At 71.7% G+C, this 112723-nt stretch carries 108 protein-coding genes and 1 tRNA gene (2 of these 109 cut by a window edge); 47 read left to right on the top strand and 62 right to left on the bottom strand.

What is annotated here, in order from left to right:
- The 3 genes from ACZ7G1_RS11185 to ACZ7G1_RS11175 all read right to left on the bottom strand — a co-directional run.
- On the bottom strand, positions 1–827 hold the 5' portion of the coding sequence (locus ACZ7G1_RS11185) for an ATP-binding protein (protein WP_470872300.1). It extends 1789 nt beyond the left edge of the window; only the first 827 of its 2616 coding nucleotides appear in the window; its start codon is at positions 825–827; its stop codon lies beyond the left edge, outside the window.
- Positions 828–1025: 198 nt separating this feature from the next.
- Complete coding sequence (locus ACZ7G1_RS11180) at positions 1026–1349, bottom strand: STAS domain-containing protein (RefSeq protein ID WP_030210572.1); 324 nt, start codon at positions 1347–1349, stop codon at positions 1026–1028.
- A gap of 126 nt (positions 1350–1475) precedes the next feature.
- Entirely contained in the window at positions 1476–2324 is an 849-nt protein-coding gene (locus ACZ7G1_RS11175) for a 3-hydroxyacyl-CoA dehydrogenase family protein (RefSeq protein WP_470872302.1), read from the bottom strand.
- Between the two features lie 222 nt (positions 2325–2546).
- On the opposite strand from ACZ7G1_RS11175, the gene ACZ7G1_RS11170 reads away from it, so the two are divergent.
- Genes ACZ7G1_RS11170 through ACZ7G1_RS11160 form a run of 3 tightly spaced genes read left to right on the top strand, consistent with a single transcriptional unit; the run spans position 2547 to position 5399 of the window.
- Positions 2547–3473: an EamA family transporter gene (locus ACZ7G1_RS11170; protein WP_470872303.1), complete on the top strand. Its 927-nt coding sequence runs from the start codon at positions 2547–2549 to the stop codon at positions 3471–3473.
- Positions 3470–4234, top strand: a complete 765-nt coding sequence (locus ACZ7G1_RS11165) for a hypothetical protein (protein ID WP_470872305.1) — start codon at positions 3470–3472, stop codon at positions 4232–4234. Before ACZ7G1_RS11170 ends, ACZ7G1_RS11165 begins: the two co-directional genes overlap by 4 nt.
- Positions 4235–4247: 13 nt before the next feature.
- Positions 4248–5399: a cysteine desulfurase family protein gene (locus ACZ7G1_RS11160; RefSeq protein ID WP_470872307.1), complete on the top strand. Its 1152-nt coding sequence runs from the start codon at positions 4248–4250 to the stop codon at positions 5397–5399.
- A 25-nt stretch (positions 5400–5424) separates the two neighbouring features.
- Here the strand turns inward: ACZ7G1_RS11160 and ACZ7G1_RS11155 are convergent, their stop codons facing one another.
- The gene (locus ACZ7G1_RS11155; protein WP_470872308.1) at positions 5425–6063 is read right to left on the bottom strand and encodes a TetR/AcrR family transcriptional regulator; all 639 of its coding nucleotides are present in this window, start codon (positions 6061–6063) and stop codon (positions 5425–5427) included.
- Positions 6064–6161: 98 nt separating this feature from the next.
- Between ACZ7G1_RS11155 and ACZ7G1_RS11150 the strand changes: the two genes are divergently transcribed.
- Genes ACZ7G1_RS11150 through ACZ7G1_RS11140 form a run of 3 tightly spaced genes read left to right on the top strand, consistent with a single transcriptional unit; the run spans position 6162 to position 8281 of the window.
- Positions 6162–6935, top strand: coding sequence for an ABC transporter ATP-binding protein (locus ACZ7G1_RS11150; RefSeq protein ID WP_470872309.1), 774 nt, complete (start codon positions 6162–6164; stop codon positions 6933–6935).
- Between the two features lie 10 nt (positions 6936–6945).
- Positions 6946–7695: an ABC transporter permease gene (locus ACZ7G1_RS11145; protein ID WP_470872311.1), complete on the top strand. Its 750-nt coding sequence runs from the start codon at positions 6946–6948 to the stop codon at positions 7693–7695.
- A 13-nt stretch (positions 7696–7708) separates the two neighbouring features.
- Positions 7709–8281 carry a cob(I)yrinic acid a,c-diamide adenosyltransferase gene (locus ACZ7G1_RS11140; protein WP_470872312.1) on the top strand — a complete coding sequence of 191 codons (573 nt, stop codon included), beginning with the start codon at positions 7709–7711 and terminating at the stop codon, positions 8279–8281.
- On the opposite strand, the gene ACZ7G1_RS11135 is transcribed toward ACZ7G1_RS11140, so the two are convergent.
- A complete protein-coding gene (locus ACZ7G1_RS11135) occupies positions 8198–8872 on the bottom strand; it encodes a hypothetical protein (protein ID WP_470872314.1) in 675 nt (224 codons plus the stop codon). The two genes, ACZ7G1_RS11140 and ACZ7G1_RS11135, sit on opposite strands and share 84 nt — an antisense overlap.
- Before the next feature lie 161 nt (positions 8873–9033).
- Between ACZ7G1_RS11135 and ACZ7G1_RS11130 the strand changes: the two genes are divergently transcribed.
- The 3 genes from ACZ7G1_RS11130 to ACZ7G1_RS11120 all read left to right on the top strand — a co-directional run bounded on the left by ACZ7G1_RS11130 (position 9034) and on the right by ACZ7G1_RS11120 (position 12851).
- The gene (locus ACZ7G1_RS11130; RefSeq protein ID WP_470872316.1) at positions 9034–10230 is read left to right on the top strand and encodes a sensor histidine kinase; all 1197 of its coding nucleotides are present in this window, start codon (positions 9034–9036) and stop codon (positions 10228–10230) included.
- The gene (locus ACZ7G1_RS11125; RefSeq protein WP_470872317.1) at positions 10227–10880 is read left to right on the top strand and encodes a response regulator; all 654 of its coding nucleotides are present in this window, start codon (positions 10227–10229) and stop codon (positions 10878–10880) included. Before ACZ7G1_RS11130 ends, ACZ7G1_RS11125 begins: the two co-directional genes overlap by 4 nt.
- A 123-nt stretch (positions 10881–11003) precedes the next feature.
- Complete coding sequence (locus ACZ7G1_RS11120; RefSeq protein WP_470872318.1) at positions 11004–12851, top strand: glycosyl hydrolase family 18 protein; 1848 nt, start codon at positions 11004–11006, stop codon at positions 12849–12851.
- Between the two features lie 63 nt (positions 12852–12914).
- On the opposite strand, the gene ACZ7G1_RS11115 is transcribed toward ACZ7G1_RS11120, so the two are convergent.
- From ACZ7G1_RS11115 to ACZ7G1_RS10995, 25 genes are all read right to left on the bottom strand, one after another.
- Positions 12915–13361: a DUF2550 domain-containing protein gene (locus ACZ7G1_RS11115; protein ID WP_470872320.1), complete on the bottom strand. Its 447-nt coding sequence runs from the start codon at positions 13359–13361 to the stop codon at positions 12915–12917.
- A gap of 145 nt (positions 13362–13506) precedes the next feature.
- The gene (locus tag ACZ7G1_RS11110) at positions 13507–13881 is read right to left on the bottom strand and encodes a F0F1 ATP synthase subunit epsilon (protein WP_470872322.1); all 375 of its coding nucleotides are present in this window, start codon (positions 13879–13881) and stop codon (positions 13507–13509) included.
- A gap of 113 nt (positions 13882–13994) precedes the next feature.
- The gene (gene atpD, locus ACZ7G1_RS11105) at positions 13995–15437 is read right to left on the bottom strand and encodes a F0F1 ATP synthase subunit beta (protein ID WP_470872323.1); all 1443 of its coding nucleotides are present in this window, start codon (positions 15435–15437) and stop codon (positions 13995–13997) included.
- Complete coding sequence (locus ACZ7G1_RS11100; RefSeq protein WP_470872324.1) at positions 15437–16354, bottom strand: F0F1 ATP synthase subunit gamma; 918 nt, start codon at positions 16352–16354, stop codon at positions 15437–15439. The genes atpD and ACZ7G1_RS11100 overlap by 1 nt, the downstream gene beginning before the upstream one ends.
- Before the next feature lie 20 nt (positions 16355–16374).
- Entirely contained in the window at positions 16375–17973 is a 1599-nt protein-coding gene (gene atpA, locus ACZ7G1_RS11095; protein WP_470872325.1) for a F0F1 ATP synthase subunit alpha, read from the bottom strand.
- 140 nt (positions 17974–18113) lie between these two features.
- On the bottom strand, positions 18114–18929 hold the full coding sequence (locus ACZ7G1_RS11090; protein WP_470872326.1) for a F0F1 ATP synthase subunit delta: 816 nt from the start codon (positions 18927–18929) through the stop codon (positions 18114–18116).
- Positions 18926–19471: a F0F1 ATP synthase subunit B gene (locus ACZ7G1_RS11085; protein ID WP_470872328.1), complete on the bottom strand. Its 546-nt coding sequence runs from the start codon at positions 19469–19471 to the stop codon at positions 18926–18928. Before ACZ7G1_RS11085 ends, ACZ7G1_RS11090 begins: the two co-directional genes overlap by 4 nt.
- 41 nt (positions 19472–19512) lie before the next feature.
- Positions 19513–19746, bottom strand: coding sequence for an ATP synthase F0 subunit C (atpE, locus tag ACZ7G1_RS11080; protein WP_010474382.1), 234 nt, complete (start codon positions 19744–19746; stop codon positions 19513–19515).
- Between the two features lie 91 nt (positions 19747–19837).
- Positions 19838–20647, bottom strand: coding sequence for a F0F1 ATP synthase subunit A (gene atpB / locus ACZ7G1_RS11075; protein ID WP_015036204.1), 810 nt, complete (start codon positions 20645–20647; stop codon positions 19838–19840).
- 222 nt (positions 20648–20869) lie between these two features.
- Positions 20870–21283, bottom strand: coding sequence for a hypothetical protein (locus tag ACZ7G1_RS11070; RefSeq protein WP_367822019.1), 414 nt, complete (start codon positions 21281–21283; stop codon positions 20870–20872).
- Positions 21284–21545: 262 nt separating this feature from the next.
- On the bottom strand, positions 21546–22859 hold the full coding sequence (locus ACZ7G1_RS11065) for an MraY family glycosyltransferase (RefSeq protein ID WP_470872331.1): 1314 nt from the start codon (positions 22857–22859) through the stop codon (positions 21546–21548).
- A 107-nt stretch (positions 22860–22966) separates the two neighbouring features.
- Positions 22967–24214: a serine hydroxymethyltransferase gene (locus tag ACZ7G1_RS11060; protein ID WP_470872333.1), complete on the bottom strand. Its 1248-nt coding sequence runs from the start codon at positions 24212–24214 to the stop codon at positions 22967–22969.
- A gap of 53 nt (positions 24215–24267) precedes the next feature.
- On the bottom strand, positions 24268–24915 hold the full coding sequence (locus tag ACZ7G1_RS11055; protein WP_470872335.1) for an arsenate reductase/protein-tyrosine-phosphatase family protein: 648 nt from the start codon (positions 24913–24915) through the stop codon (positions 24268–24270).
- On the bottom strand, positions 24912–25559 hold the full coding sequence (locus tag ACZ7G1_RS11050) for an L-threonylcarbamoyladenylate synthase (protein WP_470872336.1): 648 nt from the start codon (positions 25557–25559) through the stop codon (positions 24912–24914). Before ACZ7G1_RS11050 ends, ACZ7G1_RS11055 begins: the two co-directional genes overlap by 4 nt.
- 34 nt (positions 25560–25593) lie before the next feature.
- Entirely contained in the window at positions 25594–26439 is an 846-nt protein-coding gene (gene prmC, locus ACZ7G1_RS11045) for a peptide chain release factor N(5)-glutamine methyltransferase (protein WP_352188985.1), read from the bottom strand.
- Between the two features lie 38 nt (positions 26440–26477).
- A complete protein-coding gene (prfA, locus tag ACZ7G1_RS11040; RefSeq protein WP_470872337.1) occupies positions 26478–27554 on the bottom strand; it encodes a peptide chain release factor 1 in 1077 nt (358 codons plus the stop codon).
- A 93-nt stretch (positions 27555–27647) separates the two neighbouring features.
- Positions 27648–27869 carry a 50S ribosomal protein L31 gene (gene rpmE, locus ACZ7G1_RS11035; RefSeq protein WP_015036196.1) on the bottom strand — a complete coding sequence of 74 codons (222 nt, stop codon included), beginning with the start codon at positions 27867–27869 and terminating at the stop codon, positions 27648–27650.
- A 134-nt stretch (positions 27870–28003) separates the two neighbouring features.
- On the bottom strand, positions 28004–29098 hold the full coding sequence (locus ACZ7G1_RS11030) for an LCP family protein (RefSeq protein ID WP_470872339.1): 1095 nt from the start codon (positions 29096–29098) through the stop codon (positions 28004–28006).
- Between the two features lie 195 nt (positions 29099–29293).
- A complete protein-coding gene (rho, locus tag ACZ7G1_RS11025; protein WP_470872340.1) occupies positions 29294–31333 on the bottom strand; it encodes a transcription termination factor Rho in 2040 nt (679 codons plus the stop codon).
- Between the two features lie 429 nt (positions 31334–31762).
- Positions 31763–32680 (bottom strand): homoserine kinase, encoded by a 918-nt coding sequence (gene thrB / locus ACZ7G1_RS11020; protein ID WP_470872342.1) that lies wholly within the window; start codon positions 32678–32680, stop codon positions 31763–31765.
- A 300-nt stretch (positions 32681–32980) separates the two neighbouring features.
- Positions 32981–34051: a threonine synthase gene (gene thrC, locus ACZ7G1_RS11015; protein ID WP_470872343.1), complete on the bottom strand. Its 1071-nt coding sequence runs from the start codon at positions 34049–34051 to the stop codon at positions 32981–32983.
- Positions 34052–34057: 6 nt separating this feature from the next.
- Positions 34058–35350 carry a homoserine dehydrogenase gene (locus ACZ7G1_RS11010; RefSeq protein ID WP_470872344.1) on the bottom strand — a complete coding sequence of 431 codons (1293 nt, stop codon included), beginning with the start codon at positions 35348–35350 and terminating at the stop codon, positions 34058–34060.
- Positions 35351–35490: 140 nt separating this feature from the next.
- Positions 35491–36882, bottom strand: a complete 1392-nt coding sequence (gene lysA, locus ACZ7G1_RS11005; protein ID WP_470872346.1) for a diaminopimelate decarboxylase — start codon at positions 36880–36882, stop codon at positions 35491–35493.
- A 10-nt stretch (positions 36883–36892) separates the two neighbouring features.
- On the bottom strand, positions 36893–37912 hold the full coding sequence (nrtL, locus tag ACZ7G1_RS11000) for an ArgS-related anticodon-binding protein NrtL (RefSeq protein WP_470872348.1): 1020 nt from the start codon (positions 37910–37912) through the stop codon (positions 36893–36895).
- Positions 37913–37984: 72 nt separating this feature from the next.
- Positions 37985–38500: a response regulator gene (locus ACZ7G1_RS10995; RefSeq protein WP_470872349.1), complete on the bottom strand. Its 516-nt coding sequence runs from the start codon at positions 38498–38500 to the stop codon at positions 37985–37987.
- Between the two features lie 159 nt (positions 38501–38659).
- On the opposite strand from ACZ7G1_RS10995, the gene ACZ7G1_RS10990 reads away from it, so the two are divergent.
- Positions 38660–38731: transfer RNA gene (locus ACZ7G1_RS10990), tRNA-Arg, on the top strand.
- A 73-nt stretch (positions 38732–38804) separates the two neighbouring features.
- On the opposite strand, the gene ACZ7G1_RS10985 is transcribed toward ACZ7G1_RS10990, so the two are convergent.
- The 4 genes from ACZ7G1_RS10985 to ku all read right to left on the bottom strand — a co-directional run bounded on the left by ACZ7G1_RS10985 (position 38805) and on the right by ku (position 45039).
- On the bottom strand, positions 38805–39227 hold the full coding sequence (locus tag ACZ7G1_RS10985; RefSeq protein ID WP_470872350.1) for a hypothetical protein: 423 nt from the start codon (positions 39225–39227) through the stop codon (positions 38805–38807).
- Positions 39228–39297: 70 nt separating this feature from the next.
- Positions 39298–41838: a GmrSD restriction endonuclease domain-containing protein gene (locus ACZ7G1_RS10980; protein WP_470872351.1), complete on the bottom strand. Its 2541-nt coding sequence runs from the start codon at positions 41836–41838 to the stop codon at positions 39298–39300.
- Positions 41839–42003: 165 nt separating this feature from the next.
- Positions 42004–43614, bottom strand: coding sequence for a M4 family metallopeptidase (locus ACZ7G1_RS10975; protein WP_470872353.1), 1611 nt, complete (start codon positions 43612–43614; stop codon positions 42004–42006).
- A gap of 288 nt (positions 43615–43902) precedes the next feature.
- Positions 43903–45039, bottom strand: coding sequence for a non-homologous end joining protein Ku (gene ku, locus ACZ7G1_RS10970; protein ID WP_470872354.1), 1137 nt, complete (start codon positions 45037–45039; stop codon positions 43903–43905).
- A gap of 50 nt (positions 45040–45089) precedes the next feature.
- Here ku and ligD point away from each other — a divergent pair, with 50 nt between their 5' ends.
- From ligD to ACZ7G1_RS10935, 7 genes are all read left to right on the top strand, one after another.
- Positions 45090–45983: a non-homologous end-joining DNA ligase gene (ligD, locus tag ACZ7G1_RS10965; protein WP_470872355.1), complete on the top strand. Its 894-nt coding sequence runs from the start codon at positions 45090–45092 to the stop codon at positions 45981–45983.
- The gene (locus ACZ7G1_RS10960) at positions 45980–46960 is read left to right on the top strand and encodes an ATP-dependent DNA ligase (RefSeq protein ID WP_470872356.1); all 981 of its coding nucleotides are present in this window, start codon (positions 45980–45982) and stop codon (positions 46958–46960) included. The genes ligD and ACZ7G1_RS10960 overlap by 4 nt, the downstream gene beginning before the upstream one ends.
- A gap of 159 nt (positions 46961–47119) precedes the next feature.
- Positions 47120–49273 carry a PBS lyase gene (locus tag ACZ7G1_RS10955; protein WP_470872358.1) on the top strand — a complete coding sequence of 718 codons (2154 nt, stop codon included), beginning with the start codon at positions 47120–47122 and terminating at the stop codon, positions 49271–49273.
- Between the two features lie 152 nt (positions 49274–49425).
- Positions 49426–50247, top strand: a complete 822-nt coding sequence (locus tag ACZ7G1_RS10950) for a hypothetical protein (RefSeq protein WP_470872359.1) — start codon at positions 49426–49428, stop codon at positions 50245–50247.
- The gene (locus tag ACZ7G1_RS10945) at positions 50244–51551 is read left to right on the top strand and encodes a histidine kinase dimerization/phospho-acceptor domain-containing protein (RefSeq protein ID WP_470872361.1); all 1308 of its coding nucleotides are present in this window, start codon (positions 50244–50246) and stop codon (positions 51549–51551) included. The genes ACZ7G1_RS10950 and ACZ7G1_RS10945 overlap by 4 nt, the downstream gene beginning before the upstream one ends.
- Before the next feature lie 104 nt (positions 51552–51655).
- A complete protein-coding gene (locus ACZ7G1_RS10940; RefSeq protein WP_470872362.1) occupies positions 51656–53035 on the top strand; it encodes an FtsW/RodA/SpoVE family cell cycle protein in 1380 nt (459 codons plus the stop codon).
- Complete coding sequence (locus ACZ7G1_RS10935) at positions 53032–54507, top strand: penicillin-binding transpeptidase domain-containing protein (protein ID WP_470872364.1); 1476 nt, start codon at positions 53032–53034, stop codon at positions 54505–54507. Before ACZ7G1_RS10940 ends, ACZ7G1_RS10935 begins: the two co-directional genes overlap by 4 nt.
- Before the next feature lie 9 nt (positions 54508–54516).
- On the opposite strand, the gene ACZ7G1_RS10930 is transcribed toward ACZ7G1_RS10935, so the two are convergent.
- Positions 54517–55629, bottom strand: coding sequence for a ferritin-like domain-containing protein (locus ACZ7G1_RS10930; protein ID WP_470872365.1), 1113 nt, complete (start codon positions 55627–55629; stop codon positions 54517–54519).
- A gap of 157 nt (positions 55630–55786) precedes the next feature.
- Between ACZ7G1_RS10930 and ACZ7G1_RS10925 the strand changes: the two genes are divergently transcribed.
- The 4 genes from ACZ7G1_RS10925 to ACZ7G1_RS10910 all read left to right on the top strand — a co-directional run bounded on the left by ACZ7G1_RS10925 (position 55787) and on the right by ACZ7G1_RS10910 (position 59257).
- Entirely contained in the window at positions 55787–56722 is a 936-nt protein-coding gene (locus ACZ7G1_RS10925) for an AurF N-oxygenase family protein (RefSeq protein WP_470872366.1), read from the top strand.
- Between the two features lie 57 nt (positions 56723–56779).
- Positions 56780–57502 carry a TetR/AcrR family transcriptional regulator gene (locus ACZ7G1_RS10920; RefSeq protein ID WP_470872367.1) on the top strand — a complete coding sequence of 241 codons (723 nt, stop codon included), beginning with the start codon at positions 56780–56782 and terminating at the stop codon, positions 57500–57502.
- 16 nt (positions 57503–57518) lie between these two features.
- Positions 57519–57821: a hypothetical protein gene (locus ACZ7G1_RS10915; RefSeq protein ID WP_470872369.1), complete on the top strand. Its 303-nt coding sequence runs from the start codon at positions 57519–57521 to the stop codon at positions 57819–57821.
- A gap of 74 nt (positions 57822–57895) precedes the next feature.
- A complete protein-coding gene (locus ACZ7G1_RS10910) occupies positions 57896–59257 on the top strand; it encodes a C40 family peptidase (protein ID WP_470872370.1) in 1362 nt (453 codons plus the stop codon).
- A gap of 7 nt (positions 59258–59264) precedes the next feature.
- Here the strand turns inward: ACZ7G1_RS10910 and ACZ7G1_RS10905 are convergent, their stop codons facing one another.
- From ACZ7G1_RS10905 to ACZ7G1_RS10880, 6 genes are all read right to left on the bottom strand, one after another.
- Entirely contained in the window at positions 59265–59798 is a 534-nt protein-coding gene (locus tag ACZ7G1_RS10905; RefSeq protein WP_470872372.1) for a DUF6584 family protein, read from the bottom strand.
- A 61-nt stretch (positions 59799–59859) separates the two neighbouring features.
- Entirely contained in the window at positions 59860–61095 is a 1236-nt protein-coding gene (locus ACZ7G1_RS10900; protein ID WP_470872373.1) for a styrene monooxygenase/indole monooxygenase family protein, read from the bottom strand.
- Between the two features lie 37 nt (positions 61096–61132).
- Positions 61133–61825: a GTP-binding protein gene (locus ACZ7G1_RS10895; protein ID WP_470872374.1), complete on the bottom strand. Its 693-nt coding sequence runs from the start codon at positions 61823–61825 to the stop codon at positions 61133–61135.
- Positions 61806–62219: a DUF742 domain-containing protein gene (locus ACZ7G1_RS10890; RefSeq protein ID WP_470872376.1), complete on the bottom strand. Its 414-nt coding sequence runs from the start codon at positions 62217–62219 to the stop codon at positions 61806–61808. The genes ACZ7G1_RS10895 and ACZ7G1_RS10890 overlap by 20 nt, the downstream gene beginning before the upstream one ends.
- Entirely contained in the window at positions 62216–62710 is a 495-nt protein-coding gene (locus tag ACZ7G1_RS10885) for a roadblock/LC7 domain-containing protein (protein WP_470872378.1), read from the bottom strand. Before ACZ7G1_RS10885 ends, ACZ7G1_RS10890 begins: the two co-directional genes overlap by 4 nt.
- Positions 62707–65733, bottom strand: coding sequence for a sensor histidine kinase (locus ACZ7G1_RS10880; protein WP_470872380.1), 3027 nt, complete (start codon positions 65731–65733; stop codon positions 62707–62709). The genes ACZ7G1_RS10885 and ACZ7G1_RS10880 overlap by 4 nt, the downstream gene beginning before the upstream one ends.
- A gap of 371 nt (positions 65734–66104) precedes the next feature.
- On the opposite strand from ACZ7G1_RS10880, the gene ACZ7G1_RS10875 reads away from it, so the two are divergent.
- Positions 66105–66887, top strand: coding sequence for a hypothetical protein (locus ACZ7G1_RS10875; protein WP_470872381.1), 783 nt, complete (start codon positions 66105–66107; stop codon positions 66885–66887).
- A 13-nt stretch (positions 66888–66900) separates the two neighbouring features.
- Here the strand turns inward: ACZ7G1_RS10875 and ACZ7G1_RS10870 are convergent, their stop codons facing one another.
- Entirely contained in the window at positions 66901–67383 is a 483-nt protein-coding gene (locus tag ACZ7G1_RS10870) for a MarR family winged helix-turn-helix transcriptional regulator (protein WP_470872383.1), read from the bottom strand.
- 279 nt (positions 67384–67662) lie between these two features.
- Between ACZ7G1_RS10870 and ACZ7G1_RS10865 the strand changes: the two genes are divergently transcribed.
- Both ACZ7G1_RS10865 and ACZ7G1_RS10860 read left to right on the top strand, forming a co-directional pair.
- Positions 67663–68496 (top strand): lysozyme, encoded by an 834-nt coding sequence (locus ACZ7G1_RS10865; protein WP_470872385.1) that lies wholly within the window; start codon positions 67663–67665, stop codon positions 68494–68496.
- 206 nt (positions 68497–68702) lie between these two features.
- On the top strand, positions 68703–69581 hold the full coding sequence (locus ACZ7G1_RS10860; protein ID WP_470872386.1) for a lytic polysaccharide monooxygenase auxiliary activity family 9 protein: 879 nt from the start codon (positions 68703–68705) through the stop codon (positions 69579–69581).
- On the opposite strand, the gene ACZ7G1_RS10855 is transcribed toward ACZ7G1_RS10860, so the two are convergent.
- Together ACZ7G1_RS10855 and lon are read right to left on the bottom strand one after the other, a co-directional pair.
- Entirely contained in the window at positions 69578–70189 is a 612-nt protein-coding gene (locus tag ACZ7G1_RS10855; RefSeq protein WP_470872388.1) for a DUF4240 domain-containing protein, read from the bottom strand. The genes ACZ7G1_RS10860 and ACZ7G1_RS10855 overlap by 4 nt on opposite strands.
- Positions 70190–70285: 96 nt before the next feature.
- Positions 70286–72697, bottom strand: a complete 2412-nt coding sequence (lon, locus tag ACZ7G1_RS10850) for an endopeptidase La (RefSeq protein WP_470872389.1) — start codon at positions 72695–72697, stop codon at positions 70286–70288.
- 160 nt (positions 72698–72857) lie between these two features.
- On the opposite strand from lon, the gene ACZ7G1_RS10845 reads away from it, so the two are divergent.
- Both ACZ7G1_RS10845 and ACZ7G1_RS10840 read left to right on the top strand, forming a co-directional pair.
- Positions 72858–73466, top strand: coding sequence for a GNAT family N-acetyltransferase (locus tag ACZ7G1_RS10845; RefSeq protein ID WP_471204070.1), 609 nt, complete (start codon positions 72858–72860; stop codon positions 73464–73466).
- Positions 73467–73590: 124 nt separating this feature from the next.
- On the top strand, positions 73591–74142 hold the full coding sequence (locus tag ACZ7G1_RS10840) for a hypothetical protein (RefSeq protein ID WP_470872392.1): 552 nt from the start codon (positions 73591–73593) through the stop codon (positions 74140–74142).
- 23 nt (positions 74143–74165) lie between these two features.
- Here the strand turns inward: ACZ7G1_RS10840 and ACZ7G1_RS10835 are convergent, their stop codons facing one another.
- The gene (locus ACZ7G1_RS10835) at positions 74166–74807 is read right to left on the bottom strand and encodes a TetR/AcrR family transcriptional regulator (protein ID WP_470872394.1); all 642 of its coding nucleotides are present in this window, start codon (positions 74805–74807) and stop codon (positions 74166–74168) included.
- 195 nt (positions 74808–75002) lie between these two features.
- On the opposite strand from ACZ7G1_RS10835, the gene ACZ7G1_RS10830 reads away from it, so the two are divergent.
- From ACZ7G1_RS10830 to ACZ7G1_RS10800, 7 genes are all read left to right on the top strand, one after another.
- Positions 75003–76778, top strand: coding sequence for a glycoside hydrolase family 3 protein (locus tag ACZ7G1_RS10830; protein WP_470872396.1), 1776 nt, complete (start codon positions 75003–75005; stop codon positions 76776–76778).
- A 240-nt stretch (positions 76779–77018) separates the two neighbouring features.
- Complete coding sequence (gene surE / locus ACZ7G1_RS10825) at positions 77019–78092, top strand: 5'/3'-nucleotidase SurE (protein WP_470872398.1); 1074 nt, start codon at positions 77019–77021, stop codon at positions 78090–78092.
- Between the two features lie 164 nt (positions 78093–78256).
- Positions 78257–78925 (top strand): spermidine synthase family protein, encoded by a 669-nt coding sequence (locus tag ACZ7G1_RS10820; RefSeq protein ID WP_470872399.1) that lies wholly within the window; start codon positions 78257–78259, stop codon positions 78923–78925.
- A gap of 85 nt (positions 78926–79010) precedes the next feature.
- On the top strand, positions 79011–79748 hold the full coding sequence (locus tag ACZ7G1_RS10815) for a response regulator transcription factor (protein WP_470872401.1): 738 nt from the start codon (positions 79011–79013) through the stop codon (positions 79746–79748).
- A 65-nt stretch (positions 79749–79813) separates the two neighbouring features.
- Complete coding sequence (locus ACZ7G1_RS10810) at positions 79814–80866, top strand: HAMP domain-containing sensor histidine kinase (RefSeq protein ID WP_470872773.1); 1053 nt, start codon at positions 79814–79816, stop codon at positions 80864–80866.
- 332 nt (positions 80867–81198) lie between these two features.
- Positions 81199–84978: a multifunctional oxoglutarate decarboxylase/oxoglutarate dehydrogenase thiamine pyrophosphate-binding subunit/dihydrolipoyllysine-residue succinyltransferase subunit gene (locus ACZ7G1_RS10805; protein ID WP_470872403.1), complete on the top strand. Its 3780-nt coding sequence runs from the start codon at positions 81199–81201 to the stop codon at positions 84976–84978.
- 88 nt (positions 84979–85066) lie between these two features.
- Positions 85067–85252 carry a DUF6104 family protein gene (locus ACZ7G1_RS10800; RefSeq protein WP_024761804.1) on the top strand — a complete coding sequence of 62 codons (186 nt, stop codon included), beginning with the start codon at positions 85067–85069 and terminating at the stop codon, positions 85250–85252.
- 66 nt (positions 85253–85318) lie between these two features.
- On the opposite strand, the gene ACZ7G1_RS10795 is transcribed toward ACZ7G1_RS10800, so the two are convergent.
- Positions 85319–86173 (bottom strand): hypothetical protein, encoded by an 855-nt coding sequence (locus ACZ7G1_RS10795; protein ID WP_470872405.1) that lies wholly within the window; start codon positions 86171–86173, stop codon positions 85319–85321.
- 161 nt (positions 86174–86334) lie between these two features.
- On the opposite strand from ACZ7G1_RS10795, the gene ACZ7G1_RS10790 reads away from it, so the two are divergent.
- Both ACZ7G1_RS10790 and ACZ7G1_RS10785 read left to right on the top strand, forming a co-directional pair.
- Positions 86335–87207 (top strand): DUF4097 family beta strand repeat-containing protein, encoded by an 873-nt coding sequence (locus tag ACZ7G1_RS10790; RefSeq protein WP_470872407.1) that lies wholly within the window; start codon positions 86335–86337, stop codon positions 87205–87207.
- 1 nt (position 87208) lies between these two features.
- Positions 87209–88108: a PadR family transcriptional regulator gene (locus ACZ7G1_RS10785; protein WP_470872408.1), complete on the top strand. Its 900-nt coding sequence runs from the start codon at positions 87209–87211 to the stop codon at positions 88106–88108.
- Positions 88109–88135: 27 nt separating this feature from the next.
- On the opposite strand, the gene ACZ7G1_RS10780 is transcribed toward ACZ7G1_RS10785, so the two are convergent.
- The 3 genes from ACZ7G1_RS10780 to ACZ7G1_RS10770 form a co-directional block, all read right to left on the bottom strand.
- On the bottom strand, positions 88136–89533 hold the full coding sequence (locus tag ACZ7G1_RS10780) for a cellulase family glycosylhydrolase (protein WP_470872410.1): 1398 nt from the start codon (positions 89531–89533) through the stop codon (positions 88136–88138).
- An 89-nt stretch (positions 89534–89622) separates the two neighbouring features.
- Positions 89623–90588, bottom strand: a complete 966-nt coding sequence (locus ACZ7G1_RS10775; RefSeq protein ID WP_470872412.1) for a zinc-binding dehydrogenase — start codon at positions 90586–90588, stop codon at positions 89623–89625.
- Between the two features lie 129 nt (positions 90589–90717).
- Positions 90718–91929 (bottom strand): NAD(P)-dependent malic enzyme, encoded by a 1212-nt coding sequence (locus ACZ7G1_RS10770; protein ID WP_470872414.1) that lies wholly within the window; start codon positions 91927–91929, stop codon positions 90718–90720.
- A 536-nt stretch (positions 91930–92465) separates the two neighbouring features.
- Between ACZ7G1_RS10770 and ACZ7G1_RS10765 the strand changes: the two genes are divergently transcribed.
- Genes ACZ7G1_RS10765 through ACZ7G1_RS10755 form a run of 3 tightly spaced genes read left to right on the top strand, consistent with a single transcriptional unit; the run spans position 92466 to position 95174 of the window.
- Complete coding sequence (locus ACZ7G1_RS10765; RefSeq protein WP_470872416.1) at positions 92466–93443, top strand: ABC transporter substrate-binding protein; 978 nt, start codon at positions 92466–92468, stop codon at positions 93441–93443.
- A gap of 31 nt (positions 93444–93474) precedes the next feature.
- Positions 93475–94416 (top strand): amino acid ABC transporter permease, encoded by a 942-nt coding sequence (locus ACZ7G1_RS10760; protein WP_470872417.1) that lies wholly within the window; start codon positions 93475–93477, stop codon positions 94414–94416.
- Positions 94413–95174 (top strand): amino acid ABC transporter ATP-binding protein, encoded by a 762-nt coding sequence (locus ACZ7G1_RS10755; RefSeq protein WP_470872419.1) that lies wholly within the window; start codon positions 94413–94415, stop codon positions 95172–95174. The genes ACZ7G1_RS10760 and ACZ7G1_RS10755 overlap by 4 nt, the downstream gene beginning before the upstream one ends.
- Positions 95175–95239: 65 nt before the next feature.
- Here ACZ7G1_RS10755 and ACZ7G1_RS10750 read toward each other — a convergent pair whose 3' ends face one another.
- A complete protein-coding gene (locus ACZ7G1_RS10750) occupies positions 95240–95989 on the bottom strand; it encodes a class I SAM-dependent methyltransferase (RefSeq protein WP_470872420.1) in 750 nt (249 codons plus the stop codon).
- A gap of 97 nt (positions 95990–96086) precedes the next feature.
- Here ACZ7G1_RS10750 and ACZ7G1_RS10745 point away from each other — a divergent pair, with 97 nt between their 5' ends.
- A complete protein-coding gene (locus ACZ7G1_RS10745) occupies positions 96087–96716 on the top strand; it encodes a CGNR zinc finger domain-containing protein (protein WP_470872422.1) in 630 nt (209 codons plus the stop codon).
- On the opposite strand, the gene sodX is transcribed toward ACZ7G1_RS10745, so the two are convergent.
- Positions 96620–97054: a nickel-type superoxide dismutase maturation protease gene (gene sodX / locus ACZ7G1_RS10740; protein WP_470872424.1), complete on the bottom strand. Its 435-nt coding sequence runs from the start codon at positions 97052–97054 to the stop codon at positions 96620–96622. The two genes, ACZ7G1_RS10745 and sodX, sit on opposite strands and share 97 nt — an antisense overlap.
- 162 nt (positions 97055–97216) lie before the next feature.
- Here sodX and sodN point away from each other — a divergent pair, with 162 nt between their 5' ends.
- Entirely contained in the window at positions 97217–97612 is a 396-nt protein-coding gene (gene sodN / locus ACZ7G1_RS10735) for a superoxide dismutase, Ni (RefSeq protein WP_470872426.1), read from the top strand.
- Between the two features lie 176 nt (positions 97613–97788).
- On the opposite strand, the gene ACZ7G1_RS10730 is transcribed toward sodN, so the two are convergent.
- The 4 genes from ACZ7G1_RS10730 to ACZ7G1_RS10715 form a co-directional block, all read right to left on the bottom strand.
- Positions 97789–99096 (bottom strand): VanZ family protein, encoded by a 1308-nt coding sequence (locus ACZ7G1_RS10730; RefSeq protein ID WP_470872427.1) that lies wholly within the window; start codon positions 99094–99096, stop codon positions 97789–97791.
- Between the two features lie 86 nt (positions 99097–99182).
- Entirely contained in the window at positions 99183–99632 is a 450-nt protein-coding gene (locus tag ACZ7G1_RS10725) for a hypothetical protein (protein WP_470872429.1), read from the bottom strand.
- A 254-nt stretch (positions 99633–99886) separates the two neighbouring features.
- On the bottom strand, positions 99887–100363 hold the full coding sequence (locus tag ACZ7G1_RS10720; protein WP_470872431.1) for a GNAT family N-acetyltransferase: 477 nt from the start codon (positions 100361–100363) through the stop codon (positions 99887–99889).
- Positions 100360–101328: a LysR family transcriptional regulator gene (locus ACZ7G1_RS10715; RefSeq protein ID WP_470872433.1), complete on the bottom strand. Its 969-nt coding sequence runs from the start codon at positions 101326–101328 to the stop codon at positions 100360–100362. The genes ACZ7G1_RS10720 and ACZ7G1_RS10715 overlap by 4 nt, the downstream gene beginning before the upstream one ends.
- 186 nt (positions 101329–101514) lie before the next feature.
- On the opposite strand from ACZ7G1_RS10715, the gene snpA reads away from it, so the two are divergent.
- Entirely contained in the window at positions 101515–102165 is a 651-nt protein-coding gene (gene snpA, locus ACZ7G1_RS10710; RefSeq protein ID WP_470872435.1) for a snapalysin, read from the top strand.
- A 90-nt stretch (positions 102166–102255) separates the two neighbouring features.
- On the opposite strand, the gene ACZ7G1_RS10705 is transcribed toward snpA, so the two are convergent.
- The 3 genes from ACZ7G1_RS10705 to ACZ7G1_RS10695 are packed head-to-tail and all read right to left on the bottom strand — an operon-like array spanning position 102256 to position 103587.
- Positions 102256–102690 (bottom strand): DUF6304 family protein, encoded by a 435-nt coding sequence (locus ACZ7G1_RS10705; RefSeq protein WP_470872437.1) that lies wholly within the window; start codon positions 102688–102690, stop codon positions 102256–102258.
- Between the two features lie 42 nt (positions 102691–102732).
- Positions 102733–102969: a hypothetical protein gene (locus tag ACZ7G1_RS10700; protein ID WP_470872438.1), complete on the bottom strand. Its 237-nt coding sequence runs from the start codon at positions 102967–102969 to the stop codon at positions 102733–102735.
- A 36-nt stretch (positions 102970–103005) separates the two neighbouring features.
- Positions 103006–103587 carry a dihydrofolate reductase family protein gene (locus tag ACZ7G1_RS10695; protein ID WP_470872440.1) on the bottom strand — a complete coding sequence of 194 codons (582 nt, stop codon included), beginning with the start codon at positions 103585–103587 and terminating at the stop codon, positions 103006–103008.
- Between the two features lie 126 nt (positions 103588–103713).
- Between ACZ7G1_RS10695 and ACZ7G1_RS10690 the strand changes: the two genes are divergently transcribed.
- On the top strand, positions 103714–104289 hold the full coding sequence (locus tag ACZ7G1_RS10690) for a TetR/AcrR family transcriptional regulator (RefSeq protein WP_470872441.1): 576 nt from the start codon (positions 103714–103716) through the stop codon (positions 104287–104289).
- A gap of 106 nt (positions 104290–104395) precedes the next feature.
- Here ACZ7G1_RS10690 and ACZ7G1_RS10685 read toward each other — a convergent pair whose 3' ends face one another.
- Entirely contained in the window at positions 104396–105439 is a 1044-nt protein-coding gene (locus ACZ7G1_RS10685) for a family 2 encapsulin nanocompartment cargo protein polyprenyl transferase (protein WP_470872775.1), read from the bottom strand.
- A gap of 92 nt (positions 105440–105531) precedes the next feature.
- Entirely contained in the window at positions 105532–106947 is a 1416-nt protein-coding gene (locus ACZ7G1_RS10680; protein WP_470872443.1) for a family 2B encapsulin nanocompartment shell protein, read from the bottom strand.
- A 255-nt stretch (positions 106948–107202) separates the two neighbouring features.
- Here ACZ7G1_RS10680 and ACZ7G1_RS10675 point away from each other — a divergent pair, with 255 nt between their 5' ends.
- Positions 107203–107793 carry an N-acetylmuramoyl-L-alanine amidase gene (locus tag ACZ7G1_RS10675; RefSeq protein ID WP_470872444.1) on the top strand — a complete coding sequence of 197 codons (591 nt, stop codon included), beginning with the start codon at positions 107203–107205 and terminating at the stop codon, positions 107791–107793.
- A gap of 28 nt (positions 107794–107821) precedes the next feature.
- Entirely contained in the window at positions 107822–108727 is a 906-nt protein-coding gene (locus ACZ7G1_RS10670) for a 1-aminocyclopropane-1-carboxylate deaminase/D-cysteine desulfhydrase (RefSeq protein WP_470872446.1), read from the top strand.
- On the opposite strand, the gene ACZ7G1_RS10665 is transcribed toward ACZ7G1_RS10670, so the two are convergent.
- Complete coding sequence (locus ACZ7G1_RS10665; RefSeq protein WP_470872448.1) at positions 108724–110316, bottom strand: Na+/H+ antiporter; 1593 nt, start codon at positions 110314–110316, stop codon at positions 108724–108726. The two genes, ACZ7G1_RS10670 and ACZ7G1_RS10665, sit on opposite strands and share 4 nt — an antisense overlap.
- 39 nt (positions 110317–110355) lie before the next feature.
- Here ACZ7G1_RS10665 and ACZ7G1_RS10660 point away from each other — a divergent pair, with 39 nt between their 5' ends.
- From ACZ7G1_RS10660 to ACZ7G1_RS10650, 3 genes are all read left to right on the top strand, one after another.
- Positions 110356–110616: a UBP-type zinc finger domain-containing protein gene (locus ACZ7G1_RS10660; RefSeq protein ID WP_470872449.1), complete on the top strand. Its 261-nt coding sequence runs from the start codon at positions 110356–110358 to the stop codon at positions 110614–110616.
- A gap of 317 nt (positions 110617–110933) precedes the next feature.
- Positions 110934–111347, top strand: a complete 414-nt coding sequence (locus tag ACZ7G1_RS10655; protein WP_019889334.1) for an ATP-binding protein — start codon at positions 110934–110936, stop codon at positions 111345–111347.
- 77 nt (positions 111348–111424) lie between these two features.
- Positions 111425–112381, top strand: a complete 957-nt coding sequence (locus ACZ7G1_RS10650; protein ID WP_470872451.1) for an RNA polymerase sigma factor SigF — start codon at positions 111425–111427, stop codon at positions 112379–112381.
- Between the two features lie 3 nt (positions 112382–112384).
- On the opposite strand, the gene ACZ7G1_RS10645 is transcribed toward ACZ7G1_RS10650, so the two are convergent.
- Positions 112385–112723, bottom strand: partial view of a hypothetical protein gene (locus ACZ7G1_RS10645; RefSeq protein ID WP_470872453.1) — the 3' portion only. 78 nt of this gene lie beyond the right edge of the window; only the last 339 of its 417 coding nucleotides appear in the window; its start codon lies beyond the right edge, outside the window; its stop codon occupies positions 112385–112387.

Below are 112723 nucleotides of genomic sequence, written 5' to 3'. Positions count from 1 at the left end.
TCGGACTCGAACCAGAGGTCGCCGGCCCAGTTGGCCTCGTCCTCGGTGAGGGGGCGGCCCGCGGCGCTCTCCAGGAGCTGGAGCGCGGCGGCGCGGCCGAGGCCTTCGAGGCGGAGTTCCTCGACGGGGGCGTCGGCCGAGGGGGCGGGCGCGTCGGGTCCGGCGGCGAGCAGGAAGGCGCATTCGGGGGCGGCGTCGAGGAGCTCGTCGAGGGCGGCGCCGCCGAATTCCAGGTCGTCGACGACGACGACGGCGCCGACGTCGGCGAGCCGGCCGAGGAGGGCGGCCCGGTCGGGGCGCTGTTCGGGGGCGTGGCGGACGGCGGTGAAGAGTTCGTGGAGGAGCTCGACGGGGGTGCGGTGGTGGCCGGAGAGGCGGACGACGCCGTCGGGGGCGAGTTCGGCGCAGTCGGCGGCGACCGCGTCGAGGAGGGCGGTGCGGCCGGATCCGGCGGGGCCGGTCAGGCGGGCGGAGCGGCCGCGGGTGATGATCCCGACGAGCTGTTCGCGCTGTTCCTGCCGTTCGAGGAGGGGCAGCTCGGGTGCGGCGGGCCCGGCCGGGAGGGGCGGGGCGGCGGCGCGGGCGACTTCGGCGCGTTCCTCGGCCGTGCGGGGGCGGGGGGTGGCGGGTTCGCGGCCCGGCGGGCAGGGTTCGATCTCGCTGCCGTCGACGGGGTTGACGGTGAGCAGCAGTCCGCCGGAGACGAGCTGCACGACGCGGGCGCGCGCGGGGGCGGACGCGGGCGCGGGCACGCCCCGGCCCTGACGGGTGTCGTCACCTTCGGTGTCGTGCCCGTACTCCTCCGACCCACGGTTGATCGGATCCATGGTGCAAGCCCCCAAGAAGCGGTGTCCGGTGCCCGCCGGATGGGTCCGTCAATGTGCAGGCGAGGCGAACCCTAGACCGTGGTCAGGCGCTCGGGAACAGCCGGGGTGCCCCGGAGACCAAGACGTCACGGTCTTGTGAGGATTGAGCGTGACGCCTGGTTCACACAGCTGCTTCACAGGGGCCGGGGCCCCGGGTGGTCAGACCCGGGGCAGCGACTCGAGGGCGAGGCCGCCTTCGATGGCGAGGATGCGGTGCAGTCGGGTGGCGACGAGGAGCCGCTGCATCTGGGGCGGCACCCCGCGCAGGACGAGGCGCCGGCCGCACCGGCCGGCCCGCCGGTGGGCGCCCATGATGACGCCGAGCCCGGTGGCGTCCCAGGAGTCGAGGCCGGTCAGGTCGAGCACCAGGTCGCCGACTCCGTCGTCGACGGCCGAGTGCAGGACCGTACGGGCGTCCGCCGCGCTGCGGACGTCGAGGCGGCCCCCGACGACCAGCTCGACGTGGTCGCCCCTGATGTGCATATGCGCTCCCCGAGAGTGCTCCGTCTTCGCAACAACTGACTGCCGCATCGGCAGAAGCGTTGCGCCTTGTCAGCGAACCGGTGCCGAAATTCACCCCACGGGGTGAGGCGGGGTGGCGGGTCCGGCTCAGTACTTGTAGAAGCCCTGCCCGCTCTTGCGGCCGATGTCACCCGCGTCCACCATCCGGCGCATCAGCTCCGGGGGCGCGAACTTCTCGTCCTGGGACTCCGTGTAGATGTTGTTGGCGGCGTTCACCAGGATGTCGATGCCGGTGAGGTCGGCGGTGGCGAGCGGGCCCATGGCGTGGCCGAAGCCGAGCTTGCAGGCGATGTCGATGTCCTCGGCGGTGGCGACGCCGGACTCGTGGAGCTTGGCGGCCTCGACGACGAGGGCCGAGATGAGGCGGGTGGTGACGAAGCCGGCGACGTCGCGGTTGACGACGATGCAGGTCTTGCCGACGGACTCGGCGAACTCGCGGGCGGCGGCGAGGGTCTCGTCGCTCGTCTTGTAGCCGCGGACGAGTTCGACGAGCTGCATCATCGGGACCGGCGAGAAGAAGTGGACGCCGACGACGGCCTCGGGGCGCTCGGTGACCGCGGCGATCTTGGTGATCGGGATCGCGGAGGTGTTGGAGGCGAGGACGGCGCCGTCCTTGGCGATCTTGTCGAGCGAGCGGAAGATCTCGTGCTTGACGTCGAGGTTCTCGAAGACGGCCTCGACGACGATGTCGGCGTCTGCGACGGCTTCGAGTTCGGTGGTGGCGGTGATCCGGCCGAGGGCGGCCTCGGCGTCGGCCGCGTCGAGCTTGCCCTTGGCGACGAAGCGGTCGTACGACGCCTTGATGCCGTCGGTGCCGCGGGTCAGGGCGGCGTCGGTGACGTCACGCAGGACGACGTCCCAGCCCGCCTGTGCCGAGACCTGCGCGATGCCGGATCCCATGAGTCCGGCCCCGATGACGGCGAGCTTCCTGGCCACGATCTTCCACCCCTTAACGCCTGTTCACTTCTGGCTCTTCGGCGGAGATTAGCGCTCGCGCGGCGCGATGTGACCGCTAAGTAATGCGCGTCACGCCCTCTTTGACGGACGTCACACTCGCGACACCCCTTCGGACGCAATAATCCGTCGCGACATACCCCCCAGGGGTATAGAGTCTTCGGCATCCGCCCGGCGCCCGACGCCAGGAGAGGAGGCTCCGTCATGCGTCCGTACGCCCGGGGAACAGTCCCCGCGCCCCTGCTGCTCCTCACCGGCATGGTCAGCCTGCAGTTCGGGTCCGCCTTCGCGAAACGGCTTTTCGAGACAACCGGCCCGACCGGCGCGACCCTGTTGCGCCTGCTCATCGCCGCCGTACTGCTCTGCCTGCTGTCCCGGCCCGCGCCCCGGCTGCTCCATGCGCACTGGCGGCTGCTCCTTCCCTACGGGACCGTCTTCACCGTGATGCAGTTCGCGTTCTACGAGGCGACCTCACGCCTCCCCCTCGGCGTCGTCGTCACACTGGAGTTCAGCGGGCCGCTGCTGCTCGCCGCGCTCACCTCGCGCCGCGCCCTGGACCGGCTGTGGGTGGCGGTCGCGGCCGGCGGCCTCCTGGTGCTCGGCGGCACCCGCGGCATGGACGACCCCGTCGGGCTCGCGGCCAGCCTGCTGACCGGCGCGGCCCTCACCGGCTACATCCTGCTCGGCGCCAAGGTGAGCCGCGCCGTCCCCGGCGGCTCGGGGCTCGCCCTCGGCATCGCCATCGCGGCCGTCCTCGCGCTGCCCACCGCCCCGGCGCTCGGCCTGCCCTCCCCCGGGGTGCTGCTGCGTCCCGAGGTGCTGGGGGCCGCGCTCGCCGTGGCGGTCCTCACCACGGTCGTCCCCTTCTCGCTCGAGTTCGCCGCGCTGCGCCGGATGCCGCCCCGGGTGTTCGCCGTCCTCTCCACCGTGGAGCCCGTACTCGCCGCCCTGGTGGGCCTCGCCCTGCTCGGCGAGCACCTCTCCCCCGCCCAGTGGGCCGCCGTCCTCTGCGTGGTGACCGCCGCCGTCGGCACCGCCGTGTCCCCGTCGGCCGCACCGGAGCGGCCACCCGAGACCACCCCTCCCGAAGACCCGCTCACCCCGTCCAAGAAGAACGGAGTGCACACGTGAACACCTTCGCCACCCCCCGGACCCACACCCTCCCGCCCCGCGTCGCGCCCCTCCTGGAGACCGTCGACCGCTCGGTGCGCTCGGCGTTCCTCGTCGCCGGCGGCTACTTCGAAACGGCCGCCGGCATCGGGGAGTTCTCGCTGAGCTCCTTCGCCCTCGCGCAGCAGACCGGCGCCGCCGCCCGCCGCCTGCACCGCGGCAACAAGGTGGTCTACGACGTCATCGTCAACGACCTCGGCATGTCCTGTTCCGGCGAGGTCTGTACGCTCCCGGCCGCGGGCACCGCCGAGCTCGACGTCACCCCGCTCACCGACGCGGCGGCCGAGGCCGGGACCTCCTTCACCGTCACCCGCGAGCGCACCCTCCGCAATCGCGCCGCCCGGGCCATGAAACGCCGGTTACGCGAGCCGGCCGGGCACCCGCTCTTCGTCCTGGAGGGCGACGAGATCCTCTTCCGCTCCCGCCAGTACGCGAAGGTGCTCGCCGGAACCGTCAAGGACGACCACGTCGTACCGCGCTGCCCGCTGATCGTCGCCGAGTACTTCGCCCGCTACTTCGAGCGGCTGCGGGCGGCCTTCCCCGACTGCGCCCGCCGCCATGTCGTCGACATCAACTCGCTCGCCGACCGGGACAAGGTGACCAAGGGCGCCGAGATCTATCTGCGCACCCAGGCGGACCCCGACGAGGAGATCGTCCTCGTCTTCGCCGACGCGGCCTGCGCCGACCCGATCGCCCTGCCCTACACCGCCTACGACTTCTGACGGGAGTTCGGCCATGGCCACGATCTATCTCGACCATCAGGCGACCACCCCGGCGGACCCGGCGGTCGTCGAGGCGATGAGTCACGCCGCCACCCACTGCTACGCCAACCCGGCCAGCCCGCACGCGGCCGGCATCCGCGCCTTCCGCGAGGTCGAACGCGCCCGCGGGGCCGTCGCCCGGCTCATCGGCGCGTCCCGCAGCGAGATCTACTTCACCTCGGGCGCCACCGAGGGCAACAACCTCGCGATCAAGGGCGTCGTCACGCCCGGCGCACCGCGTCACCTGGTCACGACGGCGGTGGAGCACAAGTCCGTCCTCGACACCTGCCTCTCCCTGCGGGCCGCCGGCCACGAGGTGACCGTCCTGCCGGTCGACCCCGAGGGCCGGGTCACCGCCGACCAGGTCGCGGCGGCCCTGCGCCCCGACACCGCCCTGGTCTCGGTGATGCTCGCGAACAACGAGATCTCCACCGTCCAGCCGCTCGCCGCGATCGGCGCCGTCACCCGCGCCGCCGGTGTCCCCCTGCACTGCGACGCCACCCAGGGCGTCGGCTCGCTGCCCGTCGACGTCCGGGCCCTCGGCGCGGACCTCCTCACCTTCTCCGGCCACAAGATCTACGGCCCGAAGGGCATCGGCGTCCTGTACGTCTCCAACGGGCTGGCCGACCGCAGCCCCCTCGCCCCGCTCCTGCACGGCGGCGGCCAGGAACGCGGGCTGCGCGCGGGCACCCTCAACACCGCCGCCGTCATCGGCCTCGGCACCGCCGTCGGCCTGCTTGCGGAGGGCCGGGACAAGGAGGCCATCCGCCTCGCCGAGCTGCGGGCCCTGTTCCTCGCCACACTCGGCGAGCTCACCCCGTACGCCCTGAACAGCGGCACCGGACCCGGCTTCCTGCCGCACGCGGTCAACCTGTCGTTCGACGGCGTGGACGCCCAGCAGCTCCTGCTCGACGTCACCGACATCGCGGTCTCCACCGGCTCCGCCTGCAACAGCTCCGCCCAGGAGCCCTCGCACGTCCTCACCGCCGCCGGCCTCTCACCGGAGCGCGTCCGCGGCAGCATCCGGGTCGGCTTCGGCCGCTTCACCACGGAGGAGGACGCGGTCCGCGCGGCCCGCGCGCTCGCGGCGGGCGTCACGGGCCCGGCGACCCGATCGGCCGCCTGACACCCCTCGCGGTGCGCGAACGGACTCAGCCCTCGCGCACCGCGTACGTCAGGACCTTCTCGCTCAGCAGCTCCTCGATCTCGTCGAGGAGGACGAGGGCCTCGCGGGAGACGGTGGTCGCCTTGCGCCCGGCGGTCATCTCGCCGGTGATGTAGCCGACGACGGCACTCTCGACCCACGCGAGCTGACCGCCGACGAGCAGCGGCAGCGGGTCGTCGGCGGCTGCGCCGGTCTCCTCGCGCAGCGTGGTGACGACCGCCTCCTGGACCTGCTCCCGCAGCTGGAAGAGGCGGGCCTTGAGGGTGGGCGCGTGCTCGATGACCCGCATGAAGGCGTCGAAGCCGTCCATCAGCCCGTACGCCGGGGAGACGGCCCCGATGTCCTGGCGCAGCTCCCGCAGGACCGCCCGGGCGGCGGACTCGCCCCGGTCCCGGCCGCGGATCATCCGGGCGAGGCGCTGGGTGACGCCGTCCATCCGATCGAGGAAGAGGTCCTCCTTCGCCGGGAAGTAGTTGTAGACGGTGTTGACGGAGACGTCCGCTGCCTCGGCGACGTCCGCGACGGTCACGGTGACGAAGCCGTGCTCCAGGAAGAGCCCGGTCGCGATGTCCGAGATCCGCTGCTTCGTCTCGCGCTTCTTGCGTTCCCTGAGTCCCTCGGCCATGGACCCATCGTAGGCAATCCTAGGCTCCCTGAAATTTCGGTGCCTCTTAATTTTTGGTGGCGTTGCAAAATTTCAGTGACTCTGTTTTCGTGGTCGCCATGCCCATCATCAGCACGTCCGGGCTCGCCCGGACCTTCACGACCAAGAACGGCCCCGTGGAGGCCGTCCGGGGGATCGACCTCACCGTCCGCCCCGGCGAGATCCTCGGACTCCTCGGCCCCAACGGCGCCGGCAAGACCACCACCCTCCGGATGCTCACCACGCTCCTCCCGCCCACCGGCGGCGCCGCCACCGTCGCCGGCCACGACCTCGTCGAGGACCCCGCGGCCGTACGCCGGCGCATCGGGTACGTCGCCCAGTCCGGCGGCCTCGACCCCCAGGAGACCGTCCGCTCCGAGCTCGTCACGCAGGGCAGGCTCTACGGCCTTGACCGGACGACCGCGGCGGCCCGCGCCGAGGAGCTCGCCGCCGACCTCGGCCTCACCGGGCTCCTCGACCGCAGGACCCCCGCGCTCTCCGGCGGCCAGCGCCGCCGGGTCGACCTCGCGATGGGGCTCACCCACCGCCCGGAGCTCCTCTTCCTCGACGAGCCGACGACGGGCCTCGACCCCGGCAGCCGCGCCGACCTGTGGGCCCTGGTCCGGCGCCTTCGCGACGAGCACGGCACCACCGTCGTCCTCACCACGCACTACCTCGACGAGGCCGACGCGCTCGCCGACCGGCTCGTGATCGTCGACAAGGGCACGGTCGTCGCCGAGGACACCCCGGCGGGCCTCAAGGCCGCGCACGGCGTGACCTCGCTCCAGGAGGCCTTCCTCGCCGTCACCGGCCGCGGCCCGGCGCCCGTCGACACCACCCCCGTAGCGGTCTAGGAGACCCGTGATGCTGTTCCGCGACACCGCGCTGCTCTTCGGGCGCTATGCCCGCCAGACCCTGCGCTCCCCGTTCCAGATCTTCTTCGGCGCCTTGATGCCGCTGCTCTACCTGCTCTTCTTCGGACCGCTGCTCACGGGCCTCCCGCTGGGCCGCGAGGGCGACTCCTGGCAGGTCCTGGTCCCCGGCCTGCTGCTCCAGCTCGGCCTCTTCGGCGCCTCGTTCGCCGGCTTCTCGATCATCATGGAGAAGAACTGGGGCGTGTTCGACCGGATGCGGGTCACCCCGGTGAGCCGCCTCGCCCTGCTGCTCGGCCGGATCCTGCGGGACGCCGCGCTCTTCGTCTTCCAGGCGGTCCTGCTCGTCGTGGCCGCGATCCCCATGGGCCTTCGGGCGCCGCTCCCCGGCATCCTCCTCGGCTTCGGCTTCGTCGCCCTGCTCTCCGCCGCGCTCGCCTCCCTCTCGTACGCGCTCGCCCTGAAGCTGCGCACCCCGCAGGAGTTCGGTCCCGCGATCAACACGCTCGCGATGCCGGCGATGCTGCTCTCGGGCCTGATGCTGCCGATGGCCCTCGCCCCCGGCTGGCTCGACGTGCTCTCGCACCTCATGCCGTTCCGCTACCTGGTGGACGCGGTCCGGGAGGCGTACATCGGCCACTACACGACGGCGGCCATGCTGTACGGGGTGCTCGTCGCCCTCGGACTGACGGCGCTCGCCGTGACGGTCGGCACACGCGCGTTCCGGAGCGCCGGTGCCTAACTAGGCTGGACCCATGGTCAATCTGACGCGCATCTACACCCGTACCGGCGACCAGGGCACGACGGCCCTCGGCGACATGAGCAGGACCGCCAAGACGGACCTGCGGATCTCGGCGTACGCCGATGCCAACGAGGCCAACGCGGTGATCGGCACCGCCATCGCGCTCGGGCGGCTCGACGAGGAGGTCGTGAAGGTCCTGGTGCGCGTGCAGAACGATCTGTTCGACGTGGGCGCCGACCTCTGCACCCCGGTGGTGGAGGACCCGAAGTACCCGCCGCTGCGGGTCGAGCAGGCGTACGTGGACAAGCTGGAGGCCGACTGCGACCGGTTCCTTGAGGAGCTGGAGAAGCTGCGTTCCTTCATCCTGCCGGGAGGCACGCCCGGTGCGGCACTGCTGCACCAGGCGTGCACGGTGGTCCGGCGGGCCGAGCGGTCCACCTGGGCGGCCCTCGAGGTGCACGGCGAGACGATGAACGCGCTCACCGCGACCTACCTCAACCGCCTATCGGACCTGCTCTTCATCCTTGCCCGGACCGCGAACAAGGAGATCGGGGACGTGCTCTGGGTCCCGGGCGGTGACCGCTGAACCGGTCTCCGGTGAACCCGCCTCCGGGGCCGGGTCGGCGGCCGGGGCCGGGTCGGCGGCCGGGGCCTTCTTCGGCCAGATCGCGTAACTGAGCGCGATCAGGCCGTGGATGCCGGCCGTCCGCCAGGCGACGCCGATCCAGCCGAACAGCGAGTCGGTGTTCCCGTCACCGCCGACGTACCAGGCGGCGAGGAGCAGCAGGCCGGAGGCGACGGCCGCGGCGACGACCGAGCCCAGCCAGACCCGGCCCTCGTGGCGGGCGCGCGCCATGCCGTAGCGCGGGGGCCCGGCGGGCCGCGGCGCGCCGCCGAAGCGGTGGGCGGCGTGGCCGTCGAGCCACTTCACGGTGCGGTGGCCGTGGCCGACGGTGTAGCCGATGTAGACGGCGGCGAGGCCGTGCTTCCAGCTGGGGTCGGCCCCGTTCTTGAGGTCGATCGCGGTGACGACGAGCAGCACGACCTCCAGGAGCGGCTCGCACAGGAGCAGCGCCATACCCGTCCGGGGCATCTTCAGGACGTAGCGGGTGGCGAGCCCTGCGGCCAGCAGGACCCAGAAACCGATCTCGCAGGCGGCGATCAGCGTGACGATCACGACGGTTCCCCTTTCGGTCCCCTCCAGCCTCCCGTGGGGCCGGGCCCGAATCGTCGTCGCCGGAGACGAACTCCGCCTACATCCTTCGACGGAGGCCGCCCGGCGCGCGAATCGCCCCGCGCGAGGAGGTCCAGGCCCGCGCGGGCGTGTTGGATGAACGGGTGAGACTCCCCCGCCCGCACCCCGTCGACCTGCTCATCGCCGCCTCGGGGCTCGCCTGCGGACTGCTCCTGTGGTCCTTCGGGCTCTACACGACCGGCGGCCGCCTCTTCCAGCAGCCGTGGGCCGCGCTCGTCCCGCTCGTGGTGATGGCCGCGATGGAGGCGCTGCGCCGGACGCTGCCGCAGACCGCGCTGGTCATCGGCACCCTCGCCATGACGGCGGACCAGTTCACCAACGGCAACCTGGCCACGGTCCTGATGTTCACGGACGTGGTCTACGCGGCCGTGGTGTACGGCTCCCCCGGCGCCGCCCGCCGCGTCCCGTACACGACGGCGCTGATCACCGTCGGGATCACGGTCGGCTTCCTCGTCTGGTGGCAGAACGCGATCGCCCTCCTGGTCGGGGTGCTCACCGGCATGATCTCCTTCCTGCCGGCCGTCACCGGCGCGGTCGTCCGCAACCACCGGCAGGCGGCGGAGGCCGCCCGGCTGCGGGCCGAGCAGACCGCGCTGCTCGCCGAGATGGACCGGACGCAGGCCGTGGTGGCCGAGCGGGCCCGGATGGCCCGCGAGCTGCACGACATGGTGGCGAACCACCTGTCGGCGATCGCCATCCACTCCACGGCGGCGCTCTCCCTGGACGAACCGGCCACCACCCGGCAGGCGCTGACGGTGATCCGGGAGAACAGCGTGGCGGGTCTCGCGGAGATGCGGCGGCTCATCGGGCTCCTGCGGGACACCAGCGGGGACGCGGAGCCGGCCGCCGCGCCCACCCTGGCAGGGGTCGACGCCCTGGTCGCCAAGGCGCGCGCCGACGGCGGACCCAGCGGCCTGCGCTTCGCCCTGGCCGACGCCCGGGCGAACGGCTCCGCCCTGCCGGCGCCGGTGGAGCTGGCCGCGTACCGGATCGTCCAGGAGTCCCTGACCAACGCCCTGAAGCACGCGGCCCCGGGCGAGGTCCGCGTCGCCCTCGCCCGTACGCCACGGGCCCTGACGGTCGAGGTGACGAGCCCGTTCGGGCAGCGCCCCGGTCCCACCGCGCCCGGTTCGGGGGCGGGTCTGGTAGGGATGCGGGAACGGGTGGCCCTGCTCGGCGGGGAGTTCGAGGCGGGTCCGGCGACGGACGAGGCGGGTCACAAGCGATGGCGGGTCCGGGCCGAACTGCCCGTGGACGCCCACGACGAGGAGCGGGCATGACGGTGCGGGTGGTGGTCGCCGAGGACCAGTCGGCGGTACGGGCGGGGCTCGTGCTCATCCTGGGCAGCGCCCCGGACATCGAGGTCGTCGGCGAGGCGGCGGACGGCGAGCGGGCGGTCGAGCTCGCCCGCGAACTCCGCCCCGACCTCGTCCTGATGGACGTGCAGATGCCCCGGATGGACGGCGTGACGGCGACCGGGATCGTGGTCGCCGAGGGCCTGGCCGACGTCCTGGTGCTGACCACCTTCGATCTGGACGAGTACGTGTTCGGGGCGCTGCGCGCGGGCGCGGCGGGCTTCCTCCTGAAGAACGCGGACGCGCGCGAACTCATCGAGGCGGTGCGGACGGTGGCGCGCGGCGAGGGCCTGATCGCCCCGGCGGTGACCCGGCGGCTGCTCGCCGAGTTCGCCGCGACCGGGCGTCCCGCGCGGACGGGGCGGGGAGCGGACCCCGCGGTTCTGGACGTCCTGACGCCCCGGGAGCGCGAGGTGTTCTCGGCGCTCGGCGGCGGTCTCTCGAACGCGGAGATCGCGGTGCGGCTCGACATGGCGGAGGCGACGGTGAAGACGCACGTCAGCAAGGTGCTCGGCAAGCTGGAGCTGCGGAGCAGGGTTCAAGCGGCCGTGCTAGCACAGGAGTTGGGGGTCTAGGGGGAGAACGGCAACGTTGGTCTGGACCTCTTGACGATTGGTCCAGACCTTCCTACGCTCGGCGGGCGCGCGCATCTTCACGGACCACCCCCACCTTGTCCGTCCGCAACTTGAGGAGCACCGTTGAGCACTCAAGCACCGACGCGCAGATCAGGGTTCAGACGCCGGGCCGCCGCCGGTCTGACCGCCCTGATCCTGCCGCTGGCCGCCATGGTCGGCCTCGCCTCCCCCGCCGAAGCCGCCACCTCGGCCACCGCGACCTACACGAAGGGCTCCGACTGGGGCACCGGCTTCGGCGCCAACTGGACCGTCAAGAACACCGGCACCACCACCATCACCTCCTGGACCGTCGAGTGGGACTACCCCGCCGGCACCTCGGTCACCTCCGCCTGGGACGCCACCGTCACCAGCTCCGGCACCCACTGGACCGCCAAGAACGTCGGCTGGAACGGCACGCTGGCCCCCGGCGCCTCCGTCTCCTTCGGCTACAACGGCGCCGGCCCCGGCGCGCCCAGCAACTGTAAGATCAACGGCGCTTCCTGCGACGGCACCCAGCAGCCCGGCGACAACCCGCCCTCGGCCCCCGGCACCCCGGTCGCCTCCAACATCACCGACACCTCGGTGAAGCTGACCTGGACCGCCGCCACCGACGACAAGGGCGTCAAGAACTACGACGTCCTGCGCGACGGCACCAAGGTCACCACCACCACGGCCCTGACCTACACGGACAACGGCCTCACCGCCGGCACCGACTACAGCTACACGGTCGTCGCCCGCGACACCATCGACCAGACCGGCCCGGCCGCCGGCCCCACCCCCGTCCACACCACCGGCGGCGGAGGCGGCCAGCCCCTCCCGAACGCCGTGAAGATGGGCTACTTCACCAACTGGGGCGTCTACGGACGCAACTACCACGTGAAGAACATCGTGACCTCGGGCTCCGCGTCCAAGATCACCCACATCAACTACGCCTTCGGCAACGTCCAGGGCGGCAAGTGCACCATCGGCGACGCCTACGCCGACTACGACAAGGCCTACACCGCCGACCAGTCCGTCGACGGCGTCGCCGACACCTGGGACCAGCCGCTGCGCGGCAACTTCAACCAGCTCCGCAAGCTGAAGAAGGCCTACCCGAACATCAAGGTCCTCTGGTCCTTCGGCGGCTGGACCTGGTCCGGCGGCTTCGGCCAGGCCGTGCAGAACCCGACCGCCTTCGCCCAGTCCTGCTACGACCTGGTCGAGGACCCGCGCTGGGCCGACGTCTTCGACGGCATCGACCTCGACTGGGAGTACCCGAACGCCTGCGGTCTCTCCTGCGACACCAGCGGCGCCGCCTCCTTCAAGAACATGATGCAGGCCATGCGCGCCAAGTTCGGTGCCAACAACCTGGTCACCGCGGCCGTCACGGCCGACGCCTCCACCGGCGGCAAGATCGACGCCGCCGACTACGCGGGCGCCGCGCAGTACATGAACTGGTTCAACGTCATGACGTACGACTTCTTCGGCGCCTGGGCGGCCAAGGGCCCGACGGCCCCGCACTCCCCGCTCACCTCGTACGCCGGCATCCCGCAGGCGGGCTTCAACTCCGCCGAGGCGATCGCCAAGTTCAAGGCGAAGGGCGTCCCCGCCAACAAGCTCCTCCTCGGCATCGGCTTCTACGGCCGCGGCTGGACCGGCGTCACCCAGTCCGCCCCCGGCGGCACCGCGACCGGCCCCGCCCAGGGCACGTACGAGCAGGGCATCGAGGACTACAAGGTCCTCAAGAACTCCTGCCCGGCCAACGGCACCATCGCCGGCACGGCCTACGCCCACTGCGGCACCAACTGGTGGAGCTACGACACCCCCGCCACCGTGAACTCGAAGATGGGCTGGGCCAAGAACCAGGGCCTCGGCGGCGCCTTCTTCTGGGAGTTCAGCGGTGACACCACCAACGGCGAACTCGTCGGCGCCATCAACACCGGCCTGAACTAGCCCGCGGCAGCACACGAAGAAGCGGGGGACGGTGCAGCACACCGTCCCCCGCTTCCTCACGCATTAAGCGACGTTCACCCGCTGGCCGGGAGGCGCCGCCTCCAGCCAGGCCATGAAGCCGGTCCTGGCGTCCTCGCTCATCGCGAGCTCCAGGCGGACGCCCTCGTACATACAGGGCTGGATCACCGCGTCGGAGAGCAGCGCCAGCTCCTCCTCGCCCTCCGGCATCCGGCGCTCCAGGGCCACGATGGACGAGCGCTCCAGGACCCGGCGCGGGCGGGGCGCGTACGAGAAGACGCGGAACCAGGCGATCTCGTCACCGCTGTAGCGGGCGACGCCGTACACCCAGCCCTTGCCGGTCGGATCCGGCGCGTCGCCGACGTCCCAGCGCAGCGAGCAGTCGAAGGTGCCGCCGGCACGCTGGATGAGTCTCCGGCGCAAGCCGAAGACGAAGAGCCCGATCACCACCAGTGCGACGACCAGGCCGCACACGAGCAACGCGAGGAACATCTTCACCGACCTCCTCGCTGCGTCCCGTAGCCGGCGCGACCGGCAGAACCGAATACAACCTGCATATGCATCGCCTCAGCCGCGGCACGGTCTGGAAAATTCCAGCCATGCCGCGGCTGAGGGCTTGGGGCTCTCGCGCGGTCCGCTAGCGGACCGATACCGCGCGCAGCCGGACCTCGGCGCGCCGCTCGGCGGCGGCGTCCGAATCCGTCTTCGCGCGCTCCAGCGCGCGCTCGGCGCGCTGGGTGTCGATCTCGTCCGACAGCTCGGCGATCTCCGCGAGCAGAGACAGCTTGTCGTCGGCGAACGAGATGAAACCGCCGTGGACAGCGGCCACGACAGTGCCGCCCTCACTCGTACGGATGGTCACGGGGCCCGACTCCAGCACACCGAGCAGCGGCTGGTGACCGGGCATGACGCCGATGTCGCCGGAGGTCGTACGCGCGATGACCAGGGTGGCCTCGCCGGACCAGACACTCCGGTCCGCTGCGACCAGCTCGACGTGCAGCTCAGCAGCCAAGGGTGGCTCCTCGGGTCACCACCCGGCGGTGCTGCCGGGTGTTGGGATCAATTCTAGTGGGCGTGAAGAGGGGGGCGGGAACGGCTCCCGCCCCCCTCAGGCGAGCACGGGGCTCAGGAGACGCCGAGCTCCTTGGCGTTGTTCTTGAGGTCCTCAAGACCACCGCACATGAAGAACGCCTGCTCCGGGAAGTGGTCGAACTCACCGTCGCAGATCGCGTTGAACGCGGCGATCGACTCGTCGAGCGGAACGTCCGAACCGTCCACGCCGGTGAACTGCTTCGCCGCGTGGGTGTTCTGGGACAGGAAGCGCTCGACACGACGCGCGCGGTGCACGACGAGCTTGTCTTCCTCGCTCAGCTCGTCGATACCGAGGATCGCGATGATGTCCTGGAGGTCCTTGTACTTCTGCAGGATTCCCTTGACGCGCGTGGCGGCGTCGTAGTGGTCCTGCGCGATGTAGCGCGGGTCCAGGATCCGGGACGTGGAGTCCAGCGGGTCCACGGCCGGGTAGATGCCCTTCTCGGAGATCGGACGGGAGAGAACCGTCGTCGCGTCGAGGTGGGCGAAGGTGGTGGCCGGGGCCGGGTCGGTCAGGTCGTCCGCGGGGACGTAGATCGCCTGCATCGAGGTGATCGAGTGACCACGGGTCGACGTGATGCGCTCCTGGAGGAGACCCATCTCGTCGGCCAGGTTCGGCTGGTAACCCACCGCGGAGGGCATGCGGCCGAGCAGCGTGGAGACCTCGGAACCGGCCTGGGTGAAGCGGAAGATGTTGTCGATGAAGAACAGCACGTCCTGCTTCTGCACATCGCGGAAGTACTCCGCCATGGTCAGACCGGCGAGGGCCACACGGAGACGGGTGCCCGGGGGCTCGTCCATCTGGCCGAAGACCAGCGCGGTCTTGTCCAGAACGCCGGACTCTTCCATTTCCGCGATGAGGTCGTTGCCCTCACGGGTGCGCTCGCCGACGCCGGCGAAGACGGAAACGCCCTCGTGCAGCTTGGCCACACGCATGATCATTTCCTGGATCAGAACGGTCTTGCCGACACCGGCGCCACCGAACAGACCGATCTTTCCACCCTTGACGTACGGGGTGAGAAGGTCGACGACCTTCAGGCCGGTCTCGAACATCTCGGTCTTCGACTCGAGGTCCGCGAACGCCGGGGCCTTGCGGTGGATGGACCAGCGCTCGCTGACCTCCGACTCCGCCTCGGGCTCGTTCAGGATCTGGCCCAGCGTGTTGAACACGCGACCCTTGGTGACGTCGCCGACGGGCACCGTGATGCCGTCGCCGGTGTCGGTCACGGGGGCCTGGCGGACCAGACCGTCGGTGGGCTGCATCGAGATGGTGCGGACGATGCCGTCACCGAGGTGCTGCGCGACCTCGAGGGTCAGCGTCTTGAGCGCGCCGTCCTCGGCCGGGTCGGCGACCTGGACGTGGAGGGCGTTGTAGATCTCCGGCATCGCGTCGACGGGGAACTCCACGTCGACGACCGGGCCGATGACCCGGGCGACGCGGCCCGTGGCGGCGGCCGTCTCAACAGTGGTCGTCATTACTTGTCACTCCCCGCGGTCGCGTCGGCCAGGGCTGCGGTGCCACCGACGATCTCGCTGATTTCCTGGGTGATTTCGGCCTGGCGGGCCGCGTTGGCAAGTCGGGAGAGGTTGTTGATCAAGTCTCCCGCGTTGTCGGTCGCCGACTTCATCGCACGACGCGTGGCGGCGTGCTTGGAAGCGGCCGACTGCAGCAGCGCATTGTAGATCCGGCTCTCGACGTAGCGCGGCAGGAGGGCGTCCAGGACGTCCTCCGCCGACGGTTCGAAGTCGTACAGCGGGCGGAGCGTGTCCGACTCGCCGGCCTCCTTCGCCACGTCGTCGAGGCTGAGGGGCAGCAGCCGGGCCTCGACCGCGGTCTGCGTCATCATCGAGACGAACTCGGTGTAGATGATGTGGAGCTCGTCCACACCACCCTCGGCCGTGTCCTTCTCGATCGCCTCGATCAGCGGGGCCGCGATCTTCTTGGCGTCCGCGTACGTGGGCTCGTCCGTGAAGCCGGTCCACGTGTCGGAGAGCTTGCGCTCACGGAAGTTGAAGTGCGCGACACCGCGGCGACCGACGACGTAGACGTCGACCGCGCGACCCTCGCTCTCCAGCTTCCTGATCAGCAGTTCCGCCGCCTTGATGGCGTTGGAGTTGAACGCGCCGGCCAGACCGCGGTCGCTCGAGAGGAGCAGTACCGCGGCACGGCTGGGGTTCTCCGCCTCGGTGGTCAGCGGGTGCTTGTCGTTCGCACCCGTGGCCACCGCGGTGACCGCGCGGGTCAGCTCGGTGGCGTACGGGGTCGACGCCTGCACCTTGCGCTGCGCCTTCACGACGCGCGAGGCGGCGATCATCTCCATCGCCTTGGTGATCTTCTTCGTCGCGGTGACGGATTTGATGCGACGCTTGTAGACCCGGAGCTGCGCTCCCATGAGTCAGGTCCCTTCCGTCGTCACTTCGAGACGTTGACGGCGGCAGGGGCGTCGTCGCCGAGCAGCTTGCCGTCAGAGGTCTCGAACTGCTTCTTGAACTCCGCGATGGCGTCGGCGACGGCCGTCAGGGTGTCGTTCGACATCTTCTTGCCCTCACGGATGGAGGTCATGAGACCGGAGTGGCTCTGGCGGAGGTACGCCAGGAGCTCGGCCTCGAAGCGACGGATGTCGGCGACCGGGACGTCGTCCATCTTGCCGGTGGTACCGGCCCAGACGGAGACGACCTGGTTCTCGGTCGGCATCGGCTGGTACTGAGCCTGCTTCAGCAGCTCGACCATGCGCTGACCGCGCTCCAGCTGCGCCTTCGACGCGGCGTCCAGGTCGGAACCGAAGGCGGCGAACGCCTCGAGCTCACGGAACTGGGCCAGGTCCACGCGGAGGCGGCCGGCGATCTGCTTCATGGCCGGGTGCTGGGCGGAGCCACCGACTCGGGAGACCGAGATACCGACGTTCAGGGCCGGACGCTGGCCGGCGTTGAACAGGTCGGACTCCAGGAAGCACTGGCCGTCGGTGATGGAGATGACGTTGGTCGGGATGAACGCCGAGACGTCGTTGGCCTTCGTCTCGACGATCGGCAGACCGGTCATCGAACCCGCACCGAGCTCGTCCGAGAGCTTCGCGCAGCGCTCGAGCAGACGCGAGTGCAGGTAGAAGACGTCACCCGGGTAGGCCTCACGGCCCGGCGGGCGGCGCAGCAGCAGCGACACGGCGCGGTAGGCGTCGGCCTGCTTCGACAGGTCGTCGAAGACGATCAGGACGTGCTTGCCCTGGTACATCCAGTGCTGACCGATGGCGGAACCGGTGTACGGCGCCAGGTACTTGAAGCCGGCCGGGTCGGACGCCGGGGCGGCGACGATGGTCGTGTACTCGAGGGCACCGGCCTCCTCCAGCGCGCCGCGGACGGACGCGATGGTGGAGCCCTTCTGGCCGACGGCGACGTAGATGCAGCGAACCTGCTTGTTCACGTCGCCCGAGCGCCAGTTGTCACGCTGGTTGATGATCGTGTCGATGCACAGCGCGGTCTTGCCGGTCTGGCGGTCACCGATGATCAGCTGACGCTGACCACGGCCGACCGGCGTCATGGCGTCGACGGCCTTGTAGCCGGTCTCCATCGGCTCGTGGACCGACTTACGGGCCATAACGCCCGGGGCCTGCAGCTCGAGGGCGCGGCGGCCCTCGGTCGCGATCTCGCCGAGACCGTCGATCGGGTTACCGAGCGGGTCGACGACGCGACCCAGGTAGCCCTCACCGACACCGACGGAGAGGACCTCGCCGGTGCGCTGCACCGACTGACCCTCCTCGATGCCGCTGAACTCGCCGAGGACGATCGCACCGATCTCGCGCTCTTCGAGGTTCAGCGCGAGACCGAGGGTCCCGTCCTCGAACTTCAGCAGCTCGTTCGCCATGGCCGAGGGAAGACCCTCGACCTTCGCGATACCGTCACCGGCCAGGCTGACCGTGCCGACCTCCTCGCGCGAGGCCGCGTCCGGCTGGTACGACTGGACGAAGTTCTCCAGTGCGTCCCGGATCTCCTCCGGCCGGATCGTGAGCTCCGCCATCTGGGTTCCCTGCTCTCCTTGTTGGGCCCGAAGTTTCTTAAGGGGTCTGGGGGCCGACCCCCAGGAATCTTCTGCAATCTCTGCACGGCCCAACCGGGCCGCTGGTGTAGCTGTGTAGCTGTGTGCTGCGGTGGCTGCCGTCAGCCGGCCAGACGGCGGGTGGCCTCGTCGAGGCGCTCCGCGATCGAGCCGTTGATGACCTCGTCGCCGACCTGCACGGTGATCCCGCCGAGGACCGCCGGGTCCACGTCCAGGTTCAGGTGCATCTGGCGGCCGTACAGCTTGGCCAGGGCGGCACCGAGGCGCTGCTTCTGCTGGTCGGACAGCGGCACCGCCGAGGTGACGACGGCGACCATCCGGTCCCGGCGCGCCGCGGCGAGCTTGGACAGGGACTCGAGTCCCGCTTCCAGGCTACGTCCCCGGGGCTGGGTCACCAGACGGACGACCAGGCGCTCGGTGGTCGCGTGGGCCTTGCCACCGAGCAGGCTGCGGAGCAGCTCGCTCTTGGCGGTGGCCGTCGCGGCCTTGTCCGTCAGCGCCGAGCGGAGCTCGTTGCTGGAGGACACGATCCGGCCGAAGCGGAACAGCTCGTCCTCGACGCCGTCGAGCGCGCCCGACTTCTGCGCCGCGGTGAGGTCGGCGATGTTCGCCAGCTCCTCGGCCGCGTCGACCAGGTCGCGCGAACGCGACCAGCGGTTGCGCACCATGCCCGAGACCAGGTCGACGGTCTCGCCGCCCACCTGACCGCTCAGGAGTCGCTGCGCGAGCTCGGCCTTGGCCTCACCCGGCTGAGCGGGGTCGGTCAGGACCCGGCGCAGCGACACCTCGCGGTCGAGCAGCGTGGTGACGGCGGCCAGCTCGTCCGCGAGCTTCGTCGCGTCGACCGACGTGTTGTCGGTCAGCGCGTCGAGGGACTCACGGGCGGCGGCCAGTGCCTCACGGCTCGCTCCGTTCATCGGACGGCCTCGGCCTTCTCCTCGAGCTCTTCGAGGAAGCGGTCGATCGTGCGGCTCTGTCGGGCGGCGTCCTCGAGGGACTCGCCGACCAGCTTGCCGGCCAGGTCGGTGGCGAGCTTGCCCACGTCCTGACGCAGCGACGCGGAGGCGGCCTTGCGGTCGGCCTCGATCTGCGTGTGGCCGGCCGCGATGATCTCCTCGCGCTGGCGCTGGCCTTCCGCCTTCATCTCCTGGATGATCGCGGTGCCCTGCTCCGTCGCCTCCTGGCGGAGACGCGCGGCTTCGTGGCGGGCCTCGGCGAGCTGAGCCTTGTACTGCTCCAGCACACTCTGAGCCTCGATCTGGGCCGACTCGGCCTTCTCGATGCCACCCTCGATGGCCTCGCGACGCTCGTCCAGAACCTTGTTGATGTTCGGGAGGAGCTTCTTCGCGAGGAAGCCGAAGACGATGACGAAGGCGATCAGGCCGATGACGAGCTCGTCGAGATGCGGGATGAGCGGAGGCTGCTCCTCCGCCGCTTCCGCAAGAAGCAGAGCGTTCACATCAGTGCCTTCCGTAAAAAGAATCGGGCTGTCGGTCCGGCTTACTTGTAGACGAAGCCCATGACGATGCCGATGAGGGCGAGCGCCTCACAGAAGGCGAAACCCATGATCTGGTTGGTGCGGATCAGGCCGGCCGCCTCAGGCTGGCGGGCGAGGGCCTGGGTGCCGTTACCGAAGATGATGCCGACGCCGACGCCGGGGCCGATGGCCGCGAGGCCGTAGCCGATGGAGGCGACGTTTCCGTTGACGGCGGCGAGAGTCTCGAGAGCGGACATGCCGGTTCTTCCTTCTCTTTCAAGGACCCGGTGGGGGTTGGCCACCGGACGACTGTTGGTTTGGGGGTGGTGCTGCCGGTCAGGGCCGGACTCAGTGGTGCTCGGAGAGCGCGCCCTGGACGTAGCTGCAGGCCAGGAGCACGAAGACGTACGCCTGGACGGCCTGGATGAAGAGCTCGAAGGCCGTCATCACGAGGACCATCACGAACGAGGCGCCGGCGTAGACGAAGCCCAGGCCGTTCATGAGGTACCAGGTGGCAAGCGAGAACATCACGATGAGCAGGTGACCGGCGAACATGTTCGCGAACAGTCGGACCGCGTGCGTGAAGGGCCGGATGAGCAGGTTCGAGAAGAACTCGAGGACGACGACGAGCGGCAGGATCGGGCCGAGCGACTTGTCGTAACCGACGATGTTCTTCCAGCCGCCGACGAAGCCGTGCTTCTTGAAGGTCAGCGAGACCCAGAGGACGTACACGATCAGCGCCAGGGCCGCCGGGAAGGCGATCAGCGAGGTGACCGGGAACTGGGCCAGCGGGATGATCGACCAGAGGTTCAGCATCCACACGAAGAAGAACATCGACACCATCAGCGGGACGTACTTCTCGCCGTCCTTCTTGCCGATGATCTCGTAGACGATGCCGCGGCGCACGAAGTCGTAACCGGCCTCGCCGACCATCTGCATCTTGCCGGGGATCAGCTTGGGCTTGTTGAAGGCGGCCCAGAAGAACCCGACGACCACGAGCGAACCCAGGATCGCGAGCAGCATCGGCTTGGTGAAGTCGAAGCCACCCACGGAGAACATGGGCTCGTACATGAACGTGTGCAGGCCCGGCGCCGGGAAGCCACATCCGGTGAAGATGTGGCAATCCGGGTCGAAGGCAAGCGTCTGGTCAGCACTCACCGCGGGCTCCTTCAGCGTGGCGCATAGGTACGGCAACCTCGTTGTGTCGGCGCGGCACGCAGCCGCGGGTCGGCACTGGACTGGTCTTACGGATAAGGGGGCGGCGGTTCGGCATCGAGCCTCGCGCTGGGACAGGCGTCTCGGATGCCCGCGCCCGCAGTGCCGCAGTTGGCACCGGACGATAGCAGGAAGCCGAACGCGGCTTTATCCCGGCCCTACCCTTCACTGCTTCGACCCCGACTTCTCGGGCTCGACATACATGATCTTGGCCTTCATGTAGGCCCGGGCCTGTGCGGCGACCCACACCACGGTCGTCGCCAGCAGCGTGAAGGCGAAGGCCTTGAAGTCGAACAGCGTCGTGTCCTTGAACAAGGCCAGGAAGATGAAGAGCAGCAGCAGTTGGGCCGTGTAGAGCATGAGCCCCATGGCCTGGAAGAGCTGCGGCAGCGACTTCGCCGTCCGCTGGAGCACCACGAGCCCGACGCCCATGAAGAGGAGGACGACCAGGGTGCCGGCGACGGCGCCGAGCGCGCCCTTGCCACCGGCGACCACCCCGCTGACGACCGTGGCGATGACGCCGACGGCAGCGGTGGGTACGGCGGTGTGCAGCAGGGTGCGTGCGTCGTTGGACGGCATGGCGGTGTCTCCGCTTGTGGCAGGGGGCGATGGTGTCGTCAAGGACGAGCGTAAGCCCGGTCCGAGGTGGGTCTCGGGGCCAACAGACCGTCGCACTACGGTCTTTCGGCACTGTCGCCGGGTCTCGTGAACGGTATCACAAACTATTTGAATAGGTCTTTACCCATAAGGTGTGCCAACAGTCACACATGAGAGTGACGGCGCGCGTGTGTGCGCGACACGGGGGCACCCTGTCTGGTATTGGCCGCGAATGCGGCTTTCGTCAACTCGGCGTTCCGGCCTTCCGCCGGTCGGGGAAGCGCGCGCGGTTGCCGATGGCGGTGGCGCCGTTGATGCCCGCCGGCACCGGAACGCGCTCCTCCTCGACCACCGGGGCCTCCACGACGGGCTCCGGGACCGAAATCCGCTTGCGCCGGCGGTAGCGGGGCGGCACGACCGACTGGGCCCAGCGCGGAGCCCGCGGGGTGAAGCGCGGCAGCAGGAGGAGCACCAGACCGATGGCGCTCAGCGCGACGACGCCGAGGACGATCCACATCGACGTCGAGTGGACCGAGTACGCCAGCGTCCCGAAGGCGATCAGGGCCGACCAGAAGTACATGATCAGCACCGCCCGGCTGTGCGAGTGGCCGATCTCCAGGAGCCGGTGGTGCAGGTGGCCGCGGTCCGCCGCGAACGGCGACTGGCCCTTCCACGTACGGCGCACGATCGCGAGGATCAGGTCCGCCATCGGGATCGCGATGATCGTCAGCGGCAGCACCAGCGGGATGAAGACCGGCAGGGCGGCGTGGGTGGCCTCGCGGGTCGAGCCCTCGAACAGCTTCAGGACGTCGGGGTCCACCTGGCCGGTGATCGAGATCGCCGAGGCCGCCAGGATCAGGCCGATCAGCATCGAGCCCGAGTCGCCCATGAAGATCCGCGCCGGGTGCATGTTGTGCGGCAGGAAGCCCAGGCACATGCCCATGAGGATGGCCGCGAAGAGCGTCGCGGGGGCGGCCGCCTCGATCGTGTAGCCGTACCAGAGGCGGTACGCGTACAGGAAGAAGGCCGCGGCGGCGATGCAGACCATGCCGGCGGCGAGGCCGTCGAGGCCGTCGACGAAGTTCACCGCGTTGATGGTGAGGACGACCAGGGCGACCGTGAGCAGCGTGCCCTGGCCCGGGGTGAGCGCGACCGTGCCGACGCCGGGGATCGGCAGCCACAGGATCGTCAGACCCTGCGCGACCATCACGCCGGCGGAGATCATCTGCGCGCCGAGCTTGATCAGCGCGTCCAGTTCGAACTTGTCGTCGAGGACGCCGATCAGCCAGATCAGCGCGGCGCCGGAGAGCAGCGCGCGGGGCTCGTTGGACAGCTCGAAGACGCTGCTCAGGTTCTGCAGGTGGGCGGCGACGAGGAGGCCCGCGCACAGCCCGAAGAACATGGCGATGCCACCGAGCCGCGGAGTCGGTTCTCGGTGTACGTCGCGGGCGCGGATCTCCGGCATCGCCCCGGTCGCGATGGCGAACTTCCGCACCGGACCGGTGAGCAGATAGGTCACCGCGGCCGTGACACAGAGCGTCAGCAGGTAATCACGCACGGGCTGCCCCACAGGAATCGCTGGCCATCTCAGCCCCACACCCTAGCCGTGCCGTCCATGTGGTTGGAGACACCGGGGCGTCCCGAACGGTTGCGGGCGGTCTCCGCTCAGCGTCCATACGGGGGAAACAGGCCGGTCAGCTCCCGTACCTCCGCCCGCACCCGGGCCGTTTCCGCGGGGTCGTCACGAAGGGCGACGGTGAACAGGGCGGCGATTCTCGCCATCTCCGCGGCGCCCATCCCCTGGGTGGTGACGGCGGCCGTGCCGAGCCGGATACCGCGCCCCTCCCCGTACGGCAGGGCGCAGGTGTCGAGCACCATGCCGGCGGCGGCGAGCCGGGCGCGGGCGGTGCGGCCGTCGACGCCGAGGGGGGCCGGGTCGGCGGTGATGAGGTGGGTGTCCGTGCCGCCGGTGGTCAGCGCGAAGCCCTCGGCGGCGAGCGCGGCGGCGAGCACCTTCGCGTGTTCCACCACCTGATGGGCGTACGCGGTGAACGCCGGAGTGGACGCCTCGCCGAAGGCGACCGCCTTCGCCGCGATCGTGTGCATCTGGGCGCCGCCCTGGGTGAACGGGAACACCGCGCGGTCGACCCGCCCCGCCAGGTCCTCGCCGCACAGCAGCATCCCGCCACGCGGGCCGCGCAGCACCTTGTGGGTGGTGGCGCAGACGACGTCGGCGTACGGCACGGGGTTCGGCGCCGCTCCCCCGGCGACCAGGCCGATCGGGTGGGCGGCGTCGGCGATGAGATAGGCGCCGACCTCGTCGGCGATCTCGCGGAAGACCGCGTAGTCGAGGTGGCGGGGGTACGAGATCGAGCCGCAGACGATCGCCTTCGGCCGGTGGTGACGGGCGAGCGCGGCGACCTGCTCGTAGTCGACGAGCCCGGTCTCGGCGTCGACGCCGTACGGCACGAAGTCGAACCACCGGCCGGAGAAGTTCGCGGGCGATCCGTGTGTCAGATGGCCGCCGTGGTCGAGGCCCATGGCCAGGACCGTGTCACCGGGCCTCAGAAGGGCCGCGTAGGCCGCCAGGACGGCCGCGGAACCCGAATGGGCCTGGACGTTCGCATGATCCGCCCCGAAGAGCGCGGTGGCCCGTTCCACGGCGATCCGCTCCGCCGCGTCCACGTACTCGCAGCCCCCGTGGTGCCGCGCGCCGGGGTACCCCTCGGCGTACTTGTTCGCCAGGGGCGAGCCCAGCGCCGCGAGCACCGCCTCCGACGTGAAGTTCTCCGCCGCGATCAGCTGCAGACTGTCCGCCTGCCGCCGTACCTCCCCCAGCACCACATCCGCGATCTCAGGATCCCGCCTCCGCAGAACCCCCAGATCCTCATCCACCGACACGCTCACCGCCATGCCCCCAATGTAGGCGCGCGTCCACCTCCCCGCCCGTCGGAACCCCGGGGCCCTCAGGGCTTCGCCGAGACCCCCGTCAGGGCGGTGACCACAGGGTCGAGGGCCTGGTTGATCTCCTCGCCGATGGAGCGGAAGAAGGTGATGGGGGCGCCGTAGGGGTCGGTGACCTCGTCGGCGTCGAGGGAGGGGGCGAGGAGCCACCCGCGTAGAGCGGCGGCGGCACGGACGAGGGCGCGGGCGCGTTCGACCATGCCGTCGTGCCGGGGGTCGGGAAGGGTGGCGGGGTCGATGGCGCGGACGAGGCGGGTGAACTCCTTCAGGGTGAAGGTGCGCAGCCCCGCCGAGTGGCCCATCGAGATGACCTGGGCGCGGTGGTCGCGGGTCGCCGTGAGGACCAGGTCCGCGCGGATCACGTGCTCGTCGAGGAGCTCGCGGCCCACGAAGCCGCTGTAGTCGGCGCCGAAGTCGGCGAGGACCAGTTCGGCGTTGGCCTCCATGGGGGCGCCCTCGTGGCCCCAGGTGCCGGCGCTCTCCACGATCAGGCCGCCGCCGAGGGGGTCGCCGAGCCGGTCGCACAGGGCATGGCGGGTCAGCCGCTCGGTGATCGGCGAGCGGCAGACGTTGCCGGTGCTGACGTGGAGGATGCGGAAGGTGCTGCTGTCGTCGAACCCCGCTATGCCACGCCCCTCAGGGGCGGTCAACTGGCCACCTCGAGGTCGGGTACGACCTTCCGGAGCTCCTCCGGCGACAGCGCGCCCTCGCGCAGCAGCACCGGGACCTTGCCCGTGACGTCGACGATGGACGAGGGGACGATGCCGGGCGTCGGCCCGCCGTCGAGGTAGACGGAGACGGAGTCGCCGAGCATCTGCTGGGCCGCGTCGCAGTCCTCCGGGGACGGGTGGCCCGTGAGGTTGGCCGAGGAGACGGCCATCGGGCCGACCTCGGTGAGCAGCTCGATGGCGACCGGGTGCAGCGGCATCCGGATGGCGACGGTCCCGCGGGTGTCGCCGAGGTCCCACTGGAGGGACGGCTGGTGCCGGGCGACGAGGGTGAGCGCGCCGGGCCAGAAGGCGTCGACGAGTTCCCAGGCCTGCTCGGAGAAGTCGGTGACCAGGCCGTGGAGGGTGTTCGGGGAACCGATGAGCACGGGCGTGGGCATGGTGCGGCCGCGGCCCTTGGCGGTGAGCAGGTCCGCGACGGCCTCGCTGCTGAAGGCGTCCGCGCCGATCCCGTACACGGTGTCGGTGGGCAGCACGACGAGCTCGCCGCGGCGGACGGCGGACGCGGCTTCGCGCAGGCCGGTCACGCGGTCGGTGGCCTCGTTGCAGTCGTATCGCCGTGCCATCAGTTCCCGGCCTCCTCGTGCGCGTGGTGCGTGGTCATGGCATTGCCTTGCGGGCGGTCGCGAAGCGCGGCCGGTTGTTCAGGTCCGGGTGGTCGGCGGCGTCGGCCCAGCCCGCCTCCTCGTTGAAGATCCACGGGACCTGTCCGCCCTGGGTGTCCGCGTGCTCGATGACGACGAGGCCGCCGGGGCGAAGCAGCCGGTGGGCGGTGCGCTCGATGCCGCGGATGGTGTCGAGGCCGTCCTCGCCGGAGAAGAGGGCCATCTCCGGGTCGTGGTCGCGGGCCTCGGGCGCCACGTACTCCCATTCGGTGAGCGGGATGTACGGCGGGTTGGAGATGACCAGGTCGACCTGGCCGTCCAGCTCGGGGAGGGCGCTGAGCGCGTCTCCCTGGTGGACGGTGACGCGCGAGCCCTCGGCGTTCTTGCGGGTCCACACGAGGGCGTCGTCGGAGAGCTCGACGGCGTGCACGCGCGAGCGCGGCACCTCCTGCGCCATGGCGAGGGCGATGGCCCCTGAACCGGTGCACAGGTCGACGATGAGGGGTTCCACGACGTCCATGGCGCGCACGGCGTCTATGGCCCAGCCGACGACCGACTCGGTCTCGGGGCGGGGCACGAAGACGCCGGGGCCCACCTGGAGCTCCAGGTAGCGGAAGAACGCCCGGCCGGTGATGTGCTGGAGCGGTTCGCGCGCCTCGCGGCGGGCGACCGCCTCCCAGTAGCGGGCGTCGAAGTCCGCGTCCTTGACGTTGTGCAGCTCCCCCCGCTTGACGCCGTGCACGAACGCGGCGAGCTCCTCGGCGTCGAAACGCGGTGAGGGAACGCCGGCGTCGGCCAGCCGCTGGGTGGCCTGGGCCACCTCGGCAAGCAGCAGGTTCACGCTGGTCCTCCGTGGTGCGGGGGTGGGGCTTACGGAACTTATGCCGCGGCGAGCTTGGCGGCGGAGTCGGCGTCGACGCAGGCCTGGATCATCGCGTCCAGGTCGCCGTCGAGGACCTGGTCCAGGTTGTAGGCCTTGAAGCCGACCCGGTGGTCCGAGATCCGGTTCTCCGGGAAGTTGTACGTACGGATCTTCTCGGAGCGGTCGACCGTGCGGACCTGGCTGCGGCGGGCGTCGGCGGCCTCGGCCTCGGCCTTCTCCTGGGCGGCGGCGAGCAGCCGGGAGCGCAGGATGCGCATGGCCTGCTCCTTGTTCTGGAGCTGGCTCTTCTCGTTCTGGCAGGAGGCGACGATGCCGGTCGGCAGGTGCGTGATGCGGACCGCGGAGTCGGTGGTGTTGACCGACTGGCCGCCGGGGCCGGACGAGCGGTAGACGTCGATGCGCAGGTCGTTGGCGTGGATCTCGACGTCGACCTCCTCGGCCTCGGGCGTGACGAGCACGCCGGCGGCGGAGGTGTGGATGCGGCCGGCGGACTCGGTCGCGGGCACGCGCTGGACGCGGTGGACGCCGCCCTCGTACTTGAGGCGGGCCCAGACGCCCTGGCCGGGCTCGGTCGCGCCGTTGCCGCCCTTGGTCTTCACGGCGACCTGGACGTCCTTGTAGCCGCCGAGCTCGGACTCGGTGGCGTCGATGATCTCGGTCTTCCAGCCGACGCGCTCGGCGTACCGGAGGTACATGCGGAGCAGGTCGCCGGCGAAGAGGGCGGACTCGTCGCCGCCCGCGCCCGCCTTGATCTCCAGGATGACGTCCTTGTCGTCGCTCGGGTCGCGCGGGACGAGAAGGAGGCGGAGCTTGTCGGTGAGCTCCTCGCGGTCCTTCTCCAGCTGCTTGACCTCGGCGGCGAAGTCCGGGTCGTCGTGCGCGAACTCGCGAGCGGTCTCGATGTCGTCGCCGGTCTGCTTCCAGGCCCGGTACGTGCCGACGATCGGGGTCAGCTCGGCGTAGCGCTTGTTGAGCTTGCGCGCGTTCGCCTGGTCGGCGTGGACCGAGGGGTCCGCGAGCTTCGTCTCCAGGTCGGCGTGCTCGCCGACCAGTTCCTCGACCGCCTCGAACATCGGGGGCTCCTGGTTTTCGTCAGTTCTACGGGACGGCAAAGCGCCGGTCCCGGCCACCCGCGCGGGGCGACCGTGGACCGGCGCAGGGGCTCGCTACTTGGCGGAGCCGGCGGCCTTGCCGAAGCGGGCCTCGAAGCGGGCGACGCGGCCGCCGGTGTCGAGGATCTTCTGCTTGCCCGTGTAGAACGGGTGGCACTCGGAGCAGACCTCGGCACGGATGGTGCCCTCGGTCAGGGTGCTACGGGTGGTGAACGACGCGCCACAGGTGCAGCTGACCTGGGTCTCGACGTACTCGGGGTGGATCTCGCGCTTCAAGGTGTCTCCTAGTTTCGGGAGGGCTCCGGGTCGCCGTCGCGGGTTGCGGCAAGCGTGAACCGGGGCCGACGTACCAGTCTGCCAGGACCGGCCGTATCTCCCAAAACGGGGGTCGGCCCCGGGCTATTCCCGGGCTACTTCACGACCCCGTCGGCCTTGCCGGTGGCGGCGTCCCGGGTCGCGGAGGCGGGGATCGGCAGGTCCTTCTTCAGCGCCGTCCAGACCTGCCGCGACTCGGCCTCCAGCGGGATCACGCGGTTGGGGTCCCGGGGGTCGTACTCGACGGGCAGGGTGACCATGTGGACGTTCTGCGCTCCGATGCCGGCGAGGCCCTGGGCGAAGCCCATGAGCTCCTGGACGGAGTCGAGCTCGGAGTCCGGGGTGATCGCCTTGGTGGCGGCGTCGGCGAGGTCGAGGAGCTTCTTCGGGTTGGTGAAGACGCCGACGTCCTTGACCTGGTCGATGAAGGCCTTCATGAAGGCCTGCTGGAGCTGGATGCGGCCGAGGTCGCTGCCGTCGCCGACGCTCTTGCGGGTGCGGACGAGGCCGAGGGACTGCTCGCCGTCGAGGGTGTGGGTGCCGGGGGCGAGGTCGAGGTGGCTCTTGGAGTCCTTGATGGCCTGCGTGGTGGTGATCTCCACGCCGCCGAGCTCGTCGATGAGCTTCTTGAAGCCGGTGAAGTCGACCTCGATGTAGTGGTCCATGCGGATGCCGGACATCGACTCGACGGTCTTGACGGCGCAGGCGGGGCCGCCGACCTCGTAGGCGGTGTTGAACATGGCCCGGTGCCGGCCGGGGACCGTGCCGCCCTTGCCGTCGGTGCAGGAGGGCCGGTCGATGAGCGTGTCGCGGGGTATGGAGACGACGCTTGCCTTCTTGTGGCCCTCGTAGACGTGGACGACCATCGCGGTGTCGGAGCGGGCGCCGCCCTCGTCCTTGCCGTAGGCGGCGTTGTCGCCGGAGCGGGAGTCGGAGCCGAGGACGAGGATGTCCATGGAGCCGTTGTCGATGTTCTTGGGGCGCTCGGTGCCCAGCTGGGCGTTGATGTCGACGCCCTGGATGTTGCCGTCGAGCTTGAAGTACACGTAGCCGAGACCGGCGCCGCCGAGCACGAGGACCGCGGCGGCCCCGGCTATCAGGATCGGCGCCTTGCGGCGCTTGGCGGGCTGCTTGCGGCGTCGGCCGCCGCCCCCGCCGCGGACGCGTCCGCTGCTGTTCTGCTCGGTCATCGTCTTCCCTCGGGCCCTCGGTTCACCTTCTGTGACGGCGAAGCACCCGAAAGGGTTGCACGGCTCCCTGTGTGGTTTCGGTGAGCGACGCACCGCGCCCACCGTGCTGGGCACGGTGGGCGCGGTGGTTTACGCAGGTCACGACGGGGTTACGGGCGCGGGGCCCGGTTGTCGTCGTGTGACGCAGCTCTCGCGTCAGTCGTTGTTGCTCGCTCCAGGGGTGGTCTTCTGGATCTGGAGGAGGAACTCGCCGTTCGACTTCGTCTGCTTCATCTTGTCGAGCAGCAGCTCGATCGCCTGCTGCTGGTCGAGCGCGTGCAGCACGCGACGCAGCTTCCAGGTGACCGCGAGCTCGTCGGCGCCGAGCAGGATCTCCTCCTTGCGGGTGCCGGACGCGTCGACGTCCACCGCGGGGAAGATGCGCTTGTCGGCGAGCTTCCGGTCGAGCTTGAGCTCCATGTTGCCGGTGCCCTTGAACTCCTCGAAGATCACCTCGTCCATGCGGGAGCCGGTGTCCACGAGCGCGGTGGCGAGGATGGTCAGCGAGCCGCCGTCCTCGATGTTGCGCGCGGCACCGAAGAAGCGCTTCGGCGGGTAGAGCGCGGTCGAGTCGACACCACCGGACAGGATGCGGCCGGAGGCCGGCGCCGCGAGGTTGTACGCGCGGCCCAGGCGGGTGATCGAGTCGAGCAGGACGACCACGTCGTGACCCAGCTCCACGAGACGCTTGGCGCGCTCGATGGCCAGCTCGGCGACGGTGGTGTGGTCCTCGGCCGGGCGGTCGAAGGTCGAGGAGATGACCTCGCCCTTGACCGACCGCTGCATGTCGGTGACCTCTTCCGGACGCTCGTCGACCAGGACGACCATCAGGTGGCACTCGGGGTTGTTGTGGGTGATCGCGTTGGCGATCGCCTGCATGATCATGGTCTTGCCGGTCTTCGGCGGGGCCACGATCAGACCGCGCTGGCCCTTGCCGATCGGCGACACGAGGTCGATGATCCGCGTGGTCAGCACGCCCGGGTCCGTCTCCAGGCGGAGGCGGTCCTGCGGGTAGAGCGGGGTCAGCTTGTTGAACTCCGGACGGCCGCGGCCGGAGTCGGCGGCCATGCCGTTCGCCGAGTCCAGGCGGACCAGCGCGTTGAACTTCTCGCGGCGCTCGCCCTCCTTCGGCTGCCGCACGGCGCCGGTGACGTGGTCGCCCTTGCGCAGGCCGTTCTTGCGGACCTGGGCGAGGGAGACGTACACGTCGTTCGGACCGGGCAGGTAGCCCGAGGTCCGGATGAACGCGTAGTTGTCGAGGATGTCGAGGATGCCCGCGACGGGGATCAGGACGTCGTCGTCGGCGACCTGCGGCTCGCCGGCCTGGAAGTCGTCACGGCCGCGACGGCCACGACGGTCGCGGTAGCGCCCGCGACGGCCACGACGGCCGCCCTCGGCGTCGTCGTAGTCGTCCTGCGGACCGGCCTGCTGGCCGCCCTGCTGACCCTGGCTCTGGCCCTGACCCTGCTGGCCCTGGCCCTGGCCGCCCTGGCGCTGACGCTGGCCGCCCTGGCCACCGCCCTGCTGCTCGTCGCCCTTGGCGCGGTCGCGCTGACGGTCACGGCGGTCACGGCGGTCGCCGCGCTCACCGCGCTCGCCGCGGTCACGACGGCCACGGCCCTCGGCACCGTCGACGGCCGCCTCGGCCTGCGCGTCCGTACGGGTCTCGGTGCGGGCCTCGGTCTTGACGACCTGCGCGGCCTCGGCCTTGGCCTCGCCCTCCGGCGAACCGGCGGGGGCGGTGGCCCGGCGACGACGGCGCTCGCCGACCGGCTGGTCGTCGGAGGCAGGCTGACCCGGGATGTCGATCTGCTGCTGGGCGACGGCCTTCTCGGCCTTCTCCGCCTTGGGCGCGGCGGCCTCGGCGGCCTCGTCCGTGCGCGCCTTGGAGGTGGCGCGGCGCTTCGGCTTGGTGTCGGAGGCGTCGGCGGCCTTGGCCGGGGCGGCCTGGGCGGATCCGCCTCCGGCCTGCGCCTCCTTGATGACCTCGATCAGCTGGCTCTTGCGCATCCGCGCGGTGCCCCTGATGCCGAGGCCGGACGCGACCTGCTGCAGCTCGGCCAGAACCATGCCGTCGAGGCCGGTGCCGGAGCGGCGGCGCCGTGCGGTGCCGCCGGTGGCAGCACCTGCGGAGGGCGCGGCGGTGTCGACACTGTTGTCGGCAGTCACGCCCATCAGATCGGTGGTGTCGCTCACGAAGGGTCCTTCCCTGGAGCGGACGTCGGCCATCTGGCTCGGCGACCGGTTGTGCTGTCCGGCAGCGGTCCTGGCTTGTGGACCGTGTCCGGGGCGGTGGTCCCGCCGGGTACGGCGGAAGGGAGAAAACGTGCTGTGGGTCCGGCCCGAGCGCCCCCTGCTCGGCCCTCACTGCGAGAGAGCGAGGGGTGTCGTGCCGGTTCCGGAGCGTGCTCAAAACTGCTCAGGCAGGCTGCTCAGGCAGTTGAGGAGGCTCTCGGAAGAATGGTGGTCCCTGATGGGGACTCTCCGCACCGCTCCACAAAGAGGTCGGGTGCAGACTTGAGGTTAACACTACCGGCTCCAACAAAAATTCCCCCTCTCCCTCACCGGCAATCTCCAGTCCGGAGCACTGTGGGGGCGCTGCCCGGCGCCCCCCGCCGCCGCGCCCTAGGGCGCCAGCGGCAGCACGACCGCTCCGGACGCGTCGAGGTCGAGCCGGTTGGCGGCCCAGCCCTCGCCCGCGAGCAGGGCGACCTTGTCGGCCGTCCCGTGTTCGGCCAGCGCGAGCACCGTGGGGCCCGCGCCGGAGATGACCGCGGGGACACCGTCCGCCCGCAGTCGGTTCACCAGGGCGATGCTCTCGGGCATCGCGGGAGCCCGGTACTCCTGGTGCAGCCGGTCCTCGGTGGCCGAGAGCAGCAGCTCGGGGCGGCGGGTCAGGGCCTCGACGAGGAGGGCGGCGCGCCCGGCGTTGGCCGCGGCGTCCACGTGCGGGACCGTGCGCGGCAGAAGTCCGCGGGCGGTCTCGGTGAGTACGGGCTTTCCGGGGACGAAAACCACCGGAACGATGGAATCCGAAGGATCCATCCTGATCGCCTTCGCGGCGCCGGACTCGGTCCAGGCGAGCGTGAAGCCGCCGAGCAGACAGGCGGCGACGTTGTCGGGGTGGCCCTCGATCTCGGTGGCCAGTTCGAGGAGGGCGGCCTCGTCGAGCTTGGCGTCCCCGCCTATGGTCACGGCGCGGGCGGCGACGATGCCGGCGCAGATGGCGGCGGAGGAGGAGCCGAGGCCGCGGCCGTGCGGGATGCGGTTGGCGCAGACGACCTCGAGGCCGCGGGGCTGGCCGCCGAGCAGGTCGAAGGCCGTGCGCAGGGAGCGTACGAGCAGGTGGCGCTCGTCGCGCGGGAGCGTCTCGGCTCCCTCGCCGGCGATGTCGACGTGCAGTCCGGAGTCGGCGACCCGGACGACGACGTCGTCGTAGAGCCCCAGCGACAGGCCGAAGGCATCGAAGCCGGGGCCGAGGTTGGCGCTGGTGGCGGGGACGCGCACCCGTACGGCGGCGGCGCGGAACGCTGGACCGGCCATCGCTCGTTGACTCTCCTTGATTGCGGCAACAGGCATTTCGAACAGCAGGGGCTTCGCACAACGAGTACGGAAGGCGAAGTACTCGGAGACCCGGGGGCCGTTTCGGCCACGAAGGCGACAACGGCAACGACACCGCGCATATGCGTCGGGGCGGGTTGGGTACAGCCTATCGAAGGAAGGTTCTGTGGCGACATAGGGCGCACAGGAGGCGCACGATGCGTGTCGCGAGCCAACCTGTGCGCCTATGTACGTTCCTGATCGGGTATCGATCGGGTCTTTCCCCGCCGGGGCGGGGTGGGATCAGGCCAGGCCGAGGCGTTCGGCGGCGGCCGCCGCGTCGACCGGGACGGTGACCGGCTGCGGCGCGCCGGCGACGGCCCAGTCGGGGTCCTTCAGGCCGTTTCCGGTGACGGTGCAGACGATCCGCTGACCCGGGTCGACCTTGCCCTGGGCGGCGGCCTTCAGCAGACCGGCGACCGACGCGGCCGAGGCGGGCTCGACGAAGACGCCCTCCTGCGCGGCCAACAGGCGGTAGGCCTGCAGGATCTCACGGTCCGTCACCTCGTCGATGAAGCCGCCCGACTCGTCGCGCGCGGCGATCGCGTAGTCCCACGAGGCCGGGTTGCCGATGCGGATCGCGGTGGCGATCGTCGACGGGTCCTTGACGACCTCGCCGCGCACGAGCGGCGCGGAACCGGAGGCCTGGAAGCCCCACATGCGCGGCCGGTGCGTCGCGAGACCGTCCTCGGCGTACTCGCGGTACCCCTTCCAGTACGCCGTGATGTTGCCGGCGTTGCCCACGGGCAGGACGTGGATGTCGGGGGCGTCGCCGAGCATGTCCACGATCTCGAACGCGGCGGTCTTCTGGCCCTCGATACGGACCGGGTTGACCGAATTGACCAGCGCCACCGGGTAGTTCTCGGAGAGGCTGCGGGCCAGCGTCAGGCAGTCGTCGAAGTTGCCGTCGACCTGGAGGATCTTCGCGCCGTGCACGAGGGCCTGGCCCATCTTGCCGAGCGCGATCTTGCCCTGCGGCACCAGCACGGCGGAGACCATGCCGGCACGGACCGCGTAGGCCGCCGCCGAGGCGGAGGTGTTGCCGGTGGACGCGCAGATGACCGCCTGCGCGCCCTCCTCCTTGGCCTTGGTGATGGCCATGGTCATGCCCCGGTCCTTGAAGGAACCGGTGGGGTTGGCGCCCTCGACCTTGAGGTGCACCTCGCAGCCCGTGCGCTCGGAGAGCACCTGAGCGGGGACGAGCGGCGTGCCGCCCTCACGGAGCGTGACGACCGGCGTCGTGTCCGTGACCGGAAGGCGGTCCCGGTACTCCTCGATGATGCCGCGCCACTGGTGGGTGCCCTTGCTGGTCATGGGTCCTTACTCCCCTTCAACACGCATGATGCTGGCGACACCGCGCACGGTGTCGAGCTGCCGCAGCGCGTCGACGGTCCCGGAGAGGGCGGCGTCGGGCGCGCGGTGGGTGACGACGACGAGGGAGGCCTCGCCGTCCTTGCCCTGCTGGCGGACCGTGTCGATCGACACGCCGTGCTCGGCGAAGACCGTCGCGACCTGGGCGAGGACGCCCGGCTTGTCGGCCACGTCGAGGCTGATGTGGTACCGCGTGACGACCTCGCCCATGGAGCTCACGGGCAGCTGGGTGTACGCGGACTCGCCGGGGCCGTTGGCCTCGTTGAGCTTGTTGCGGCACACGGCGACGAGGTCGCCGAGCACGGCCGAAGCCGTCGGGGCGCCACCGGCACCGGGGCCGTAGAACATGAGCTGCCCGGCGGCGTCGGCCTCGACGAAGACCGCGTTGTACGCCTCGCGGACGGAGGCGAGCGGGTGGCTCAGCGGGATCATCGCCGGGTGCACGCGCGCGGTGACGGACCCGCCGTCCGCGGCCCGCTCGCAGATCGCGAGCAGCTTGATGGTGCAGCCCATCTGCTTCGCCGAGGCGAAGTCGGCGGCGGTGACCTCGGTCATGCCCTCGCGGTAGACGTCGTCGAGACGCACGCGCGTGTGGAAGGCGATGCCGGCGAGGATGGCGGCCTTGGCGGCCGCGTCGAAGCCCTCGACGTCGGCGGTCGGGTCGGCCTCGGCGTACCCGAGGGCGGTGGCCTCGTCGAGCGCCTCGGAGTAGCCGGCGCCCGAGGTGTCCATCTTGTCGAGGATGAAGTTCGTCGTGCCGTTGACGATGCCCATCACCCGGTTGATCTTGTCGCCGGCGAGGGACTCGCGCAGCGGGCGGATCAGCGGGATGGCGCCCGCGACGGCGGCCTCGTAATAGAGGTCCTGGCCGTGCTGCTCGGCGGCGGCGTAGAGGGCCGCGCCGTCCTGGGCGAGCAGCGCCTTGTTGGCCGAGACGACGGAGGCGCCGTGCTCGAAGGCGGTGGTGATGAGGGTGCGGGCCGGCTCGATGCCGCCGATGACCTCGACGACGACGTCGATGTCGCCCCGTTTGACGAGGGCGGTCGCGTCGGTGGTGATCAGTTCGGCCGGAATGCCGCCGCGGACCTTGTCGGGGCGGCGGACGGCGACGCCGGCGAGCTCGACCGGAGCGCCGATGCGCGCCGCGAGGTCGTCGGCGTGCGTCGTCATGATGCGCGCCACCTCTGAGCCGACCACTCCACAGCCCAGCAGCGCCACCTTCAGCGGACGCGTACGCATCATCCGACCTCGTTTCTCGTACTTCTGTTGCGTATTTCTACGGTGGGAACCAGTCTCACTCACCGGACGGGGGTTTCCGCCCCTCGTCCGGATCCTGAGACATCGATTTCATCACCCGACTATTTCACCACGCGACTATTTCGTCAGCCCACGTCGAGACGCAGGAGATCTTCCTCCGTCTCGCGTCGGACGATCACCCGGGCCTCGCCGTCGCGGACGGCGACGACGGGCGGCCTGAGCGCGTGGTTGTAGTTGCTGGCCATGGAGCGGCAGTACGCGCCGGTGGCCGGCACCGCGATCAGGTCACCGGGCGCCAGGTCCGAGGGCAGGAACGCGTCCCGCACGACGATGTCGCCGCTCTCGCAGTGCTTGCCGACGACCCGCGTCAGCATCGGCTCGGCCTCGCTGGTCCGCGAGACGAGACTGACGCTGTACTCGGCGTCGTACAGCGCGGTCCGGATGTTGTCCGACATGCCGCCGTCGACACTCACGTACGTCCGCAGCCCTTCGAGCGGCTTGATCGTGCCGACCCGGTAGAGCGTGAACGCCGTCGGGCCGACGATCGCGCGCCCGGGCTCCACCGAGATCCGCGGCGTCGCGAGACCCGCGGCCTCGCACTCCCTCCCCACGATCTCGTTCAGCGCCTTGGCGATCTCGTGCGGCTCGCGCGGGTCGTCATCGGAGGTGTACGCGATGCCGAGACCGCCACCGAGGTCGATCTCCGGCAGCTCCACCCCGTGCTCGTCACGCACCTCCGCGAGCAGCTGCACCACACGGCGGGCGGAGACCTCGAAGCCGGCCATGTCGAAGATCTGCGAGCCGATGTGCGAGTGGATGCCGATGAGCTCCAGACCGTCCAGCTTCAGCGCCCGGCGCACGGCCTCCGCCGCCTGCCCGCCGGCCAGCGCGATGCCGAACTTCTGGTCCTCGTGCGCGGTGGCGATGAACTCGTGCGTGTGCGCCTCGACGCCGACGGTCACCCGGATCTGTACGCGCTGCCGCTTGCCCAGCGACTGCGCGATGTGGGCGACCCGCACGATCTCCTGGAAGGAGTCGAGGACGATCCGCCCGACACCGGCCTCGACGGCCGCGCGGATCTCCTCCTCGCTCTTGTTGTTCCCGTGGAACGCGATCCGCTCGGCGGGCATCCCGGCCGACAGGGCCGTGGTCAGCTCCCCGCCGGAACACACGTCCAGGTTCAGCCCCTCCTCCTTCAGCCACCGCACGATGGCCCGGGAGAGGAACGCCTTGCCCGCGTAGAACACGTCCGCGTCCCTGCCGAAGGCCTCGGCCCAGGCACGGCAGCGGGCCCGGAAGTCCGTCTCGTCGAGGAAGTAGGCGGGCGTGCCGAACTCCTCGGCGAGCCGGTCGACCGCGATCCCTCCGATGGTCGCGACCCCCCTCTCGTCCCTCGCCACCGTCCTCGACCACACCTTCGGGTCGAGCACGTTCAGATCGGCGGGCGGCGCGGAGTAGTGGCCCTCGGGGAGGACGTCGGCGTGGCGGGGCCCTGCGGGGTGGGCGGAACGGCTCATGTCTGCTCTTTCAGATCCGATCGGGTGCGCTGATGCCGAGCACGGAAAGGCCACCGGCGAGCACCGTCCCGGCGGCTTCGGCAAGCGCGAGCCGGGAACGATGGGCGGCCGAGGGTTTCTCGTCGCCGAGCGGCAGGACCGTGTGCTGGAAGGCCAGCAGCGCGTCGGCGACGACTTCCATGTGCCGTGCGACCCGATCGGGGGCGCGATGGCGTGCCGCGGCGAGCAGAACGACAGGGTGGTCGCCCAGCGCGCCCAGCAGCTCGGGTGCCTCGACAGGCGTCTCGTACGCGGGAGTGACTCCCAGCTGCTCGCCGTTGACCAGCAGCCTCCGCACCCGCGCGTACGCGTACCGCACCCGGAACAATCCGTTGCGCTCATGCTGCACCAACAGGCCCTCCCCCACCAAAGCCCGATCCCCCGGCGCCGCCCTCAACAGCCCCCACCGCGCGGCATCGACACCCAGCCGGCCGACCTCGTAGGGGGCGGGGTACACATGAAGGTGCTGGAGTACGGGCTCGGAGCCGGCGCCACCACTCGCCACGGGGTTCTCCTCACCACTCCCGGAACCCCCGTACTCGACTCGCGCGCCCTGGGTCCTCAGCAGCCGCATCACGGTCGCCACCACGATCTCCGCGCGCGCTTCGCTCACCTCGGCGAACCGGACCTCGGTCCCGGCCAGCGCCGTCCCGTGCCCGTACGCGGCTCCGGCCGCGCCGATCGCTCGTACGAGGTCACCGCCCGCGTCGTTCCGCAGGGTGAAGTTCAGAAAGCCGGGCCCGGTGATCTCCACTCCATCGAGCCCCGGCACGTCCCTCAGCCGCTCCTCGATGATCCCGGCGACATCCCGCGCGCTCCGCCCGGCGGGCCGCGCCAAGGTCAACGCCACATTGCTGGCGTACTCCCCCGCACCGCCCGGCCTGGCCCTCTCGACCTTCACGCGCGACGGCACCTCCACCCGCAGCGCACCCTCGTCCACGGCACGACGCACGGCGTGCAGCAGAGTGATCGAAAGGTCCGCGGGAGTCACACCGCAAGCCTAGGGGAGAAGGGGGGTCCCCACGCGAACCGGTTTCGCCATACGGGCACCCGCGCGCGCCGACTACCGTCCGAACTTGTCCAACAACCCCGCCGCCCCCGACGGCCCACCCGAGTCCCCGGACGCCTCACCACGACGCCTTACGTCGGCTGCGGCCGGCTCCTCTCCCCCGTCCGGCCCGGCGGCCTCGGGCCGCTCGCGTCGCTCGCGGTGCATCAACTGACGCACCACACGCACGAGCTCGGAGGGTTCGAAGGGCTTGGCGAGGAAGGCATCGACCCCGGACGCCGCACCACCGGCGACCTCTCGCTCACCACACGCACTGATGATCGCCACCGGCAGATGACTGGTCCGCGGGTCCGCCCGCAACCGCTCCGCGGTCTTGATCCCGTCCAAGCGGGGCATGACGACGTCCAGGGTGACGACATCAGGACGAACCCGATGCACGACATCCAGACACTCGGCACCATCGGCCGCGGTCACGACCTCGAACCCCTCGAGTTCGAGATTGACCCTGATCAACTGCCGGATCACCTTGTTGTCGTCGACAACGAGCACCCGACCGGACACGCCTGACACACGAACGAGAGTAGGCCGCCCCCCACCACCGCGTCCGGGTTTTGCCCACTTCTGACCCGTGCGGGGGACCCCACCCCCCGTGACACCCCGGAAATCCCTGTTCACAGGCACACCCCCCAAGCTGGTAGGGTTCTACCCGTCGCCGCCAAACGCGGCAACGCCCCCGTAGCTCAGGGGATAGAGCAACGGCCTCCGGAGCCGTGTGCGCAGGTTCGAATCCTGCCGGGGGCACTTCGAAGGAAGTGCCACACAGACCCCGTGATCAGCGGAAACGCTGAGCGCGGGGTTTTGTTGTGTGTGCGGGTTAGTCGGCGGTGACGCCCCAGTAGCCGATCTGGGTGGGGCGGCCGTCGTGGTGGAGCACGGTGCAGTGGCCGCGGCCGCGGGCGGGGAAGTCCAAGCGTTCGGTGTCGAGGGCTTTGTGCCAGTCCTCGTAGGTGGGTTGGCCGGACGGGGACCAGGCGCGTATCTCGGGGTCGGTGAGGGGGCGCATGAAGGGGCCGTCGGTCTGGTCGGTGGCGTCGATCATTTCGGGGAAGTCCAGGACGGTGCAGGTGCCGCCGGTGAAGATGTATTCGGCCCAGTCAGGGTCGCGCCAGAGTTCCTCGACGGTTCGGCCCGTGAAGCCGTGGTCGTCCTCGGCCAGGCTGGCTGCCTGGGCCTGGCGGAATGCCGCTGCCAGATCGGGCTGATACGGGCCTGTCTGCGTCCACGCGTTGCCACCCATCGCTGTCTCCTCCTCATGTCCCGTACGAACTGTCCAGGTGGAAACGCAGCGTAGGCGGCGCCACTGACAGTCACCGGGTGAGGGTTTGGGTGAACCAGGTGAGGACGGTGAGGAGTTGGGGGGTTTGGGTGGCGAAGGTTTCCAGGGGGAAGGAGGGGCGGAGGTCGAGTTTGGCTTCGGCCAGGTCGATGCCGGGGATGTGGTTGAGGCGGGTGAGGAGTGCGCGGCGGTGGAGTTCGTGGTCGAAAGGGGGGCGGCGCTTGAGGTGTTGGAAGACGACTTCGACGGTGCCGGTGACGGGGTAGAGGGCGAGGGGCCAGATGGTGCGGGGGCCGGGGCCGGGGAGGGGGAGGGTGGGGAAGCAGCTGGTTTCGTGCTTCTTGCCGTAGTCGAGGGTGCCGCCGAGGGATTGCCAGTGGCGGAGGGCGGTGAGGACGCCTTCGGCGATGTCGGGGGTCTGGTTGGCGCGGAGGAGGGTTTCGAAGCGGGTGGCGGCCGTGTCGGGGGCGGGGGCAGCGGGGGGTTCGTCTTCGGAGTCGGTCTTGCCGGTGAGGGTGGCGAGGTCGGCGGCGGTGAGGCGGTGGGAGCGGCGGGCGCGGTGCCACTCGTCGAAGGGGACGCCTTCGCTTTCGAGGACGGTCCGGGGGTCGGCCGTGTCGTCGCGGCCCTCGGGCCAGCGGAAGCCGGGGGAGATCTTGCCGTCGGCCATGAGGACGCGGTAGGCGCCGTGGAGGGCGGGGCGGGAGGCGACGTGGGTGCCGACGGCGACGGCGTGGGTGCCGATGAGGGTGGCGAGGTCGCCGTAGGTGGTCCAGGTGCCGGCCGGCATGGCGAGGAGGGCTTGGCGGAGTTCGGACCAGCCGGGCCATTCGGCGTCGGCGTGGGCCAGGCCGTCGAGCGGGCTCGGCCACAACTTCAGTGACTTTTCGGCGAGTTCGTCCGCCCGGGCGAGGATCTCGGCCCTTCCCCAGCGTTCCTGGCTCGCGATCCGCTGGTTCATGCGGAGGGCGCTGGAGTCCAGGATCTGCTGCTTGCGGTGGAAGGGGTGGTTGGAGAGGCGGGTGTTGTCGCCGGAGAGGGTGAGGTTGCCGAGGGTGTGGACGAGTTGGGCGTGGAGGCCTTCCGGGGTCTCGTCCTGTCCGGCTTCCTCGGCGAGGAGGTCGAACCACTGCTGGGCCGGCTGCTGCGGAAGGACGTGCTCCACGGTGAGCTTGGCCTTGGCGTAGTCAACCGGTTCGCTGGCGTCGTGGCTCTCTTCGAGGCGGCGCAGGATCTCGAAGCGCTGGTTGGAGCGGCCCGACTTGTAGAAGGGGCGTTCGCGGATCGAGGTGCGGGTGACGGCGTCGGAGGGCCAGACGCGGGTGCCCGTCTTGGTGGACAGGGCGTGGCGTACGGCGTCGGCGAGGGAGCGGTCGTTGTCGAGCTCCTTCTCGACGTCCTTGGGCAGCTCCATGAAGGTGCGGTTGTTGCCGGTGGTGGAGTTGCCGGCGATGAGGCGGCGTACGAGGTAGCTCTCGGCGTACGCGAGGGCGGTGGCGGCCTCCTCGGCGTCGCAGGTGCCTTCGTCGAGGCGGTCGAGCAGGAGGAGGGCCAGCGGGTAGTGGGTCTGGCCGCCCCAGCGGGCGAGGCGCTCCAGGACCTCGCGGAGGCGGGGGTCGTTCTCCCGCCAGGGTTCGGCGATCCGCATGAGACGGCCGGCCCGTACGTACAGCCGGGAGACCTCGGCTTCCAGGGCTTCCTCGTTCGAGCTCAGCGGTTCGAGGCGCTTCTTCTGGTCGCGGTAGATCTCGCTCTGCTTGGCGCGGTTGTCGCCGCCGACGACCAGGTCGAGCCAGACGAGCAGCTCCAGCCTGGCCGGGCCGAGGAGTTCCTGCATGGGGAGCCACAAGGTGCGGTAGACGGTCTCGCCGCGCTTGGGGAGGCACATGAAGAGGTAGTTGCGCAGCAGGTCGCTCTGGCTGAGGCCGACGCCCGTGTTGTTGATGGATTCGAAGATCCGGTACACGTTGTCGCCCTCGGCGGCGGTGATCGAGACGATGGAGAGGAAGTCCCTGAGCACGGACTCCACCGCGCCGACCCAGGCGTCGCCGGCGCTCTCCTCTCCTTCGGTGAGCGCGGCGAGGAAGAAGCGGTACGCGCCGCCGATGTTGCCGGAGCCGCCGGCCGTGGGGAGGCCCTCCAGGCAGGCGATGAACGCCTCGCGGTCGGCCTGCGTCGGCAGCAGCCGGTAGTGGTCGTTGCCGTCCTGGTAGCCGTTGACCAGGACGAGGTCGTGGATGCGGGCCGCCTTCTTGTCCCGTCCCCGGGCGCGGTGGTGGTCGCGCAGCGCGGTGAACGCGAGCATCAGGGTGGTCAGCCGCTGCTGGCCGTCGACGACGAGCCAGCGCTGCATCCCGCCGGCCGCGACCCGCTCCGGCGCGAGCACCACGGATCCGAGGAAGTGGGCGGCGGGTTCCCGGCCTTCCAGGGTGTCCTCGACGAGTTCCAGTACGTCGTCCCACAGCTGCCGCAGCTCGTCGCGCTGCCAGGTGTAGGTGCGTTGGTACAGCGGAACCTGGAACTGCGTCTCGCCGTGGACCAGCTTGCTGAACGTCGTTTCCTGCGCGTGCACGCGCGTCCCCTCCCCGGCTCCTGCCCCCATCGGCCCGCCATTGTGCCGTACCGCCACGGGGAGGGCTCGGGCTCGGGAGGACGGCGGTCGTCACCGGCTGGGGGACGAAGGGGGGAGCCGCCCGGCGGTGGTGCTGCCGGGCGGCTCCGTCGGGTTCGCCAGGTGTTACTTGACGTTGATGGCGGTCCAGGCTGCGGCGACCGCGTTGTACTGGGTGCTGCCGGTGCCGTAGAGGTCCTTGGCGGCGTTGAGGGTGGCGGTGCGGGCGCCGGAGTAGCCGGTGGTGGAGGTCATGTAGGTGGAGAGGGCCTTGTACCAGATCTTGTAGGCGGCGGTGCGGCCGATGCCGGTGACGGTGGAGCCGTCGTAGGTCGGCGAGTTGTAGGTGACGCCGTTGATGGTCTTCGAGCCGCTGCCCTCGGAGAGCAGGTAGAAGAAGTGGTTGGCCGGGCCCGAGGAGTAGTGGACGTTGAGGCGGCCGACCGACTTCGACCAGTAGTCGGCGGACTTGCCGTCCTTGCTGGGCTTGTCCATGTAACGGAGCGGGGTGCCGTTGCCGTTGATGTCGATCTTCTCGCCGATGAGGTAGTCGCCGGCGTCGGTGGCGTTGCCCGCGTACCACTCGACCGAGGTGCCGAGGATGTCGGAGGTGGCCTCGTTCAGGCCGCCGGACTCGCCGCTGTAGCGGAGGTTGGCGGTGGAGGAGGTCAGGCCGTGCGACATCTCGTGGCCGGCCACGTCGAGGGACGTGAGCGGGTGGGTGTTGTTGATGCCGTCGCCGTAGGTCATGCAGAAGCAGGAGTCGTCCCAGAAGGCGTTCACGTAGGCGTTGCCGTAGTGGACGCGGGAGTAGGCGGCGACGCCGTCGCCGCGGATGCCGTTGCGGCCGAGCTCGTTCTTGTAGAAGTCCCAGGTGACGGCCGCGCCGTAGTGGGCGTCGGCGGCGGCGGTCGCGCGGTCGCCCGCGAGGCCGTTGCCCCAGGTGTCGGTGGAGTTGGTGAAGAGGCTGCCGGTGCCGGACGTGCCGCCGTTGAGGTCGTACGTCTTGTGGCCGCCGCGGGTGGCGTCGGTGAGGGTGTACGAGCCCGAGGTGCCGAGGGTGACCTGGCCGGCGTACATGGTGTTGCCGACGCCGGTCTCGATCGTCTCGGCGGAGTGGAGCTCCTTGCCGGTGGTGGCGTCGGTGACGACCTGGCGGCGGCTGGGGGTGCCGTCCTGCTGGACGCCGGTGACGTACGTCTCCCAGGCGAGGACCGGCTTGCCGGTGGCGGCCCAGATGACCTTGCGGGCGGAGGAGACGGACTCGTCCGCGTTGGCGGCGGAGGCGAGGGCGGCCTTGCCGGCGGTGGCGGAGGAGAGGGCGGGCGTCGTGGTGGCCACGGATATCGGGGCCGAGGTCGCCTTGGTGGTGGAGCGGGCGCCCGACTTCTTCTGGTGGACGACCAGGTCGCCGCCGAGGACGGGGAGGCCCTCGTACGTGCGCTCGTAGCGCGTGTGCACCGTGCCGTCGGCGTCCTTGATGACGTCGCGGACGACGAGCGCCTCCTTGCCGGACAGGCCGATGGCCTTGCCGGTGGCGGCCGCGCCGGCCTGGGCCTCCTTGACGGCGGCGGCGCGCTGGCCGCCGGAGAGGCTGAGGGCGGTGGCTCCGGCCTCGCGCTGGGCGTCGGCGTTGGCGGATCCGGTCTGGACTCCGACGACGACCATCGCGGCCGAGGCGAGCAGGGCGGCGGCGCGGGCGGTGGTGCGGCGGTGCGAGGACTGCTGGCGGGTCACGCGGGCTCCTTCGCTGTGAAGCGTGGGGGTTGTGGGGGTGGTGATGCGGGTGCGAGCGTGCCAGCGAATGCGCCTGTTTGACAGGTCTGCAACAAGGATTTGACCTTCTGTTGTCCGAAGGACAGCTAACTCTGTTCGGTATGCGGCGAGTTAGCCCCTCCCGTGCCCGCCTTCGGGCAACGCGAAGCCCCCCGGAGGTGCACATTCCGGGGGGCCTGGGGAGGGACTTCAGTGGCCTTGGGCAGGCTTCGGCGGGACTTCCGCGCGGCTTCGGCGGGAACTCGGCGGTCAGGCCGAGCGCTTGCGCGGTGTCGCCTTCTTGGCCGGCGACTTCGCCGGAGCCTTCTTCGCGACCTGCGCCTTCGCGGCCGGCTCCTTCGCGGCGGCCTTCTTGGCCGTCGTCTTCTTCGCCGCCGCCTTCGAGGTGGTCTTCCTGGCCGCCGGCTCCTTCGCCGTGCTCCCGGCGGCCGACGCCGAGGTCGACTTGCGGGCGGGGGCGGCCGTCTTCTTCGCCGTCCGCGATGTGGACTTCTTGGCCTCCGTGTCCTTGGGGGCGCGGGCGGTACGGCCCGTGCCTCCGGACCGGGCGGTACGGGGCTTGAGCGGCGTCACCTCGGCGACCTCGTCCGCACCGGCCTCGCCGCGCGCCTCCCGGGCCGCGCGGACGCTGCTCTCCAGGGCCGCCATGAGGTCGATGACCCGGCCGCCGCCCTCCTCCTCGCCCGGGGCGGGCGGTGCGACGCCCTCGCCGCCCTCCGCCTTGGCGGCGATCATCTCCTCGACGGCGGTGCGGTAGTCGTCGTGCAGGGTGCTGATGTCGACCTCGCCGAGGGTGGCCATCAGGGCGTCCGCCAGGTCGAGTTCGGCGTCCCGGACGGTGACCGGCGACTCGGGCGCCACGCCCTCGGGGGCGCGGATCTCGTCCGGCCAGAGCAGTCCGTGCATGGCGATCACGTCGTCCACGACGCGGAGCATGCCGAGCCGCTCGCGCCCCCGGAGGGCGTACTTCGCCACCGCCACCTTGTCGCTGCGCTTGAGGGCCTCGCGGAGCAGGGTGTACGGCTTCGCGGCGGGCACGCCGTTCGCCGAGAGGTAGTAGGCGGCGTCCATCTGGAGCGGGTCGATCTCCCCGGCCGGCACGAACGCGACGATCTCGATCGTCCTGGCGGTGGGGAGCGGCAGGGCGGCCAGGTCCTCGTCGGTGATCGGGATCATGGTCCCGTCGGCGTCCTCGTACGCCTTGCCGATCTCCGCCTGGGAGACCTCCTCGCCGTCGAGCTCGCACACCTTCTTGTAGCGGATCCGGCCGCCGTCCTCGGTGTGGATCTGCCGGAAGGAGACGGAGCGGCTCTCGGTGGCGTTCACCAGCTTGATCGGGATGCTGACCAGGCCGAAGGAAATGGCACCGTTCCAGATGGATCGCACGGTTCCTGCCTTTCGCTCCGAACAGTCCGGAAACGTGGGATTCTCATCGTATGACGCCCATCACAGAGGTGGAGGGACGCCGGCTGGCCCTCAGCAACCTGGACAAGGTGATCCACCCGGCCACCGGCACCACCAAGGGCGAGCTCCTCCACTACTACGCGACCGTCGGGGCCGCGATCCTGCCGCATCTGAGGGAGCGGCCCGTCTCCTTCCTGCGCTATCCGGACGGGCCCGAGGGGCAGCTCTTCTTCACCAAGAATCCGCCGCCGGGCACGCCCTCCTGGGTGACGACCGCCCCCGTGCCCCGCTCCGAGGACCCGCGGGCCCGGCAGGTGGTGGTCGAGGACCTGCCGTCGCTGATGTGGGCGGCGAACCTGGTCGTGGAGTTCCACACGCCCCAGTGGCGGACCCCCGCCCCCGCGGTCGCCGACCGGCTCGTGTTCGATCTCGACCCCGGGGCGCCCGCGACCGTCGTCGACTGCTGCCGGGTCGCCCTCCATCTGCGCGGGCGGCTGGCCGACGACGGCCTCGAAGCCTTCGCCAAGACGTCCGGCGCCAAGGGACTGCACCTGCTCGTCCCGGTGACGCCCACCCCCTCGGCCGAGGTGTCGGCGTACGCGCGGCGGCTCGCCGTCGAGGCCGAGGCCGCGCTGCCCCGGCTCGTCGTGCACCGGATGGCCAAGGCGCTGCGCCCCGGCAAGGTCTTCGTCGACCACAGCCAGAACGCCGCCGCCAAGACCACCGCGACCCCCTACACCCTGCGCGCCCGCACCCTCCCCACCGTCTCGGCACCCGTCACCTGGGAGGAGGTCGAGCACTGCGCCGCCGCCCGGGACCCCGCTCCCCTCGTCCTCCTCATGGACGACATCGCGCCACGTCTTGAGCACCACGGGGAGCTCCTCGCCCCACTTTTCGCCCCTGAACGCGCGGGAGACGTGCCGTGAACGGGGAGCGCGGGAGTGGTCGTGACACCCCCGCCGGTACGGGCTCCGCCGGGGCCGCCCCCGGCCCGGGACCCGGCCCCGCCGCCCCCGGCCCGGTCGTGCTCCTCCCGCCCGTCGACGTGATGCGGCCCCGGTCGGCCGACGAGATCCCGGAGCAGGGAGAGCCGCCGCGCGAGCTGCAGTACTCCCTGAAGCTGGACGGCTTCCGGGCGCTGGCGTTCGTGCTGGACGGGGGGCGGGTCGTGCTGCAGTCCCGGTCCCGCAGGGACCTCGCGCCGGAGTTCCCGGGGATCGCGGCCGAGCTGGGCGAGCGGCTGCCGGCCGGGCTCGTGTTCGACGGTGAGCTGTGCGCGTACCGGGAGGGGCGGCTGAGCTTCACGGACCTGCTCCGCTCGCACGCGGACCGGGTACGGGCCGGGGTGCCGGTCTCGTACATCGCCTTCGACCTGCTGGCCGTCCCGGGCCGTGACGTGCGGGCCCTGCCGCTGCGCGACCGCTGGGAGCTGCTCGGCGCGGCCCTCGCGGACGTCGGCCCGCCCCTCCAGCGGGTGCTCGCCACGCGGGACGAGGAGACCGCGCGCGGATGGTTCCGCGACCTGCGGGACGCGGGCGTCGAGGGGATCGTCGCCAAGCGTCTCGACTCGCCGTACCGGCCGGGCGCGACCTGGGCCTGGCGGAAGGTCCGGCACGCCGACACGGGCGACGGCCTGCTCGTCGGGCTCGTCGGCCCGCCGGACCGGCCGCGGGCGCTGCTGGTGCGGCTCCCCGACGGCCGGGCCGTGACCACCTCGCCCCGGCTCACGCCGGCGCAGTCGCGCGAGGTCGGCGCGCTGGCGGGCGACCGGGCCGGACCGCTCGCGGAGGACCCGGAGCACGGGCCCGTGCGGCCGGTGGAGCCGCCGGTGCCGGTCGAGTTGCGGCAGGTCGCGGGGCGGCACGAGACGGCGGCGTTCGTCCGGGTGAGATCGGAAGGGTAGCCACCGAGAGCAACTGCCCTGCTCCGTACCGTATATGGCGCAAAGAGGCCGCAACCAGGGCTCCGCGCACGGCGGGTGTCGCCGGTTCGGCGTCGGGAGCGGCCCTGTGGTGCACACTTGCGTCCTGGTACAGCGCTCACGGGGAAGGCGGCCTGGCACATGCTGACGGGGATCGAGGAGGTCGACTGGGCCTCGCTGGGCCACGCGTACGGCCCCGCGGACGATGTGCCGGAGCTGCTCCGCGGACTCGCCTCCGCCGACCCCGCGGAGCGCGAGACCGCCCTGGACGGGATGTACGGCGCCGTCCACCACCAGGGCGACGTCTACGACTCGACGCTCGCCTGCATCCCCTTCCTCCTCGAACTCGTCGCCGACCCCGAGGTCCAGGACCGCGGCTGCATCGTCGAGCTGCTCACCAGCATCGGCGGCATCGAGCTCGCCGACGACGACGAGCTCGACGAACTGGACGAACTCGCCCCGGACGACGAGGAGTTCATCCCCGCCGCCAACTACGCGATGGCCGCCGCCGCGATCGCCGCGGGCTCCGACGTCTTCCTCGGGCTCGTCGCGGACCCGGACCCCGAGGTGCGGCTCGCCGCGCCGTGCGCGCTCGCCTCGCTCCACCCCGAGCCCGCCCGGGCGCTGACCCTCCTGCGGGAGCGGCTCACCGTCGAGCGGGACACCGAGGTGCGGCTCGCCCTGGTGGCGGCCGTCGGCCGGATCGCCCTGCGGCACGCCTCGCTGCGCGACGAGACCGTCGACTGGCTCGACTGGCTGGCCCGCGCCGCCCAGGACCCGGGACTGCGGCTCGCGGCCCTCGCCCAGCGGGCCCGCTGCGCCCCCGCGGACATCCCGGACGACGTGGTGCCCTGGGTGACCCGGCTCCTGGAGGAGATCCGCACGGCCGCCCAGGCCCCGCCGACCGGCGCCGACGCCTACCGGTCCGCCGCGCCGACCCTGATCGGGCAGGTCAGGGAGCTCCTGGAGGAGCACGCGGCCGGGCGGCCCGCGCCCTGGACCGAGGAGCTGCTCCGGACCCTGCACGCGGCGCTCGACGACCGCGTCGACGACCGGATCGCGCTGATCCTGGCGCAGCTGCGGAGCCCCGACTGGGGGCAGCGCTCGGACGCCATCTGGCTGTGCGGCGGGCTGATCAGGATGTGGCGCGGGCGATATGAGGAGGTGGTGCGTCTGGTCGGCGCCCAGCTCCAGGACCCCGAGCCACGGCTCAGGGAGGCCGCCACCTCCTTCCTGGAGCGCCTCTTCGAACTGGGCGCCCCCGCCGCCGACGCGCTCGTCGCCCGTCTGACGGCGGGCCCGGCGGGCTCCGCCCCGCTCGCCGAGGGCCTCGCCCCCGGCCAGGGCAGCGGGTACGCCTTCGTCGGCCGGTCGGGCCGGGACGGGGCGCTGCTCGCCCTCGCCCGCGCCGGTGACACCCGCGCCGTCCCGCTCCTGGCCCGCGCCCTGGAGGAGGGCGAGGTCCGGCGGGAGCTCCTGTACGCCATGGACGGCCTCGGGCCCTCCGCCGCGATGCTCGCCCCGCTGCTGCGCCGCCGCCTCGCCGAGGTCGAGCTCGACGAGCGGCTGTACGACCGGGCCGCGCCGCTCCTGTACGCGCTCGGGGCGGTACGGGGCAACCAGGCCGTCCCCGAGGTGCTGCGGGTGCTGCGAGGCGCCCCGGAGAACCGGCGCGACTGGGTGCGCGAGTCGGCCCTGCGGACCCTGGCCGCCTTCGGGCCCGCCGCCCGGGAGGCCGTACCGGAGCTGCGAAGACTCCTGGCCGCCGAGTCGGCCGCGGTCGCCACGGCGGCGGCCCGCGCGCTGTGGGCGGCCGAGGGGGACACCGGGGAGGCGCTCGCGGCCCTGGAGCGCTGGCTGCGGCCGGGAGCGCAGGGCGCCGATTGGTGCTTCGCCGCCCTGGCGCTCGCCGAGATCGGCCCGGCGGCGGCCTCGGCCGCCCCCGCGCTCCGGCCGGGTCTGGCCTCGCGCGACCTGTGGGTGCGGGTGCGGACCGCGACCGCCCTGTGGCGGGTCTGCGGCGACACGGCGTCGACGCTGCCGGTGCTGCTCGCGGCCTGGGAGGAGAACCGGCACGCCCGGATGGACATCGCCGAGTGCCTGGCGGAGATGGGCCCGGCTGCCTCGCGGGCGCAGCTCGTGATCCTCACCGAGCTGACCCGCCGGCGCCGCCACAACGCCCGCGAGGGCGCCTCCGGCAGCCACGACGTCCACCTCGACGAGAAGCTCCTCACCCTGTGCCGCGCGGCACTGGCCCGGATGGAGCGGGGCTCGTACGAGCGGGGCGCGCACTAGCGGCGGGGCTCGTAGCCGGACGGGCCTGAGCGGGGCCTCGTACCGGCGCTCCCGCGTGGGCGGGGGACGGGACGAGTGGACAAAATGGACTTCTCTCCGAATAAGGTCTACGGGAGAAGGACAGGACCGTCCCCGACCGACCGAGGAGCCCCGTGAGACCGCGCGCAGTGCACAGCGCCGGCGCCGCCCTGGGCGCGCTCGGACTCGCGCTCGCGCTCGGCGGGTGCGGCGCCGGGGAGGGCGGCCTGAAGAGCGCAGGGGCGACCCCCGCGGCCGTGGGGCCCGTACGGCTGTGGCCCGACCTCGCGCCCGCGACGAATCCGCCGGTGGACTACGGCGAGACCGACACCCAGCGGGTCCCCGGCATCGAGGTCGCCGACAACGACGTCCACACCGTCGACGCCGTGGCCGTCGTCCGCGCCGAGGTGCGCGCCCACCCCGACACGTACACCGGCGCGGACGGCCTCTACGAGGAGACCGCGCGGGCGATCGAGGCCTGCCCCACCGCGCCGAAGTCCTGCCCGGTCCTCCGGCCGTACTACCGCGACCTCACCGGCAACGGCCGCGACGAGCTGATCGTGGGCATCCGGATGCCCGACCAGCAGGTCGGCGTGCGGGTCTACCTCGCCGAGAACGGCGGGCTCACCCGGATCATGTCCACCGTCGACCAGGTGATCAGCGTGGAACTGGCCGGCCGGGACCTGATCATGCGGGTCAGCTCGGCCGGCATCCCCGGGTACGAGTACCGCACCGCCTGGTCCTGGGACGAGCAGCAGCACAGCATGCTGCCCACCCGGGACGAGATCGTCCGCGTCCGGCCCTCCCGCTCCGGGCCGTCCGTCGTGCCCGTGCCCCGCCTGGTCAGCCCCAGCGCCACGCCCGCCCCGGCCGCGAGCGCCCCGCCCGCCCCGGCCGAGTCCGCCGAACCCGTCCCGGTGGAGCCCGTGCCCGTCCCCGCGGAGCCCGCCCGGTGAAGGCGCCCCGGCTGCCCGCCTGGACCGCGACCCTCACCTGGAAGGCCGCGGTCTTCATCGCCGTGATGTGCTGCGCGCTCGCCGCGCTGCTCGGCGTCCTCGTGCACGTGTCGGTGACCGCCAGGACCGTGGACGACTCCCGCGAGAAGGCGCTCACCCGGCTCACCGAGGTCGGCCGGCTCTACGAGGCGGGCGAGCCGCTGCCCCGGTTCGCCTCCGTCGACCCGGCCGGACTGCCGGCGCCGCTGCGGGTGCTCGCCGCCCGCGGGGAGCGCGGCACGATGGTCGCCGACGACCGGGGCCGGCCGACCATGTGGGCGGCGGGCCCGGCGGACGACGGCCACGCGCTGGCCGTCCGGGTCGACTACTCGCAGAGCGCCCAGACGATCGACGCGCTCGACCGGTCGATCCTCACCTCCTCGGTGCTCGCGATCGGCGCGACCCTGCTCGTCGGCGCCTTCGCCGTCACCCGGGTCACCCGGCGGCTCCACCTGACCGCCCAGGTCGCCCGCCGGATCAGCGCCGGCGACCTCGACGCGCGCGTCGACGACCCGCGGACGAAGGACCCCTCGCGCCCGCAGGACGAGGTGGCCACCGTCTCCGGGGCGCTCGACACCATGGCCTCCTCGCTCCAGCGCAAGCTGCAGAGTGAGCAGCGGTTCACCGCCGACGTCGCCCACGAGCTCCGCACCCCGCTCACCGGGCTCTCGGCCGCCGCCGAGCTGCTACCCGAGGGCCGGCCGTCGGAGCTCGTACGGGACAGGGTGCGGGCGATGCGCGGGCTCACCGAGGACCTCCTGGAGATCTCCCGGCTCGACGCCCGCAACGAGACCGTGGACCTCGCCGTCCACGAACTCGGGCCGCTCGCCGCCCGCGTGGTGCGCGCCTCGGGCACGGAGACGGAGGTGCGGGTCCTCCGGGACGCCACGGTGGAGACGGACCGCCGGCGCCTTGAGCGGGTCCTCGGCAACCTGGTCGCCAACGCGCACAAGCACGGCGCGCCCCCGGTCGTCGTGACGGTCGAAGGCCCCGTCGTCTCGGTGCGGGACCACGGCCCCGGCTACCCCGGCTACCTCCTGGAGTCCGGCCCCCAGCGGTTCCGCACCGAGAGCGGCGGCAAGGGCCACGGTCTCGGCCTGACGATCGCCGTCGGCCAGGCCGAGGTGATCGGCGCCGAACTGCTCTTCGCCCGCCCCGCCGAGGGCCCGGGCGCCGAGGCCCTGCTGCGGCTCCCCGAGTACGTGCGCCTCGCGGAGCCGGACACGGACCCGGACACGGACGCGGACGCGGACGCGACGGGCTGACGGCCGCCGCGCGCCTTCACACGTGCGGCGGACCGTGACGGCGCGCCACGGCACACCGTCACACAAAAGGGACATAGGGCATACCACTTGCTACGTTGCGGACCATGACCACACCGCGCACGGACGCTCCCCCGGCCGGGGTACGCCTCCCGAAGCGCCGCGGCGTGGAACTCTCCCTCCTCGTCGGCGCCGTCCTCATCTCCGTCTCCGGCTACGCCGCGGTCGGCCTCGCCCGCAGCGGCGCCGTCCCGCCGGACGCGGCCCGCTACGGCGCCGGGCTCGGACTGCTCGCGCTCGTCGCCCATCTCGCGGTCCGCTTCCGCGCCCCGTACGCCGATCCGCTGATGCTGCCGATCGCGGTGCTCCTCAACGGCCTCGGGCTCGTCCTCATCTACCGCCTCGACCTGGAGACGCCGGACGACCAGGCGGCGGCGACCCAGCTGGTCTGGTCGACGCTCGGGGTCGCGCTCTTCATCGTGGTGGTCCTGCTGCTCCGCGACCACCGGACCCTCCAGCAGTACGCGTACGTCTCCGTGGCCGCCGCGCTCGGCCTGATGATCCTGCCGATCTTCTTCCCGGCGGTGAACGGGGCGAAGATCTGGATCAGGATCGGCGGGCTCTCGTTCCAGCCGGGCGAGTTCGCGAAGATCCTGCTCGCCGTCTTCTTCGCCGCGTACCTCGCGGCCAACCGCAACGCCCTCGCGTACACCGGCCGCCGGATCTGGAAGTTCCAGTTCCCCACCGGCCGGGTCCTCGGCCCGATCGTCGCGATCTGGCTGCTGAGCGTCGGCGTCCTCGTCCTGGAACGCGACCTCGGCACGTCCCTGCTCTTCTTCGGGCTCTTCGTCATCATGCTGTACGTGGCGACCGGGCGGACCGGCTGGATCGCGGTCGGCCTGGTCCTCGCCTCGGCCGGCGCCTTCCTCGTCGGCTCGCTCGAACCGCACGTGCACAGCAGGGTGCAGGACTGGCTCGACCCCTTCGCCTCCATCCGGGCGGGCGACGGACCCGGGCAGCTCGCCCAGTCGCTGTTCGCCTTCGCCGCCGGCGGCATGCTCGGCACCGGCCTCGGGCTCGGCCACTCCGTCCTCATCGGCTTCGCCGTCAAGTCCGACTTCATCCTGGCGACCGCGGGCGAGGAGCTCGGACTCGTCGGCCTCACCGCGCTGTTCCTCCTGTACGCGCTCCTCGTCGCCCGCGGCTACCGCGCCGGGCTCTCCCTGCGCGACCCCTTCGGACGGCTCCTCGCGATCGGGCTCGCCTCGATCGTCGCGCTCCAGGTCTTCGTGATCGCGGGCGGGGTGATGGGCCTCATCCCGCTCACCGGCATGGCGATGCCCTTCCTCGCCCAGGGCGGTTCGTCGGTCGTCACCAACTGGGTGATCGTGGCCCTCCTCATCCGCGTCAGCGACTCCGCCCGCGCCCCCCAGCCGGACTCCGCCGACACCGGAACGCTCGCACCCGTGACCGAGGAGGCCCGGTGATCCGTTACATCCGGCGGGCCGCCGCCCTCTGTCTCGTGCTCCTGGTCGCCCTCCTCGTCAACGCCGCCCGGGTGATGGTCCTGGAGGCCGAGTCCCTCGACGACAACCCGGCGAACCGGCGGATCGCCATCGAGCGGTACGCCGAGCCGCGCGGCGAGATCGTCGTCGACGGCAGGCCGGTGACCGGCTCGCGGGACAGCGGCCAGCAGCTGCGCTGGGAACGCACCTACCGCCAGGGGCCGTTGTACGCCCCGGTGACCGGCTTCGCCTCCCAGACGTACGGCACCACGCTCATCGAGCACGCCGAGGACGAGATCCTCGCCGGCACCGACCCGATGCTGGCCCCGCTGCCCCTCTGGAACGACCTCACCCGCGGCCACCAGCCCGGCGGCGACGTCGTCACCACCGTCCGCGCCTCGATGCAGGAGGCCGCCTTCCGCGGGCTCGACGGCAAGCGCGGCGCGGTCGCGGCCCTCGAACCCTCCACCGGCCGCGTCCTGGCGCTCGTCAGCTCGCCCTCGTACGACCCCGGCGTCCTCTCCGGCACCGGGCAGGCGGTCAAGGACGCCTGGAAGCGGCTCAACACCTCGCCGAACCAGCCGATGCTGAACCGGGCCCTGCGCCAGACCTACCCGCCCGGCTCCACCTTCAAGATCGTGACGGCCGCCGCCGCGCTCGACGCCGGGGTCGTCCGCGATGTCGACGCGCCGACCGACACCCCCGACCCCTTCGTCCTGCCCGGCACCCGGCAGGTGCTCCCCAACGAGGCGAAGGGCTGCGGCGACGCCTCCCTGGCGTACGCGATCCAGTGGTCCTGCAACACGGTGATGGCCGGCCTCGGCGTGGAGGTCGGCCTGACGGACATGGTCGACGCGGTCGAACGCTTCGGCTTCAACGACACGGGGCTGCGCGTGCCCTCCTGGGTCGCGAAGTCCAACTTCGACCGCGAGATGAGCCCCGACCAGCTGGCCCTCTCCTCGATCGGCCAGTTCGACACGACGGCCACCCCGCTCCAGATGGCCATGGTCGCGGCGGCCGTCGCCAACAACGGCGAGATCGCCCACCCCTACCTCGTCGACCGCACCACCACCTCCGGCGGCACCACCGTCGACCGCACCGGCCGCCGCAGCTACCGCCAGGCCATGAACCCCGCCACCGCCCTCCAGCTCCAGCGGCTCATGGTCAAGGCGGTCGAGGAGGGCACCGGCACGAACGCCGCCATCCCGGGAGCCCGCGTCGGCGGCAAGACCGGCACCGCCCAGCACGGCTTCGGCAACACCGGCACCCCCTACGCCTGGTTCATCGCCTGGGCCCAGGCCGAGGACTCCCCCCAGCCGGCCGTCGCGGTCGCCGTCGTCGTCGAGGACGCCGAGGCCTCCCGCACCGACATCAGCGGCGGCGGCAGCGCCGCCCCGATCGCCAGGGCGGTCATGCGGGAGGCCCTGCGCCTCGAGGCGGAGACCCGGGGGTAGTTCCGGGGGCTACTCCCCCGTGCCCGCGCCCTCGGCGATCGCGTCGGCCACCTCCGCCACCCGGGCCCGCTCCTCCGCCGCGAAGCGCTCCGCGTCGAGGCGTTCGGCGATCTCCTCGTCCTGGGTCATCAGCAGGTCGAGGCTGGAGTCGCCGAGGTCGAAGACGCCCATGTCGAGATAGGCCTTCTGGAGCCGCTCGCCCCACAGGCCGATGTCCTTGACGCAGGGGACGATCCGGCTGAACAGCAGCTTGCGGAAGAGGTGCAGGAACTCGCTCTGCTCGCTGAGCTCCTCCGCCTCCTTCTTCGGGATGCCGAAGTTCTCCAGGACCTCGACCCCGCGCAGCCGGTCGCGCATGAGGTAGCAGCCCTCGATGACGAACTCCTCGCGCTCGCGCAGTTCGGCGTCGGACAGCTGCCGGTAGTAGTCGCGCAGCGCCATCCGGCCGAAGGCCACGTGCCGGGCCTCGTCCTGCATCACGTACGCGAGGATCTGCTTGGGCAGCGGCTTGTCGGTGGTGTCGCGGATCATGCCGAAGGCGGCGAGGGCGAGGCCCTCGATGAGGACCTGCATGCCGAGGTAGGGCATGTCCCAGCGGGAGTCGCGGAGGGTGTCGTCGAGCAGGCCCTGGAGGTGGTCGTTGATCGGGTAGAGCATCCCGATCTTCTCGTGGAGGAAGCGGCCGTAGATCTCGGCGTGCCGGGCCTCGTCCATCGTCTGGGTCGCCGAGTAGAACTTGGCGTCCAGGTCGGGGACGGACTCCACGATCCGCGCGGCGCAGATCATCGCGCCCTGTTCGCCGTGGAGGAACTGGCTGAACTGCCAGGTCGAGTAGTGCCGCCGCAGATCGCCCTTGTCCTTCTCGGTCATTTTGGCCCAGTGCCGGGTGCCGTACAGGTTGAGCACCTCGTCGGGCGTGCCGAGCGGGTCGTACGGGTCGACCTCGATGTCCCAGTCGATCCGGGTCGCGCCGTCCCACTGCTTGTCCTTGCCCTTGCGGTAGAGGGCGAGGAGCCGTTCACGACCGTCGTCGTAGTCCCAGGAGAAGCGGGCGGCGCCGGTGGCCGGCACCTGCCATACGGGTCCGGCGGGGGCGTTCACATAGAGGTCGTGCGTCGACACTGACGACTCCTTCCGTCCGTTTCCAGCAGGCTCACACGCTGGTAGACGGGTCGTCAACAAGTCGCGCACAAGGGATTGACGGCTCTGCTGACGGGCAGTCTCATAAAGGGTGACCCCCGGTAACGTGACGATGAGCGACGCAGTGAGGTGACCGGCCATGACCCCCTTCACCGAGCCCGATTTCAGCCTCCTCCGGGACGCGCTGGGGCCGCTGCGCGACCGGGAGCAGGTCGCCGAACGACTCCTCGATTCCTCCCGCAGACACTCCTTCGACCCGGACACGGAACTCGACTGGGACGCGCCCTTCGAGGACGGCAAGTGGTTCTGGCCGCCCGAGCTCGTCTCGCTCTACGGCACCCCCCTGTGGCGCCGGATGTCCGAGGAGCAGCGGATCGCGCTCTCGCGTCACGAGGCGGCCTCCCTGGCCTCCCTCGGCATCTGGTTCGAGATCATCCTGATGCAGCTGCTCGTGCGGCACATCTACGACAAGTCCCTGACCAGCGCCCACGTCCGGTACGCGCTCACCGAGATCGCGGACGAATGCCGGCACTCGATGATGTTCGCCCGGCTGATCACCCGCGGCGGCACCCCCGAGTACCCGGTCCCGCGGATCTACCACAACCTCGCCCGCGTCCTGAAGACCGTCTCCACGACCCCCGGCTCCTTCGCCGCCACCCTGCTCGGCGAGGAGATCCTCGACTGGATGCAGCGGCTCACCTTCCCCGACGAGCGGGTGCAGCCGCTGGTCCGCGGGGTCACCCGCATCCACGTCGTCGAGGAGGCCCGCCACGTCCGGTACGCCCGCGAGGAGCTGCGCCGGCAGATGGCGACGGCGCCCCGCTGGGAGCAGGAGTTCACCCGGCTGAGCTGCGGGGAGGCCGCCCGCGTCTTCTCCACCTGCTTCGTCAACCCGGGGGTGTACGACGCCGTGGGCCTGGACCGCCGCGAGGCGGTCGCCCAGGTGAAGGCGAGCGGACACCGGCGCGAGGTCATGCAGTCCGGCGCGAAGCGGCTGACCGACTTCCTCGACGACATCGGCGTCCTGCGCGGCGCGGGCCGCCGCCTGTGGAAGTCCTCGGGCCTGCTCGCCTGAGCCCCGCGCTTCACGGCCGCCCGCCTGAGGGGACCCTTCCACGGTTACGCTGCGGGCATGACCAGCGCCGCCACTCCCGCGTACCGCAGGCTCACCGTCGAGGAGCGGCGCGGGCAGCTGCTCGACGCCGCCCTGGGGCTCTTCGCGCACCGGACGCCCGAGGACGTCTCGCTCGACGACGTCGCCGAGGCGGCCGGGGTGTCGCGGCCCCTCGTCTACCGGTACTTCCCCGGCGGCAAACAGCAGTTGTACGAGGCTGCCCTGCGCTCCTCCGCCGACGCCCTCAACCGCTGCTTCGCCGAGCCGCCGGAAGGGCCGCCCACCGAGCGGCTCGGCCGGGTCCTCGACCGCTACCTGGTCTTCGTCGACGAGCACGACGCCGGGTTCAGCGCGCTGCTGCGCGGCGGCAGCGTCGCCGAGACCTCCCGCACCAGCGCGATCGTGGACGAGGTGCGGCGGGCCGCCGCCGAGCAGATCCTCGTCCACCTCGGGGTGGAGCGGCCGGGCCCCCGGCTCTCCATGCTGGTCCGGACGTGGATCGCCGCCGTGGAGGCCGCCTCCCTCATCTGGCTCGACGAGGAGAAGCAGCCCCCGGCCCCCGAGCTCCGCGACTGGCTCGTCGACCACCTCGTCGCCCTGCTCGCGGCGACCACCGCGAGCGACCCCGAGACGGCCGCGGTCGTCCGGCGGCTCCTCTCCCAGGAGACGGCCACCGGCCCGGTGGCGACGCTCGCCCGCCGGGTCATCCCGGTGGTCGGCGAGGCGGCGCACCTGCTGTAGGAGAGAGACTGGGGGTGTGAAGAGCGAGAACACCCCCTTCCGCGGCGGGCCCCTGGACGGCCGGGCCCTGCCGATCCTGGTCGGCCCGACCGGCCACCCGCCGAAGTGGTACGAGATTCCCGTCCCGGCCCACGACGGACACCCGCCGACCCTCCACACCTACCGGCGCGAGCCCGCGGGGTACACCAAGCGGCTCGGCCTCCAGCGCGGCTGGGTCTACCAGTACGCCCCCGAGGGCCGCGAGCGCCGCGAACTGAAGTGGCCGTGGTCCAAGCCGGGCGGCGGCGCCACCGCGAGGGACGCTGAGCCGAACGGGTGAGCACGCCGGACGCGCCCCGGTTCGTGCGCTGATCATATGAATTGAGACGTCATCATCCCCGTGGAGGTGGTGACGTGTCACACAAGCTGCTGCGCACGGTCTGCACGGGGGCGCTCGCCGCGGTGACCGCCCTCACCGGCGCCCTCCCCGCCACCGGCGCCGCCCCGCCCGACCCGCCCGCGGACCCCCCGGCCGAGGCCCCCGTCGCCTGGGCCGACCCCTCGGCCGAACCGGTCGGCCCGGTCGACCCGTCGGCGGAACCGGTCGGCCCGGTCGGCCCGGTCGACCCGGCGGCGGAACCGGTCGGCCCCTCGGCACCCGCCACGGGCCTCCCGCCGACGCCCCAGGACGCCGCCGTCCCCCCGACGGACCCCACCGACACCGCTGCCGCGCTCCCGCCCCCCGGCGGCGACTCCGTGACCGCGCTCCTGACCCGGCTGCGGGCGCTGTACCAGCAGGCCGAGGAGGCGACCGAGCGGTTCAACGCGGCCGAGGAGGCGCTGAAGGTGCAGACGGCCGACACCAGGAAGGTCACGGCCCGGCTGACGGCAGCGCGGACCGCGCTCGCGCAGGGGAGGGCCGAGGCGGGGCGGATCGCCAGGCAGCAGTACCAGGGCAGGTCCGAGTTCTCCTCGTACCTGCGGCTGCTGTTCTCGCCGGACCCCCAGTCCGCGCTCGACCAGGGGCACCTGATGGACCGGGCGGCCCGCGGGAGGGCCACGGCGGTCGAGCGGCTCGAAGGGGCCGAGCGGAAGGCGGACGCCCTGGCGAGCGCCTCGCGCAAGGCCCTCGACCGGCAGCAGGGCCTCGCGGCGACGCAGCGCACCCGGCGCGACGAGGTGACGAGGAAGCTGCGGGAGGTGGAGAAGCTGCTCGCGGGCCTCTCGCCCGAGCAGCTCACCCGGCTCACCGAACTCGAACGCGTCCAGACCGCGGGCGCCCAGCGCGAACTGCTCGACTCCGGCGTCCTGGACGGCACCCGCACCCCGTCCGGCGCGGGCGCCGAGGCGCTGCGCTTCGCGGTGGGCGAGATCGGCAAGCCGTACGAATGGGGGGCGGAGGGCCCGGACACGTACGACTGCTCCGGGCTGACCCAGCGGGCGTGGGCCGCCGCGGGGCGCGAGATCCCCCGGACCAGCCAGGAACAGTGGGCGACCCTCCCCCGCGTCGCCCTCGCCGAGCTCCGCCCCGGCGACCTGGTCGTGTACTTCCCCGGCGCCACCCACGTGGCCCTCTACCTCGGCGGCGGCCTGGTCGTGCAGGCCCCCCGCCCCGGCGGCAAGGTCAAGGTCTCCCCCGTCGCCGCGAACCCGCTGCTCGGAGCCGTACGCCCCGATCCCGACGGCCCGGCCCTGGAGACGTACACGCCTCCGGAGCTCCCGGCGGGGGCGCGGGAGGGCGGGGACGCGGGGTACGACCTGCCCTCCGCGTCGTAGGACCGGCCTACTCGAAGAGGGACTTGACGCCCAGCACCCAGAAGAAGCCGATGGAGCCCACGATCACGACGGCCGCCAGGATGCAGCCGAGGTCCGCGAGGGTGTCACCGAGCTTCTTCGGCTCGGCGCTGAAGGGCGCTCCGGCGTCCTCCTCGTACGAGAGGGGCTGGTCCCAGTCGACCGGCTCGCCGGTCTCCTCGGCGCGGGCCGTCCGCAGGGCCGTCAGCTGCCCCTCGGCGAAGGGCGTGGCGGCCAGCGCTTCGGGGCCGCTCCAGGCGAGCGCCCTCATCCGCCGCCCGACGGTCTCGTACCGCTCCTCGAAGGCGGCCGTCTCCGCCGCGTCCCGGTCCTCTTCGAGGTACATCCAGCGGCCCGCCTCCGCCGCGTCGCCGTACAGCCGGTAGACCTCGGCGAGGCGGCGGCGGAGGGTCAGGTCCCACGGGAAGGAGGAGACGAGGCCGCGCAGGCGCTGGCGCGCCATCGGGACGCGGCCCGCGGCGAGGTCGGCGTCGACGCGGGCCAGGGTGTTCGAGAGGGACATGGGGAGATTCTCGAACACTCCGGCCGGCGGATCGAACTCTTTTCGGAGGCGAGCGCTCCGGTCAGCCGCCGGTGACCTCGGCCAGGTAGGCGTTCGTCTTCTCCGGGTCGAAGAAGAAGTTCTCGAAGTCGGCCGGGTCGTCGAAGCCGTTCGCGAAGCGGTCGGCGACGGGCTGGAGCTGACCGGCGGCGCCGAGCAGGTTGAGGACGTGCTCCGGCGGCGGGGCGAGCATCGCGTTGGACCACTTGGTGACGTGCTGGGCGGTCTGCCAGTAGCGGTCGAAGGCGCCCCGCATCCACTCCTCGTCGAAGGGCTTGTCGCCGTGCTCGACGATGGCCGCGAGGTAGGCGGCGGCGCACTTGGCGGCCGAGTTGGAGCCCTGCCCGGTGATCGGGTCGTTGGCGACGACGACGTCGGCGACGCCGAGGACGAGACCGCCGCCGGGGAGCCGGCCGATCGGGTTGCGGACGGTCGGCGCGTACCGGCCGGCGAGGGTGCCGCCCGCGTCGGTCAGCTCGACCTTGGTGGCCCGCGCGTACTCCCAGGGCGTGAACTTCTCCATCAGCTCCAGCGTCAGCGCCAGATGGTCCGCGGGGTCCTTGACGCCCTGGAAGACGTCGAGCGGGCCGCCGGGGACGCCCTCCCAGAAGAGGATGTCGGCGCGGCCGCCGGTGGTGAGGGTCGGCATCACGAAGAGCTCGCCGACGCCCGGCACCACGTTGCAGCGGACCGCGTCGAAGTCGGGGTGCTCGGGGCGCGGGCCGAGGCCGTGCACGTACGCGACGGCCAGCGCGCGCTGCGGCTCGGTGTACGGCGAACGGGCGGCGTCGCGGCCGAACATGGAGACCAGTTCGCCCTTGCCGGCGGCGACGAGCACCAGGTCGTAGCCACGGGAGAAGTAGTCGAGGTCGCCGACGGCCACGCCGTGTATCACCAGCTGGCCGCCGCGCTGCGCGAAGGTCTCCATCCAGCCGGCCATCTTCACGCGCTGGTCGACGGACTGGGCGTAGCCGTCGAGCCGGCCGACCCAGTCGATCACGCGGGCGGAGTCGGGCCCGGCGACGGAGACGCCGAGGCCGTCGATCCGGGGGGCCTGGGACTCCCAGAAGTTGAGCCCGAGGTCCCGCTCGTGCTGGAGCGCGGTGTCGAACATGCACTGGGTGGACATGACCCGGCCGGACCGGATCTCGTCCGCCGTGCGGTTCGACATGAGGGTGACCTCGTACCCCCGCGTCTGGAGTCCGAGGGCGAGCTGCAGACCGGACTGGCCCGCGCCGACTATGAGTATCTTCCGCATGGGTGGTGCTCCTGGCGACTGTGAGCTACGGGGAGGGCTATTCGGGGGTGGCTTCGAGCGCGTGCGCGACCATCGCGAGCAGGCTCTCGACGACGCTGTAGCGCTTGCGCGCGTCCATGATCACCACGGGTACGTCCGCGGGGACCGTCAGGGCCTCCCTGACGTCCTCCGGCTCGAACACCTCGGTGCCCTCGAAGTGGTTGACGGCGACGATGTACGGCAGCCCACAGCTCTCGAAGTAGTCGAGGGCCGGGAAGCAGTCCGTCAGCCGCCGGGTGTCGGCGAGCACGATCGCGCCGATCGCGCCGCGCACCAGGTCGTCCCACATGAACCAGAAGCGCTGCTGCCCCGGCGTGCCGAAGACGTACAGCACCAGGTCGTTGTCGAGCGTGATCCGGCCGAAGTCCATCGCGACCGTGGTGGTCAGCTTGTCCGGCGTCGCGGTGAGGTCGTCGGTGTCCTCGCTGGCCCGGGTCATCAGCGCCTCGGTCTGCAGCGGGGTGATCTCCGAGACCGCGCGGACGAAGGTGGTCTTGCCGACGCCGAAGCCACCCGCGACCACGACCTTCGTCGCGATCGGGGCACGGGAGTGGTCGAGCTGCCAGTCCTGGGCGCCGTCCTCGGGGTCCGGCTCCACCGTGTCCGGTTCGGGCGCGCCCGGCTGGGAGGGGATGCCGGCGAGCGCCGGGGATTCGGAGACGGCGGAGGCGTCAGAGACGACGGAGTCCACTCAGCACCCTTTCGAGGAGCGCGCGGTCGGGCTGGCCGGTGCCGTGACCGGTCCCGTACACACGGATCTTTCCCTGGTCGGCCAGGTCGCTGAGCAGCACCCGGACGACACCCAACGGCATCTTGAGAAGCGCCGAGATCTCCGCGACCGTCCGCATCCGGCGGCAGATCTCGACGATGGCCCGCATCTCCGGCATCAGACCGCGGGCCGCGGGCCCGCCGTCCGTCAGGACCTTGCGGGCGGCGGGCGCTTCGAGCGCCGCCACGAAGGTCTCGACGAGCAGGATGTGCCCGAAGCGGGTACGGCCGCCGGTCAGCGAGTAGGGGCGCACGCGCGCGGGGCGCCGCCCGTCCCCTCGTATCGGCAGCTTGTGGACGTGGGAGGCGGACGTCACTGGGGGCTCTCCATCGACTTGCGCAGCTCGCTGCGGACTTCGGGGGTGAGTACGTGCCCGGCGCGGCCCACGAAGAGCGCCATGTGGTACGCCACGACGCTCATGTCGCAGTCGGGCGTGGCGTGCACGCCGAGCAGCGAGCCGTCGCTGATCGACATCACGAAGACGCTGCCCTCCTCCATCGCGACCATGGTCTGCTTGACCCCGCCGCCGTCCATCAGGCGCGCGGCGCCGATGGTGAGGCTCCCGATGCCGGAGACGATGGTGGCCAGGTCGGCGCTGGAGCCGCGCGGCCCGCCCGGACGGCCGGGTTCGGCGGCGGCCGGTGCGGCGGTCTGCTGGACTGCCGGGTCGGACGAGAGCAGCAGCAGCCCGTCGGAGGAGACGACGGCGACCGAGCGGACGCCGGGCACCTCCTCGACCAGATTGCCCAGCAGCCATTGCAGGTTGCGGGCCTCCGTGCTCAGTCCGAACGTTCCCGTCGCGGTCAACTGCGTGCCTCCTCGACTGTGTCCCCCGCCGTCTCCTCTGTACGTGCAGTCCTTATGGCCTCGGTCCGCGCCGTGTCCATCCGCTCCGTGCCCAACTCGGCCTCCACGTCGCGGCGTCCGGCCTTGGCGCCCTGGTGGAAGCCACCGAGCCGCCGCCTGAGGGCCTCCGCGTCCACACCGCTCTTCCGGGTGGTCGCGGCGGCGCCGGGCTGACGCACCACCTGCGGGGTGCGCTTCGGCAGCCCCTTGTCGGTCACCCGCTCCCACTGCGCCGGCCGCGGTCCGGGAACCCCCGCGTCCACGACCGTCTCCGGCTCCGCCGCGTGCGGAGCCGGGGGCTCCGAGGGGCGGGGGGCCTCGACGTGCTCCGCCGCGTGGGGAGCCGGGGGCTCCGAGGGGCGGGGGGCCTCGACGTGCTCCGCCGCGTGGGGAGCCGGGGGCTCCGAGGGGCGGGCCTCGACGTGCTCCGCCGCCCGCTCGTGCGCGTCCGGCTCCGGCGGCGGGTCGGGCAGCCGCACCTGGAGCGTGGTCTCCGAGACCGACTCCCCGAGGGGAGCGCGCTCACGGACGGGCGCGGGCGCCGGTTCGGGCGCGGGCGCCTGCTCGGGTTCCGGTTCGGGGGCGTACGCGGGCTCCGGCGCGGGCTCGTACGGCGCCGCGGGTGCGGGCGTCGGCTCCGGTTCCGGGGTGCGGGCGATCGGCTCGCCCGCGACTTCCGCCGCGAGGATGGCGCGCTCGGCGGCCTCGACGAGGGGGTCGCGGGTGCGGGACGGAAGGGTGTTGGAGTTGGCCTCGGCGGCCGAACCGGGGAAGTGGATCGTGGGGGCCGAGCCCGCCACCCGTACCGGGTGGGAGACGGTGGCCGGCGGGGCGGTGGGCAGCAGGGGCAGCGGGAGGACGACGACGGCCGCCGTGCCGCCCGGCTGCTGCTCGCGGAGCTCGACGCGGACGCCGTGGCGGGCGGCGAGCAGCGCGACGACCCGCATGCCGAGGCCCTCGCCGTCGAAGGCGTCCGGGTCGGCCTCGGCCAGCCGGGCGTTGAGCTCGGCGAACCGGGAGGCGGTCATGCCGATGCCCGCGTCCTGCACGGAGAGCATCACCTCGCCGCTCTCCAGGAGCCAGCCGGAGAGCTGGACCTCGGCGTCCGGCGGCGAGAAGGAGGTGGCGTTCTCCAGGAGTTCCGCGACCAGGTGGCTCAGGTCGTCCGCGGCGAAGCCGGCGACCTGGGCGTGCGGCGGCAGGGACTGGATGGTGACCCGCTCGTACCGCTCGATCTCGCTGACGGCGGCGCGCAGCACGTCGACCAGCGGGACGGGCCCGGGGTGGCCGTGGACGTGCTCGTGGCCGGCGAGCACCAGGAGGTTCTCGCTGTGGCGGCGCATGACAGTCGCGAGGTGGTCGAGCTTGAAGAGGGTGCCGAGGCGGTCCGGGTCCTGCTCGCGCTCCTCCAGCTTCTCGATGACGCCGAGCTGGCGTTCGACGAGCCCGAGGCTGCGCAGCGAGAGGTTGACGAAGGTGTGGTGGACGGTGCCCCTGAGCCGTTCGAGCTCGGCGGTGAGGAGGGCGACGCGGCCCTGGAGGTCGGCGCGCTGGGCGGCGAGTTCGGCGCTCGCTGCCTCCTTGGCCGCGATGAGGTCGGCCCGCTCGTCGGTGAGCCGCTCGGCGTGCCCCGCGAGGCCGGCGAGCTTGCCGTGCAGCGTGTTGAGGGACCGTACGACCTGGGCGAACTCGTCGTTGCGGCCGGTGAAGCGGACCGGCTCCTCGGTCTGCGGCGCGGGCGCGGCGGCAAGGCGCGCGGCGCCGATGCGGAGGACGGCGAGCGGCCGGGTGAGGGTGCGGGCGACATAGGTGGAGATGCCGATGGCGACCAGGAAGCAGCCGCCGAGGAAGGCGAGGCGCAGTTCGAGGGCGGTGACGTCGTCGTCGCGGAGCGCGCCGAAGCGCTCGACGCGCTCGGCGGCGAGGGCGGACTCGACCCCGCGCATCTGCTCGATGCGGGCGGAGAGCACGGATTCCAGGCCCGCCGGGTCGGTGGCGCGCTCGGACTCGGTGAGCCGGGGCTGGTCGGTGAGGGCCGCGAGCCGGCGTTCGGCGGTCTTGACGTCGGGGCCGGTGACGGTGGCGGCGAGGGAGTCGCGGGCGGAGGCTCCGGCGGCCTGGTCGAAGTCGCCGAGGGCGGCGAGTTCGCGGACGCGGGCCTGCTGGGCGGCGGCGCTGAGGGCGTCGCGGGCGTGCTCGGCCTCCGCGGCGCCTTCCGGCTCGTCGGCGACGTAGGTGCCGGTCGTGGCGTCGTAGTGGACTTCCCCGGTGGGCTCGGGCTGCGGCACGGAGAGCGCGGCGACGAGCAGTCCGCGGGTGGCGGAGGCCTGTTCGACGGCGCGGCCGAGGGCGGCCGGGGCGCGGGTGGCCTCGGTGAGCGAGGCGTCGGCGGCGCGGCCGGGGGTCTGGTCGGCGAGCTCGTCGGCGAGGGCCTGGAGCTTGGCGATGACGTCCGAGTACGCCTTGTGGGCCTCGATCGCCGTGCCCTTGCCGGTGAGCGCGGTGCGGCGGATGGAGGGCACGCCGGCGAGGTCGCGGCGGAGTTCGGTGGGGGCGGCGGGGCGGATCTCGTCGATCTGCCGGTCGACGCGGGTGGATCCTGTGTCGGTGATCTGCCGCTTGTGCTTGGCGTCGCCGGTCTGGGCGTCGCGGCCGGCGGCGATGTACGCGACGACCTGGTCGCGCTCGTCGGCGAGGGAGTGGGCCAGCGTGACGGCCTGCCGGTCGAGTTCGGCGAGGGTGACCAGGCGCTGGGAGTCGGTCAGCTCGGCGGAGGCGGCGAGGACGGCGGGGGCGCCGGCGGCGAGTACGGTGACGCCGACCAGGGCGACGCCCGCGACGAGACGGGTGCGGACGCGCTTGGGCCGGCCCGCGGGGCTCTTGGGCTGTGCCGTCGCGCCCTCAGGGGTCGGCTCCGCACCGGGGGCCTGGCTCCGCGTGCCGTTCTTGCTCCGAGGCCGCTTCATCTGCACCGGTGCTCGCATTCTTGACTCGTCCGCCCACAAAGCAGAGGTGACGACCGGTCACATGGAGCGCCCCCACCCCTGGTACGGCTTCCGACCATTCCAGCGCTTCTGGGAAGGGGGCGCGCATCGGCCGCTCCGCCACCCGAACGAGTGAACAACACTCCTGAGTTGGCGAACAACTTCCCCGGGGGCGCGTCGCGCGCCCCCGCGGGCCCCCGGTTGGATCTTCCGGGCGGGCTTTGGCAGGATGCCCGCCCGCAGCTCCCCGGAGGTGTCCGTTCCGCCTCTCGCGCCCCGGTCTTCCGCTTGGTACAGGCCATTTCCGGTCATTTGCAGGTCCCGTGAAGGAGCGCGCGCCCCTCGCGCCGGGGGCGGGCACACTGGGGCTCATGCGCAGCGATGTCGCCACCCTCCCCGGCAGTCCCGAACGCCCCAACGAGGACTGGGTGGCCAGTGCTCTGCCCGTCGCGGGCCGCGGCGGAACCGTCGTGCTGCTCGACGGCGTCACACCACCCGCCGGTGATGACGGTTGTGTGCACACGGTGCCCTGGTTCACCGCACGCCTCGGCGGGGCTTTGACCGAACTGTCCGCTTCCCGGCCGGACATGCCCCTGTCCGAGATCCTGTCGCGGGCAATCCGGCGCACCGCGGACGCCCACCGTGGAACCTGTGACCTTTCTCACGTGCGTACGCCCCAGGCGACCGTCGTCCTCGCCCGCTGGGACGAGGCCTCCGTCGAGCATCTCGTGCTCTCCGACTCCACCCTCCTCCTGGAGGCGCCGGACGGCACGGTCCGGGCCGTCCTCGACGACCGGCTCGACCGGGTCCCCGACGAGGTCCGCCGCTCCCTCGCCGCGACCGACCGTCTCCGCAACCAGGAGGGCGGCTTCTTCACGGCCGCCGCGGACCCCGCCGTCGCCGCGCGCGCCGTGACCGGCACCACCCCGCGCACGGACGTGCGCGCCCTGGCCGCGCTCACCGACGGCGCGAGCCGCTGGGTCGACCTCTTCGCCGCCGGCGACTGGACGGCCTGTCTCGCCCTCCTCCGCGACGAGGGCCCGGCCGCCCTCCTTCGCCGCGTCCGTTCCCTGGAGACCGCGGACGCCGAGACCGGCGGCGCCCACCGCTGGAAGCGCCACGACGACGCCACGGCCGTCTACGTGGAGCTCTGACCGCCCGTGGGGGTCAGCCCTCGGCCCGTACGTTGAAGTGGTGCAGCAGTCTGGCCAGTTCGGCGACCTCCCCGCGGTCCCAGTCCACCAGCTTCCGCACGTACCGCTCCCGCCGCGCGTCCCGCACGTGCCGGAACCGGTCGCGCCCCTCCTCGGTCAGCCGCACCAGCGACGCCCGCCCGTCGGCCGGGTCCGGGTCCCGCACGACGAGCCCCAGCATCTCCAGCGCCCTCAGCTGCCGGCTCATCGTCGCCTTGCCGACCCCGAAGTAGCCGGCCAGCTCCGTCGCGCGCTGCGGCCCCACCTCGTCCAGCCGCACGAACAGGCCGTACGCCGCCGGTTCCAGCTCGGGATGCACCTCGCGCGCCATCTCCCCCGACTGCGCCCGCGCCCTGCGCAGGAACACCGCCAGCTCCCGCTCCAGGGCCAGGAACTCCGGATCCACCCCTCCGGTCCCGACGCCCCGGCCCTCACTTCCCGTACCGCTTCCGTGCACGTCAGCACCTCCCACGCGTTCTCCGGCGGATGTCCGGCCCGTCCGGCCGCCGGTTTCCGGCGGCTGAAAGTTTCTTCCCTCCACGGCCATCGCCGCAGCTCCCCCAGTATTTCGCAGGAGTAGACCAACGGCGGCGACCAGGCCCCCTTCCGCCGGGTGGGTCTACGTGCGTAGCGTCATCCCCGGCGCATGACTGACATGTCCACACCATGAGCTGTGGGCGGCGTGCGTCCGCTCCCCCAACAGAGCTCCCCCCACCGAGCCTTTCGGAGGCACGCAATGCGTGTGCACAGATCCGGAACGACCCTCGCCGGCGCCGCACTGGCGGCGCTGGCCCTGCTCCTGCCCCTCGCCGGTCCGGCCGGCGCCGCCCAGGACCCCGGCACCCGGGTCGCGCCGCAGCGCGGTTCGGCCTACATGGGCATGGGCGTGATCGCGCACGACGGGAAGGGCGCGAAGCCCGCCGGCGGCGCGGCGACCCTGGCCGCCCAGACGGAAGGCGTGGACGTCTCCAGCCACAACGGGAACGTGGCCTGGTCCACGCTGTGGAACAGCGGGGTCAAGTGGGCCTACGTCAAGGCGACGGAAGGCACGTACTACAAGAACACGTACTTCACGCAGCAGTACACCGGCTCGTACAACGTCGGCATGATCCGGGGCACGTACCACTTCGCCACCCCGGACACGACGAGCGGCGCGGCCCAGGCCGACTACTTCGTGAACAACGGCGGCGGCTGGTCGAAGGACGGCAGGACGCTGCCGGGGGTGCTCGACATCGAGTGGAACCCGTACGGCGCGACCTGCTACGGCAAGACCGCCTCCGGGATGGTCGCCTGGATCCAGGACTTCGTGAACCGCTACCGGTACCGGACGGGCCGCGACCCGGTGATCTACACGGCGACGAGCTGGTGGAAGCAGTGCACCGGCAACTCCGCCGCGTTCGCGAACACCAACCCGCTGTGGATCGCGCGGTACGCCGCCGAGGTCGGCGAACTCCCGGCCGGCTGGCCGTACTACACCATCTGGCAGTACACCTCCTCCGGCCCCACGGTCGGCGACCACAACCACTTCAACGGCGACTACTCGCGCGTACAGGCGCTCGCGAACGGCTGACCTGGCCTTCGGCGCGTCCCTCGGTCCGCGGCGGCTCCCCGGGTGTGCGGCACCCCGGGGGGCCGCCGCGGCTTTTTCGACGCCACCCCTTGCCCATTGGTATGGACCAATGCGAGGCTCTACGGCGGTCGCCCGGACGCAACTCCCGTGCGACCGGCGCGCGTTGCTCGTCCCGTACTCCCCCACGCACGAGAGAGAGCCCCCGCATGGCCTCCTACCGCCGCACCCCCGCCGTCGCCGCCACCCTGTCGGCCGCCGCGCTCGTCGCCCTCACCCCCACCACGGCCGGCGCGCACGGAGCCGTCTTCAACCCCGTCAGCCGGATCGCCGCCTGCTACGCCGAGGGCCCGGAGACGCCCAAGTCGCAGGTGTGCAAGGACCTCGTCGCCGACTCCGGCACCCAGCCGCTCTACGACTGGAACGAGGTCAACATCGCCAACGCCGACGGGCAGCACCGGGCGCTCATCCCGGACGGCAAGCTCTGTTCGGCGAACCGCGCCAAGTACCGCGCCCTCGACTGGGCGCGGACCGACTGGCCGTCCACGGCCGTCGCCGCGGGCTCCTTCGACTTCAAGGTCCGGGTGACCGCGCCCCACTCGGGCACCATGACCGTCTACATCACCAAGCCGGGCTTCGACCCGACGCAGCCGCTCAAGTGGTCGGACCTGGACGCGACCCCCGTCGCCGTCTACAACACCACCCGCACCTCGACCGACGGCTACTACAACTTCACCGGTCAGCTGCCGGCCCGCACCGGCCGCCACATCGTCTACAAGGTCTGGCAGCGCAACGACAGCCCCGAGGCCTTCTACAGCTGCTCGGACGTCACCTTCGGCGGTACGGCGACGGGCACGGCCGCCAAGGCCCAGGCCCCGACCGAGTCCAAGATCGCGGCCGGCGCGGCCCTGTCCACCGTGAGCCACGCGGGCCACGGCGGCGACGAGCAGGCCCCGGCCCTCTCCGCCGAGGCCGGCACCTCGCCCTCCTCGCCGCTCCCCCTCGCCCTCGCGGGCGCGGGCGCCATCGCCGCCTTCGCGGCCGGCAGCCTCCTCCTGGGCCGGCGCCGGAACTCGTCCGCCTCCTAGGAGCCGGACGATCCGAGCGGGAAGAGGGCGGTGAGCCGGGGTATCGCCAACCCCTCCGGCCGAGCCCCCCGGGTCAGCCCGCCCTCTTCCCACTCTCCACCGGGTTCTCCGCCGAACCCTTCCCCGAGTTCCTCGGCGAGCTCCTCGACCGCGTCGAGGAACTCGTCGCCCTCGTCGTCCTCCTGGCCGGTCAGCTCGTCGAAGACGTCCTGCGCGACGTAGTCGAGCTCCTCCCACTCGGGCCACTCGTGGTCGTGCCAGTCGTCGCGGTCCCGGCCGGCGAGCGCCAGCACCTCGGGCACGTCGGCGAGCGCGTCGGGATCGGCGACGACCGACTCGTACACCTCGCGTCCCTGGCCGACCAGCCAGAGCGTGAAGTAGTGCAGGCCGTCGTCGGTGCAGGCACCGCTCTCGACGCGGTTGGCGGCCGTCCACACCGCGCGCGTGTGGGCGGCGTCGCACGCGGCTTCGAGCCGGACCTGGAACGCCACGCTCTCGGCGGCCGGACGCCGTATCAGCTCCGCCCGCAGCCACTCCAGACGCTCGTCCCGGTCACCGGGGCGGCGGCTCAACTCGTCGATGAGAGCCCAGAAGGCGTCGTCGTTCATGCGTACGAGCATGCCAGCCCCGACTGACATCCGGACACGCGGAAGCGGGGTGCCCGCAGAGGACACCCCGCTCATCCGTCCGTCGCCGCCCGGCCGTTACGCGGCCACGCCGACCGGCACCGCTGCCGGGGCGAGCGCGATCTCCAGGACCTGCCGGACGTCCGTCACCGGGTGGACCTCCAGCTTCTCCAGGATCTCGGCCGGGACGTCGTCCAGATCGGCCTCGTTCCGCTTGGGGATCACGACCGTGGTGATGCCCGCCCGGTGCGCGGCGAGGAGCTTCTGCTTCACGCCGCCGATCGGGAGGACCCGGCCGGTGAGGGACACCTCGCCGGTCATGGCCACGTCCGTACGGACCAGGCGGCCGCTCAGCAGCGAGGCGAGGGCGGTCGTCATGGTGACGCCCGCGCTCGGTCCGTCCTTCGGGACCGCGCCCGCCGGGAAGTGGATGTGCACGCCCCGGTCCTTGAGGCCGGTGACGGGCAGTTCCAGTTCCGCGCCGTGCGAGCGGAGGAAGGAGAGCGCGATCTGCGCGGACTCCTTCATCACGTCGCCCAGCTGCCCGGTGAGGGTGAGCCCGGCGGCGCCGGTCTCGGGGTCGGCGAGGGACGCCTCGACGAAGAGCACGTCACCGCCCGCGCCGGTCACGGCGAGCCCGGTGGCGACACCGGGCACCGCCGTGCGCCGCTCGGCCGGGTCCTGGGCGGACTCGGGCACGTGGTGCGGCCGGCCGATGAGCTCGCGCAGGTCATCCGGCGTGACGGTGAACGGCAGCTCCCGGTCGCCCAGTTCGTGCTGCGCCGCGACCTTGCGGAGCAGCCGGGCGATCGACCGCTCCAGGGTGCGGACGCCCGCCTCACGGGTGTACTCGCCGGCCAGCTTCCGCAGCGACGCGTCCTCGAGGACGACCTCGCCGGGCTCCAGTCCGGCCCGCTCCAGCTGGCGCGGGAGCAGGTGGTCGCGGGCGATGACGACCTTCTCGTCCTCGGTGTAGCCGTCGAGCCGGACGAGCTCCATGCGGTCGAGGAGCGCCTCAGGGATGGCTTCGAGGACGTTGGCGGTGGCGAGGAAGACGACGTCGGAGAGGTCGAGTTCGACCTCCAGGTAGTGGTCGCGGAAGGTGTGGTTCTGCGCGGGGTCGAGGACTTCGAGGAGGGCCGCCGCCGGGTCGCCCCGGAAGTCGGAGCCGACCTTGTCGATCTCGTCGAGCAGGACCACCGGGTTCATGGACCCGGCCTCCTTGATGGCCCGGACGATCCGGCCGGGCAGCGCGCCGACGTAGGTGCGCCGGTGACCGCGGATCTCCGCCTCGTCGCGGACGCCGCCGAGGGCGACCCGGACGAACTGCCGGCCCATGGCGTGGGCGACGGACTCGCCGAGGGACGTCTTGCCGACGCCGGGCGGGCCGACGAGGGCGAGTACGGCTCCGCCGCGGCGGCCGCCGACGACACCGAGGCCGCGCTCGGAGCGCCGCTTGCGCACCGCGAGGTACTCGGTGATGCGTTCCTTCACGTCGTCCAGGCCCGCGTGCTCGGCGTCGAGGACGGCGCGGGCGCCCCGGATGTCGTACTGGTCCTCGGTCCGCTCGTTCCAGGGCAGTTCGAGAACGGTGTCGAGCCAGGTGCGGATCCAGGAGCCCTCGGGGGACTGGTCGCTGGACCGCTCCAGCTTCTCGACCTCCTTGAGGGCGGCCTCCCGCACCTTCTCGGGCAGGTCGGCGGCCTCCACGCGGGCGCGGTAGTCGTCGGACTCGTCGCCCTCGGCCTCGCCGTTGAGGTCGCGGAGCTCCTTGCGCACGGCTTCGAGCTGGCGGCGGAGCAGGAACTCGCGCTGCTGCTTGTCGACGCCCTCCTGGACGTCCTTGGCGATGGTCTCGGCGACGTCCTGCTCGGCGAGGTGCTCGCGGAGCTGGGCGGTGGCCAGCTTGAGGCGGGCGACCGGGTCCGCGGCCTCCAGGAGCGCGACCTTCTGCTCGACGGTGAGGAAGGGCGAGTACCCGGCGTTGTCCGCGAGGGCTCCGACCGCGTCGATCTGCTGGACGCGGTCGACGACCTGCCAGGCTCCGCGCTTCTTGAGCCAGCTGGTCGCGAGGGCTTTGTACTCCTTGACCAGTTCGGTCACGGAGCCGGGCAGCGGGTCGGGCAGCGTCTCCTCGACGGTGCTCCCCTCGACCCACAGGGCGGCGCCGGGTCCCGTGGTGCCGGCGCCGATGCGCACGCGCCCGATGCCGCGGATCAGCGCGCCGGGGTCGCCGTCCGACAGCCGCCCCACCTGCTCGACGGTGCCCAGGACGCCCGTTCCGGCATACGTCCCGTCCACCCGGGGCACCAACAGCACCCGCGGCTTGCCGGCGCCGGACCTGGCGGCGGCCTGGGCGGCCTCCACGGCGGCCCGTACATCGGTGTCGGACAGGTCGAGCGGAACCACCATGCCGGGCAGCACGACCTCGTCATCGAGCGGCAGCACAGGCAGAGTGAGCGGCACGGACGGCTTGGACTCAGAAGCCATGATCTCCCCTTCGGCAGTCAAGTTGAGCTGTACCGACTCAATGCATGTGAGCCCACGAATGTTCCCGGCCGCCCGTTCGCTCTGAGCGATCACCCCCACGCGGGCGCGTGGCGCGGGATGTAATGCCTGTATGGATATAGCAGCCATTACATCGGCTTGGGTGGCGGGCTGGACCGTCTCCCGCGGCACTCCGGCCGCCGTGCCCGAGCCCTGGGGCCACCGCATCGACGTCGGCCTGCCCCGCCACGTCGTGCGGCACGTCCTGCCCGCCCCCGACGCGGCCTCCGTCGGCGCGCTCTGCGCCCGCCTCACGGAGCCGTACAGCTGGCTCAAGGTGATGGCACCCCCGGAGGAGGTGACCCCCTGGATCACCGCGGGCTGGACGGTCCCCGACGACCCCGGCTACATGATGGTCAAGCCGCTGGACGCGGGCGCGCGGCCCGCGCCGCCGGAGGGGTACGCCCGGACCACCGAGACCCGGGACGGCGTCATCCTGGTCCGGATCCTCGCCCAGGACGGCACCCTCGCCGCCTCCGGCCGGATCGCCCCCACCGGCTCCACCGCCGTCGCCGACCAGATCGAGACCGACGCCGCCCACCGGCGCCGCGGCCTGGGTTCCAACGTCATGCGCACCCTGGAGGCCGCGGCCGCCCAGGCCGGCGCCACCACCGGCATCCTCGCCGCCACCACCGACGGCCTCGCCCTCTACGACTCCCTCGACTGGCGCTACCGCGGCCGCATCACCGGAATCGTCCGCGACGGCGCCTGAGCCCGGGGCGGGACGGACACCCTCCCCGCCCGCGGCGGCGCCCGGACCCGGTCCCCCGCCCGCCGGGCCCGCCGACCCGCCCGTCCGGCTGCGCGGAAGGCACCGGACGGGGCATGCTCGATCCATGACGCGAGGTGTACGGGGGAAGTGGTGCGGGTCGCTGCTGCTCGCGGCGGCGCTGGCCGTCGGCGGTGCGAGCGGCTGCGGGCCCGGGGTGCCGCCGGCGCCGGGTGGGTCGGCCTCGGAGGCGGGCGCGACCGCCGCGCCGTCGGCGGATCCTCCGGCCACGGTCGCGACGACGGCGTCCGCGAGCGCGTCGCGGGACCCGCAGCCTTCCGAGGTGCTGGTCGAGGTGGTCGTCAACGGCGGCCTCGCCGGGGTCCGTAACCAGCTCGTCGTGCACTACGACGGCGGCTGGACCGTCGACTCCGGGACCAAGCCGCCCAGGAGCGGGCGGATGACCCCGGCCGGCACCGCCGAGCTGCGGGCGGCCCTGGAGGACCCCGCGTACGCCCGGGTTCCGGCGCGGCCGACCGGCGCCCCGATCCCCGACGGGTTCCAGTACTACGTCACGTACCGCCACCATCTCGTGGTCGCGGACGACGGGGAGCGTCCGCCGGCCCTGCAGCGGGTCTTCGCCGCCCTGCCGGAGGGCGGGCCGCCGACGAACCCCTGAGGCTTGGCCCGGCCGGGCCCCCGTCAGGCGCCGGAGGCCGCGATCTCCGCGTACCGGCGGCGGAGGTAGTCGCGGACGCGGGCCGGCATGTCCATCGAGGACGGGTCGAGCGCCCACTGGATCTGGAAGCCGTCCATGACGGCGAGGTGCTCCTGGGCGACGGCGAGGCAGTTGATGCCGGGGCGCAGTTCGCCGCGCAGCACGGCCGCGTCCAGGAGTTCCACGGTGTGCCGGAGCACGCGCGCGTAGCGCTCCTTGAAGTACTCGTGGGCGGGGTGGCCGATGTTGCCGGACTCGCCGACCAGGACGTTGAACATGCGGACGATGCCGGGGCGCCGGGTGTTCTCCTCGATCAGGGCGACGAGGGTGTCGAGGTAGGCCGCGTACGAGACGGGGTCCTCGCCGAACAGGCGCTCCACGTCGTGCTGTTCGCTCTGCGCGAGGACCGAGAGGAGCAGGTCCTCCTTGCTGCGGAAGTGGTGCAGCAGACCGCCCTGGGTGATGCCGCAGTCGTGGGCGATCCGGGCGAGCGAGGAGGCGTGGAAGCCCCAGCGTCCGAAGTGGTCGATCGCGGTGTCCAGGATCTTCTGGCGGCGCGCGTCACCGACCGCGTAACCGCCCCGGCCTGCGCTCTTGCGGGGCGTTCGGCCCGTGTTCTCCGGCATGGGGCCACCTTAGACCGGCCCGGAAAGGCCCTTTTCTCTTGTGACCCAGGACACATTCCAGAAACCTAGTGGCCACTCGGTTTTCACACTTAGCCTGAGGGCGCGAGAAACCAAGCAGTCACTCGGTTTTCGCGTCCGGCCCGACGACGTCCCAGGGCGGAACCGCTCTATCCGGCCACACCCAGGAGCCCTGACATGCACCCGTACCAGGACCCCACCCGCCCCGTCGACGAGCGCGTGGAGGACCTCCTCTCGCGCATGACGCTGGAGGAGAAGGCCGGACAGCTCTTCCACACGATGCTGATGATGAACGCCGACGGCACCCCGGTGACCGAGACCGACGGCGAGATGCTGGAGCGCACCACCCCGGAGCTGATCCAGGACCTGAAGCTCACCCACTTCAACCTGCTCGGCACCTACGGCGCCCGCGAGATGGCGCTCTGGCACAACGCGATCCAGGAGATGGCCGAGAGCACCCGGCTCGGCATCCCCGTATCGCTCTCCACCGACCCCCGCCACGCCTTCACGGACAACATCGGCGCCTCCTTCAACGCCGGCGCCTTCTCCGCCTGGCCCGAGGCCCTCGGCCTCGCCGCGATCGGCGACCCCGAGCTGGTCTTCCGCTTCGCCGACACCGTCCGCCGCGAATACCTCTCCGTCGGCTTCCGCACCGCGCTCCACCCGCAGATCGACCTCGCCACCGAACCCCGCTGGTCGCGCCAGTCCGGCACCTTCGGCTCCGACGCGAAGCTCACGGGCGAGCTGGTCGAGGCGTACGTCCGCGGCCTCCAGGGCCCCGAGCTCGGCCCGGACTCGGTCGCCGCGATGGTCAAGCACTTCCCCGGCGGCGGCCCGCAGAAGGACGGCGAGGACCCGCACTTCCCGCACGGCAAGGAGCAGGTCTACCCGGGCGGCATGCGCGAGCACCACCTGGAGCCCTTCAAGGCCGCCATCGCCGCCGGCTGCTCGCAGATGATGCCGTACTACGGCCAGCCGATCGGCACCGACTGGGAAGAGGTCGGCTTCGGCTTCAACAAGGGCGTCATCACCGGCCTGCTCCGCGAGCAGCTCGGCTTCACCGGCATCGTCTGCACCGACTGGGGCCTCCTGGAGGACTCCTCGATCTTCGGCGAGCCGCACGAGGCCCGCGCCTGGGGCGTCGAGCACCTCAGCGTGGCCGAGCGGGCCGCGAAGGCGCTCGACGCCGGCGCGGACCAGTTCGGCGGCGAGGAGTGCCCCGGGGTGATCGTGGAGCTCGTCGAGCGGGGCCGAGTCCCCGAGGCGCGCGTCGACGCCTCCGTACGCCGCCTGCTGCGCGAGAAGTTCCTGCTCGGCCTCTTCGACCGGCGCCGGTACGTCGACCCCGACGAGGCCGCCGAGACCGTCGGCCGCGCCGACTTCGCGGCGCTCGGCGCCGCCGCCCAGCGCCGCTCCCTCACCGTCCTCACCGACGGACCGCTCCCCCTCACGGGCCGGCCGAAGCTGCACGTGGAGAACGTCGACCCGGCGGTCGCGGCGGCGTACGGCGAGGTCGTCGCCGGGCCCGCCGAGGCCGACCTCGCGGTGCTGCGGCTGCGCACCCCGTACGAGGAGCGGCCCAACCGCTTCGAGTCCTTCTTCCACTCCGGCTCCCTCGCCTTCCCCGACGAGGAGCTGGCCCGGATCCTCGGACTGCTCGCCGCCGTGCCGACGGTGGTCTGCGTCAACCTGGAGCGGCCCGCCGTCCTCCCGGAGATCGCCGAGCACGCGGCCGCGCTGATCGCCGACTACGGCGCGAGCGACGAGGCCCTGCTCGACGTGGCCTTCGGCCGGGCCAGGGCCGAGGGCCGGCTGCCCTTCGAGCTGCCGCGCTCGATGGCGGCCGTCGAGGCCTCCCGCCCCGACGTCCCCAACGACACGGCCGACCCGGTCTTCCCCCACGGCCACGGCCTGGACCTGACCCCGGACCCGGACCCGGCCGCGGCCCGGTAGCCGTACCAGCCGGTGTCCCGGCGGCGGCCCGGTAGCCGCACCAGCCGGTGTCCCGGCGGCGCCACCGCCGCGCCACCGGCGGCGACCACCGCCGGGACACCCCGGCGACGAGCGTCGCCGCACCCCGAGACCGCGGGGGACCTGAACGACCCCGCGCACGATCCGGGGGCCTGCCCGTGGGGGGCCGGGCCCCCGGATCCTCTTCACCTGCCCGCATGTCATGCACCTGAAGGGTTCTCCATGCGCAAGCGCGCCTTCCTCGCCCTCGCGGGATCCGTCCTGCTCGCCACCGCCGGCGTCACGGCCTACGCGGCGACCCCCGCCGGCACCACCGGCTCCGCCGCACAGCCCCTCGCCGGGATGCGGATCCTCCTCTCCAACGACGACTCCATGCAGGCCGCCAAGGCGAGCAACTCCGACGGCCTCGGCCTGTACGAGCTCCGCCGCGCGATGTGCGCCGCGGGCGCCGACGTCGTCGTCATGGCCCCCTGGCAGGTCCAGTCGGGCAAGGGCACCGCCGTCACCAACGGCGGCGTCGTCACCGCCCAGCGCCGCACCACCCTGCCCGCCGGATACGAGAACGACTGCGCCCAGGCCCCGGCCGGCGGCGCCGTCTACGGCGTCTGCCTCTCCGACGGCCCCTGCGCCAAGGACTCCCCGTCCGCCACCCCGGCCGACACCGTCAAGCTCGCCCTGCGCGCCGGACTCAAGGCCAAGGCCGGCTGGACCGAGGCCCCCGACCTCGTCCTCACCGGCATCAACTCCGGCCCCAACGTCTCCGCCAGCGTCAACGACTCCGGCACGGTCGGCGCGGCCGTCGCCGCCGTCGACCAGGGCGTCCCCGCCATCGCCTTCTCCTCGTCCGGCGACGACAGCAACCTGTACTTCCCCCGCGTCAACTACCGGGCCAACGCCGAGTTCGGCGCCCGCTTCGTCGCGGGCCTCAAGCAGCGCGGGCTGCTGACCCCGGAGTTCGCCCTGAAGGTCGACTACCCGGACGTCAGCACGGGCGCGCGTGCGAAGGCCCCGGTGTGGACGAGCGTCGGCGACGGCGCCGTCGTCTACCACGCCTTCGAGCAGCGCGGTAACGGCGACTCCTTCGACATCGCGCTCGGCCTCTGCCCGGTCGACGGCAGCGGCGAGGGCGAGTGCGCCGAGGGCCGTGACGACGCCGACTCCACCTGGCTGCTCGACCGCGGCCACGTCACCATCGCCCCGATCACCTGGGACCGCACCTACGGCACCCCCACCACCGCCCGCCGTCAACTCAACCGCGTCGAGCACTTCGTCGAGCACGAGGCACCGCGCCCCTGACCCCGCCGGGTCCGCCCCGTACGCACCCCTCGCCGGCCGGTTCCGCTCGCCGGCCGGCGAGTCCGCCGCGTGACCCCTCGGTGGCGAAACGTGTTGGTCCCGGCGTCCCCGCCCCGCGAGGATGGCCGGGACCGACTGCCGAGACGAGAGCGGATAGAACGACGATGTCCTCCCCCTTGACCCTCGACCGCCGCGAAGGACCGTACGGAGAGGTCGTGCTGCGCCGCCGCGCCGAGCACTTCGAGATCATCGCCAACGGCACCTTCCTCATGGACACCTCCGACGGCCGCTCCGAGCGCCTCCTCGTCGACGCGGCCCTGACGGCCCTCCCCGAGGCGTCCCGGCCGGGCGCCTCCGTCCTCGTCGGCGGCCTCGGCGTCGGCTTCTCGCTCGCCCACGCGGCCGCCGACCCCCGCTGGAGCCGGATCGTCGTCGCCGAGCGTGAGGAGGCGATCATCGACTGGCACCGCCGGGGCCCGCTCGCCGCGATCTCCGGACCCGCGCTCGCCGATCCGCGGACCGTGATCCTGCACACGGACCTCGTGGCGCACCTCCGCACCTCCGCCGACACCTACGACGCACTGTGTCTGGACATCGACAACGGCCCCGACTGGACGGTCACCGAGGACAACGAATCCCTGTACTCGACCGAGGGGTTGGCGGCCTGCAAGGCCCGTCTGAACCCCGGCGGCGTCCTCGCCGTCTGGTCCGCCCGCCCCTCCGGCGATTTCGAAGAGTCGTTGCGGAATGCCGGATTCAGCGGGGTACGGACGGAAGAGATCCCGGTTGCCCGGGGCGTCCCCGACGCCGTCCACCTCGCGGTCCGCCCCTGACGGCAACCTGATCGCTCCTGGATAGCCGGGACGCCGCCGGTACCTCTAGGCTGCTGCACCGACATCGGCGACGCGAGGCGGGGCAATGGAGCAGACACACACCACTCACCACGGTGCGGCGGCCACTCCGGGGGCCCAGCGGCGCGTCCTGGTGGTCGAGGACGACGCCACGATCGTCGAGGCGATCTCCGCGCGGCTGCGCGCCGAGGGCTTCCTCGTGCAGACGGCGACGGACGGCCCCGCCGCCGTCGAAGCGGCCGAGGCCTGGCAGCCGGACCTGATGGTCCTTGACGTGATGCTGCCCGGTTTCGACGGCCTGGAGGTCTGCCGCCGGGTCCAGGCCCAGCGGCCCGTGCCGGTCCTCATGCTGACCGCACGCGACGACGAGACCGACATGCTGGTCGGGCTCGGCGTCGGCGCCGACGACTACATGACGAAGCCGTTCTCGATGCGCGAGCTGGCCGCCCGGGTGCACGTACTGCTGCGCCGGGTGGAGCGGGCCGCGCTCGCGGCGGTCACCCCGCGCAGCGGCATCCTGCGGCTCGGCGAGCTGGAGATCGACCACGCGCAGCGCCGGGTCCGGGTGCGCGCGGAGGACGTGCACCTGACCCCGACCGAGTTCGACCTGCTCGTCTGTCTGGCGGGCACCCCGCGCGCGGTGCTCTCCCGCGAGCAGCTCCTCGCCGAGGTGTGGGACTGGGCGGACGCCTCCGGGACCCGGACCGTGGACAGCCACATCAAGGCGCTGCGCCGGAAGATCGGGGCCGAGCGGATCCGTACGGTCCACGGCGTCGGTTACGCGCTGGAGACCCCGGCGCCGTGAGCCGGCCGGGGCCCGGGAGGCCGCACGCGGGACACGTACCGGACCGGCCGCGCCGGCCCCGCCGGATCGTGATCTCGATCAAGACGAAGCTGGGCGCCCTGGTCGTCGGGGCGGTCCTGCTGACCTCCGGCCTGGCGCTGGTGGCGATCCGGACGTCGACGGAGTTCCGGTACATCACGGTCTTCGCGATGATCGCGACCCTGCTGATCACCCAGTTCGTGGCGCAGTCCCTGACGGCCCCGCTGGACGAGATGACCACGGTGGCGGGGACGATCTCGCGCGGCGACTTCAGCCGCCGGGTGCGGGGCGCCGACCGGCGGGACGAGCTGGGCGACCTGGCGTCGACCATCAACCGCATGGCGGACGACCTGGAGGCCGTCGACCGGCACCGCAAGGAGCTGGTGGCCAATGTCTCCCACGAGCTCCGCACCCCGATCGCCGCGCTCCGCGCGGTCCTGGAGAACGTCGTGGACGGCGTCTCCGAGGCCGACCCGGAGACCATGCGGTCGGCCCTGAAGCAGACCGAGCGGCTCGGCCGGCTCGTCGAGACCCTGCTCGACCTGTCACGTCTTGACAACGGTGTCGTCGCCCTGCGGGCCAGCCGTTTCGAGGTCTGGCCGTACCTCTCGGGGATCCTGCGGGAGGCGAACCTCGCCGCCTCCCAGCGCGATCTGTCCTCCACCTCGGGGCTGCACAACCGGACGGACGTCCATCTGCACCTGGACGTGTCGCCGCCCGAGCTGGTCGGGCACGCGGACGCGGAGCGGCTGCACCAGGTGATGGCGAACCTGATCGACAACGCGGTGAAGCACTCCCCGCCGCACGGCCGCGTCACGGTGCGGGCCCGGCGCGGCCCGTATCCGGACTCGCTGGAGCTGGAGGTCGAGGACGAGGGTCCCGGCATCCCGGAGTCGGAGCGCCACAAGGTCTTCGAGCGGTTCAACCGGGGCTCGGCCCCGCACCGGCCGGGTCCCGGCAGCGACGGCGGCACGGGTCTCGGCCTGGCGATCGCCCGCTGGGCGGTGGATCTGCACGGCGGCGGGATCGGCGTGGCCGAATCGTCACGCGGGTGCCGCATCAGAGTCACTCTTCCGGGCAGCGTCCGCCCGCGGGATTGACGTAGGGTTCGAACCGGAAGCGCATGTTCTGCGTGTAGCTGAGCAGGACCTGCGTATACGTGATCGAGACCTGCGTGTACGTGACTGTGAGCTGCGTGCACATGAGCGGGGCGCGATCAGGGGTGCGGCCGAGGAGGGCCGTTCCCGCACTTCCCCGTACCCTCACACCGACGGAACCACGGTTGTTTCCCGCCATTCACGGCCCCGAAACACCCCGTCAAGTGTGACTTGCGCGACGTTGGAGTGCCCGGCCTGCACCTCTCGGCCGGACAGGCGTAGCCTTTATTTCCGCTGTCCATCACCTTGCGAAGCGGAAGAGGGCGGTTGCCGCCGTGTCGTCTCAGTCCCCCAGTACCCCGAGCTCCCCGGCTGACCAAGACGGGTCGGGCGTAAGCCCCGCCGCCGCCTTCGGTGCCAACGAGTGGCTCGTCGACGAGATCTACCAGCAGTACCTCCAGGACCCGAATTCAGTCGATCGTGCCTGGTGGGACTTCTTCGCCGACTACAAGCCCGGAGCATCGGAGACCCCGGCCGCCCCGGCCGCCACCACCACCCCGAGCGCGCCCGCCGCGCCGCAGGCGAGCCCCGCACAGGCCGCGCCTTCGGCTCCCGCGGTCGTTCCGGCCCCCGCGCCCGCCCCGGTCGCGGCTCCTGCCCCGGTGAAGCCCGCCGCGGCCCCCGCGCCGGCCGTCGCGAAGCCCGCCGCCGCCGCTCCGGCGCCGGCCAAGGCCGCCGAGGCCCCCGCAGGCCCCGAGCTGATCACGCTGCGCGGCCCCGCCGCCGCGGTCGCGAAGAACATGAACGCCTCCCTCGAGGTGCCGACGGCCACGTCCGTCCGCGCCGTCCCGGTGAAGCTGCTCTTCGACAACCGGATCGTGATCAACAACCACCTGAAGCGCGCCCGGGGCGGGAAGATCTCCTTCACGCACCTCATCGGCTACGCGATGGTGCAGGCGATCAAGGCCATGCCGTCCATGAACTACTCCTTCGCGGAGAAGGACGGCAAGCCGACCCTGGTCAAGCCGGAGCACGTCAACTTCGGTCTCGCCATCGACCTGGTGAAGCCCAACGGCGACCGCCAGCTCGTCGTCGCGGGCATCAAGAAGGCCGAGACGCTCAACTTCTTCGAGTTCTGGCAGGCCTACGAGGACATCGTCAAGCGCGCCCGCGTGGGCAAGCTGTCGATGGACGACTTCACCGGCGTCACGGTCTCCCTGACCAACCCCGGCGGCCTCGGCACCGTCCACTCCGTGCCGCGTCTGATGCCCGGACAGTCGGTCATCATGGGCGTCGGCTCCATGGACTACCCGGCCGAGTTCCAGGGCACCTCCCAGGACACCCTGAACAAGCTGGGCATCTCGAAGGTCATGACCCTGACCTCGACGTACGACCACCGGGTCATCCAGGGCGCCGCCTCCGGCGAGTTCCTGCGCGTCGTCGCCAACTACCTCCTCGGCGAGGAGGGCTTCTACGACGACATCTTCAAGGCCCTGCGCATCCCCTACGAGCCGGTCCGCTGGCTCAAGGACATCGACGCCTCGCACGACGACGACGTCACCAAGGCCGCGCGGGTCTTCGAGCTGATCCACTCCTACCGGGTCCGCGGCCACGTCATGGCCGACACCGACCCGCTGGAGTACAAGCAGCGCAAGCACCCCGACCTGGACATCACCGAGCACGGCCTCACCCTGTGGGACCTGGAGCGCGAGTTCGCGGTCGGCGGCTTCGCCGGCAAGTCGATGATGAAGCTGCGCGACATCCTCGGCGTCCTGCGCGACTCGTACTGCCGCACCACCGGCGTCGAGTTCATGCACATCCAGGACCCGAAGCAGCGCAAGTGGATCCAGGACCGCGTCGAGCGCCCGCACTCCCGCGTGGAGCGCGAGGAGCAGCTGCGGATCCTGCGCCGGCTGAACGCCGCAGAGGCCTTCGAGACCTTCCTGCAGACGAAGTACGTCGGCCAGAAGCGCTTCTCCCTGGAGGGCGGCGAGTCCGTCATCCCGCTGCTCGACGCCGTCATCGACTCGGCCGCCGAGTCGCGCCTCGACGAGGTCGTCATCGGCATGGCCCACCGCGGCCGCCTGAACGTCCTCGCGAACATCGTGGGCAAGTCGTACGCGCAGATCTTCCGCGAGTTCGAGGGCAACCTCGACCCGAAGTCGATGCACGGCTCCGGCGACGTCAAGTACCACCTGGGCGCCGAGGGCACCTTCGTCGGCCTGGACGGCGAGGAGATCAAGGTCTCGCTGGCCGCCAACCCCTCGCACCTCGAGGCGGTCGACCCGGTCCTCGAAGGCATCGTCCGCGCCAAGCAGGACGTCATCAACAAGGGCGGCACGGACTTCACCGTCCTGCCCGTCGCCCTGCACGGTGACGCGGCCTTCGCCGGCCAGGGTGTCGTCGCCGAGACGCTGAACATGTCGCAGCTGCGCGGCTACCGCACCGGCGGCACGGTCCACATCGTCATCAACAACCAGGTCGGCTTCACCGCCGCCCCGGAGTCCTCGCGTTCCTCGATGTACGCGACCGACGTGGCCCGCATGATCGAGGCGCCGATCTTCCACGTGAACGGCGACGACCCGGAGGCCGTGGTCCGCGTCGCGCGGCTCGCCTTCGAGTTCCGCCAGACGTTCAACAAGGACGTCGTGATCGACCTCATCTGCTACCGCCGCCGCGGTCACAACGAGGGCGACAACCCGCAGTTCACCAACCCGCAGATGTACAACCTGATCGACAAGAAGCGTTCGGTGCGCAAGCTGTACACCGAGTCGCTCATCGGTCGCGGCGACATCACCCTCGAAGAGGCGGAGCAGGCGCTCCAGGACTTCCAGGGCCAGCTGGAGAAGGTGTTCGCCGAGGTCCGCGAGGCCACCAACGCCCCGGCGTCGGCGACCGTGCCGGACGCCAAGGCCGCCTTCCCGGTCGAGGTCACCACCGCGGTCTCCCAGGAGGTCGTGAAGCGGATCGCCGAGTCGCAGGTCAGCATCCCGGAGCGGATCACGGTCCACCCGCGTCTGCTGCCGCAGATGCAGCGCCGCGCCGCCTCCATCGACGACGGCACCATCGACTGGGGCTTCGGCGAGACCCTCGCCATCGGCTCCCTGCTGATGGAGGGCACCCCGGTCCGCCTGTCGGGCCAGGACTCCCGCCGCGGCACCTTCGGCCAGCGCCACGCGGTCCTGGTCGACCAGGAGACCGGCGAGGACTACACCCCGCTGCTCTACCTGACCGAGGAGCAGGCCCACTACAACGTCTACGACTCGCTGCTCAGCGAGTACGCGGCGATGGGCTTCGAGTACGGCTACTCCCTGGAGCGCCCGGACGCCCTGGTCATCTGGGAGGCCCAGTTCGGTGACTTCGTCAACGGCGCGCAGACCGTCGTCGACGAGTTCATCTCCTCGGCCGAGCAGAAGTGGGGCCAGACCTCCGGCGTCACGCTGCTCCTGCCGCACGGCTACGAGGGCCAGGGCCCGGACCACTCGTCCGCGCGCCCGGAGCGCTTCCTCCAGATGTGCGCCCAGGACAACATGACGGTCGCCATGCCGACGCTGCCGTCGAACTACTTCCACCTGCTGCGCTGGCAGGTCCACAACCCGCACCACAAGCCGCTCATCGTCTTCACCCCGAAGTCGATGCTGCGTCTGAAGGCCGCGGCGTCCAAGGTGGAGGAGTTCACCACCGGCGGCTTCCGCCCGGTGATCGGCGACACGACGGTCGACCCGGCCGGCGTCCGCAAGGTCGTCTTCTGCGCCGGCAAGGTCTACTACGACCTGGAGGCCGAGCGGCAGAAGCGCGGTGACACGGAGACCGCGATCATCCGTCTGGAGCGCCTGTACCCGCTGCCGGGTGCCGAGCTCCAGGCCGAGATCGCCAAGTACCCGAACGCCGCGAAGTACATCTGGGCGCAGGAGGAGCCGGCGAACCAGGGTGCGTGGCCGTTCATCGCGCTCAACCTGATCGACCACCTGGACCTGGCGGTCGGCGCGGACATCCCGGCGGGCGAGCGCCTGCGCCGGATCTCGCGTCCGCACTCCTCCTCCCCGGCGGTCGGCTCGGCCAAGCGCCACCAGGCGGAGCAGCAGCAGCTGGTCAACGAGGTCTTCGAGGCCTGACCGACCCCTTCCGTACGTGTACGGAGCGGAGGCCCGGTACCCCTGAGGGGGTGCCGGGCCTCCGGCGTTTCCGGCCTATCCTGATCGCATGTACTTCACCGACCGTGGCATCGAGGAACTGGAGAAGCGGCGCGGCGAGGAGGAGGTCACCTTCGAGTGGCTCGCCGAGCAGCTGCGGACCTTCGTCGACCTCAACCCCGACTTCGAGGTGCCGGTCGAGCGCCTCGCCACCTGGCTCGCCCGCCTGGACGACGACGAGGACGACGACGAGTAGGACCCGAGTGGTCGGTACGCCCGCCACCGCACCCGCCCTCCGTCGCGCGCACAGCGCGCCCGCCCGTCAGTGTTCGCGCAGCCGGTCGTAGGCGAAGCCGAGGGTGCCGTGGGCGACCAGCAGGGCTCCGGCGGTCGCCCAGCCACCGCTGCGCCGGCCGATACCCCAGGCGAGCAGGGGGACGCCCGCGGCGAGCTGTACGGCGCTGAGGGCGCGCGCCCGGGGGCCGCGCAGGTACGGGCCGAGGGGCCCTTCCTCCACCGCGTCGAGTTCGGCGCGCACCGCGTCGCCTCCCCAGGTCTTCAGCTTCGTCAGGGCCTGGGCGGCTCCTTCGCCGTGCCCGTCGAGCTGTTCGGCGCCCTGGGCGAGGGCGACGGAGCGGAGCCGGTCGGCGCTCTCGCCGGGGGTGAGGCCGGTGGGCAGGTGGAGTCCGACGCGGGCGAGGACGGCGACGACGCCGACCAGCCGGCTGTGGGCGTCGGCGTCCTGGTCTGGCTCGGTGAGCGGTTCCAGGGCCTGGACGTCGAGGACGGGGTCGAGGGCGAGCCGGGCGGCGAAGGTGCGCATGGCCTCGTCCTCGCCGACGGGGGTGCCGTCGGCGAGCCAGGTGTAGCCGACGGTCCTGCGGAATCCGGCGGCGAGGGTGAGTCCGGCCCGCTCGCGGTCCCACCACAGCGCGACGACGGGCCAGGTGGCGGCGGAGACCGCGAGGGCGGTGGCCCACCCGGTGACGACCTGCTCGACCGGCTCCCCGCCGTGCAGCCAGGGCTTCCCCTCCGGTACGAGCACGCTCCAGTCGGCGCCCGCGGGGGCGAGGAGCAGCTGTTCCCTGAGCAGGCGGGCCGGCGGGCGGACCGCCGGTGGCTCGGCGCGGCAGAGCAGCAGCGCCCCGACGGGGTTCGGTCCGGTGGTCGCGTTCATGAGCCCTACGCTAGGCCAATTTGTCCGCGTACGAAGGTAATTGCCCCCACCCTGTCAGGGGCGAGTCAGGGATGGGCCAGGGTTGACTTCACCTCGCCGCGATATATCGTGTCTTGCGAGAGACGCGATATGTTGCGTTGCCGAAACGGGAGGTCAGCACCATGACAGAGTGGTCCGTCACCGAGCCGACGAAACTGACACCGGCCGACCCCGTGGCGCGCCTGCAGGTCCGCATCGTCAACGGCGCGGTGAACGTGGTGGGGACCGACGAGGATTCCGTCCGCGTGGAGGTCTCCGAGATCGAGGGCCCGCCCCTGATCGTGTCGCAGGAGGGCTCCACCCTGACCGTGGGCTACGAGGACCTGCAGTGGAAGAGCTTCCTCAAGTGGCTCGACCGCAAGGAGTTCCGGCGCCGGGCCGTCGTCTCGGTCGCCGTCCCCGCGGGCGTCGACGTCGAGGTGGGGGTCGTCGGCGCCGAGGCCGTCGTCTCCGGCATCAGCGGGCGTACGGAGGTGCGCGGCGTCACCGGCGACACGACCCTGCTGCGGCTCTCGGGCCCGGTCCGCGCCGAGAGCGTCTCGGGCAATCTGGAGGCGCAGTCGGTGACGGGCGCCCTGAAGGTCAACTCGGTGACCGGGGACGTCACGGTGATCGAGGGCGCCGGCGCCTCGGTGAAGGCCGACACGGTGAGCGGGGACATGGTCATCGACCTCGACCCGGCCGAGCTCGACGGGCCGCCCGCGGACATCCGGCTCACCAGCGTCTCCGGCGAGGTCGCCATCCGGCTGCCGCACCCGACGGACGCCCGGGTCCAGGCGAGCACCACCAGCGGCTCCGTGTCGAACGCCTTCGAGGACCTGCGCGTGACGGGCCAGTGGGGCGCCAAGTCCATCTCCGGCACCCTCGGCGACGGCCGGGGCACGCTCAAGGCCACCACCGTCTCCGGTTCCATCGCCCTGCTCCGCCGTCCCCAGCGGGACGAGGACCCCTCCGCCCCCTCCCCCGCCCCCTCCGCGTCCGGAAAGGTGCTCTGACATGCCGCCCGTCTTCGCCCACGGCCGCCTGCGGCTCTATCTGCTCAAGCTGCTCGACGAGGCGCCTCGCCATGGCTACGAGGTGATCCGCCTCCTGGAGGAGCGCTTCCAGGGGCTCTACGCGCCCTCGGCCGGCACGGTCTACCCGCGCCTCGCCAAGCTGGAGGCCGAGGGCCTCGTCACCCATGCCAGCGAGGGCGGCCGGAAGGTCTACTCGATCACCGACGCGGGCCGCGCCGAACTGGCCGGGCGCGGCGCCGAACTGGACGACCTGGAGCGGGAGATCCGCGAGTCGGTCTCGGAGCTCGCCGCCGAGATCCGCGACGACGTGCGGGGTGCGGCCGGCCGGGTGCGCAGCGAGATGCGCGCGGAGGCGGGCCGGACCAAGGCCTCGGAGTTCTCCGCCTTCACCGACGCCAAGGAGGAGCTGCGGCGGGTCGGCCAGGAGTGGAAGGAGCAGGCCCGGGAGGCCCGCGCGGAGGCCAGGTCGGCGCGCCGCCAGGTGAAGGAGTTCCAGCAGATCGCCCAGCAGGTGCAGGAGGAGGTCCAGGTCCACTTCTCCCGGGGCGACTGGCCCAAGGGCGTCTGGGAGGGCCTCTCCGGCATCACGGCCCAGCTCGGCGGCCTCGTCGCGGGCACCACCCACCCGAAGGCCGCCGACCAGGAGCCGCCGTTCGCGGCCGACCCCGCCGACGACGCCCCGGAGTGGGCCCGGGACCCCGGCCCCTCCGCCGACCCGGCCCGCGACCTCGACCGGCTCCTCGACCGCTTCCGCGACGAAATCCGCGACGCGGCCCGCGACCACGGCGTCACCCAGGACCAACTCACCGACACCCGCCACCACCTCTCAACCGCCGCCCACCACATCACCACCCTCCTCCGCCCCAACCCCAAGGCCTGACCCCGGGCCCGGGGGACGGCCCCCGGCTCAGCCCCGGGTGGCCGTGACCGTGACGTGGGCGCCGGGGGTGGCGAGGACCCAGGCCTTGCCGGGGGACTTGCGGAGGACGACCGCGCCGCCGCGGGCGGTGAGACGCCAGCTGCCGGGCGGGAGGGAGAGTTCGGTGACGCGGGATCCGCGCCGGCCGGCGGAGTCGTACGACAGGCGGTAGACCCCCGCCGCCGGGTCGTAGGCGCTGGAGCGGACGGTGCCGGCGACGGCCTCGGCGTAGGGCTCGGCGGTCAGTTCCTTGTTGGTGCGGAAGGCGCCGGCGGCGTCCACCGCGCAGTAGCCGCCGCCGTAGCACCACTCCCAGCCGGTCCAGCCGGAGCTGTAGCGGCCGAGGGAGGCCATGGCCTCGCGGTAGAAGCGGTTCATGTTCGGCTGGGAGTTGTTGAGCGGCCCCCACTCGCCGACCACGACCGGGACCTTGTGCTCCTTGGGGTACTGGACGACGGCCTGCTCGTAGTTCTCGATCCACCCGGCGGCCGGGTCGTAGTCCCCGCCCGCCTCCATGGCGCCGTTGTAGAAGTGGGGGGCGTAGACGATCTTGGGGTCGTCGATCCGGCCGAGCCCGGTGGGCACGCCCTCGCCCACGATGGGGGTGGGCTCGACGAAGATCCAGTTCGAGTCGTCGACCGCGCGGATCGCGTCGGCGATCCGGTTGTACATGGGGGTGAGCTGCTCCCGCTCGATGCGACGCGCGGCCGTCGCGAGGTCCTCGCCCTCGCGGAGTTCGCCCATCGGCTCGTTGATGGGGTCGTAGCCGAGGACGGCCGGGTGGTCCTCGAAGCGGTCGGCGAGCACCCGCCACATGCGGGCCTGGGCGCGGCGCAGGTCCTCGTCCTCGTACAGGTGGGTGAAGGCGCGCTGCACGGCAGGCTCGAAGTACTCGGAGAACCAGTCGTCGGGGTGCGGGGTGAAGGGCAGGCCGTCGGTCCTGGTCGCCCAGGCGGGGATGCCCCGGTGGCCGAAGGCGGGGCCGAAGACGTCCTGGTGGGCGTCGAGGACGACCTTGACGTCGTGGCGCGCGGCCCAGTCGAGGACCCGTTCGATCTTCCGCAGGTAGGTCTGGCTGTACCAGCCGGGGCTGGGTTCCAGGTCGTCCCAGAAGACCAGCACCCGGGCGGTGTTGAAGCCCTTGGCCCGCATGTCCCGGAAGTGCTTCTCGGTGATCGAGGAGAGCGCGGTGTCGCCGCTGTGCGCCTTGTCCCCGACGTTCCAGCCCCGCAGGGTCAGGACGCGGCCGTGCTCGTCGGTGAGGGCGGGGATGCCCGTCCCCGCGGCGCCGGCGGGGGCTGCGGGGCCCGCGGGGCCCGCGTGGGCGGCCGTCGGGGCGAGGAGCGCGGCGACGACGGCGGTCGCCGCGAGAGTGGTGCGGAACAAGGAGAACCTCCGGCACGGCAAGGTGAGTGATGTTCACGTTTCGCGTGCCGGAGATCCCATCAGGTCGACCGACCCGTATCAAGGGGTTGTCACGAGGTCTTCAGGACGATCTTCCCGAAGAGCTCGCCGGTGGCCATCCGCTCGAAGCCCTCCCGGGCCCGCTCCAGCGGCAGTACGTCGTCGATGACCGGCCGCACCCCCGTCGCCGCGCAGAAGGACAGCAGGTCCTCCAGCTCGTCCTTGGAGCCCATCGTCGAGCCGACGACCTTGAGTTCGAGGAAGAAGATCCGGGTCAGCTCGGCGTGCGAGGGCCGGTCGCCGCTCGTGGCGCCCGAGATGACGAGCGTGCCGCCGGGCCGCAGCGACTTCACCGAGTGCGACCAGGTGGCGGCGCCGACGGTCTCGATGACCGCGTCCACCCGCCTCGGCAGCCGCGCCCCCGGCTCGTACGCCTCGACGGCCCCGAGCTCGACGGCCCGCTTCCGCTTCGCCTCGTCGCGGCTGGTGGCGTAGACCCGCAGGCCTGCCGCCTTCCCCAGGGCGATGGCCGCGGTGGCCACGCCGCCGCCGGCGCCCTGGACGAGGACCGAATCGCCGGGCCGCACCCCGGCGTTGGTGAAGAGCATGCGGTAGGCGGTCAGCCAGGCCGTGGGCAGGCAGGCGGCCTCCTCGAAGGACAGCTCCTTCGGCTTGGGCAGCACGTTCCAGCGGGGCACGGTGACCCGCTCGGCGAACGTCCCCTGGTACCGCTCGGTGAGGATGGACCGGGGCTCGTCGGGACCGACGCCGTGGCCGGTCTGGCCGATCACGGAGTGCAGGACGACCTCGTTGCCGTCCTCGTCGATGCCCGCGGCATCGCAGCCGAGGATCATCGGCAGCCTCTCCTCGGGCAGCCCCACCCCACGCAGCGACCACAGGTCGTGGTGGTTGAGCGAGGCGGCCTTCACGGTCACGGTGGTCCATCCCGGCCGTACCTCGGGTTCGGGGCGTTCGCCCAACTCGAGGCCGTTCAACGGCTGGTCACGGTCGATTCGGGCAGCGTAGGCAGCGAACATGGCCCCGACCCTAGGGTCCGACGGGTGCGTGGCGGAACCACGCACCCGTGTGACACACCCCCCAGTGACAAGCGAAGGGCCCCACCCCGCGGAGTGCGGAACAGGGCCCTTCGGCGGTCAGTCACGAGCTCAGCGGCGCGCGACGCCCTCCGCACGGGCGGCGGCGGCCACGGCGGCCGCGACGGCCGGGGCGACCCGCTCGTCGAACGGCGACGGGATGACGCAGTCGGCGGCGAGCTGGTCGCCGACGACGTCCGCGATGGCGTTCGCCGCGGCGATCTTCATGCCCTCGGTGATCCGGGAGGCCCGGACCTGGAGCGCGCCGGCGAAGATGCCGGGGAACGCGAGGACGTTGTTGATCTGGTTCGGGTAGTCCGAACGGCCGGTCGCCACGACGGCCGCGTACTTGTGCGCGACGTCGGGGTGGACCTCGGGGTTCGGGTTGGCCATGGCGAACACGAAGGCGTTCGGGGCCATGGAGGCGACGGCCTCCTCGGGGACCGTACCGCCGGAGACGCCGATGAACAGGTCCGCGCCGGCCAGGGCGCTCTCCAGGGAGCCGCTCAGGCCCGCCTTGTTGGTGAGCTCCGCGATCTCGCGCTTGACGTCGGTGAGGTCCTCGCGGTCACGGCTGACGATGCCCTTGCGGTCGGTGACCGCCACGTCGCCGAGACCGGCCTCCAGGAGGAACTTGGCGATGGCCACACCGGCCGCGCCCGCGCCCGAGATGACGCCGCGGAGCTCGCCGAGGGTCCGGCCGGTCAGCTTCGCCGCGTTGCGCAGCGCCGCGAGGGTGACGATCGCGGTGCCGTGCTGGTCGTCGTGGAAGACCGGGATGTCGAGGCGCTCCTGGAGCCTGCGCTCGATCTCGAAGCACCGCGGCGCCGAGATGTCCTCCAGGTTCACGCCGCCGAAGGACGGGGCGAGCCGGACGACGGTCTCGATGATCTCGTCGGTGTCGGTGGTGGCGAGGGCGAGCGGGACCGCGTCCACGCCGCCGAACTGCTTGAAGAGGATGGCCTTCCCCTCCATGACCGGGAGGGAGGCCTCCGGGCCGATGTCACCGAGACCGAGCACGGCCGTCCCGTCGGTCACGACCGCGACGACGTTGGACTTCCAGGTGTAGTCGTTGACCAGCTCGGGCTGCTCGGCGATCGCGGTGCACACCTTGGCGACGCCGGGCGTGTACGCGAGGGACAGGTCGTCCTTGTCCCGGACGGGCACGGTGGCCTGCACAGCCATCTTGCCGCCCCGGTGGAGCGCGAAGACAGCGTCGAAGGGCTCCTCGGGAGCTCCTTCGGTACCGCTGTCATTGCGAGGATTGACGATCTCCGCTGCCATTGGGTTGACCCCTTAAGTCTTCTTCATTTGAGGGTGGCCGCTCCTGGTTGAGGAGGGGTGGGGAGGCACCGCGGCCGCCTTGTCGGGCAGCCGCTCGGGCGCGCCGCACAACGCGCCCTGAGCCCCGGATGAGGGGTGTAAGGATCCTTCTTACCGGACAGACGGCACCGCAGACGAGTCCATAACCTCTCGGTGACGCGACTCATACCGAGTGCATCCGGACACGGACGGAGAACGACACGTCACCCGATGTCCCGATAGATGCACAGCCCACCCGATTGGCCGCCTTCGGTTCGTCCGAATGGCGAGATGCACCGGAGATTTTCCGGGGAAAGGGAAGGGATACCGCAGAAGGTCCGGCCCTGATGTACCGGCCTGTTGCGATTCGGGGGTCACCCGTTACCCGATTTTGACATCACTGGCCGTCGGTTTGAGGCGGTCCGAATGGCAAGATGCCGTAATCACACGAGGTCGCGGCACTCGAAGACGCGTACGCGACCTACTGGCAACTCCCTCAACGCCGGAGGAACCCGACCATGACCGCACGCTCCACGCGCTGTACGACCGTCGCCAAGACCCGCACGTCCCGTCTTGCCGCGGTCGCCGCCATCGCGGTCGCCGGCTCCATGCTGCTGACCGCCTGTGGCGACCAGACCGAGAGCGGGAAGAAGCCCGAGGGCGGCGCCTCGACCGGTGCCGCGAACACCGCGCCGCTGTTCTCGAAGCTCCCGGCCGAGATCCAGAAGTCCGGCGTGATCAAGGTCGGCACGGACGCCACGTACGCCCCGATGGAGTTCAAGAAGGGCGAGGAGATCGTCGGCATCGACCCCGACATCGCCGCCGCCCTGTCGAAGCAGCTCGGTGTGAAGTTCTCCTTCGAGAGCGGCACCTTCGACACCCTGCTGACCTCGCTGAACACCGGCCGCACCAACGCCGTCATGTCCTCCATGACGGACACCAAGGCCCGCCAGGAGGGTCTGGACGACAAGGGCCAGAAGACCGGCGCCGGCGTCGACTTCGTCGACTACTTCTCCGCCTCCACCGGCATCCTGGTGAAGAAGGGCAACCCGGAGAACATCAAGTCCCTCGACGACCTGTGCGGCAAGAAGCTCGCGGTCCAGCGCGGCACGACGTACGAGCAGGCCGCCAAGGACCAGGCCGCCAAGTGCGAGAAGGACGGCAAGCCGAAGCTGACCTTCGAGTCCTACCCGACCGACGCCGAGGCGCAGACCCGCGTCAAGGCCGGCGGCGCGGTGGCCGACCTCAACGACTCGCCGGTCGCCGCCTACATCGCCCAGACGGCCGGTGGCGGCAACGACTTCGAGGCGATCGCCAACAAGACGGACGCGGGCCTCTTCGGCATCGCCGTCAGCAAGAAGAACACCCAGCTGCGGGACGCGCTCAAGGACGCCCTCGACGCGATCATCAAGGACGGCAGCTACAAGGCCGCCCTCGACAAGTGGAACGCCGGTGACGGCGCCATCCCCGCGGCCAAGATCAACGGCGGCTCCTGACCCTCTCCCGCAAGACTGAAGGGCAGTCGTTGTGACTGACAAGATCGACAAGGTTCCGGCCGGGGCGGCACCCGCCCCGGCGGGACCGCCGCCCGAGGCGATCAAGGCCATCCCGGTCCGGCACTACGGCCGCTGGGTCGCCGGAATAGTGGTCGCGGCCCTGCTGGGCCTGCTCGTGTACGCCTTCTCGCAGGGCGACGTCCGCTGGGCGACCGTGCCGGAGAAGCTCTTCGACTCGAGCATCCTCACCGGCCTGTGGCACACGGTGCTGATCAGCGTCGCCTCGATGGCGCTCGGCCTGGCGCTCGGCGTCGTGTTCGCGATCATGCGCCTCTCGAAGAACCCGGTGACCAACACCGTCGCCTGGCTCTACATCTGGATCTTCCGGGGCACCCCGGTCTACGTCCAGCTGCTCATCTGGTTCTCCCTCGCCCTGATCTTCCCGATCTTCAACATCGGGTTCTACAAGGACGAGATGACCGACGTCATGACCCCCTTCCTGGCCGCCCTGCTGGGTCTCGGCCTCAACGAGGGCGCGTACATGGCGGAGATCGTCCGCGCGGGCATCCAGTCCGTCGACGAGGGGCAGACCGAGGCCGCGCACGCGCTCGGCATGTCCCAGTCGAAGACGATGCGCCGGGTGGTCCTGCCGCAGTCGATGCGGGTGATCATCCCGCCGACGGGCAACGAGTTCATCAACATGCTGAAGACCTCGTCCCTCGTGGTCGCGGTCCAGTACCAGGACCTGCTGCGCAGCGCCCAGGACATCGCGTCGACCTCGTTCGCCGTGATGGAGATGTTCTTCGTCGCCTCGGTCTGGTACCTGGCTCTGACCTCCGTGTTCAGCGTCGGGCAGTACTACCTGGAGAGGCACTACGCGAAGGGCGCCCTGCGCTCGCTGCCCCCCACGCCGTGGCAGAAGGTCAAGGCGAACCTCTCCCGATTCTCCAACCGTCAGGCGGTGGCCAAGTGACTGCCATGGTGAAGGCCGAGGGCGTCCACAAGTCCTACGGCGCCGCGCACATCCTCAAGGGCATCGACCTGGAGGTGCAGAACGGCGAGGTGTTCTGCCTGATCGGCCCGTCCGGTTCCGGCAAGTCCACCTTCCTGCGCTGCATCAACCACCTGGAGAAGATCAACGCCGGCCGGCTCTCGGTCGACGGCGAGCTGGTCGGTTACCGCCAGAAAGGCGACAAGCTCTACGAGCTGAAGGACAGCGAGGTCGCGCTCCAGCGCCGCGACATCGGCATGGTCTTCCAGCGCTTCAACCTGTTCCCGCACATGACGGCCCTGGCCAACGTCATGGAGGCGCCCATCCAGGTGAAGGGCGAGTCGAAGGCGGTGGCGCGCGAGCGCGCCGAGCGGCTGCTCGACCGGGTCGGCCTGCGGGACAAGGCGGGGAACTACCCCTCGCAGCTCTCCGGCGGCCAGCAGCAGCGCGTGGCCATCGCCCGCGCGCTGGCGATGGAGCCGAAGCTGATGCTCTTCGACGAGCCGACCTCCGCGCTCGACCCCGAGCTCGTCGGCGACGTCCTGGACGTCATGCGGGACCTGGCCGAGTCGGGCATGACGATGGTCGTCGTCACGCACGAGATGGGCTTCGCCCGTGAGGTCGGCGACTCGCTGGTCTTCATGGACGGCGGTGTGGTGGTCGAGTCCGGCCGCCCGCGGGACGTCCTGACCAACCCGCAGCACGACCGGACGAAGGCGTTCCTGTCCAAGGTGCTGTAGTCCACGCCGGAAGGGGCGGTACGGGGTCTCCCGTACCGCCCCTTCCGGGTTCCGCGTGCCCCGCGCTACTTGACGGCGAGGATCAGCGTGTCGGAGGGCGAGGCCCAGACCGGGCGCGCCTCGGCGAAGCCGGCGGCGCGCAGGGTCTCGGCGTGCCAGCCGGCGGAGGGGGTGTCGCCGTCGGCGTGCTCGCCGTAGATCTCGAAGCGGCGGGCGGTGGGCGCGGCGAGGGCCGGGTCCGCCGCGGCGGCGGCCCACCAGGCGGCCCAGTCCTGGGCTCCGGCGGCCTTGGCGCGGTCCATGGCGGCGTGCCGGTGGGCGCGTTCGGCGGCGTTGATGCGCGGGGTGGTCCCGTCGATCATGTGGTCGGCGTTGAGGAAGACGCCGCCGTCCCTGACGAGACCGGCGAGCTGCCCGTAGAGGGCCGTCAGAGGCTCGCTGTGGAGCCAGTGGAGCGCGGTGGCGGTCAGGACGGCGTCGTACGTGTCATGGGGCAGCCTCGCGGTCCACGCGGGGTCCTTGAGATCGGCGGCCACCAGCGTGACGCGCTCGTCGCCCTCGAAGTACCCCTCGGCGATGGCCAGGAGCGCCGGGTCGAGATCCACTCCAGTACTGGTCGAATCGGGGAACCTCCGGAGCAGCCGATCCGTGATACTTCCCGTACCGCAGGCGAGGTCGAGCACGCGGGGCTTCGGTCCCACGACCGCTTCGACCATGTCGAGCATCACGCGGAACCGCTCCTCGCGGTCCGGCATGTACCACTCCTGCTGACGGTCCCAGCTCCGCTGCCAGGCCGCCCAGTCGGTTCCGGTCATCGCCGTACCCTCCCCGCTCCTTCGTAATACCCTCGAAGGGGACATAGGCATTACCCCTCACGACCGAGACCCTAGCCCGCCAGAGTAAGGACTACAAGTGGAACTGGCCTATTACTCGGACTATGCCGTGCGTCTGGTCAACACCGAGGAGCCGGCCCGCAACAAGGACACCCTGACCTCCGTCGAGGTGATCCGGGAGCTCTTCGGCCCGGCCACCCAGATGGCCCGGCGGGTCACCGACCCGGACGTCAGCCGGTTCCGGTCGGTACGCGCCCGGCTGCGCGCGGTCTTCGTCGCGGCCGACGAGGGGGACCACACGGGCGCCGTCGACCTGCTGAACTCCCTCCTCCTGGAGTTCCCGGTCAGCCCCCAGATCTCGGGCCACGACCTCCTCGACGACGACGGCCGGCCCCGCTGGCACATGCACCTCGCCGACCACCCCTCGAACCCCACCGCGGGCTACGCGGCGATCGCGGCGATGGGTCTCGCCTTCCACCTCACCGAGTTCGGCGCCGACCGGCTCGGCCTCTGCCAGGCACCGCCCTGCCGGAACGCCTACCTCGACACCTCCACCAACCGCTCCCGGCGCTACTGCTCCGACCGCTGCGCCACCCGCGCCAACGTCGCCGCCTACCGCGCCCGCAAGCGCCTGGAGGCCGAGCGGTCCGACCACACCGGCCTGACCGCCGAGACGAGCCAGGAGGCCGTCACCGCGGCCGACCGCTGACGCCCCGGCGTCACCGGCCGGTACCGCGCCCGCACCCGCCCGAGGACCAGCTCGGGCGGTACGGCCCCGAAGACCCGGCTGTCACCCTCGGCGGCCGGGTTGTCCCCCAGCACCCACCAGCCGCCGTCCCGTCGCTCGATCAGCCGCTTCACGATGAGCAGATCCTGCTGGAGCGGATGCCGCAGAACGGCCACGCACCCGGGCCGCAGCCGCCCGCCGTAGTGCACGAACAACCGGTCGCCGTGGAGCAGGGTCGGCACCATCGACACCCCCGTCACCTCGGCGATCCCGAACGGAGCCGCCGCCTCCGCCACCCGCTCCCGCCCCGATTCCCTCATCCGGCACCTCCCGTTCCGTCCGCGCGACCGCTCGTCCACTCGTACACGAGTCCCATGGTGACCCTGGACTTTTGACCTAAGCCCCAGGGGGCGCCCGCGAAAACGCCCTTCTCACCGAGTAATGTCCCACCTGAGAAGACGATCACGAGGAAGGACGGCTCAATGCTCTCCCGCCTGTTTGCCCCCAAGGTGACGGTCAGCGCCCACTGCGACCTCCCCTGCGGCGTGTACGACCCCGCCCAGGCCCGCATCGAGGCCGAGTCCGTCAAGGCTGTCCAGGAAAAGATGGCCGCCAACGACGACGCGCACTTCCAGGCCCGCGCCACCGTCATCAAGGAGCAGCGCGCCGAGCTCGCCAAGCACCACGTCTCGGTGCTCTGGAGCGACTACTTCAAGCCCCCGCACTTCGAGAAGTACCCCCAGCTCAACACCCTGGTCAACGACACCCTGAAGGCCCTCTCGGCCGCCAAGGCGTCCACCGACCCGAAGACGGGCGAGAAGGCGCTGGAGCTCATCGCCGAGATCGACCGCATCTTCTGGGAGACCAAGAAGGCCTGACCTTCTCTCCCCAGGCAGCCCGACCCGTACCTCCACCGGTCCGGCCACCTACCAGACCGCACCCGGTCCGCCCCCTGGCGGACCGGGTGCGGTCTTCTTCCACCCCGACGGCGGTGCGACCGACGAGCTGTAGCGACTCGCCCCGTCACCGGCGGAGTGGCGTCTCGCGCTGTCGGCTAGCCCAGAGGCGTGCCGTTGGCGACCTCGCCTGAGGCGGCGTCGACGGTCATCGTCTCTGGCTGGCCGCCGTCCGGGATGACGCGGACGAGCCATTGCGCTCGCCATTCGCCGCGGATGCGGTAGGCCTTCTTCGTCACGGCGCCTACCGTGGCGGTCGTGGGCTTGATCTTTTCGCGTACTTTGGCTTCGGCTTGGGCCTTGCTCACGGTCTCGGCGGGCAGGTTGTCGAGTGCGTCCGGGCCGGAGTTGACGGCGAGCTGCGAGACGCGGCCCGCTGTGTTGAGCTGCACGTCGAGGGCGCGGGGCATCAGGACGCCGTCTTTGGCCCAGCGCCAGGAGGTCATCCAGCCGAACTCGCCCATGGATGTGGTCTGGCGGTGCTGCGCTTCTGTCACCCAGGGGTAGTGGGCGTTCGCGTAGGCCGTGGCGATGCGCTCCGCGTCGGCCTTGGAGCGGGGTTTCGTGGCGTCCCCTACCGCGAACGACATGGGGCCGGGTTCGCTTGACGACTCCAGTTGGACTGAGAGGTAGTCGGCTTCCGGCCAGGTGAGCATGGCGGTGAGGGGCTCTTTGAAGGTGACTTGAAGGGATCCGGGCGCGCCGTCCATGCCGGGCGAGTACTGGACCGCGGAGATCGTGTAGCGGTTTCCGAACGCTTCTTGGATGGCGGACTCGGCCGTGGTCCGTTCGTCGCCTGCCGCTGTCCGCAGGCCGGTGCCGTCGACCACTTGGTACTGGACGAAGAGACCGAAGACGAGAGCGGTCACCAGCGCGGTCCCCGCGGCGGTCATGCCGGTGCGCCGCGCGCCGGCGGTGAGGGAGACGCCGTTGGTCCTGCCGGCCAGCCACCCGCAAGCAGCGCCGAGGGCCGTGCCGAGGGAGTTCATCTGGACGTCGCCGCTGTCACAGGCACCGCCCGTCGCCGCGACGAGAGACTGGCCCACCTCGATCAGCGTCGAGCCCAGGATGCCGGCTGCCAGTACGGGCATGACGCGGCGCGTCGCCAGGACGCCGAAGAATCCCAGGGGGACGAAGAGGAGGGCGTTCAAGACGCCCTGCTCGGTGACCATGGGTTCCCACAGGTCCTTGTTGAGCGTGCACCATCCGTTCGCCCCACCCGAGCGGGTCGGGAAGAACACGGTGGCCCCGAGGACGAGGACCACGCTCGCGCCGGTCAGACCCCACCACGGTCCGGAGGCACCCTTGGCGCGGGCGTAGAGGAAGGCGGCCGCGCCCACGACCATTCCGGCCAGCGTGAGCGCGATGAGGAAGGGCAGACGGTCATGCAGAACTGCTTGAAGCATCGCGGAGAATTCCTGTTCACTATGCGAAGTGCGCCCCCGGATGATGCAGATCCGGGGGCGCACGGTGTCGCTAAGGACCGCTCAGGTCACTGGCAGCGCGAGATGGGCGTCTGGTACGACGATCCGCCGGAGACGGACATCACGCCGACGGTGGTCATGCACCAGAAGTCGTAGTCCAGGGTGTCCCAGGTGTACGTCTTGGAGGTGCCCGCGGCGATCGAGTAGTACGGGGACCACTTGTAGCTGCCGTTGTAGATGTAGCCGAGCTTCGCCGAAACCGTCGAGCCGCCCGTCTTGGTGTACTTGGTGTACGTCCGGGTGTGCATGGCGTCGGGGTGGTACTTGCTGTGGAAGACCGCGCCGTTGGACAGCGAGGTACAGGACAGCCCCGGGTTGCCCGGCGTGGGGTAACCGGAGGACGGGCAGCCCGCCTCCTGGACACCAGCGGTCGCCGCCGATGCGGGCATCGCCGTACCGGCGATGGTGGCGACGGCGAACGCGCCTGCGGCGAGGGCCTTACCTATGGCGTTCTTCACGAGTTCTCCTTGGGATTGCAATGAAGCAGCAAAACGAGGGAGAACTTACCGCCTGTATTCGGTCACTCACGGTGGTGTAACCACGGTTGGCCGGAAGGGATTTAGACAATGTCACCTTCAAGACGGGCGGATCGCCTTAATCGGACGGCAAGCGCGAGCAAATCCGGCCTTAAGGTCACAGAAGATTTTCGGCCGCAAAGTCTCAAGCGAACCTCAAGATGCCAGGAGGCGAAAGAGGCTCCTTCGCGTCGGGATCAGACGGGGAGGGTGTAGCGGAGCTTCTGCTTGGAGGTGGCGCCGAGGCGGTCGTAGAAGCGGATGGCGCCTTCGTTCCAGACGGGGGTCTGCCACTGGATGTGGGTGAGGCCGAGGGTGCGGGCCTCGGACTGGACGGCGGCCGTGAGGAGGGGGCCGAGGCCGTGGCCGCGGGAGGCGGCGGTGAGGTAGAGGCAGTCCATGTGGAGGTACTCGGCACCGTCCCAGGTGGAGAGTTCGGGGGCGCAGGTGGCGTAGCCCGCGAGGGTGCCGTCGGGGAGGGCGGCGACGAGGCAGCGGAGGCGCGGCGTGTCGGTGCCGAAGAGGAGGCGGGCGAGGCGGTCCGCGAGACCGGGCGCCGGGGGCGCCGCCTTCTCGTACGCGGCGTGCTCGGCGACGAGTTCCACGATCCGGGGCAGGTCCTCGGCGCGGGCGTGCCGTACGACGGGGCCGGGGGTGTCCTCGGGTGCGTTCATGCGGTCATCATGCACGGTCCGACCGAGAGGCCGGCCGCGGTGCCCTGGGCGCGGAGCCAGTCGCGGTAGGGGGCGGAGCGGAGGGCGGCTTCGCGGTAGGCGGCGGCGAGTTCGGCGTACAGGAGGTCGAGGGGGGCGCCGGGGCGGGCGAAGAGGAGGAGCCGGACGGCGAGGGGGTCGCCGCGGAGGGGGCGGATGGCCATGTCCTCGCGGGGCACGGAGGTGGGCTGGCAGGGGGCGACGGCTTCGCCGAGGACGATGAGGGAGGCGGCCGTGTGGTAGTCGCCGTGGAGGAGGGGCGGGTCGATGCCGGCGGCGCCCAGGACGCGGCGGAGGCCGTCCCATTCGCCGTCGACGCTGGGGTCGACCATCCAGTGGTCGGCGGCGAGGTCGGCGAGGTCCACGACGGGCCGGGCGGCGGCCGGGTGGTCGCGGGCCAGGGAGACGAACTGCGGTTCTCGGGCGACCAGGACCCGCCCTTCGAGCCCGGCCGGGACCCGTAACGGACAGCCTTCCACCTCGTGGACGAAGGCGACGTCGAGCCCGCCGGCGGCGACCGTCCGCAGCAGCTCTTCGGCGGAGACGTCCACCCGGAGGCCGACGTCGGTGTCCGGCAGCCGGCCGCGCAGCCGGCGCAGCCAGCCGGGGAGCGCCCTGCTGGCGGTGGAGCCGACGCGGAGTCCGGGGCGTCCGGTGCGGGCGGCCGCGGCGCGGGCCTCGGTGACGAGGGCGGCCATGTCGGCGACGAGGGGGCGGGCCCGGCTGAGCAGGGAGCGGCCGAGCGGGGTGGGGCGGCAGCCGGTGCGGCCGCGGGAGAAGAGCTCGGCGCCCACGGAGTTCTCGATCCGGCGCAGTTGGGTGGTCAGCGAGGGCTGGCTCATGCCGAGTTGCCGCGCCGCCTTGTGCAGGCTGCCCGTGTCCGCGATGGCGCAGAGCGCGCGCAGGTGTCTCACCTCCAGCTCCATGTCCCGAGGGTAGGGCGGCGGCCGGGCGTCGCACCAGATATCCGGAACCGGGCAATCGCCTTGCATTCCAAGGCAGTTGGGGGCACGCGACGAGGGTGATGCGGTGGGGCTATCGGCGGTTGACATCATCCCCTGACGCCCCGGTGGCCCCGAGACTCTCTCCGACCCCAACAGGAGGAGCCCCCCATGCGTCACCCCAAGGTCCTCACCTCGCTGCTGACCGCCGCCCTCGGCGTCGGCCTCGCCGCCTCCCTCGGTACGGCCCCGGCGGCCGCCACGGCCCCGGCCGTGAGCGCCGGCGGCGCCACCGCGGCGTACGCCGGTTCGGCCGAGGAGGCAAAGGCCAACAAGGCCTTCTTCGACGCCGTCGTGAAGTCGGTGGCGAAGAAGCGGGCCGCCACCCCGGGTGCGGCGGCCGTCACGGTCGTCTACAGCGCGGCCAACGCGCCGAGCTTCCGCACCCAGATCTCCCGCTCGGCGCAGATATGGAACAGCTCGGTGGTGAACGTCCGGCTCGTCGAGGGAAGCAACCCGGACTTCGCGTACTACGAGGGCAATGACTCGCGCGGCTCGTACGCCAGCACCGACGGCCACGGCGGCGGCTACATCTTCCTCGACTACCGCCAGAACCAGCAGTACAACTCCACCCGTGTGACGGCCCACGAGACCGGGCACGTGCTCGGCCTCCCGGACCACTACAGCGGGCCGTGCAGCGAGCTGATGTCGGGCGGCGGCCCGGGCACGTCCTGCCAGAACGCCCAGCCGAACGCCCAGGAGCGGTCCCGCGTCGACCAGTTGTGGCGTTACGGTCTCGCCTCCGCGCTCAAGGCCTCCTGAACCGGAGGCGGGTGAACGAAGGACGGCGGCGCCCCGCGAGGGGGCGCCGCCGTTCCGTTCGGGGCCGTCCGACCACCCGGAGTCGAGCCGTCAGGCGGTCTGGAGGAGGCGGCGGGCGAAGTCCGCGCCGGGCGGCAGCTGGCGCCGGACCCGGTCGAGCGCGCCGTCGAAGTCGCCCCCGGCGACGCAGGCCTCGAAGGCGGCGCCGCCGTAGTGCAGCGTCAGGCTGAGGTCCGCGCGCTCACCGAGCGTCAGGAGGCAGGCGAGGGTGGCCTGCTGGGTGGCGCCGTCCAGGACGACGGGGAGCGGAAGGTCCCACTCCAGGACGCAACCGGTGAGGGCGTGCCCGCTGAGGCCGGCCGCGCCCTCGCCGGCGGCGGTCAGTACGGCGAAGCTCTCGCCCGTGTACTCGACCCCCCTGATCCGGGTGGCGACGCGCCGCCCGTCGGCCGTGATGACGATCGCTTCCGCGCCGCTGCGGTCCCGGTACCAACCGGTCCAGACTTCTGTCGACTCCGATGACATGCGCGGACTGTAACCGTAGGAACGGCTCCGGCGCGCGGCCGGTCACCCGGTGGCCTGACTTCTCCCGTTCTCGCCGTTCTTGCCGGTCACGTGCGTGCTCGCGGCTTCCGCACCCTCGTAGAGCGGGCAGTCGGGATTGCGGCAGGGCTGGACCTCCCACTCCGGCACCCAGGCCCCGAGGACCTTGTGCCGGGTGGCCATGACGCCGCGCGGTCGGCCGCAGGCCGGGCATTTGGGCTCGGCCAGCGGGTCCCGCGTCGTGCGAGGCACCTCGCCCATGACTCCAGGGTAGGCCGCCGGGCACGGGAACGCCCGCTACCGCTTCCTGGTGTACGTACGGACGAGGACGCCGTTGTCGAAGGCGCGGACGTCGCCGAGCTCGAAGTCGCGGGGCTCGAAGCCGGCGCCGAACATCGGCATGCCGCTTCCGTAGACCTGCGGGTAGGTCTTGATGACCAGCTCGTCGATCTCCTCGATGAGCTCGCCCGCGAGGGTGGAGCCGCCGCAGAGGTAGATGTCGAGGGGGCTGTCCTCGGCCTTGAGTTCGCGGATCCGGCCGACGAGGTCGTCGGCGATCAGCTCGACGTTCGGGTCGGGCGACTCGGTGAGCGAGCGGGTGGCGACGAACTCGCGCAGATGGGCGTACGGGCTGGTGATGCCGATGTCCAGGGCGAGGCGGTACGAGCCGAGGCCCTGCACGACGGTGTCGAAGTGCCTGTGCTCACCGTCGACGCCGAGCATCTCCCGCCCCTGCGTGGGGATGGTCTCGGGGAATTCGGCGGCCATCCACTCCATGTAGGCGCCGTCGGTGAACTTGTACATCGAGGTGGCGTCGCCCTGGGGGTCGCCGATGAAGCCGTCGATGGTGCAGGCGATGTAGTACGTGAGCTTGCGCAAACCGGTCCTCTTCGTCGGGTGGCGTGGCCGCGTCCGCAACCACGACAGTTATAGTGCTTCACTTGTAGTGGTTGCGCAAGCCCTATGTTCGAAGAGAACACGCTCAGCTCGGAAGGAGCCCCCGCCGTGGCGAGGAACCCGGAACGCCGTACGGCCCTGCTCGACGCCGCCGTCGAGGTGCTCGCGGACGAAGGCGCCCGCGGGCTGACCTTCCGCGCGGTCGACGCCCGGGCGGGGGTCCCCACGGGCACCTCGTCCAACTACTTCAGCGACCGCGACCTGCTGCTCTCCCAGGTCGCCGACCGGATCTTCGTCCGGCTGACCCCGGCCCCCGGCGACGTGGAGACCGCCATGAGCCCCGCGCCGAGCCGGGAGCTGGTGCTCGACCTGATGCGCTGGATCGCCCGGCGGCTCGCCGCCGAGCGCACCTGCTACCTCGGGCTCTTCGAGCTCCGGCTCGAAGCCGTCCGCCGCCCCGAGCTGCGGACCCAGCTCACCAAGGTGCTCCGCTCCGACCTGGACGCGAACATCCAGGGGCACCTCGAAGCCGGGATGCCCGGGGACGCGGACACGGTCCGGCTGCTCTACTTCGCCCTCACCGGGCTGCTGCTCGACCACTTCACGGTCCCCGGACTCCACGGCGACCGCGAGCTCGACGACCTGATCGAGACCGTGGTCGCCCGGCTCGTCCCCGAGTCCTGACCGGAAACGCCCCCGGCCACAGCCCCCGGTCAGCGCGTCCGGTCAGCGCCCCTGGTCAGCGCGTCCGGTCAGCGCCCCCGGCCAGGCGTCCGGTCAGCACCCGCGCTCAGCGCGTCCGCCGGGTGACGAACTCCGCCAGGGCCAGCAGGTCCCCGGCCGCCGCCAGGTCCGGCACCGCCTGGGCCAGGTACTCGACGGCGCGGCCCATCCGCTCGGCCGCCTGGGCCTGCGCCCAGTCGCGCCCGCCGGCCCGCTCCACCGCGTCGGCCGCCGCCCGTACCGCCGCCGCGTCCAGGACCGGACGGGAGTAGAGCTCGGCCAGCTCCTCCCCGGCCGGGGTGCCCGAGGTGAGCGCCGCGACCACGGGGAGGGACTTCTTGTGCGCGACGAGATCGGCACCGGCCGGCTTGCCCGTGCGGTCCGGGTCGCCCCAGATGCCGATGAGGTCGTCGATGAGCTGGAACGCGAGCCCCGCCTCGCGGCCGAACGCGTCCATCGCCGCGACCTCCTCCTCGCCCGCGCCCGCGTAGAGCGCGCCGAGGGCGCAGGAGCAGCCGAGCAGGGCGCCGGTCTTGGCGGTGGCCATGGCGAGGCACTCGTCGAGGGAGACGTCACGCGGGCCGCGCTGCTCGAAGGCGCAGTCCTCCTGCTGGCCGGCGCAGAGTTCGATGATGCAGGCGGCGAGCCGCGCGGAGGCCCGTGCGGAGGCGGGGTGCGGGTCCTCGGCGAGCAGCCGCAGGGCGAGCGCGCTCATCGCGTCCCCGGCCATGAGGGCGTCGGGGATGCCGAAGACGGTCCACGCGGTGGGCCGGTGCCGGCGGGTGGGGTCCTCGTCGACGATGTCGTCGTGGAGCAGGGTGAAGTTGTGCGCCAGCTCGACGGCGGCCGCGGCCTTCACGGCCTGGGCCGTCTCGGCGCCGAGGGCGCGGGCCGCGGCGAGGACGAGCGCGGGCCTGATCGCCTTGCCCGCCTGCCCCGCGTCCGGGCTGCCGTCGGCGCGCTCCCAGCCGAAGTGGTACATCGCGACCCGTCGTATGGAGCCCGGCAGGGACTCGACGGTCGAGCGCAGTTGGGGATGGACAGCGGTCCGCGTCTGGTCCAGGAGCCGCACGGCCTCCTGACCGCCGGTGGCGGCATCCGCGCTGGTCATGGTCACGGTCTCTTCCTTCGCATCCTTCGCGGCGGTGGGCCGGGGAGCGCCCGGGGGCGGGAGGTCCGGTCCCGCCCCCGGGCTGCACCGGCTCAGCGCCAGCGGCTGACCTCGACGTTCTCCAGGACACCGAGCGCGTCCGGGACGAGGACCGCCGCCGAGTAGTAGGCGGTGACCAGGTAGGAGATGATCGCCTGCTCGTCGATGCCCATGAAGCGGACGGAGAGGCTGGGCTCGATCTCGTCGGGAAGTCCGGTCTGGTGCAGACCGATCACGCCCTGGTCGGCCTCGCCGGTACGCATGCAGATGATCGAGGTCGTACGGGCGTCGGAGACCGGGATCTTGTTGCACGGGTAGATCGGGACGCCGCGCCAGGTCGGGATGCGGTTGCCGTTGACGTCGATGGTCTCGGGCACCAGGCCGCGCTTGTTGAGCTCGCGGCCGAAGGCGGCGATGGCGCGCGGGTGGGCGAGGAAGAGCTTGGAGCCCCGGCGGCGGGAGAGGAGCTCGTCCATGTCGTCGGGGCTGGGGACGCCGTCGTGCGGCTGGATCCGCTGGCCGTAGTCGCAGTTGGAGAGGAGGCCGAACTCCTTGTTGTTGACGAGCTCGTGCTCCTGGCGCTCGCGGAGCGCCTCGACCGTGAGCCGCAACTGCTGCTCGGTCTGGTTCATCGGCTGGTTGTAGAGGTCGGCGACCCGGCTGTGGACCTTCAGCACGGTCTGGGCGACGCTCAGTTCGTACTCGCGGGGCGAGGCGTCGTAGTCGACATACGTGTGCGGGACGACGGCCTCGCCGACGTGGCCGGCGGAGAGGTCGATGGCGGCCTCGCCGTAGGTGTTGGTGCGCTGGTCGGGCAACGCGGCGACGGTCGCGAGGTGGGCCGCGAGGGAGACGGCGCGGTCGGCGAGGTTCCGCACGTCGTCCCGGGTGAGCTCCAGGACCGTGCAGGCGGTGGCGGCGCGGGCGGTCCACTCCCAGGTGGCGTCCTCACGGACCAGCGAGGCCTCGCCGAGGTAGGCGCCGTCGGCGAGGACGCCGAGGACGGCCTCGTCGCCGTAGGGTCCCTCGCCGATCTGCTCGATGCGGCCGTGCGCGAGGAGGAGGACGCGGTCGGCGGGGGCGCCCGAGGTGGCGATGATCTCGCCCGCCGCGAACTCCCGCTGGGTGCAGCGGGACGCCAGTTCGGTGAGGGCGGCCTCGTCCTCGTATCCGCGCAGGGCCGGGAGTTCGCCGAGCTCGGCGGGGATGACCGCGACGCGCTCTCCGGTCTGGACGAAGGTGACCCGGCCGTCGCCCACCGAGTAGCTGAGCCTCCGGTTCACCCGGTACGTGCCGCCCTGCACCTGGACCCACGGCAGCGCGCGCAGCAGCCACCGGGAGGTGATCTCCTGCATCTGCGGGGCCGACTTGGTGGTCGTGGCGAGGTTCCGCGCGGCGGCGGTGCCGAGACTCTGCTGCGGCGCCTGCTGCTCCGCGCGGACGTCGTCGCCAACCGAACCAACGGACATGGAACTCCCTCTCGTATGACTGAGTTGCGAGACGAAGCCTTTCAGCACGGAACGTGTCGGCGCCATTACACATTCGGGTGGGACTGTTCGACGATCTTCGGGGCATGTCACGCGTTTTCCATCCGAACAGCGCACCTGAGCAGGGGGCTTGGGGCCGTGTCCGGATCGGCTCGCACACGGTCCGAACGGATGGCCGCGGAGGGGCGGACTCCGGTACTCCGGAAGTTCACCCGCCCCTCCCGAAGGGAGTCCGCCATGGCCTCACCCCTGACATCGGGCAGGTTCCTCGACGCGCTGCGCGACGAGGGCCTGACGGTCGTCCAGGTCGGCGACTGGTCCACCCACAACCGCAACCACAAGGGCCCCTGGGGCCCGGTGCACGGCGTGATGATCCACCACACCGTCACCCGGGGCACCGCGGGCACCGTACGGATCTGCCGGGACGGTTACGAAGGCCTGCCGGGGCCGCTCTGCCACGGCGTCATCGCCAAGGACGGCACGGTCCACCTGGTCGGCTACGGGCGCGCCAACCACGCGGGGCTCGGCGACGACGAGGTGCTCAGGGCCGTCGTCGCCGAGCGCGGCCTGCCGCCGGACGACGAGGCCACCACCGACGGCAACCGCCACTTCTACGGCTTCGAGTGCGAGAACCTCGGGGACGGCGAGGACCCGTGGCCCAAGGTCCAGCTGGAGGCCATCGCGAAGGCGGCGGCCGCCGTCTGCCGGGCGCACGGCTGGACGCACCGCTCGGTCATCGGGCACCTGGAGTGGCAGCCGGGGAAGGTCGACCCGCGCGGCTTCACGATGGCCTCGATGCGGGAGCGGGTCGCCGACCTGCTGCGCTGATCCCGCGAGGGGCGGCGAGAATGGCCTGGTGAACGCGTTCGACCTCTCCCGCCTGCGGCCCCGGCTCCCCTCGCCCCTGGAGCCGGTGGAGGACGAGCGCTTCGCCCGGCGCGGCCTGACGCTGCTGCTCAAGCGGGACGACCTGATCCACCCCGACCTGCCGGGCAACAAGTGGCGCAAGCTCGCGCTCAACCTGCGCGCGGCGGCCGGGCGTCCGGTGCTCACCTTCGGCGGCGCGTACTCCAACCACCTGCGCGCCACGGCCGCCGCCGGCCGGCTGCTGGGCTTCCCCACCGTCGGGATCGTGCGCGGCGACGAACTGGCCGGCCGGCCGCTCAACCCGTCCCTGGCGCGGTGCGCGGCGGACGGGATGCGGCTGGAGTTCGTCGACCGGTCCACGTACCGCCGCAAGAACGCCCCGGACGTCCTCGCCGCGATGCTCGGACGTGCCCACGCGGGCGCGTACGTGGTCCCCGAGGGCGGCAGCAACGCGCTCGCCGTCCAGGGCTGCGCGGAGCTGGGGCGCGAGCTCGCCGGGGCGGCGGACACGGTCGCGGTCGCCTGCGGCACGGGCGGCACCCTGGCCGGGCTCGCGGCCGGCCTCGCCCCCGGGCAGGCGGCCCTCGGTGTCCCGGTCCTGAAGGGCGGCTTCCTCGGCGCGGAGGTCCGGGCGCTCCAGGAGACGGCGTTCGGCGGCCCGCGCGGGGACTGGTCCCTGGACGAGCGCTTCCACTTCGGGGGGTACGCGCGCACGTCCCCCGACCTGGAGGCGTTCGCACAGGACTTCGAGGCGCGGCACGGACTCGCCATCGAGCGGCTGTATGTCGCCAAAATGCTGTTCGGCCTCGTCACCCTCGCCGAGGAGGGCGCCTTCGCCCCGGGCACCCGCCTCGCGGCGGTGGTGACGGGAGCACCGGAGCCCGGAGCGGGTTAGTCGGTCTCGCGGTAGGCGGCCGCTTCCTCCAGGTCGAGGCGGCGGAGCAGGGTCCGCATCATCTCGTCGTCGATCCGGCGGGCGTCGCGCAGCTGTACGAAGACCTCGCGCTCGGCGTCGATCATCTCGCGGGAGAGCCGCCGGTAGGTGTCGTCCGCGGTCTCGCCGGTGACCTCGTTGACGGCGCCGAGCCGCTCCCACACGGCGTTGCGGCGCCGTTCGAGGACGGTGCGCAGCCGGTCGGCGAGGGGCTTCGGCAGGGCGTTGCGCTCGTCGGTGAGGAGCTCGTCGAGGCGTTCCTCGGCGGCCCGGGAGGCCTCGCTCTGGGCCTGCGCCTCGGCCAGGGTCTCCTTGTACGTGTCCCTTCCGGGGAGCTTCAGGAGCCGGATCAGCGGCGGCAGCGTGAGGCCCTGCACCACCAGGGTGCCGATGACGGTGGTGAAGGTGAGGAAGAGGACGAGGTTGCGGGCCGGGAACTCCACGCCGTCGGTGACGACGGGGATGGAGAAGGCGATGGCGAGGGAGACGACTCCGCGCATGCCGGCCCAGCCGACGACGAGCGGCGCCCGCCAGTCCACTTCCGGCTCGCGCTCCCGGATGCGGGCGGAGAGCCACCGCGGCAGGAAGGTCGCCGGGTAGACCCACACGAAGCGGACGACGACCACGGCGACGAAGACCCCGACCGCGTACCCGACCGACTCCCCCACGCTGTACGGGCCGAGTTCCCTGACGACGTACGGCAGCTGGAGTCCGATCAGGGCGAAGACGGCGGACTCCAGGACGAAGGCGACCATCTTCCAGACGGCCGCCTCCTGGAGCCGGGTCGCGAAGTCGACCTGGTAGGCCCGGTGGCCGAGGAAGAGGCCGACCACCACGACCGCGAGGACCCCGGAGGCGCCGACCTCCTCGGCCGCCGCGTAGGCGACGAAGGGGACGAGCAGGGAGAGGGTGTTCTGGAGGAGCGCCTCGCCGAGCCGGCAGCGCAGCCAGTGGATGGGGGCCATGAGGACCAGGCCGACGCTGATGCCGCCGATCGCCGCGAGCGCGAACTCCCCGAGGCCGCCCGCCCAGCTGATGCCCTCGCCGACGGCCGCCGCGAGGGCGACCTTGTAGGCGGTGATCGCGGTGGCGTCGTTCACCAGGGACTCGCCCTGCAGGATCGTGGTGATCCGGTGCGGCAGGCCGAGCCTGCGGGCGATGGCGGTGGCGGCGACCGCGTCCGGCGGGGCGATCACCGCGCCGAGCACGAGCGCCGCGGTCAGCGGCAGGTCGGGGACGAGGACGTACGCGAGCCAGCCCACGGCCACGGTGGCGAACAGGACGTAGCCGACCGAGAGCAGGGCGACCGGCCGCACGTTGGCCCGCAGGTCGAGGTACGAGGACTCCAGGGCGGCCGTGTAGAGGAGCGGCGGCAGGATCAGCGGCAGCACGATGTGCGGGTCGAGCGTGTAGTCAGGGACCCACGGGACGTAGGAGGCGCCGAGGCCGATCGCGACCAGGAGCAGCGGCGCCGGGACGGGGGTCCGCTGGGCGAACCCCGCCACGGCGGCGCTCGCCGCCACCAGTGCCACCAGCTGCAGTGCGTCCATGCCCGACCCCGTTCCGTGCCGCAACGTAACCTGGCCATCATGAGCGAGTGCCCCCACGTTGCCGAAATGCCGCGCCCCGAACCGGTGCCGCTGGCCGACACCTGTCCCGAGTGCCTGGCGGACGGCACGCACCCGGTCCAGCTGCGGCTCTGTCTGAGCTGCGGCCACGTGGGGTGCTGCGACTCCTCGGCGGGTCAGCATGCGACCGGTCACTTCTCCTCGACCGGCCACCCCGTCATGCGGACCTTCGAGCCGGGCGAGGCCTGGCGCTGGTGCTTCGTCGACGGCGCGATCGTCTGACGCCGGACCGGGAGCCGGGACCGCGCCACGCGCGCGCGTCACGGTTCGGGGCGGACGCGGTTCGACCGCCCCGGGGTTGGGTACGTCCTCCCTCCGCCGGTCGCTCGTTTTCGGCCTCCGCAGACCTCCGCCCACCGTCCGCGCCCATGGGCCTACCATGGGTGACGAGCGTGATCGGGGGGCCGGGGGCTCACGGCGACACGGCGGGACGGATCGCGATAGCGTCACGGCGGACTGCGCAGCCCCCTGCGTACCGCCCGGTTCGGGGGCTTCTCACCCCGGACCCCGAATGAGCTTGTGCCACCTTGGAGGTGAGGGTGTCCCAGATCGCAGGCGAGCCCGGGACCCAGGACTTCGTGGAAGTCCGGCTGCCCGCTGCGGGTGCCTATCTGTCCGTGCTGCGTACGGCCACGGCCGGCCTCGCGGCGCGCTTGGACTTCACCCTCGACGAGATCGAGGACTTGCGGATCGCGGTCGACGAGGCCTGCGCCATTCTGCTCCAGCAGGCCGTGCCGGGGTCCGTCCTCAGCTGTGTCTTCCGGCTGGTCGACGACTCCCTGGACGTGACGGTGTCCGCCCCCACCACGGACGGGCGGGCGCCCGAGCGGGACACCTTCGCGTGGACGGTGCTCTCGGCACTGGCCGGGAAGGTGGAGTCGTCGGTGGCCGATGACCGTACGGTCTCGATCAGCCTGTACAAACAGCGCGGCGCGGGGCCAGGCCCGGCGTGAGGAGCGGGGACGCGACGGCCGGCATCCCTGAGCAGCAGGCGCGGCAGCATGAGGTCGCTATGGAGCGGGCGGACCAGATGAGCGAGCACGAGCAGCACCATGAGGTTCCCGGGATCCCAGGTGTCCCGGAGGCCCCCGGGACGCCCGGGGCGCCCAGGAGCGAGCAGGCCGGGAGCGGTGCGGCCGAGGTCGCGGAGAAGGCCGGGCAGGACGCGGAGCCGGCGGACGAGGCCGACGAGCTCCCGGACACCGAGGCCGAAGCCGACGCCGTCCCCGACCCGCACGACCGGAGCGGCGCCCGCGCCCTCTTCTTCGAGCTGCGCGAGCTGCCGGAGGGCTCCCCCGAGAAGGCGGAGCTCCGCAACCGCCTGGTGCGGATGCACCTGCCGCTGGTGGAGCACCTGGCCCGGCGCTTCCGCAACCGCGGCGAGCCGCTCGACGACCTGACGCAGGTGGCGACGATCGGCCTGATCAAGTCGGTCGACCGGTTCGACCCGGACCGCGGGGTCGAGTTCTCGACGTACGCGACGCCGACCGTCGTCGGCGAGATCAAGCGCCACTTCCGTGACAAGGGCTGGGCGGTCCGGGTGCCGCGCCGGCTCCAGGAGCTGCGGCTCTCGCTGACCACGGCGACGGCGGAGCTGTCCCAGCAGCACGGCCGCTCACCGACGGTGCACGAGCTGGCCGAGCGGCTCGGGATCTCGGAGGAGGAGGTCCTCGAAGGGCTGGAGTCGGCGAACGCCTACTCGACGCTCTCCCTGGACGTCCCCGACACGGACGACGAGTCGCCGGCGGTGGCGGACACCCTGGGCGCGGAGGACGAGGCCCTGGAGGGCGTCGAGTACCGCGAGTCGCTCAAGCCGCTCCTGGAGGACCTGCCGCCCCGGGAGAAGCGGATCCTGCTGCTGCGCTTCTTCGGGAACATGACCCAGTCGCAGATCGCGCAGGAGGTCGGCATCTCGCAGATGCACGTGTCCCGGCTGCTCGCCCGGACCCTGGCGTCGCTTCGGGAGAAGCTCCTGGTGGAGGAGTAGGGCTCAGGCCTCCTGGCCGGGGCGGCGGATACCGAGCGCCTCGGTCGTGGCCGGGTTCACCAGCAGGACGAGCCCGGTGACGGCGAGGACGGCGAGGACGACGCCGGCCGGGATCATCGCGCTGTTCGCCTGGAGCATCTGCCAGGCGACCGGCAGCGCCAGGATCTGGGTGATGACGGCCGGACCGCGGCTCCAGGAGCGGCGCAGCCAGAGCCCGCGGGCCGCGGCGAGCGGGATCAGGCCGAGGGCGACGAGCGTGACCGCGCCGGTCAGCGCCCCGGTGAGGTCGCCGCTCTTCTCGGTCAGGGCGTGCACCAGCATGTACACACCCCCGGCGAGGAG

The sequence above is a fragment of the Streptomyces sp. NPDC037273 genome, from assembly GCF_055603625.1.
Note: the sequence above shows the minus strand (reverse complement) of the source record. Positions and strands in the feature narration are given on the sequence as shown.

Excerpts from the sequence above, each read along its gene's own strand:
- ACZ7G1_RS10675 (WP_470872444.1), top strand. The coding sequence starts at position 107,203 with ATGGCCTCACCCCTGACATCGGGCAGGTTCCTCGACGCGCTGCGCGAC.
- ACZ7G1_RS10840 (WP_470872392.1), top strand. The coding sequence starts at position 73,591 with ATGACGCGAGGTGTACGGGGGAAGTGGTGCGGGTCGCTGCTGCTCGCG.
- ACZ7G1_RS11050 (WP_470872336.1), bottom strand. The coding sequence starts at position 25,559 with ATGGCACGGCGATACGACTGCAACGAGGCCACCGACCGCGTGACCGGC.
- ACZ7G1_RS10785 (WP_470872408.1), top strand. The coding sequence starts at position 87,209 with ATGCCGCCCGTCTTCGCCCACGGCCGCCTGCGGCTCTATCTGCTCAAG.
- thrB (WP_470872342.1), bottom strand. The coding sequence starts at position 32,680 with ATGGCCGGTCCAGCGTTCCGCGCCGCCGCCGTACGGGTGCGCGTCCCC.
- ACZ7G1_RS11145 (WP_470872311.1), top strand. The coding sequence starts at position 6,946 with ATGCTGTTCCGCGACACCGCGCTGCTCTTCGGGCGCTATGCCCGCCAG.
- ACZ7G1_RS11160 (WP_470872307.1), top strand. The coding sequence starts at position 4,248 with ATGGCCACGATCTATCTCGACCATCAGGCGACCACCCCGGCGGACCCG.
- ACZ7G1_RS11010 (WP_470872344.1), bottom strand. The coding sequence starts at position 35,350 with ATGATGCGTACGCGTCCGCTGAAGGTGGCGCTGCTGGGCTGTGGAGTG.
- ACZ7G1_RS10820 (WP_470872399.1), top strand. The coding sequence starts at position 78,257 with ATGTCCTCCCCCTTGACCCTCGACCGCCGCGAAGGACCGTACGGAGAG.
- ACZ7G1_RS10815 (WP_470872401.1), top strand. The coding sequence starts at position 79,011 with ATGGAGCAGACACACACCACTCACCACGGTGCGGCGGCCACTCCGGGG.
- atpD (WP_470872323.1), bottom strand. The coding sequence starts at position 15,437 with ATGACGACCACTGTTGAGACGGCCGCCGCCACGGGCCGCGTCGCCCGG.
- prfA (WP_470872337.1), bottom strand. The coding sequence starts at position 27,554 with ATGTTCGAGGCGGTCGAGGAACTGGTCGGCGAGCACGCCGACCTGGAG.
- ACZ7G1_RS10715 (WP_470872433.1), bottom strand. The coding sequence starts at position 101,328 with ATGGAGCTGGAGGTGAGACACCTGCGCGCGCTCTGCGCCATCGCGGAC.
- ACZ7G1_RS10665 (WP_470872448.1), bottom strand. The coding sequence starts at position 110,316 with ATGGACGCACTGCAGCTGGTGGCACTGGTGGCGGCGAGCGCCGCCGTG.
- ACZ7G1_RS10680 (WP_470872443.1), bottom strand. The coding sequence starts at position 106,947 with ATGTCCGTTGGTTCGGTTGGCGACGACGTCCGCGCGGAGCAGCAGGCG.
- ACZ7G1_RS10685 (WP_470872775.1), bottom strand. The coding sequence starts at position 105,439 with ATGACCAGCGCGGATGCCGCCACCGGCGGTCAGGAGGCCGTGCGGCTC.
- ACZ7G1_RS10855 (WP_470872388.1), bottom strand. The coding sequence starts at position 70,189 with ATGAACGACGACGCCTTCTGGGCTCTCATCGACGAGTTGAGCCGCCGC.
- ACZ7G1_RS10925 (WP_470872366.1), top strand. The coding sequence starts at position 55,787 with ATGACCCCCTTCACCGAGCCCGATTTCAGCCTCCTCCGGGACGCGCTG.
- ACZ7G1_RS11070 (WP_367822019.1), bottom strand. The coding sequence starts at position 21,283 with ATGCCGTCCAACGACGCACGCACCCTGCTGCACACCGCCGTACCCACC.
- ACZ7G1_RS11180 (WP_030210572.1), bottom strand. The coding sequence starts at position 1,349 with ATGCACATCAGGGGCGACCACGTCGAGCTGGTCGTCGGGGGCCGCCTC.
- ACZ7G1_RS10900 (WP_470872373.1), bottom strand. The coding sequence starts at position 61,095 with ATGCGGAAGATACTCATAGTCGGCGCGGGCCAGTCCGGTCTGCAGCTC.
- ACZ7G1_RS11115 (WP_470872320.1), bottom strand. The coding sequence starts at position 13,361 with ATGTTCCTCGCGTTGCTCGTGTGCGGCCTGGTCGTCGCACTGGTGGTG.
- ACZ7G1_RS10875 (WP_470872381.1), top strand. The coding sequence starts at position 66,105 with ATGCGCAGCGATGTCGCCACCCTCCCCGGCAGTCCCGAACGCCCCAAC.
- ACZ7G1_RS10650 (WP_470872451.1), top strand. The coding sequence starts at position 111,425 with ATGAGCGAGCACGAGCAGCACCATGAGGTTCCCGGGATCCCAGGTGTC.
- ACZ7G1_RS10985 (WP_470872350.1), bottom strand. The coding sequence starts at position 39,227 with ATGGGTGGCAACGCGTGGACGCAGACAGGCCCGTATCAGCCCGATCTG.
- atpA (WP_470872325.1), bottom strand. The coding sequence starts at position 17,973 with ATGGCGGAGCTCACGATCCGGCCGGAGGAGATCCGGGACGCACTGGAG.
- ACZ7G1_RS10790 (WP_470872407.1), top strand. The coding sequence starts at position 86,335 with ATGACAGAGTGGTCCGTCACCGAGCCGACGAAACTGACACCGGCCGAC.
- ACZ7G1_RS11100 (WP_470872324.1), bottom strand. The coding sequence starts at position 16,354 with ATGGGAGCGCAGCTCCGGGTCTACAAGCGTCGCATCAAATCCGTCACC.
- surE (WP_470872398.1), top strand. The coding sequence starts at position 77,019 with ATGCGCAAGCGCGCCTTCCTCGCCCTCGCGGGATCCGTCCTGCTCGCC.
- lon (WP_470872389.1), bottom strand. The coding sequence starts at position 72,697 with ATGGCTTCTGAGTCCAAGCCGTCCGTGCCGCTCACTCTGCCTGTGCTG.
- sodX (WP_470872424.1), bottom strand. The coding sequence starts at position 97,054 with ATGAGGGAATCGGGGCGGGAGCGGGTGGCGGAGGCGGCGGCTCCGTTC.
- ACZ7G1_RS11155 (WP_470872308.1), bottom strand. The coding sequence starts at position 6,063 with ATGGCCGAGGGACTCAGGGAACGCAAGAAGCGCGAGACGAAGCAGCGG.
- ACZ7G1_RS10860 (WP_470872386.1), top strand. The coding sequence starts at position 68,703 with ATGGCCTCCTACCGCCGCACCCCCGCCGTCGCCGCCACCCTGTCGGCC.
- ACZ7G1_RS10835 (WP_470872394.1), bottom strand. The coding sequence starts at position 74,807 with ATGCCGGAGAACACGGGCCGAACGCCCCGCAAGAGCGCAGGCCGGGGC.
- ACZ7G1_RS11125 (WP_470872317.1), top strand. The coding sequence starts at position 10,227 with ATGACGGTGCGGGTGGTGGTCGCCGAGGACCAGTCGGCGGTACGGGCG.
- ACZ7G1_RS11170 (WP_470872303.1), top strand. The coding sequence starts at position 2,547 with ATGCGTCCGTACGCCCGGGGAACAGTCCCCGCGCCCCTGCTGCTCCTC.
- sodN (WP_470872426.1), top strand. The coding sequence starts at position 97,217 with ATGCTCTCCCGCCTGTTTGCCCCCAAGGTGACGGTCAGCGCCCACTGC.
- ACZ7G1_RS10730 (WP_470872427.1), bottom strand. The coding sequence starts at position 99,096 with ATGCTTCAAGCAGTTCTGCATGACCGTCTGCCCTTCCTCATCGCGCTC.
- atpE (WP_010474382.1), bottom strand. The coding sequence starts at position 19,746 with ATGTCCGCTCTCGAGACTCTCGCCGCCGTCAACGGAAACGTCGCCTCC.
- ACZ7G1_RS11060 (WP_470872333.1), bottom strand. The coding sequence starts at position 24,214 with ATGGCGGTGAGCGTGTCGGTGGATGAGGATCTGGGGGTTCTGCGGAGG.
- ACZ7G1_RS10660 (WP_470872449.1), top strand. The coding sequence starts at position 110,356 with ATGAGCGAGTGCCCCCACGTTGCCGAAATGCCGCGCCCCGAACCGGTG.
- ACZ7G1_RS10920 (WP_470872367.1), top strand. The coding sequence starts at position 56,780 with ATGACCAGCGCCGCCACTCCCGCGTACCGCAGGCTCACCGTCGAGGAG.
- ACZ7G1_RS11030 (WP_470872339.1), bottom strand. The coding sequence starts at position 29,098 with ATGACCGAGCAGAACAGCAGCGGACGCGTCCGCGGCGGGGGCGGCGGC.
- ACZ7G1_RS10955 (WP_470872358.1), top strand. The coding sequence starts at position 47,120 with ATGCTGACGGGGATCGAGGAGGTCGACTGGGCCTCGCTGGGCCACGCG.
- ACZ7G1_RS10750 (WP_470872420.1), bottom strand. The coding sequence starts at position 95,989 with ATGACCGGAACCGACTGGGCGGCCTGGCAGCGGAGCTGGGACCGTCAG.
- ACZ7G1_RS10765 (WP_470872416.1), top strand. The coding sequence starts at position 92,466 with ATGACCGCACGCTCCACGCGCTGTACGACCGTCGCCAAGACCCGCACG.
- ACZ7G1_RS11090 (WP_470872326.1), bottom strand. The coding sequence starts at position 18,929 with ATGAACGGAGCGAGCCGTGAGGCACTGGCCGCCGCCCGTGAGTCCCTC.
- thrC (WP_470872343.1), bottom strand. The coding sequence starts at position 34,051 with ATGACCAGCAAGGGCACCCACCAGTGGCGCGGCATCATCGAGGAGTAC.
- ACZ7G1_RS10905 (WP_470872372.1), bottom strand. The coding sequence starts at position 59,798 with ATGTCCCTCTCGAACACCCTGGCCCGCGTCGACGCCGACCTCGCCGCG.
- lysA (WP_470872346.1), bottom strand. The coding sequence starts at position 36,882 with ATGAGCCGTTCCGCCCACCCCGCAGGGCCCCGCCACGCCGACGTCCTC.
- ACZ7G1_RS10865 (WP_470872385.1), top strand. The coding sequence starts at position 67,663 with ATGCGTGTGCACAGATCCGGAACGACCCTCGCCGGCGCCGCACTGGCG.
- ACZ7G1_RS10775 (WP_470872412.1), bottom strand. The coding sequence starts at position 90,588 with ATGTTCGCTGCCTACGCTGCCCGAATCGACCGTGACCAGCCGTTGAAC.
- ACZ7G1_RS10830 (WP_470872396.1), top strand. The coding sequence starts at position 75,003 with ATGCACCCGTACCAGGACCCCACCCGCCCCGTCGACGAGCGCGTGGAG.
- snpA (WP_470872435.1), top strand. The coding sequence starts at position 101,515 with ATGCGTCACCCCAAGGTCCTCACCTCGCTGCTGACCGCCGCCCTCGGC.
- ligD (WP_470872355.1), top strand. The coding sequence starts at position 45,090 with ATGACGCCCATCACAGAGGTGGAGGGACGCCGGCTGGCCCTCAGCAAC.
- ACZ7G1_RS10720 (WP_470872431.1), bottom strand. The coding sequence starts at position 100,363 with ATGAACGCACCCGAGGACACCCCCGGCCCCGTCGTACGGCACGCCCGC.
- ACZ7G1_RS10705 (WP_470872437.1), bottom strand. The coding sequence starts at position 102,690 with ATGTCATCGGAGTCGACAGAAGTCTGGACCGGTTGGTACCGGGACCGC.
- ACZ7G1_RS10880 (WP_470872380.1), bottom strand. The coding sequence starts at position 65,733 with ATGCGAGCACCGGTGCAGATGAAGCGGCCTCGGAGCAAGAACGGCACG.
- ACZ7G1_RS11150 (WP_470872309.1), top strand. The coding sequence starts at position 6,162 with ATGCCCATCATCAGCACGTCCGGGCTCGCCCGGACCTTCACGACCAAG.
- ACZ7G1_RS10770 (WP_470872414.1), bottom strand. The coding sequence starts at position 91,929 with ATGGCAGCGGAGATCGTCAATCCTCGCAATGACAGCGGTACCGAAGGA.
- ACZ7G1_RS10700 (WP_470872438.1), bottom strand. The coding sequence starts at position 102,969 with ATGGGCGAGGTGCCTCGCACGACGCGGGACCCGCTGGCCGAGCCCAAA.
- ACZ7G1_RS10940 (WP_470872362.1), top strand. The coding sequence starts at position 51,656 with ATGACCACACCGCGCACGGACGCTCCCCCGGCCGGGGTACGCCTCCCG.
- ACZ7G1_RS10795 (WP_470872405.1), bottom strand. The coding sequence starts at position 86,173 with ATGAACGCGACCACCGGACCGAACCCCGTCGGGGCGCTGCTGCTCTGC.
- ACZ7G1_RS10800 (WP_024761804.1), top strand. The coding sequence starts at position 85,067 with ATGTACTTCACCGACCGTGGCATCGAGGAACTGGAGAAGCGGCGCGGC.
- ACZ7G1_RS11140 (WP_470872312.1), top strand. The coding sequence starts at position 7,709 with ATGGTCAATCTGACGCGCATCTACACCCGTACCGGCGACCAGGGCACG.